General features: G+C 71.6%; 100 protein-coding genes and 1 pseudogene (2 of these 101 cut by a window edge). 48 read left to right on the top strand and 53 right to left on the bottom strand.

Translation table 11 applies throughout. The features are described from left to right. The 5 genes from ISP_RS23515 to ISP_RS23495 form a co-directional block, all read right to left on the bottom strand. Positions 1-370: the 5' end (the start) of an ABC transporter substrate-binding protein gene (locus ISP_RS23515; RefSeq protein WP_013226240.1), read on the bottom strand. Its footprint begins 614 nt before the window's first position; only the first 370 of its 984 coding nucleotides appear in the window; its start codon is at positions 368-370; the stop codon falls past the left edge of the window. A 117-nt stretch (positions 371-487) separates the two neighbouring features. Further along, positions 488-1,531, bottom strand: a complete 1,044-nt coding sequence (locus ISP_RS23510) for a LacI family DNA-binding transcriptional regulator (protein WP_013226239.1) — start codon at positions 1,529-1,531, stop codon at positions 488-490. A 290-nt stretch (positions 1,532-1,821) separates the two neighbouring features. Beyond that, positions 1,822-2,793, bottom strand: a complete 972-nt coding sequence (locus tag ISP_RS23505) for an endonuclease/exonuclease/phosphatase family protein (protein WP_013226238.1) — start codon at positions 2,791-2,793, stop codon at positions 1,822-1,824. After that, complete coding sequence (locus ISP_RS23500) at positions 2,790-3,713, bottom strand: D-alanyl-D-alanine carboxypeptidase family protein (RefSeq protein ID WP_013226237.1); 924 nt, start codon at positions 3,711-3,713, stop codon at positions 2,790-2,792. Before ISP_RS23500 ends, ISP_RS23505 begins: the two co-directional genes overlap by 4 nt. 249 nt (positions 3,714-3,962) lie before the next feature. After that, the gene (locus tag ISP_RS23495) at positions 3,963-4,217 is read right to left on the bottom strand and encodes a hypothetical protein (protein ID WP_013226236.1); all 255 of its coding nucleotides are present in this window, start codon (positions 4,215-4,217) and stop codon (positions 3,963-3,965) included. A 220-nt stretch (positions 4,218-4,437) separates the two neighbouring features. Here ISP_RS23495 and ISP_RS23490 point away from each other — a divergent pair, with 220 nt between their 5' ends. Further along, positions 4,438-5,919 carry a cellulose binding domain-containing protein gene (locus ISP_RS23490; protein WP_013226235.1) on the top strand — a complete coding sequence of 494 codons (1,482 nt, stop codon included), beginning with the start codon at positions 4,438-4,440 and terminating at the stop codon, positions 5,917-5,919. Positions 5,920-5,950: 31 nt separating this feature from the next. Here the strand turns inward: ISP_RS23490 and ISP_RS23485 are convergent, their stop codons facing one another. Beyond that, a complete protein-coding gene (locus ISP_RS23485) occupies positions 5,951-6,745 on the bottom strand; it encodes an SDR family NAD(P)-dependent oxidoreductase (protein ID WP_013226234.1) in 795 nt (264 codons plus the stop codon). Between the two features lie 220 nt (positions 6,746-6,965). Here ISP_RS23485 and ISP_RS23480 point away from each other — a divergent pair, with 220 nt between their 5' ends. Together ISP_RS23480 and ISP_RS23475 are read left to right on the top strand one after the other, a co-directional pair. Beyond that, entirely contained in the window at positions 6,966-7,583 is a 618-nt protein-coding gene (locus ISP_RS23480) for a LysE/ArgO family amino acid transporter (protein WP_014467104.1), read from the top strand. A gap of 110 nt (positions 7,584-7,693) precedes the next feature. Beyond that, entirely contained in the window at positions 7,694-8,392 is a 699-nt protein-coding gene (locus tag ISP_RS23475) for a DUF6008 family protein (protein ID WP_013226232.1), read from the top strand. On the opposite strand, the gene ISP_RS23470 is transcribed toward ISP_RS23475, so the two are convergent. Next, the gene (locus ISP_RS23470) at positions 8,373-12,485 is read right to left on the bottom strand and encodes a beta-galactosidase (protein WP_013226231.1); all 4,113 of its coding nucleotides are present in this window, start codon (positions 12,483-12,485) and stop codon (positions 8,373-8,375) included. The genes ISP_RS23475 and ISP_RS23470 overlap by 20 nt on opposite strands. A gap of 191 nt (positions 12,486-12,676) precedes the next feature. Further along, the gene (locus ISP_RS23465) at positions 12,677-13,720 is read right to left on the bottom strand and encodes a LacI family DNA-binding transcriptional regulator (protein WP_013226230.1); all 1,044 of its coding nucleotides are present in this window, start codon (positions 13,718-13,720) and stop codon (positions 12,677-12,679) included. A gap of 461 nt (positions 13,721-14,181) precedes the next feature. Between ISP_RS23465 and ISP_RS23460 the strand changes: the two genes are divergently transcribed. Further along, positions 14,182-15,294, top strand: coding sequence for a CU044_5270 family protein (locus ISP_RS23460; protein ID WP_176742237.1), 1,113 nt, complete (start codon positions 14,182-14,184; stop codon positions 15,292-15,294). Positions 15,295-15,395: 101 nt separating this feature from the next. Here ISP_RS23460 and ISP_RS23455 read toward each other — a convergent pair whose 3' ends face one another. Continuing rightward, positions 15,396-16,046 carry a helix-turn-helix transcriptional regulator gene (locus ISP_RS23455; protein WP_014467102.1) on the bottom strand — a complete coding sequence of 217 codons (651 nt, stop codon included), beginning with the start codon at positions 16,044-16,046 and terminating at the stop codon, positions 15,396-15,398. 88 nt (positions 16,047-16,134) lie between these two features. Between ISP_RS23455 and folE the strand changes: the two genes are divergently transcribed. Beyond that, complete coding sequence (gene folE, locus ISP_RS23450; protein WP_013226227.1) at positions 16,135-16,755, top strand: GTP cyclohydrolase I FolE; 621 nt, start codon at positions 16,135-16,137, stop codon at positions 16,753-16,755. Then, the gene (locus ISP_RS23445; RefSeq protein WP_014467101.1) at positions 16,755-17,960 is read left to right on the top strand and encodes an NAD(P)/FAD-dependent oxidoreductase; all 1,206 of its coding nucleotides are present in this window, start codon (positions 16,755-16,757) and stop codon (positions 17,958-17,960) included. The genes folE and ISP_RS23445 overlap by 1 nt, the downstream gene beginning before the upstream one ends. 7 nt (positions 17,961-17,967) lie before the next feature. On the opposite strand, the gene ISP_RS23440 is transcribed toward ISP_RS23445, so the two are convergent. Beyond that, positions 17,968-18,654 carry a TetR/AcrR family transcriptional regulator gene (locus ISP_RS23440; RefSeq protein WP_014467100.1) on the bottom strand — a complete coding sequence of 229 codons (687 nt, stop codon included), beginning with the start codon at positions 18,652-18,654 and terminating at the stop codon, positions 17,968-17,970. Between the two features lie 59 nt (positions 18,655-18,713). Here ISP_RS23440 and ISP_RS23435 point away from each other — a divergent pair, with 59 nt between their 5' ends. Next, positions 18,714-19,166: a DUF1772 domain-containing protein gene (locus tag ISP_RS23435; RefSeq protein WP_013226224.1), complete on the top strand. Its 453-nt coding sequence runs from the start codon at positions 18,714-18,716 to the stop codon at positions 19,164-19,166. A gap of 118 nt (positions 19,167-19,284) precedes the next feature. Here ISP_RS23435 and ISP_RS23430 read toward each other — a convergent pair whose 3' ends face one another. The 4 genes from ISP_RS23430 to ISP_RS23415 all read right to left on the bottom strand — a co-directional run bounded on the left by ISP_RS23430 (position 19,285) and on the right by ISP_RS23415 (position 22,561). Further along, positions 19,285-19,719, bottom strand: a complete 435-nt coding sequence (locus ISP_RS23430) for a hypothetical protein (protein WP_013226223.1) — start codon at positions 19,717-19,719, stop codon at positions 19,285-19,287. 109 nt (positions 19,720-19,828) lie between these two features. Next, positions 19,829-20,488, bottom strand: a complete 660-nt coding sequence (locus ISP_RS23425) for a response regulator (protein ID WP_013226222.1) — start codon at positions 20,486-20,488, stop codon at positions 19,829-19,831. After that, positions 20,485-21,987, bottom strand: coding sequence for a GAF domain-containing sensor histidine kinase (locus ISP_RS23420; protein WP_013226221.1), 1,503 nt, complete (start codon positions 21,985-21,987; stop codon positions 20,485-20,487). Before ISP_RS23420 ends, ISP_RS23425 begins: the two co-directional genes overlap by 4 nt. Before the next feature lie 166 nt (positions 21,988-22,153). After that, the gene (locus ISP_RS23415) at positions 22,154-22,561 is read right to left on the bottom strand and encodes a pyridoxamine 5'-phosphate oxidase family protein (RefSeq protein WP_013226220.1); all 408 of its coding nucleotides are present in this window, start codon (positions 22,559-22,561) and stop codon (positions 22,154-22,156) included. A gap of 241 nt (positions 22,562-22,802) precedes the next feature. On the opposite strand from ISP_RS23415, the gene ISP_RS23410 reads away from it, so the two are divergent. The 9 genes and pseudogenes from ISP_RS23410 (at position 22,803) to ISP_RS23370 (ending at position 31,808) form a co-directional block, all read left to right on the top strand. Then, positions 22,803-23,420 (top strand): sigma-70 family RNA polymerase sigma factor, encoded by a 618-nt coding sequence (locus ISP_RS23410; RefSeq protein WP_014467098.1) that lies wholly within the window; start codon positions 22,803-22,805, stop codon positions 23,418-23,420. A gap of 6 nt (positions 23,421-23,426) precedes the next feature. Then, positions 23,427-23,738: pseudogene (locus ISP_RS48225) on the top strand (P-loop nucleotide/nucleoside kinase family protein); the annotation flags it as partial. Positions 23,739-24,419: 681 nt separating this feature from the next. Next, on the top strand, positions 24,420-25,850 hold the full coding sequence (locus tag ISP_RS23400; RefSeq protein ID WP_013226218.1) for a DUF1996 domain-containing protein: 1,431 nt from the start codon (positions 24,420-24,422) through the stop codon (positions 25,848-25,850). A gap of 60 nt (positions 25,851-25,910) precedes the next feature. Next, positions 25,911-26,261, top strand: coding sequence for an MmcQ/YjbR family DNA-binding protein (locus ISP_RS23395; protein WP_013226217.1), 351 nt, complete (start codon positions 25,911-25,913; stop codon positions 26,259-26,261). A gap of 232 nt (positions 26,262-26,493) precedes the next feature. Beyond that, complete coding sequence (locus ISP_RS23390; protein ID WP_014467096.1) at positions 26,494-26,646, top strand: hypothetical protein; 153 nt, start codon at positions 26,494-26,496, stop codon at positions 26,644-26,646. Between the two features lie 92 nt (positions 26,647-26,738). Then, a complete protein-coding gene (locus ISP_RS23385; protein ID WP_013226216.1) occupies positions 26,739-28,916 on the top strand; it encodes a YcaO-like family protein in 2,178 nt (725 codons plus the stop codon). Between the two features lie 10 nt (positions 28,917-28,926). Continuing rightward, positions 28,927-30,159 (top strand): MDR family MFS transporter, encoded by a 1,233-nt coding sequence (locus ISP_RS23380; RefSeq protein ID WP_013226215.1) that lies wholly within the window; start codon positions 28,927-28,929, stop codon positions 30,157-30,159. Next, on the top strand, positions 30,152-30,685 hold the full coding sequence (locus tag ISP_RS23375) for a GNAT family N-acetyltransferase (protein ID WP_013226214.1): 534 nt from the start codon (positions 30,152-30,154) through the stop codon (positions 30,683-30,685). The genes ISP_RS23380 and ISP_RS23375 overlap by 8 nt, the downstream gene beginning before the upstream one ends. Before the next feature lie 64 nt (positions 30,686-30,749). Then, entirely contained in the window at positions 30,750-31,808 is a 1,059-nt protein-coding gene (locus ISP_RS23370; RefSeq protein ID WP_013226213.1) for a DUF2235 domain-containing protein, read from the top strand. A 57-nt stretch (positions 31,809-31,865) separates the two neighbouring features. Here ISP_RS23370 and ISP_RS23365 read toward each other — a convergent pair whose 3' ends face one another. The 8 genes from ISP_RS23365 to ISP_RS23330 form a co-directional block, all read right to left on the bottom strand. Beyond that, on the bottom strand, positions 31,866-32,624 hold the full coding sequence (locus tag ISP_RS23365; RefSeq protein WP_013226212.1) for an SH3 domain-containing protein: 759 nt from the start codon (positions 32,622-32,624) through the stop codon (positions 31,866-31,868). Between the two features lie 92 nt (positions 32,625-32,716). Then, the gene (locus ISP_RS23360) at positions 32,717-35,875 is read right to left on the bottom strand and encodes a tetratricopeptide repeat protein (RefSeq protein ID WP_013226211.1); all 3,159 of its coding nucleotides are present in this window, start codon (positions 35,873-35,875) and stop codon (positions 32,717-32,719) included. Between the two features lie 112 nt (positions 35,876-35,987). Beyond that, on the bottom strand, positions 35,988-37,445 hold the full coding sequence (locus ISP_RS23355) for a glycoside hydrolase family 3 protein (RefSeq protein WP_013226210.1): 1,458 nt from the start codon (positions 37,443-37,445) through the stop codon (positions 35,988-35,990). A 5-nt stretch (positions 37,446-37,450) separates the two neighbouring features. Further along, positions 37,451-38,281: a carbohydrate ABC transporter permease gene (locus ISP_RS23350; RefSeq protein ID WP_013226209.1), complete on the bottom strand. Its 831-nt coding sequence runs from the start codon at positions 38,279-38,281 to the stop codon at positions 37,451-37,453. Further along, positions 38,278-39,264, bottom strand: coding sequence for a carbohydrate ABC transporter permease (locus ISP_RS23345; protein ID WP_013226208.1), 987 nt, complete (start codon positions 39,262-39,264; stop codon positions 38,278-38,280). Before ISP_RS23345 ends, ISP_RS23350 begins: the two co-directional genes overlap by 4 nt. After that, the gene (locus tag ISP_RS23340) at positions 39,261-40,562 is read right to left on the bottom strand and encodes a sugar ABC transporter substrate-binding protein (RefSeq protein ID WP_013226207.1); all 1,302 of its coding nucleotides are present in this window, start codon (positions 40,560-40,562) and stop codon (positions 39,261-39,263) included. The genes ISP_RS23345 and ISP_RS23340 overlap by 4 nt, the downstream gene beginning before the upstream one ends. 301 nt (positions 40,563-40,863) lie before the next feature. Continuing rightward, complete coding sequence (locus ISP_RS23335) at positions 40,864-42,663, bottom strand: sugar phosphate isomerase/epimerase and 4-hydroxyphenylpyruvate domain-containing protein (RefSeq protein ID WP_013226206.1); 1,800 nt, start codon at positions 42,661-42,663, stop codon at positions 40,864-40,866. Next, on the bottom strand, positions 42,653-43,501 hold the full coding sequence (locus ISP_RS23330) for a shikimate dehydrogenase (RefSeq protein ID WP_013226205.1): 849 nt from the start codon (positions 43,499-43,501) through the stop codon (positions 42,653-42,655). Before ISP_RS23330 ends, ISP_RS23335 begins: the two co-directional genes overlap by 11 nt. A gap of 114 nt (positions 43,502-43,615) precedes the next feature. Between ISP_RS23330 and ISP_RS23325 the strand changes: the two genes are divergently transcribed. Further along, positions 43,616-44,257, top strand: coding sequence for a TetR/AcrR family transcriptional regulator (locus ISP_RS23325; RefSeq protein WP_013226204.1), 642 nt, complete (start codon positions 43,616-43,618; stop codon positions 44,255-44,257). A gap of 118 nt (positions 44,258-44,375) precedes the next feature. After that, entirely contained in the window at positions 44,376-45,677 is a 1,302-nt protein-coding gene (locus ISP_RS23320; RefSeq protein ID WP_013226203.1) for an MFS transporter, read from the top strand. On the opposite strand, the gene ISP_RS23315 is transcribed toward ISP_RS23320, so the two are convergent. From ISP_RS23315 to ISP_RS23300, 4 genes are all read right to left on the bottom strand, one after another. Next, a complete protein-coding gene (locus tag ISP_RS23315; RefSeq protein ID WP_013226202.1) occupies positions 45,674-46,045 on the bottom strand; it encodes a hypothetical protein in 372 nt (123 codons plus the stop codon). The genes ISP_RS23320 and ISP_RS23315 overlap by 4 nt on opposite strands. Further along, on the bottom strand, positions 46,046-46,816 hold the full coding sequence (locus ISP_RS23310) for an FHA domain-containing protein (protein ID WP_013226201.1): 771 nt from the start codon (positions 46,814-46,816) through the stop codon (positions 46,046-46,048). A gap of 102 nt (positions 46,817-46,918) precedes the next feature. Beyond that, positions 46,919-49,021, bottom strand: a complete 2,103-nt coding sequence (locus ISP_RS23305) for a (Fe-S)-binding protein (protein WP_013226200.1) — start codon at positions 49,019-49,021, stop codon at positions 46,919-46,921. A gap of 31 nt (positions 49,022-49,052) precedes the next feature. Continuing rightward, positions 49,053-49,469, bottom strand: coding sequence for a hypothetical protein (locus ISP_RS23300; RefSeq protein ID WP_013226199.1), 417 nt, complete (start codon positions 49,467-49,469; stop codon positions 49,053-49,055). Between the two features lie 222 nt (positions 49,470-49,691). Here ISP_RS23300 and ISP_RS23295 point away from each other — a divergent pair, with 222 nt between their 5' ends. Beyond that, positions 49,692-50,354 (top strand): nitroreductase family protein, encoded by a 663-nt coding sequence (locus ISP_RS23295; RefSeq protein ID WP_013226198.1) that lies wholly within the window; start codon positions 49,692-49,694, stop codon positions 50,352-50,354. A gap of 1 nt (position 50,355) precedes the next feature. On the opposite strand, the gene ISP_RS23290 is transcribed toward ISP_RS23295, so the two are convergent. The 3 genes from ISP_RS23290 to ISP_RS23280 form a co-directional block, all read right to left on the bottom strand. After that, positions 50,356-52,446, bottom strand: coding sequence for a diguanylate cyclase domain-containing protein (locus tag ISP_RS23290; RefSeq protein WP_013226197.1), 2,091 nt, complete (start codon positions 52,444-52,446; stop codon positions 50,356-50,358). 84 nt (positions 52,447-52,530) lie between these two features. After that, entirely contained in the window at positions 52,531-53,628 is a 1,098-nt protein-coding gene (locus ISP_RS23285) for an alpha/beta hydrolase (protein ID WP_014467095.1), read from the bottom strand. A gap of 61 nt (positions 53,629-53,689) precedes the next feature. Further along, complete coding sequence (locus tag ISP_RS23280) at positions 53,690-55,021, bottom strand: cytochrome P450 (RefSeq protein ID WP_013226195.1); 1,332 nt, start codon at positions 55,019-55,021, stop codon at positions 53,690-53,692. A 122-nt stretch (positions 55,022-55,143) separates the two neighbouring features. On the opposite strand from ISP_RS23280, the gene ISP_RS23275 reads away from it, so the two are divergent. Next, positions 55,144-55,965 carry an SAM-dependent methyltransferase gene (locus ISP_RS23275; protein WP_013226194.1) on the top strand — a complete coding sequence of 274 codons (822 nt, stop codon included), beginning with the start codon at positions 55,144-55,146 and terminating at the stop codon, positions 55,963-55,965. A gap of 1 nt (position 55,966) precedes the next feature. Here ISP_RS23275 and ISP_RS23270 read toward each other — a convergent pair whose 3' ends face one another. Continuing rightward, positions 55,967-58,894: a glycoside hydrolase family 3 protein gene (locus tag ISP_RS23270; RefSeq protein WP_013226193.1), complete on the bottom strand. Its 2,928-nt coding sequence runs from the start codon at positions 58,892-58,894 to the stop codon at positions 55,967-55,969. A gap of 347 nt (positions 58,895-59,241) precedes the next feature. Between ISP_RS23270 and ISP_RS23265 the strand changes: the two genes are divergently transcribed. The 5 genes from ISP_RS23265 to ISP_RS23245 all read left to right on the top strand — a co-directional run bounded on the left by ISP_RS23265 (position 59,242) and on the right by ISP_RS23245 (position 65,395). Further along, entirely contained in the window at positions 59,242-60,249 is a 1,008-nt protein-coding gene (locus ISP_RS23265; protein WP_013226192.1) for a LacI family DNA-binding transcriptional regulator, read from the top strand. A gap of 52 nt (positions 60,250-60,301) precedes the next feature. Further along, positions 60,302-61,534 (top strand): sugar ABC transporter substrate-binding protein, encoded by a 1,233-nt coding sequence (locus ISP_RS23260; protein ID WP_013226191.1) that lies wholly within the window; start codon positions 60,302-60,304, stop codon positions 61,532-61,534. After that, the gene (locus ISP_RS23255) at positions 61,531-62,469 is read left to right on the top strand and encodes a carbohydrate ABC transporter permease (protein WP_013226190.1); all 939 of its coding nucleotides are present in this window, start codon (positions 61,531-61,533) and stop codon (positions 62,467-62,469) included. Before ISP_RS23260 ends, ISP_RS23255 begins: the two co-directional genes overlap by 4 nt. An 88-nt stretch (positions 62,470-62,557) precedes the next feature. Then, complete coding sequence (locus ISP_RS23250) at positions 62,558-63,373, top strand: carbohydrate ABC transporter permease (RefSeq protein ID WP_013226189.1); 816 nt, start codon at positions 62,558-62,560, stop codon at positions 63,371-63,373. A gap of 18 nt (positions 63,374-63,391) precedes the next feature. Then, positions 63,392-65,395 (top strand): glycoside hydrolase family 31 protein, encoded by a 2,004-nt coding sequence (locus tag ISP_RS23245; protein ID WP_013226188.1) that lies wholly within the window; start codon positions 63,392-63,394, stop codon positions 65,393-65,395. Here the strand turns inward: ISP_RS23245 and ISP_RS23240 are convergent. Continuing rightward, positions 65,382-66,329, bottom strand: a complete 948-nt coding sequence (locus ISP_RS23240) for a pentapeptide repeat-containing protein (protein ID WP_013226187.1) — start codon at positions 66,327-66,329, stop codon at positions 65,382-65,384. The two genes, ISP_RS23245 and ISP_RS23240, sit on opposite strands and share 14 nt — an antisense overlap. Before the next feature lie 44 nt (positions 66,330-66,373). On the opposite strand from ISP_RS23240, the gene ISP_RS23235 reads away from it, so the two are divergent. Then, the gene (locus ISP_RS23235; protein WP_013226186.1) at positions 66,374-66,976 is read left to right on the top strand and encodes a TetR/AcrR family transcriptional regulator; all 603 of its coding nucleotides are present in this window, start codon (positions 66,374-66,376) and stop codon (positions 66,974-66,976) included. Between the two features lie 21 nt (positions 66,977-66,997). Here ISP_RS23235 and ISP_RS23230 read toward each other — a convergent pair whose 3' ends face one another. Then, positions 66,998-67,555 (bottom strand): YceI family protein, encoded by a 558-nt coding sequence (locus ISP_RS23230; protein ID WP_013226185.1) that lies wholly within the window; start codon positions 67,553-67,555, stop codon positions 66,998-67,000. Between the two features lie 107 nt (positions 67,556-67,662). Between ISP_RS23230 and ISP_RS23225 the strand changes: the two genes are divergently transcribed. The 4 genes from ISP_RS23225 to ISP_RS23210 all read left to right on the top strand — a co-directional run bounded on the left by ISP_RS23225 (position 67,663) and on the right by ISP_RS23210 (position 71,143). Next, positions 67,663-68,139, top strand: a complete 477-nt coding sequence (locus ISP_RS23225; protein ID WP_013226184.1) for a MarR family winged helix-turn-helix transcriptional regulator — start codon at positions 67,663-67,665, stop codon at positions 68,137-68,139. An 8-nt stretch (positions 68,140-68,147) separates the two neighbouring features. Then, the gene (locus ISP_RS23220; RefSeq protein WP_013226183.1) at positions 68,148-69,131 is read left to right on the top strand and encodes a glutathione S-transferase family protein; all 984 of its coding nucleotides are present in this window, start codon (positions 68,148-68,150) and stop codon (positions 69,129-69,131) included. A gap of 36 nt (positions 69,132-69,167) precedes the next feature. Continuing rightward, complete coding sequence (locus ISP_RS23215; RefSeq protein ID WP_013226182.1) at positions 69,168-69,950, top strand: SDR family NAD(P)-dependent oxidoreductase; 783 nt, start codon at positions 69,168-69,170, stop codon at positions 69,948-69,950. Positions 69,951-70,012: 62 nt separating this feature from the next. Then, entirely contained in the window at positions 70,013-71,143 is a 1,131-nt protein-coding gene (locus ISP_RS23210) for an epoxide hydrolase family protein (protein WP_013226181.1), read from the top strand. On the opposite strand, the gene ISP_RS23205 is transcribed toward ISP_RS23210, so the two are convergent. Both ISP_RS23205 and ISP_RS23200 read right to left on the bottom strand, forming a co-directional pair. Further along, positions 71,140-71,658 carry an LmrA/YxaF family transcription factor gene (locus ISP_RS23205; protein WP_014467092.1) on the bottom strand — a complete coding sequence of 173 codons (519 nt, stop codon included), beginning with the start codon at positions 71,656-71,658 and terminating at the stop codon, positions 71,140-71,142. The genes ISP_RS23210 and ISP_RS23205 overlap by 4 nt on opposite strands. Next, positions 71,591-72,238 carry a GNAT family N-acetyltransferase gene (locus ISP_RS23200; RefSeq protein WP_230468903.1) on the bottom strand — a complete coding sequence of 216 codons (648 nt, stop codon included), beginning with the start codon at positions 72,236-72,238 and terminating at the stop codon, positions 71,591-71,593. The genes ISP_RS23205 and ISP_RS23200 overlap by 68 nt, the downstream gene beginning before the upstream one ends. Positions 72,239-72,369: 131 nt before the next feature. Between ISP_RS23200 and ISP_RS23195 the strand changes: the two genes are divergently transcribed. Then, positions 72,370-72,993 carry a hypothetical protein gene (locus tag ISP_RS23195; protein ID WP_013226179.1) on the top strand — a complete coding sequence of 208 codons (624 nt, stop codon included), beginning with the start codon at positions 72,370-72,372 and terminating at the stop codon, positions 72,991-72,993. Here ISP_RS23195 and ISP_RS23190 read toward each other — a convergent pair. Continuing rightward, positions 72,983-76,519: a helix-turn-helix domain-containing protein gene (locus tag ISP_RS23190; protein WP_013226178.1), complete on the bottom strand. Its 3,537-nt coding sequence runs from the start codon at positions 76,517-76,519 to the stop codon at positions 72,983-72,985. The genes ISP_RS23195 and ISP_RS23190 overlap by 11 nt on opposite strands. A gap of 249 nt (positions 76,520-76,768) precedes the next feature. On the opposite strand from ISP_RS23190, the gene ISP_RS23185 reads away from it, so the two are divergent. Next, positions 76,769-78,178 (top strand): tetratricopeptide repeat protein, encoded by a 1,410-nt coding sequence (locus ISP_RS23185; protein ID WP_013226177.1) that lies wholly within the window; start codon positions 76,769-76,771, stop codon positions 78,176-78,178. Positions 78,179-78,264: 86 nt separating this feature from the next. On the opposite strand, the gene groL is transcribed toward ISP_RS23185, so the two are convergent. The 9 genes from groL to ISP_RS23140 all read right to left on the bottom strand — a co-directional run bounded on the left by groL (position 78,265) and on the right by ISP_RS23140 (position 87,343). Next, on the bottom strand, positions 78,265-79,956 hold the full coding sequence (gene groL, locus ISP_RS23180; protein WP_013226176.1) for a chaperonin GroEL: 1,692 nt from the start codon (positions 79,954-79,956) through the stop codon (positions 78,265-78,267). A gap of 11 nt (positions 79,957-79,967) precedes the next feature. Continuing rightward, the gene (locus tag ISP_RS23175; protein WP_013226175.1) at positions 79,968-80,993 is read right to left on the bottom strand and encodes an NAD(P)-dependent alcohol dehydrogenase; all 1,026 of its coding nucleotides are present in this window, start codon (positions 80,991-80,993) and stop codon (positions 79,968-79,970) included. Further along, positions 80,990-81,688 (bottom strand): iron-sulfur cluster assembly protein, encoded by a 699-nt coding sequence (locus ISP_RS23170; RefSeq protein WP_013226174.1) that lies wholly within the window; start codon positions 81,686-81,688, stop codon positions 80,990-80,992. The genes ISP_RS23175 and ISP_RS23170 overlap by 4 nt, the downstream gene beginning before the upstream one ends. Further along, positions 81,685-82,722: an amidohydrolase family protein gene (locus tag ISP_RS23165; protein WP_013226173.1), complete on the bottom strand. Its 1,038-nt coding sequence runs from the start codon at positions 82,720-82,722 to the stop codon at positions 81,685-81,687. Before ISP_RS23165 ends, ISP_RS23170 begins: the two co-directional genes overlap by 4 nt. A 35-nt stretch (positions 82,723-82,757) precedes the next feature. Next, a complete protein-coding gene (mimD, locus tag ISP_RS23160; protein ID WP_013226172.1) occupies positions 82,758-83,129 on the bottom strand; it encodes a propane 2-monooxygenase effector subunit MimD in 372 nt (123 codons plus the stop codon). Then, on the bottom strand, positions 83,126-84,295 hold the full coding sequence (locus ISP_RS23155) for a ferritin family protein (protein ID WP_013226171.1): 1,170 nt from the start codon (positions 84,293-84,295) through the stop codon (positions 83,126-83,128). Before ISP_RS23155 ends, mimD begins: the two co-directional genes overlap by 4 nt. A gap of 8 nt (positions 84,296-84,303) precedes the next feature. Then, complete coding sequence (locus ISP_RS23150; protein WP_013226170.1) at positions 84,304-85,332, bottom strand: NADH:ubiquinone reductase (Na(+)-transporting) subunit F; 1,029 nt, start codon at positions 85,330-85,332, stop codon at positions 84,304-84,306. Between the two features lie 16 nt (positions 85,333-85,348). After that, the gene (locus ISP_RS23145; RefSeq protein ID WP_013226169.1) at positions 85,349-86,998 is read right to left on the bottom strand and encodes a ferritin family protein; all 1,650 of its coding nucleotides are present in this window, start codon (positions 86,996-86,998) and stop codon (positions 85,349-85,351) included. Between the two features lie 105 nt (positions 86,999-87,103). Continuing rightward, positions 87,104-87,343 carry a hypothetical protein gene (locus ISP_RS23140; protein ID WP_013226168.1) on the bottom strand — a complete coding sequence of 80 codons (240 nt, stop codon included), beginning with the start codon at positions 87,341-87,343 and terminating at the stop codon, positions 87,104-87,106. 137 nt (positions 87,344-87,480) lie between these two features. Here ISP_RS23140 and ISP_RS23135 point away from each other — a divergent pair, with 137 nt between their 5' ends. Continuing rightward, positions 87,481-89,265 carry a sigma-54-dependent Fis family transcriptional regulator gene (locus ISP_RS23135; protein ID WP_013226167.1) on the top strand — a complete coding sequence of 595 codons (1,785 nt, stop codon included), beginning with the start codon at positions 87,481-87,483 and terminating at the stop codon, positions 89,263-89,265. A 104-nt stretch (positions 89,266-89,369) separates the two neighbouring features. On the opposite strand, the gene ISP_RS23130 is transcribed toward ISP_RS23135, so the two are convergent. Continuing rightward, entirely contained in the window at positions 89,370-90,077 is a 708-nt protein-coding gene (locus ISP_RS23130; RefSeq protein ID WP_013226166.1) for a DUF4142 domain-containing protein, read from the bottom strand. A gap of 221 nt (positions 90,078-90,298) precedes the next feature. Here ISP_RS23130 and ISP_RS23125 point away from each other — a divergent pair, with 221 nt between their 5' ends. Together ISP_RS23125 and ISP_RS23120 are read left to right on the top strand one after the other, a co-directional pair. After that, a complete protein-coding gene (locus tag ISP_RS23125) occupies positions 90,299-90,763 on the top strand; it encodes a MarR family winged helix-turn-helix transcriptional regulator (protein WP_013226165.1) in 465 nt (154 codons plus the stop codon). A 119-nt stretch (positions 90,764-90,882) separates the two neighbouring features. Further along, positions 90,883-91,296, top strand: a complete 414-nt coding sequence (locus ISP_RS23120; protein ID WP_230468902.1) for a DUF5655 domain-containing protein — start codon at positions 90,883-90,885, stop codon at positions 91,294-91,296. Between the two features lie 3 nt (positions 91,297-91,299). Here the strand turns inward: ISP_RS23120 and ISP_RS23115 are convergent, their stop codons facing one another. Continuing rightward, positions 91,300-92,565, bottom strand: coding sequence for a YncE family protein (locus tag ISP_RS23115; RefSeq protein ID WP_013226163.1), 1,266 nt, complete (start codon positions 92,563-92,565; stop codon positions 91,300-91,302). 178 nt (positions 92,566-92,743) lie between these two features. On the opposite strand from ISP_RS23115, the gene ISP_RS23110 reads away from it, so the two are divergent. Together ISP_RS23110 and ISP_RS23105 are read left to right on the top strand one after the other, a co-directional pair. Beyond that, entirely contained in the window at positions 92,744-93,862 is a 1,119-nt protein-coding gene (locus ISP_RS23110; RefSeq protein ID WP_013226162.1) for a helix-turn-helix domain-containing protein, read from the top strand. A 10-nt stretch (positions 93,863-93,872) separates the two neighbouring features. After that, positions 93,873-94,322, top strand: coding sequence for an HIT family protein (locus tag ISP_RS23105; RefSeq protein ID WP_013226161.1), 450 nt, complete (start codon positions 93,873-93,875; stop codon positions 94,320-94,322). A 21-nt stretch (positions 94,323-94,343) separates the two neighbouring features. On the opposite strand, the gene ISP_RS23100 is transcribed toward ISP_RS23105, so the two are convergent. From ISP_RS23100 to ISP_RS23085, 4 genes are all read right to left on the bottom strand, one after another. Beyond that, entirely contained in the window at positions 94,344-95,579 is a 1,236-nt protein-coding gene (locus ISP_RS23100) for an FAD-dependent monooxygenase (RefSeq protein WP_013226160.1), read from the bottom strand. Between the two features lie 31 nt (positions 95,580-95,610). Continuing rightward, positions 95,611-98,616, bottom strand: a complete 3,006-nt coding sequence (locus tag ISP_RS23095) for a BTAD domain-containing putative transcriptional regulator (RefSeq protein WP_013226159.1) — start codon at positions 98,614-98,616, stop codon at positions 95,611-95,613. Between the two features lie 106 nt (positions 98,617-98,722). Then, positions 98,723-99,577, bottom strand: coding sequence for a DNA glycosylase AlkZ-like family protein (locus ISP_RS23090; protein WP_013226158.1), 855 nt, complete (start codon positions 99,575-99,577; stop codon positions 98,723-98,725). Then, a complete protein-coding gene (locus ISP_RS23085; protein ID WP_013226157.1) occupies positions 99,574-100,710 on the bottom strand; it encodes an epoxide hydrolase family protein in 1,137 nt (378 codons plus the stop codon). Before ISP_RS23085 ends, ISP_RS23090 begins: the two co-directional genes overlap by 4 nt. Before the next feature lie 53 nt (positions 100,711-100,763). Between ISP_RS23085 and ISP_RS23080 the strand changes: the two genes are divergently transcribed. From ISP_RS23080 to ISP_RS23050, 7 genes are all read left to right on the top strand, one after another. After that, a complete protein-coding gene (locus ISP_RS23080) occupies positions 100,764-101,744 on the top strand; it encodes a helix-turn-helix transcriptional regulator (protein WP_013226156.1) in 981 nt (326 codons plus the stop codon). A 71-nt stretch (positions 101,745-101,815) separates the two neighbouring features. After that, positions 101,816-103,033 (top strand): ROK family transcriptional regulator, encoded by a 1,218-nt coding sequence (locus ISP_RS23075; RefSeq protein WP_013226155.1) that lies wholly within the window; start codon positions 101,816-101,818, stop codon positions 103,031-103,033. 102 nt (positions 103,034-103,135) lie between these two features. Next, positions 103,136-104,155, top strand: coding sequence for an ABC transporter substrate-binding protein (locus ISP_RS23070; RefSeq protein WP_013226154.1), 1,020 nt, complete (start codon positions 103,136-103,138; stop codon positions 104,153-104,155). Beyond that, positions 104,152-104,925, top strand: a complete 774-nt coding sequence (locus ISP_RS23065) for an ABC transporter ATP-binding protein (RefSeq protein ID WP_013226153.1) — start codon at positions 104,152-104,154, stop codon at positions 104,923-104,925. The genes ISP_RS23070 and ISP_RS23065 overlap by 4 nt, the downstream gene beginning before the upstream one ends. Continuing rightward, positions 104,922-105,764 carry an ABC transporter permease gene (locus ISP_RS23060; protein ID WP_013226152.1) on the top strand — a complete coding sequence of 281 codons (843 nt, stop codon included), beginning with the start codon at positions 104,922-104,924 and terminating at the stop codon, positions 105,762-105,764. Before ISP_RS23065 ends, ISP_RS23060 begins: the two co-directional genes overlap by 4 nt. Beyond that, entirely contained in the window at positions 105,761-107,074 is a 1,314-nt protein-coding gene (locus ISP_RS23055; protein WP_013226151.1) for an LLM class flavin-dependent oxidoreductase, read from the top strand. Before ISP_RS23060 ends, ISP_RS23055 begins: the two co-directional genes overlap by 4 nt. Then, positions 107,071-107,967, top strand: a complete 897-nt coding sequence (locus tag ISP_RS23050) for a TauD/TfdA dioxygenase family protein (RefSeq protein ID WP_013226150.1) — start codon at positions 107,071-107,073, stop codon at positions 107,965-107,967. The genes ISP_RS23055 and ISP_RS23050 overlap by 4 nt, the downstream gene beginning before the upstream one ends. Before the next feature lie 42 nt (positions 107,968-108,009). On the opposite strand, the gene ISP_RS23045 is transcribed toward ISP_RS23050, so the two are convergent. Then, complete coding sequence (locus tag ISP_RS23045; RefSeq protein WP_230468901.1) at positions 108,010-109,230, bottom strand: amidohydrolase; 1,221 nt, start codon at positions 109,228-109,230, stop codon at positions 108,010-108,012. Between ISP_RS23045 and ISP_RS23040 the strand changes: the two genes are divergently transcribed. After that, the gene (locus ISP_RS23040; protein WP_013226148.1) at positions 109,229-110,737 is read left to right on the top strand and encodes an aminotransferase class I/II-fold pyridoxal phosphate-dependent enzyme; all 1,509 of its coding nucleotides are present in this window, start codon (positions 109,229-109,231) and stop codon (positions 110,735-110,737) included. The genes ISP_RS23045 and ISP_RS23040 overlap by 2 nt on opposite strands. 49 nt (positions 110,738-110,786) lie before the next feature. Here ISP_RS23040 and ISP_RS23035 read toward each other — a convergent pair whose 3' ends face one another. After that, on the bottom strand, positions 110,787-111,266 hold the full coding sequence (locus ISP_RS23035) for a hemerythrin domain-containing protein (protein WP_013226147.1): 480 nt from the start codon (positions 111,264-111,266) through the stop codon (positions 110,787-110,789). Between the two features lie 97 nt (positions 111,267-111,363). Here ISP_RS23035 and ISP_RS23030 point away from each other — a divergent pair, with 97 nt between their 5' ends. Beyond that, on the top strand, positions 111,364-112,458 hold the full coding sequence (locus ISP_RS23030) for a carboxylate-amine ligase (RefSeq protein ID WP_013226146.1): 1,095 nt from the start codon (positions 111,364-111,366) through the stop codon (positions 112,456-112,458). Positions 112,459-112,554: 96 nt separating this feature from the next. Here ISP_RS23030 and ISP_RS23025 read toward each other — a convergent pair whose 3' ends face one another. Further along, the gene (locus tag ISP_RS23025) at positions 112,555-112,941 is read right to left on the bottom strand and encodes an STAS domain-containing protein (protein ID WP_013226145.1); all 387 of its coding nucleotides are present in this window, start codon (positions 112,939-112,941) and stop codon (positions 112,555-112,557) included. Between the two features lie 106 nt (positions 112,942-113,047). Between ISP_RS23025 and ISP_RS23020 the strand changes: the two genes are divergently transcribed. Together ISP_RS23020 and ISP_RS23015 are read left to right on the top strand one after the other, a co-directional pair. Further along, a complete protein-coding gene (locus tag ISP_RS23020; RefSeq protein WP_037374546.1) occupies positions 113,048-114,178 on the top strand; it encodes a carboxylate-amine ligase in 1,131 nt (376 codons plus the stop codon). Positions 114,179-114,186: 8 nt separating this feature from the next. Continuing rightward, positions 114,187-114,212, top strand: the 5' portion of a protein-coding gene (locus ISP_RS23015; protein WP_013226143.1) for an iron-containing redox enzyme family protein. It continues 970 nt past the right edge of the window; the window shows 26 of its 996 coding nt (coding positions 1-26); it begins with the start codon at positions 114,187-114,189; its stop codon lies off the right edge, out of view.

Genomic DNA, 114,212 nt, shown 5'->3' with positions numbered 1-114,212 from the left:
TGAGGATGACCGGGATGTTGGCCGTCTTGGCCTCCTTGAGGACGGTGTCCCAGCCGGACTCGACGACCGGCGAGAAGGCGATGACCTTGACCTTCTGCTGGATGTACGAGCGGATCGCGGAGATCTGGTTCTCCTGCTTCTGCTGCGCGTCGGAGAACTTGAGTTCGATCCCGGCGGTCTTCGCCGATTCCTGGATCGACTTCGTGTTCGCCGTCCGCCAGCCGCTCTCGGCGCCCACCTGGGCGAAGCCGAGCGTGACGGCTCCGCCGGCCGAGCTGCCGGACGAACCGCCGCTCCCGCAGGCGGTGAGCAGCACGAGTCCGGCCGCCGCGGCCGCCGCGGCGGCCCATCGCTTCTTCAGCACGTTCACTCCTCGATCGACGATGATCAGTGGGAAAACCTTGGTGGGGACTATCGGGTGAAACTGGGTTGTGCGTGTTAGCGCTAACAATCCCTCGGGAACCACCGGTCCCCGCCGGCCGCCGCGCTAGCGCGGTCCGGTGCTCTCGCGCACGATCAACTCGGGGACGACCAGGGCGCGCGCGTGCCGGTCGCCTCCGTCCATCCGCCCGGCCAGCAGGCCGAACGTACGCCGTCCGACTTCGATGAAGTCCTGGCGCACCGTCGTCAGCGGCGGCGTGAAGTACGCCGCCTCGGGGACGTCGTCGAAGCCCGCCACGCGCACGTCCCGCGGCACCGAGATGCCCGCTTCGGCGAACGCGCGCAACAGGCCCAGTGCCATCTGGTCGTTGCCGGCGAAGACGGCGTCCAGATCCTTTTCCTTGGCGAGGGATCGCCCCGCCTCGTAGCCCGACCGGGAGCTCCAGTCGCCGCGGATCACCCGCGGGGCCCCGACGCCGTGGCGTTCCAGGGTTTCCCGCCAGCCGAGTTCGCGGTCTCGGGCCTCCAGCCAGTCCTCCGGCCCGGCGATGTGCCACACCGTGCGGTGGCCCAGCGCCAGGAGGTGTTCGGTGGCGCGGCGGGCGCCGTCGCGCTGGTCGACGGAGATGACCGGCACCGGTGCCGCCTCTCCACCGCCGACCGCGACGACCGGGAAGTCCGCGGGCGCCGCTTCCAGCGCCCGGCCCGCACTGACGTGCGGGGCGATCACGATGACGCCCTCGACCGCCTGGCGGCGCAGGTTCTCCACCGCGTCGGCGATCGAAGACCGGCCAGGACGGCTGACACTGGAGATCGTGATCGCGTACCCGGCTTCCCGGGCGGCGTTCTCGATGCCGTACAGCGTGCTGGCCGGACCGTACAAATTGGATTCGAGCGCGACCACGCCGAGCGTGCCGGTCCGCCCGGTGACCAGTGCCCGGGCCGCGGAATTGGGCCGGTAGCCCAGTTCCTCGATCGCCGCGAGCACCCGGGCCCGGGTTTCGGGGCGCACCGGGCCGGTCCCGTTGATCACCCGGGACACGGTCATGTGGGACACGCCCGCCACCCCCGCGACGTCGGTCAGGCTCGGCTGCCGCGTCCCGGCGGTGGTCGCCTTGACGGGGCCGCCGGAGCGGGGTCGTTCGGCCACCGGCGTCCCCTTCCGTCCGCTCCGACATGGTCTGCGTCACTGTTCCGGTGACGACGAGGAGTTAGTGTTAGCGATAACACCCACGGGGTCAAGACCGGGCCGCGTAACGGTCTAGTCACATGCCCTTCACATGGCCTCGACGACGAATTCGACGGCGCGACCTGCGCGGAGCGTCGTTTGAAATTCACCGCCCGTCAGCGCCGCCCGGTGTTCAACGGCATGTTCGCCACTCTCGCGGGGCGTCTACCACCACTTTCGGCGGCCGGTCCGACGGCTCCGGGGCGACGGAGTCAGAACGCCACGATGGCGGCGACGGGCAGGTGGTCGCTGCCGGTCGCGGGCAGCGTCCAAGCCGCCACCGGTCGCACGCCGGCGACGAAGATCTGGTCGATCCGGGCCAGGGGCAGACCCGCGGGCCAGCTGAAGCCGAACCCGTCGCCGGCCTCGTCCTGAGCGCTGTGCAGGCGCCGGGTGATCGGCGCGAGCGCGCGGTCGTCGGCGGTGCCGTTGAAATCGCCGACGAGCACGGTCCGCGGCGCGGATTCCGCGGCGATGGCGTCGGCGAGCAGGCCCATCGCCGCGTCACGGCCGTTCGCGGTGAACCCCGCGTCGAGGCGTACGCGCACCGAAGGCAGGTGCGCCACGAAGGCCGCCACCGGGCCCTTCGGAGTGTCCACAGTGGTCTCCAGCGCGCGGGTCCACGGCATGATCGCGACCGGCCGCGTGGCACGCAGCGGGAAGGTGCTCCACACTCCGACGGTGCCCTGGACGGAGTGGTACGGGTACCCCACGGCCAGGGCGTCCTCGTACTTGGGGACCTCGGACTTCTTCAGCTCCTCGAGCGCGATGACCTGGGCGCCCGAGGCGGCCAGGGCGCGCGCGGTGCCCGCCGGGTCCGGGTTCTCGTCGTTCACGTTGTGCGAGACGACCGTGAGGTCCCCGCCCGGGCCGCGCTTGTCGAAGAGCCTGCCGCCGAAGAAACCGCCCCAGACCAGGGCGGGCAGCAGGAGGGCCACGAGGGCGAGCGCCGAGCGCCGGACCAGCGCCGCGGCCGGCAGCGGCACGACGAGCAGGCCGGTCCAGGGCAGGAACGTCTCCAGCAGGCTGCCGGCGTTGCCCGCCCAGTTGGGCACCAGCGGGTGCGCGAGCAGCAGCAGCGCGATCAGGACGGCGAAGGCGGCGATGACCCGGCCGCGGCGCCAAGCCCCGGCCCGGCGCGCGGGGGCGGCCGGCAGCTGGATCGTTTCGGTCGTCGCGGTCATCGGGTGGCCGCCGGCAGCTCCCGCTGGATCGCGGCGATGAGCTTCTGGCTGTTCTCGAGCGCGGCCCGCAGCCCGGCCGCCGGGGTCCCGCCCGGGCTCTGGTGGAGGACGACGCCGAGGATCAGGGCGCCGTCGCGGGCCTGCGCGGCCCACATCAGCGCCCCGCCGGCGGCGGTCGACGAGCCGGTCTTCAGCCCGATGACGCCGTCGTGGCCGAGGAGGGTGTTCGTGTTGACGACCGCGCCCGGCACGCCGTCGATCCGCAGGCTCGGGGTGGCGGCGATGGCCCGGATCACCGGGTTCTTCATCGCTTCGCGAGCCAGCCGCAGCTGGTCGGTGGCGGTGCTCGTGGTCGAGTCTTCGACACCGCTGGCGCCGGTGTAGCTGGTGCTGGTCATGCCGAGGGCGGCGGCCTCGCGGTTCATCTTCGCGACGAAGGCGTCCTGGCTGCCGGCGTCCCACCGGGCGAGCAGGCGGGCGACGTTGTTGCCGGAGGGCACGAGCATCAGGGCGAGCAGATCGCGCTCGCTGAACCGGCGCCCGGCCCGGACCGGCGCGCTCGATTCCTCGGCCGAGGTGGCCTCGGCTTCGGCCTGCTCGTCGACGGTGACCTCCGGGCCGGCCTCGTCGGCGCCGAGGGGGTGGTCCTTGAGCACGACGTAGGCGGTCATGACCTTGGTGACGCTGGCGATCGGCACGGGCCGCTGTTCACCACGGCTGCCGAGCGACCCGAGGTTCTGCACTTCGGCACTCGACTGCCCCTCGACGGGCCAAGGCAGCGCAAGGTCGACGTCCGGCCGTCCGGCCAGCGCCCGCCCGGCGGTCTCGGGCGGGAAGACAACCCACCAGGTGACGGCGAGCCCCACCGCCACGGCGGCGGCCACCCCCGCGGCGACGGGTGGGATGCGGGTACGGGCCATCGGTTTCCTCCGGGTGCCGGGTGCGCTCGGTGAAGCGCACACCGGTCACTTTGTCCGGAGAAGATCGCCGCTTTGTCGGGGATGTTCGACAGGTTTGAACCAGGAATGTCCCGATCTTGTACCAGAGGAGGGCGCCGGAGGGCCACAACAAGCCGGGCCTCAGCCACCCGGCGTCCGGCACGCCGAAGGGAGCTCCCCTCACCCGCGAGGAAAGCCCCCTTCAGCGGACACCGGCCGGCCGCCGTCGGGTCACTGGGCCGAGCGCTGGATGCAGTCGAGGCCCAAGCCGAGCGGGGTCGCGAGGTACTGGCAGATGTGCGACGAGTGCGCCTGGTCCGTCTGCGTGCAGCTGACCGGCACCCCGAGCAGGTCCACCGCGCAGTACGCGTAGAACTGGGTCGAGCTGCCCGGCACCATGTCCGCCGAGGCCGGAGCGGCCGTGGCCACCACCGCGGAAACCGTGAGCTCAGCGGCCGTCGCCCAAGAAGCGATCCGGGTGTTCATCGTGCTCTCCTTCCGCCAAGCTTTCCCCTGCGTGCCAAGGGGTTCACCGGGAAGAATTCCCCGTCGAACGTCTCTTCAGCTCCGCGTCACCGTAAAGTGTCATATTCACGTATGTGATCATTGTTCATCCTGTTGACTGACGTCAGGGCGGTGCCCTATAAAGGAAAAGTCCGGGTGTCCGCCGCAACACCTCCGCAGTTCCGCTTTCCGGAGGCCATCGGTGTCCCCACGATCCTCGTCCCGCCGCGCCGTTTTCCTCGGCGCCGTCAGCATTTCCGCCGCCGTCGCCGTCACCGCCGCGCTCGGTGGGGCGGCGGCCGCCGCGGCGAACCTGGCCGCGGCTTTCGCGCAGACGTCGGTCTGGACCAGTGGCTACGGCGGCGGCTACACCGTCACCAACCGCGGCGACACCGCCGCCACCGGCTGGACCGTCGAGTTCGACCTGCCCGCCGGTTCGGCCGTGAGCAGCTCCTGGAGTTCCGTCCGCACGCAGGCCGGCCGCCACTACCGGTTCACCAACGCGACCTTCAACGGCACCGTCCCGCCCGGCGGCACCGCGAACTTCGGCTTCACCGTCGCCGGCACCGGCCTCCCCACCGGCTGCACCGTCAACGGCCTCCCGTGCGACGGCGGCGGCCAGGTGACGACGCCCCCGGCGACCACACCGACCACGTCCACGACGACCCCGCCCACGACACCGACGACCACCACCACGCCCCCGCCCACCGGCGACGTCGTCGACGTCTCGACGGCCGCCCAGCTGCAGGCCGCGCTCGCGAGCGCCGCTCCCGGGCAGGCGATCCGGCTCGCGGCCGGCACCTACCGCGGCTCGTTCGTCACCACCAAAGCCGGCACCGCGGCCAAGCCGATCACCCTCTCCGGCCCGGCGAACGCCGTCCTGATCAACGACGGCCCCTCCGGCGACGCCCCCGGCTGCCCGGCACCGACCGCCGGCTGGGACTCCGGCTACGGCCTCTGGCTGGCGAACGCGCCCTACTGGACGCTCCGCGGGTTCACCGTGCAGGACTCGAAGAAGGGCATCGTCGCGGACAACTCGCCGCACACCACCATCGACGGCGTCACCGTCCACCACATCGACGAAGAGGGCGTGCACTTCCGCCGCTCGTCGGCCGACAGCGTGCTGAAGAACTCCACGATCACCTACACCGGGCTCGTGCAGCCCGGCTACGGCGAAGGCGTCTACCTCGGCTCGGCCAACTCGAACTGGGGCTGCCACGGCAACTCCGGCAGCGTCGACCGCGGCGACCGGATCCAGGTGCTGGACAACCACATCGGCCCGTTCATCGCCGCCGAACCGATCGACGTCAAGGAAGGCACGTTCGGCGGCGTGATCCGGGGCAACACCTTCGACGGCCGCGGGATTTCCGGCCAGAACTCGGCGGACTCCTGGATCGACGTCAAGGGCATCGGTTACACGATCGAAGGCAACACGGGCACGTTCGCCCCGCCCGGCACGTTCGCCAACGGCTACGAGAACCACAACACGAGCACGAGCCCGTCGTTCGACAACGGCTGCGGCAACGTGTGGCGCGGCAACAAGTCCGACCTCGGCGGCGTGGGCGACTACGCGATCAAGATCAGCTCGGTGTCCAAGTGCGCGGCCAATCCGAACGTCGTGTACGCGTCGAACACGGTGACGAACGCCCGCTCGGGCCTGACGAACATCCCCGTCACCCCCTGAGCAACCCCGCGTGCCGTGCGGCCCGGCGGCCTCACGGCACGATCGCGTCGACGTAGCCGCCGTCCACCCGCACCGCCGCGCCGGTGGTCGCCGAGGCGAACGGCGAACTCAGGTACACCACCAGGTGCGCGATCTCCTCGGGCTCGATCAGCCGCTGCAGCAGCGATTGCGGGCGGTGCTTCTTCATGAACTCGCGCTGGGCTTCCTCCCAGGGCAGGTCCTTGTCGACGAGCTCGTAGACGAAGTCCTCGACACCGCCGGTGTGCGTCGGGCCGGCGATCACGGCGTTGACCGTGACACCGGTACCGGCCGCGTGCTTGGCGAACCCGCGGGACACCCCGAGCAGCGCGGTCTTCGACACTCCATAATGGATCATCTCGGCCGGGATGACGATCGCGGAATCGCTGGCGATGTACTGGATCCGGCCCCAGCCACGGTCGGTCATGCCCGGCAGGTAGGCGCGGGTGAGCCGGACCGCGGCCAGGACGTTGACCTCGAAGTAGCGCCGCCAGTCGGCGTCGGTGATCTCCAGGGGCTCCTGCGCGCCGAAGATGCCGAGGTTGTTGACCAGGATGTCGGTTTCCGGCACCTCTTCGACCACCTGGGCCGCGCCGGCCTCCTCGGAGACGTCGCCCGGGGCCGGCAGGAAGTCCGCGTCCGGCACCTCCTCGCGCAGCCGCGCGATGGCCTTGTGGACCCCCGTCTCGCTCCGGCCGTTGATTGCGACGCGCGCGCCCGCCGCCGCCAGGCCGGTCGCGATCGCCGCGCCGATGCCCTGGGTGGATCCGGTGACCAGTGCCGTTTTCCCGCTCAGGTCGACCCGCATCGTGAAAGCCCTCTCTCGCTCGCGTGCCTCCCTCCGGGCGATTCAAGCACAGCTCGCCGGAGCCCACCGGCTGGAAAACCCGGTTGCCTCCCCGCCCGGTGGCGGTCACGATCTGCGCCATGACCACGCCCCGCACCCCGCTCCTGCCGACCGTCGCCGCCGCCACCGCGCCGGTCCGGCAGCAGCCGTGCCGTCCGCGGAGGTCGATCACCCCAGCGTCGTGAGCGCCGCGCTGTTCGCCGGCCTGGTCGCCGGCTACGGCATCGCGATCCCGGTCGGGGCCGTCGGGACGTACCTGGTGGCCCTCACCGCCCGCACGTCGCTGCGGACGGGCCTCGCCGCGGCGCTCGGCGTCGCGACGGCGGACGGGGTGTACGCGCTGGTCGCCGTGCTCGGCGGCGCCGCGATCGCGGACGTCGTCGCCCCGTTCGCCGGGCCGCTGCGGCTGCTCTCGGCGGCGATCCTGCTCGTGCTCGCCGCCCACGGCGCCGTGCGCGCGGTCCGTTCCCACCGCGCCCCCACCCCGCGGCCGGTGTCCCCGCTCGCGCCCGGTCGCGCCTACCTCAGCCTGCTCGGCATCACGCTCGTCAACCCGGCCACGGTCGTCTACTTCACCGCGCTGGTGGTCGGCGGCCGCGCCGGCACGGCCGTCCCGCTGCTCGACCAGGCGGTGTTCGTGCTCGCCGCGTTCGCCGCCTCGGCGAGCTGGCAAGCCGCGCTCGCCGGCGGCGGGGCGCTGCTCGGGCGGGTCCTCACCGGGCGGCGCGGCCGGCTGGTGACGGCGCTCGTCTCGAGTGCCGTGATCACCGCACTCGCCGTCCGGCTTGTCCTCACCTGAGACGGAAACCGTTGCTGTGCAACGGTTTGTCCGGTTCCCGGCGCACGCCGGAAGACGTCCGGCGGCCCGGGCCGGAGTTAGCGTCGAGGGGACGAGCTCGGGAGGCGGCCATGGCGATGCCGATGTCGGGGTGGGACACCGCGGGCGCGGTGCTGCTGGTGCTGTGGGCGCTGGCCATGTGGACGGCGGTGGGCATCCTGGCCTACGCGAACCGCGGCCCGGTGCGGCGGTGGGTGTACCGCGGCGCGCTGGCGGTGATCGGCTTCGGCGTGCTCGGGCAGCTCGGGCACGTCCAGGAGCACGTCGCCCAGGCCGGGTACTGGCTCGGCCACCCGAACGCCCCGGCCTGGATGACGCCGTGGGGCACCGGCCTGGCGAGCGGCCTGCAGCAGGTCCTCCCCGGCCGGCCCACCTTCGGGATGGAGCTGCTGCACCTCACCGGCAACTTCCTCTTCCTCGCCGGCCTGGCGGGCGTCATGGTGATCACCCGCCGCGCGACGAACACCCGCACCCGCCGCTGGGCGAAGATGGGCGTCTGGATGCAGGGCCTGCACGGGCTGGAGCACCTGGTCCTGACGCTGTCGGTCGCGTTCGGCGCGCCCCGGGCGATCGGGCTGTCCACGTTCTTCGGTCTCGTGGACCCGGGCCCGGGGCTGACCACCTACCGCGTCTGGTGGCACTTCGCGGCCAACATCGCGGGCTCGATCATCTTCGGGCTCGCGCTGTACCACCTGTGGCGTGAACGGCGGGAGGTCCGCGCCACCTTCGTGCTCCGGCCGCTGCCCGCGGTCACCGGGCGGGCGGCGTGACGCAGGTCAGCGTCGGCACCGCCCAGTCCGCGTGGTCCTGCCCGTTGCCGTCACCGCCGTCGTCCACCATCAGGTCGAGCACCTGGGCGCCGGTGACGTCGACGTCGACCGCGACCGCCGCCTGGCCGCCGCGGACCACCGGCGTCGTCACCCGGGTGACGCCGTCGGCCGAGACGCTGAAGCGCACGCTGCCGCCGGTGCCGGTTTCGCCGTCGACGCCCACCGAAGCCGTCAGCCGGGTGCACGCGCCCGCCAGGTAGAGCTGGACGTCGCTCGCCGCGTGGACGCCGAGCCCCTTGGCGTAGGCCACCCCGCCGATGGTCATCGGCTTGCCGTCACCCGCGCTCGCTTCGCCGTTGCTCGTGTCGCGCTCGACCGGGCCCCAGCCGTTCGTGGCGGTGAGGAAGGGCAGGGAGCCGACCGGCACCTGCCCGGCGGGCGGCGCCGCGGGCACCGCGCCCACGATCCGTTCGCCGGACACCGAGCCCGGACGACCCGCCTGCCGGTAGGCCACCGCGACCTTCAGCGCGGCGGTGTCCACCGTGGCGGGCGGGGTCACGGTCCAGGTGAACGTGGCCGACTTGCCGCCGTCGATCCGCGCCACCGAGGGCGGCGAGGCGGCGCCGAGGGTCCACCCGGCCGGGGCGGTCAGCGCCGGCTTGACGTCGAACGCCGGCGGCGCGCCCGCCGGCACCCGCACGGTCGCCGACGCGGTGAACGGCTGCCCGCCCGACGCCGTGTCCGGCGCGGTCAGCGTCACCCCGGCCGTCGGCGCCGGCGGCATCGCGTACCGCACGGGGTCGTAGCCGGGCGAGGAGTTCTGCCGGACGGTCAGCGGCGAGCGGTAGCTGCCGTAGTTCGTCCAGGCGATCGAGCCGAGGCCGCCGGTGCTGCCGTCGAGGTTCCACACCGCGACGGCGATCGTGTTGCGGCCGTTCGGGTTGAGGATCCCGTTCGGGATCGGGAAGCTGTGCTGCGGCCCGAGGTAGTTGACGTACTGGCCGAGCTGCCAGCCGTTGACGAAGATCAGCGCGCGGTACTGCCGCGCCGGGTCGTCGGTGATGGTCAAGCCGAGCGAGGTGTCCTGGCCGCGCGGCAGATCCAGGTCCGCGGTCGTGCGGTACCACGAGACGCCGGGGGTCGTGTCCTTCGCCGGGAGCGAAGCCGGTGCCCAGCCGCGCTCCGGGAACCCGGGCAGCGACCAGCCCGCGCGCTCGCCGTAGAGGCCGCCGGTGTTCAGCGGGCCGCGCACCGGGTCGAGCCCGGTTTCCCCGCCGCGGACGCCCTGCAGCCGCCAGGTCACCGACGTCAGCGCGGCGCCGGTCAGCCGCGCCGCGGTGAGCCCGCGGGCGGCCTTGTTGCCGTTGCTGGCGCCGTAGTCCTCCTCGTGACCCATGTTCACGGTCAGCACCGAGATCTCGTTGTCGCCCTGGTGCAGCGACCCCGCGGGGAAGGTGAACGTGTGCTGCGGGCTGGTCGAGCTGCCGAGGAAGACCCCGTTGAGCCACGCCGAGAACGCCCCGGCCGGGCCGCCGCTCTGGCTGGCCAGGGTGATCCCGGTCTGTTTGCCGTCGCCGGTGAAGTGGCCGCGGTACCAGGTGTTACCGGTGTGGAAGCCGTAGTCGTCGGCGAAGAGAACGGGTTTCGTGCCGAGCGCCGTCGAGCTGTTGGTGGTTTCCTTGTCCGCCACCGGCCACGCCGAGTCGTCGAACCCGGGCTGGCTCTCCGGGGACTCCTGCTGGTGCTTCCAGCCGGTCAGCGCGGGCAGCGTCACGGCGTTCGCGGCCGGCGCGGTCCCGGTGACGCTGCCGCTCGAGGTCGGCTTCACCGGTACCCAGGAACCGTTCCACAGCAACGCCTTCGCCGCGCTGAAGACCTCGAACGCACCGTCGGTGCCGGTGTCGCCGGTCAGCGACAGCAGCCCGTACTGCTCGGCCGCGGTCCGCACCAGGTGGGTGCCGCGGACCAGGACCGGGCCGCTCGCGGTGTCCTGGCGCCAGAACGTCGCCGCCGTCGCCTTGTCGGCGAGCAGCAGGAGCAGCGGCCGCGCGCCCGGCGCGGTGACGAGCACGCGGGTCAGGCCGTCGTGGGTGTAGTTCAGCCGCAGGTCGCCGCGGGCCGCGTCCCATGTGGACATCGCCGCGCCGCCCAGCACCTGCACGGCCGGCTGCTTCGAGAACCGCAGGACGGTTTCGCCGGGTCCGCCGTGATCACCGTAGAGCACCGCGACGTCCCGGCCACCGATGGCGGCGCTCGTCATGATTTCCGACGTCGAGTACTGCATCCGCGTGGCGCCGAGGTCGTAGCCGGCGACCAGGATCTTCGACTGCCGCCCGTTCAGCGTGACGCCGGTGCCGGGCTGCTGCGGCACGACCGGGTAGTAGTCGGTGCTGCCCGAGAGCAGGTCGACGGCGTCCACCACGACGTACGGCGACGTGGCCTGCGCGTTCTTCTGCCCGGTGACGACGATCTTCAGCGTGTGCGGCCCGGCGGGCAGGTCGCGGACCTCGTAGCCGGTGATCTGGTTCTGCTTGCCTGCCGCGTAGAGGTCGACCGAAGAGACCTTGGCGTCGTCGAGGTAGACGTCGGCGATGCCGTGGCTCGGGTCCTTCGACGTCACCCAGCGGATCCCGGTGCCGGTGAAGGGAATGCTGACGCTGTCCCCGGTCACGTTCGAGAACGACTCGGTGTGCTGGTAGTCGCCGCCGGTGTAGTTGACCTCCGGGCCGACGTGGCTCCAGGTGCCGGTGTAGCCGACCTCGGCCGCGCGGTCGTCATAGGTGTAGCCGGCGTGCGCGGCCAGGTCGAGCGCGAGGCTGGTGGTGTTCGTCGCGGTCGACGTCGAGTCGCTGTGCCGCAGGGTGTGGAACTGCGTGCGGGTGTCGGGGTTGATCCGGGCGGTGTCGGTGAGCGCCGGATCGGTCAGCGGCGCGCCCGCGAGCCCGTCGGTCTTGGTCAGCGGCGCGACGGACTGGGTGAAGTACCCGATCAGCTTGTCTTCGGCGTACTTCGGGTCGAACTGGCGCGCCTCGGTGATCGCCGCGCCGTAGTCGTAGGAGGTGTAGTTCTGCGGGATCGCGCTCCAGCCCCAGGACGTGCCGCCGTGCAGCATGTAGAAGCTCTGCCCGGTGGCGCCGACGGCGATGTTCTGCTTGTAGAAGACGTTCGCGAACTGGTCGTTGATCAGCTGGGCGCACTTTTCGTAGCCCGGGCCACCCCACGGGTCGAAGGCGCCCCCCTGGAATTCCGCGGTGATCAGCGGCTTCCCGGGCACGTGGTCGTAGCTGATGTCCGGCACGCCGTTCCACCGGGTGGGGTTCGAGCAGTCGAAGCCCTGCGGGTAGGAGTCGGCGGCGTCGACGTCGAGCGCGGCGGCACCGGCGTTGAAGGTGCCGTTGTTGTTGCCGACGAGCGGGACGGTGATGCCGTCGGCGCGCGCCTTGTCCTCCAGGTGCTGCATGTAGGCGCGGCCGTCGGCGTTGCCGTTGTAGTACTCGTTCTCGACCTGGTAGGCCAGCACGCTGCCGGTGCCGTTGGTCAGCTGGTGGCGCGCGATGATCCGGTCGATCTGCGTCTGCCACTCGTCGGAGTACTTCAGGTAGACCGGGTCGGCACTGCGGGTGTGCCCGGGCGTGGTGGACAGCCAGGTCGGGAACCCACCGCCGTCGACCTCGGCGTTGATGTACGGGCCCGGCCGCGCGATGACGTAGAGGCCGGCCTGCTGCGCCACGTCGAGAAGCTTGTCGAGGTCCCGCACGCCGCTGAAGTCGTAGACCCCCTGCCGCGGCGAGTGGTAACCCCAGTCGAAGTACAGCGACGTCGAGTTGAAGCCGGCCGCCTTCATCTTCTGGAAGATGTCGAGCCACAGGTCGGGACTGGGCAGGCGGTAGGAGTGGAACTCGCCGGACCACAGGTAGGTCCGCTTCCCGTCGACGAGGAAGGAGTAGCCGTCGTAGGTGACGGTGTGGGTGGGCCGCGCAGCGGGGGCGGGCGCAGCCGCGGCAGCCTGCGGGACGGCAATCCCGGCGAAGGCGAAGAGGATCGAGAGCAGGACGGTGAAGAACGTCCGACGACGGCGGCGGGCGGGGCGCATGCGGGGGCCTCCTGAAGCGGCGGGGACCACAATCGAACACGAACCTTTGCCGACCGCACAGAAGTCGTCAAGATACAACACCAGGATGGATCAATGCCGAGGTACTGTTAGCGCTAACACACCGCGCTGAACGTCAGGAATGAGTCATTCACCGCACTCGCGGCCGGGCGCTGGTGGCCGCGCCTGTCGCGTCAGCGCGGCCGGGTGCTCTCCCGGACGACCAGCTCCGCGGGCACCAGATGCCGAGCCCCGGCATCCCCGCCCGCCATCCGCTCCTCGAGAAGCCCGAAGGTGCGGCGGCCGACCTCGATGAAGTCCTGCCGCACCGTGGTCAGCGGCGGCGTGAAGTACTCAGCCTCCGGAACATCATCGAACCCGGCGACGTGCACATCCTCCGGCACCCGGATCCCCGCCTCGGTGAACGCCCGCAGCAGACCCAGCGCCATCTGGTCATTGGCCGAAAACACCGCCTTGAGCCCCCGCTTGCCGACCAGTGCGCGCCCGGCCTCGTAGCCCGAACGCGGGCTCCAGTCACCACGCACCACCGCCGGCACGCGCAGGCCGCGCCCCTCCAGCGTCTCGCGCCAGCCGCGTTCCCGGTCGCGGGCCTCCAGCCAGTCCTCCGGCCCGGCCAGGTGCCACACCGTCCGGTGCCCCAGGGACAGCAGGTGCTCGGTGACACGCCGGGCGCCGTCGTACTGGTCGACCGAGAGCACCGGCACCGGCGCCGCATCGCCACCGCCGACCGCGACCAGCGGGATGTCCGACGGCGCCGCGTCGAGCGCCCGCCCGGCCGTGACGTGCGGGGCGATCACGACGATCCCCTCCACCGCCTGGCGCCGCAGACTCTCCACCGCGTCGCCGATCGACGTCCGGCCCGGCCGCGTCACGCTGCAGATCGCGACGCCGTACCCGGCCTCGCGGGCCGCGTTCTCGATGCCGTAGAGCGTGCTCGCCGGTCCGTAGAGATTGGACTCGAGCGCGACCACGCCGAGGGTGCCGGACCGGCCGGTGACCAGCGCCCGCGCCGCGGTGTTGGGCCGGTACCCGAGCTTCTGCACGGCGGCGAGCACCCGCTCGCGGGTCTCCGGGCGCACCGGCCCGCTCTCGTTGACCACGCGCGAGACGGTCATGTGCGAGACGCCGGCCATGCCGGCGACGTCGGCCAGGCTCGGCTGCCGCAGCCCCGACGGAGGGGTCCTCGTCTGCTCCCCCGGCTTCGCCCGGTCCACCACCCTGGCCCCCTGAATCTCGTACCGTGTCCCCACCCCGTGACGGTACCGCCGAATCGGCGCGTTCCGGACGTCCCGCGCCGGGTCAGGACCGGCCGAGCGGACCAGCAAGCGCTTTCACAGCCGCCGTGACGTGCCGGGTGACGATCGCCCGGCTTGTGGCGGCGAGCCGGGCGGTCGGATCTCGGCTGGTCCCGTGGTCGTGGCCGAGAACGCTGAGCGTCCCGGGCACGAGGTGCGCGAGCGCGGCGCCGGCCCGGCACGGTGTCTCCGGGGGCGCCGCGGACGCCACAGCGGGATGTGGCGTGCGTCTCATCCGGCCGGGCGAGCGGGGACGCGGGGCCGGCCCGGGACAACTTCGACGAGTACGCCCATCCGCGGCTGGCGCTACGGCATCGCGACCAACCTGCTGCGCAACCACGTGCGCCAGGAGGTCCGCGGGTTCCAGCTGACCGCGAAGGCGGGTGCCGAGGACCGCCCGCCGAAAACCACGACACCGCGGTCGCCGGCCGGGTCGACGCGGCGGCGCGTGCTCGCCGCCGAACTCGCCGGACTGTCCGAACAGGACCGTGACGTCCTGCTGCTCACCTCCTGGGCCGGTCTCGAACCGGCCGAAGTCGCCGAGGCGCTCGGCGTGCCCGCGAGCACGCTGGATGGCGGTGACCGCCGTCGTCGTCGCGCAGCAGCGCCCGACGGCTCCGGCACCCGGCCCGGCCGCCGCGCCACCGGTCCGGACCACCACCGGCGTCCCGACGTCGGCCGCCCCGGACCTCCGGCTGATGTCGGCGGTCCAGGTGCTGACCCGGGCCGCGGACCTGACCGTCGGGGCGGCCGACCAGCCCGTCGGCCCCGGACAGTTCCGGTACGTCGGCGAGCACACGTGGGTGCAGCGCGGCGTCCACACCGGCTACACCTACCTGTGGGAGCAGGAGGTCGACCGCTGGATTCCCGCGAACGAGCACGACGTCTGGCAGGAGACGCGCAGGATCCTGAGCACCGGGAAGTTCCTCGGGGGGTCGGTGCCGCAGCCGCAGGCCCCGGATCCGGCCATCGAGGACACCGACCAGGGCCAGCGGCAGGGCCGTTGCGGCGACTTCTTCCCGCAGGCCAAGCCGCCGAAGAAGTGCGGCGACGCGACCGATTGGGACAGCCCGGCGTTCTACGCGGCCTTGCCGCACGACCCGGTGGCGCTGTACGCGAAGCTGCAGCAGCTGACGAAGGCCCGCGGCTCGACGCCGTCGGTGATGTTCCCCTTCGGCACCGAGATCCTGCGCGCGGGGCAAATGCCGGCGCAGCTGCGGGCGCAGTGGTACCGGGCGCTGGCGAAGATCCCGGGCATCACGGTCCAGGCGGCGGAGGCGAACCTCGACGGCCGCACGGGCATCGCGCTGGGCCTGGACGACCGGCACGAAATCCGGCAGCTGATCATCGACCCGGCGACCGGCGGGTTCATCGGCGAGCGCACGATCGCCGGAGCGGAGCCCGACGAGCCGTGGATCAAGCCGGGCACCCAGCTCGGGGCCGGCGCGATCACGACCGCGGTGACCGGGCGGCTCGGCGAGGTCCCGCCGAAGTGACGAACCCGGCGTAACGAACCCGCTGCCAGCGCCCCAATGTGGCCTTGCGTCAACGCACCCAGGGCCACATCGGGGCGTCCGGGTTCGGCCGTCGGCGAGCGTCAAGCCTGGGTGAGGCGCACGCAGCACGAGCCCGGTTGCGGGTCCAGCCGGGCCCGCAACCCGCTCTCCCCCGCTCCCGCGAGCATTCCCTCGACCAGCCCCAGGTTCATCTCGCACACCAGTCGCGTGTGGACCTGGGACAGCCGGTGGAACGGGCAGTTGGCGAGCGCCACCTCGCCGTCCTCGAGGCGCGGCTCGAAGCCGTTCTCCTCCAGCGTGTCCACGATGTCGCGGCCGCCGGCGGCCAGCTCCGCCCCGCGCTCGCGCGCGCAGCGGGTCAGGATCTGCCGCGGCGAACCGCCGGTTTCGTCCGCCTCCTCCACCGCGGCCGCCAGCAGCCCGCCCGCCAGCTCGTACTGGCGCTCGGGCAGGGAAATGCTCACCTGGCGGTCCGACCGCCGGTACAGCTTCGCCGGGCGGCCCGCGCCCGGGCCGCTGCGGCCGGTCCGGCGCTCGTGGCCCACCGCCAGCAGCCGCTCCTCCACCAGGCGGTCGAGGTGGAACGCGACCGTCGCCCGGGGCACGCCGAGAGCGGCGGCGACGTCGTCGCGGCTCACCGGCTCCGGGCGGCGGACGACGTACTCGTACAACCGGCGCCGGGTCGGCTCGTCGAGCGCCGCGGCCGCGGCCAGCGCCTGGGTTTCCTGCATCACCGCATTCTAAAACAAAGACCTGTTGACGAAAACCCCTGGGAGCTTCTAACGTCGGTCTGACTTGTTTTTAGAAGGAGGCACCCTCGTGAGCGTCGATCCCGTCAGCGCCCCGGTCCCGCTGCGGCACCTCGGTGTCGTCCACAACCGCGACACCGTCGACCTGGACGCGGCCGAACGCGCGGTCGCCGACCTGCTGCGGGCGCTCGGGAAGGACCCGTCGTCGGAGCACCTCGGCGACACGCCGCGGCGGGTGGCCCACGCCTACGCGGAGATGCTGCAGCCGCGCGACTTCCAGCTGACGACCTTCCCCAACGACGAGGGCTACGACGAGCTCGTGCTGGCGAAGAGCATCCCGGTGCAGTCGCTGTGCGAGCACCACCTGCTGCCCTTCCGCGGCGTCGCCCACGTCGGCTACCTGCCCGGCGAGCGGATCCTCGGGCTGTCCAAGCTCGCCCGGGTCGTCGAGATGTTCGCGCGCGACCTGCAGGTGCAGGAGCGGTTGACCAAGCAGGTCGCGGACTGGCTGCAGGAGCACCTGGCGCCGAAGGGCGTCGGCGTCGTGATCGAGGCCGAGCACCTGTGCATGTCCCTGCGCGGGGTGCGGGCGAGCGGCGCGCTGACCGTGACGTCGTCGCTGCACGGCCTGCTGCGGGAAGAACCCAAGACGCGGCAGGAGTTCTTCGCCCTGAGCGGGGTGAGCGCGTGATGACCACGTTCGTCATCGCCGGCGGCGGGCTGACCGGCGCGAAGGCCGCGGAAACCCTGCGGGTCGAGGGGTTCGACGGGCGGGTCGTGCTCGTCGGCGCCGAACCGGACCTGCCCTACGAGCGGCCGCCGCTGTCGAAGGGGTACCTGCTCGACCAGGACGACCGCGCCTCGGTGTTCGTCCACGAGGAGAAGTGGTACGTCGACCAGCGCATCGAGGTGCTGACCGGCCGACGCGTGACCGCGCTGGACCGGGCGGCGCACGAGGTGGAACTGGCCGGCGGCGAACGCCTCGGGTACACGAAGCTGCTGCTGGCGACCGGGGCGTCGCCGCGGCGGTTGCGGGTGCCCGGCAACGACCTCGACGGCGTCCACTACCTGCGCCGGCTCGCGCACGCCGACCGGTTGCGCGACGCGCTGGCCGCGGGCGGCCGGGTCGTCGTGGCCGGCGCCGGCTGGGTCGGGCTGGAGACGGCCGCCGCCGCGCGCCACTACGGCTGCCCGGTGACGATCGTCGAGCCCGGACCGACCCCGCTGCACGCCACGCTCGGGCCGGAGGTGGGCGGGTACTTCGCCGACCTGCACCGCCGCCACGGCGTCGAACTGCGGTTCGGCACCGGCGTGACGGGCTTCGCGGGCGATTCCGCGGTCTCGGCGGTGCTGACCGACGACGGCGAGATCCCGGCCGACGTGGTCGTCGTCGGCATCGGCGCCCGGCCCGAGACGCAGCTGGCCGCCGAGGCGGGCTTGGCCGTCGACGACGGCGTCCTCGTGGACGCGGGCCTGCGCACGGACGACCCGGACGTCTTCGCGGCGGGCGACGTCGCGAGCGTGTGGCAGGAGCGCTACGGACGTCGCGTCCGCGTGGAGCACTGGGCCGCGGCGACGAACGGCGGCCCGGCGGCGGCACTGGCGATGCTCGGCCGCGAAGTGGTCCACGACGACCTGCCGTACTTCTTCTCGGACCAGTACGACGCGGGCATGGAGTTCACCGGCTGGTTCCCGCCGGGCGGTTACGACCGCGTCGTCACCCGCGGCGACGCCGAGGCGTTCCACGCGTTCTGGCTCACCGGCGGCCGGGTGGTCGCGGGACTGCACGTGAACAAGTGGGACGAGGGCCTCGACGCGGTGCGCGAACTGATCCTCAGTGGACGGACCGTGGACGCGGACCGGCTCGCCGACCCGGCCCGGCCGCTGACGGACTGAGGTCCGCTCAGCGCGATCCGGCCGCGAACTCCGCCAAGCCGGTGTCGATGAGCCGGGCCGCGCTGCGCACGTCGGCGGTGACCGCCCGGCGGACCTGGTCCGGACTGCGTTCGCCGTCGAGACTCCGGCGCAGCGCCGTGGACTGGATGCCCCAGAGCCCGAGCAGGGCGGTTGCCGCGATCTGGCACCGCGGGTCGTCGGCGGCGCGGCCGGTCCGGGCGGCCAGCACCTCGGCGGCCACCGCCTCCAGCTGTTCGGTCCTGTCCCGGTGGTGCGCCCGCAGCGCGGGCGTCGAGCGGACCAGCTCGGCGAACGCCTGGATCCGGGCGCTCGCCCCGGCCCGGTCCGGTTGGGTCTCCAGCCAGGACAGCAGCGCGTCCAGCTCGCCGGCCAGGATCTCCAGCACCGCTTCGACGGGGGTGCGGCCGGTTCCGGCCAGCCCGTCGCGCAGCGCGGCCATGGTGGCTTCGGGCCGGTCGAGGATCAGGGCTTCCTTGCTGGGGAAGTAGTTGAAGACGGTCTTCTCCGACACGTCGCAGGCCGCGGCGATCTCGGCGACGCGGACCGCGTCGAAACCGCGCTCGAGGAACATGGCCGTGGCCGTGTCGGTCAGCCGGCGGCGCAGCAGCCGCTTCTTGCGCTCCCGCAGTCCCTCCGCGCCGGAGGTCTCCCAGTCCACCGTGGGCAAGCTCATCCGCCCACTGTAATGACCGGACGTTGCGCAGATAAGTTCAGTGACTGTAATCTTTCAGCGTGAGTAACCCACTGCAATACGCCGGCCTGTTCGTGATCGGCGTCCTCGCCGGCGAAGAGCTGATCGTCCGGTACGGCCTGCATCCGGCGCTGTCCCGGCTGGACGATCACCCGCACCTGCTGGCCCGCCAGGCCCTGGTGCGCCGCCTGCGGGTGGTGGTGCCGATCGTGATGCTCCCCGCGGCCGCGCTCGCCGCGGCGGTCCTCGTCGTGGTCACCGGCCCCGGCCTGGCGCTGAGATGGGCGACCGTCCTCGCGATGGTGACGTTCCTGCTGCTGTCGTTCCTCGGGACGGTGCCGATCAACATCAAGGTCGGCGGCTGGCGAGCGGACGCGCCGCCGCCCGGCTGGCAGGCGGTGATCGCCCGCTGGGCCCGCCTCGACATCCTCCGCTCGGCGGCGGCGACCGCCGCGTTCCTGTTCGCCGTCCTCGCCGTCGCGCAGGCGAACTGACCCGCCACGGGCGTGTCCGATCGGCCGGCTCGGGGATGACCGCGGGGCGCAGTGTCCGAAAGCACAGTGTCCGAAAGCACCCGCGGCATCCCGGCGAGCCGGTCCGCTGTGGACCGTCCTAGTTGTCCCGCCGGTGCCGGCCGGGCCGGGGAGCCGCGATCGCGCGGATGCGGATCGCCAGGTCGCCTCGGCGTTCCCGGCGGGCGTACTCCAGCAGCGCCTCCGCCTGATCGCGCGGCAGCCAGCCGCGGTCCGCGCCCGCCTCCAAGCGGAGCAGGTGGGTCACCAGCTCGCGCGACTCCTCGTCCTGTTCGCCGGCGCGCTCCGCGAACCGGCGGGCCGCCTCCGCCTCGCCGTCGCACCACGCCGTCATCGCCAGCAGCGTCGCCGTGGCCGTCATGATGTCGCCGCGGTGGACGCCACCCTCCGCCGCCAAGTGCTCCGCCAGCTGGAAACTGCGCGTGCCGACGCCGCCGGCCCCCTCGTGGCGCACCGCGTCCGCGAGCGCCCGGATCTGCTGCGTGACATAGTCCCCGCCCGACAACCCCGCCATGTCGTCCCCTCTGCCGCGCACGCCAATTCGTGCGTCCCCCGACAGGTGTACTCCATCAGTGGCTGGATACGTCGAACGCCCCACCGGTTTCGGCCGAACAGCCGGAAAGTCAGCCCGATCGTCCCGGTTCGGCCCGCCGGTGGGACATGTAGACCGCCGCCGAGGTGCGCCGCTCGACGCCGAGCTTGTGCAGCACCGACGACACGTAGTTCTTCACCGTCTTCTCGGCCAGGAACAGCCGTTCGGCGATCTGCCGGTTGGTCAGGCCCTCCGCGACCAGGTCCAGCACCCGCCGCTCCTGCGGGCTCAGCTGCTCGTACCGCGGGTCCGGGGCCGCGACGTTTTCGCCGCGCAGCTTGTTCATCACCGACGCGGTGAGCGTGGCGTCCAGCAGCGAGCCGCCGGCGGCGACCGTGCGGACGGCCTCGATCAGCGACCGGCCGGACACCTGCTTGAGCATGTACCCGGCCGCGCCCGCCATGATCGCGCCGAACAGCGCTTCGTCGTCCGAATAGGACGTCAGCATCAGGCAGGCCGGCGGCGGGTCCACGGTGGACCGGATCTCGCGGCACACCGCCACGCCTTCGCCGTCGGGCAGCCGGACGTCGAGAACGGCCACGTCCGGGCGGGCCTGCGGGATCCGCACCAGCGCCTCGGCCGCCGTCCCCGCCTCCCCGACCACCTCGATGTCGGGTTCGGGCTCGAAAACGGTCTTCAGCCCGGTCCGGACCAGCTCGTGGTCGTCCAGCAGGAACACCGCGATCGTCATCGTCCTCTCCCCTGCTCGCCGGTCATCGCCGGCAGCTCCGCCGTCCATTCCAGCCGCGCTCCGCCGTCCTCGCCCGCCGCCAGCACGCAGTGGCCGCTCCACCGGGCCGCCCGGGAAGCGAGGTTGGCCAGGCCGCTGATCCGGCCCGCCTCCGCCGGCGGGCCGGCCCCGTCGTCGTGCACCACCAGCGTCAGGCGCCGGCCGTGCCGGTCCACCGTGACCTCGACCGACGACGACTTCGCCCCGGCGTGCCGGGCGACGTTCGTCAGCGCTTCGCGCAGCGACGCGATCAGGTCGGAGCGGACCGCGTCCGGGACCGCGGCGTCGAGCGGCCCGTCGAAGCCGACGCGCGGCTCGAAGCCGAGCGCGTCCCGGGCGTCCACGGCCACTCGCAGCAGTTCCGCGCGGAGGCTGCCCTGCGCCTGCGCCGGCGCCTGCAGCGAGAAGATGCTGTTGCGGATCTCCCGGATCGTGCCGTCGAGGTCCTGGGCGAACCCGGCCACGCGCGCGGCGACCCCGGCGTCGGCGATCAGCCTGCTGACGCCCTCCAGCCCGAGCCCGGTCGCGAACAGCCGCTGGATCACCAGGTCGTGCAGGTCGCGCGCGATCCGGTCGCGGTCGGAGAACACCGCCAGCTGCTGACGCGCCTCCTGCGCGCGGGAGAACTCGACGGCGAGCGCGGCGTGCCCGGCGAAGGTCTTGGCCAGCTGGACGTCGGAATCGGTGAACGGCGAGCGGTCGCGGAACTTCGCGACCACCAGGACCCCGAGGGTCTCCTCACCGACGATCAGCGGCACCGAGATCGCCGAATCCAGGTCCTTGATCATCGCCGGCATCGGCCCGTCGTGGTCGCGCTGCTGCTCCTGCACGCGTTCGCCGTAGTCGCGCACCACGACCGGCTGCCGGGTGGTGAACGCCATCCCGGTGGCGGTGCCCTCGGTCGGCACGGTCAGGCCGATCAGGCGGTCGGCGTCCTCGCCCGGCGGCTCGACGACGTCGAACACGAGCCGGCCGGGGCCGTCGGGCCGCGCGATCGCGCCGGCCGTCCCGCCGGCGACGACGCGGGCGCGTTCGGCGACCAGCCGCAGCGTGTCCCGCAGGTTCTGGGCCGCGAGCAGGGCGCGGGTGACGTCGTAGGAGGCCTCGAGCCAGCGTTCGCGGCGGCGCATCTGGTCGACGAGCAGGGCTCTCTCGACGGCCATCCCGGTGGCCGCGGTGAGCGCGCCGAGCACCTCGCGTTCCCGGCGGCCGAGCTCGCCGCCGTCGCCGGGATCGACGGTCAAGGTCCCGAACGTCTGCGTTCCGGCGCGCACCGGCAGCTCGACCGCACCGGCATCGAGCGCACCCCGGCCGTACTCGGCGATCGCGCCCTCACCGAGGTCAAGGCGGCCGCGCCGGAGGCCGAGCAGCTCGCACGTCGCGGTCACCGCGCGGTCCAGCAGTGCGGGCAGCTCCAGCTCGCGGGCGATGCCGCCCACCGCCGACAGGATCGCCGGCATGCTGATTTCGTCCGCCACTTCCCGTCGACCCCGCTGGTTCCGCTGGTATCCCGGGCGCGCCCCGGGCCGTCAAGGGTCCCACAGGCCACTGCCCGTGTCGGCCCAATCCGGTTCGTCCATCCGGTGGGTCGATGGCGGGAGCCGCTCCGTTACGGCACTCGGGAGATCACTCCGCGTGGCAGGCGATGCGGTGACCGCTGATCGTCTCCGCCGGGACGCGCAGGAACCGGTGGCTCGCGCCGGCGGGCGGCGGGCACGGACAGGGCAGCTCGCCGAGATCGACGGCAGCGGATTCGGTGGCGCGGCCCAGCAGGCTGACGTACCAGCCGGCGCCCAGGTCGGCGGCGAACTCGTCGGCTTCGAACGCGACGACGGCGTCGCGCGCACCCGCGTACAAGGGACTGCCGGGCGGGACGGCGAACACCACGGCGTCGTCGACGACCGTGAAGCGCACCGGACGCACCGCCGGCATGGCCCGGTGGGTGTAGATCACCCGTCCGAGGCTCGCCGTCCGGAGCAAGGCGAGGCACTGCTGCCGATCGAGCAGCAGCCCGAAGCCCACGTCGTCCACCATCGCGTCCCTGTGTTTCTCCTGTGAAATCCCCGGTCACCAGCGTGATCGGTTCGCCCGATCCGCCGATAGGGCCGTTCGGCCCGGCTCCCGCGACGACGGCGGCCACGCACATCGGGCCGCCTCCGGCCAGGGCCGGAAGACCCGGTTCGGGACGGCCGCCCGGCCGGTGTGGCGGCCACGCGGAGTGACCTAGCGTCGTGACCGTCCGTCGCCGGAAACGCAGGAAGAGGGGGTGAGGCCGATGCCGCCGCACTCCGCCGAGGGTGGTCCCACGCCCACGGCGACCTTCTCCCTCGACCCGGCGCTCGTCCGGTCGGCGGTGCAGGGCAACCGCGCCGCGGTGGCCGGGGTGCTGCGCGCGCTGCGGCCGATCGTCTTCCGCTACTGCCTGGGCCGGCTGCGCACGTGGCAGGACGGTTCGTCGGACGCCGAGGACTGCGCCCAGGACGTGCTGCTCGCGATCGTCCGCGCGCTGCCGGGGTACCGGCACCCGCCCGACGGCTTCGTCCCGTTCGTCTTCGGCATCGCCGCGCACAAGGTGTCCGACTTCCACCGCCGCCGGGCGCGCGACCGCACCAGCCCGGTCGCCGAACCCCCGGCCGGCCGATCGGACGGCGCGGATCCGACGAGCGAGGCGGCCGAGCGCTCCGCGGCGCTCGACTGGTCCTCGGGGCTGCTCGACACGCTCCCGCCGCGCCAGCGCGAAATCCTGGTCCTGCGGATCATCCTCGGCATGACGGCGGAGGAGACGGCCGCGGCGGTCGGTCTCGGCAGCCCCGGCGCGGTCCGCGTCGCCCAGCACCGCGCGCTGGCGACCCTGCGGCGCAGCCTGGCCGACCACCGCGAAGCCGCCTCCTGACCGCGCGTGCGACCATGCTCCGGTGCCCCGCTGCTGATCGTCGTCGGCGGCCTGCCCGCGACCGGGAAGACGACCGTCGCCGCGGAACTGGCGCGCCGCACCGGGTTCGCCTTCCTGCGCGTCGACACGATCGAGCACGCGATCCTGCGCAGCACGGCGCTCGGCCGGCCGCTGGGCCCGGTCGGCTACGTCGTCGCCCGCGAGGTGGCCGCCGGCGTGCTCCGCGCGGGGGTGAGCGTGATCGCCGAGTGCGTCAACCCGCTCGCCGTCACCCGGGACGCCTGGCGGGCGACCGGGATCGAGGCCGGAGCGCGGGTGCCGGAAACCGAAATCGTCTGCTCGGACCCGGCCGAACACCGGCGGCGGGCGGAGACCCGCGATCCCGGTGTCCCGGGCTCGTCCCGCCCACCTGGGCGGAGATCGTGGCCCGCGAGTACGAACCGTGGAGCCGCGACCGGCTCGTCGTGGACACCGCCGGGCGGCCGGTCGGCGAAGCGGTTTCGGTCATCTCCGCGGCTTTCGCCGATCCGGCGTCGTGAAGCGGTGATTCACGACGCCATTCAGCCATTTCACGGCAATTCCCGGCTATCCGGCGTGCCGCGCGCATTCCCCAGGCCTCACCGAGGGATACGGATGCCGGTTCACTTCGGTTCAAAGTTTTTTCCGCGGGTCCGGCACGTAGGGAAGATCCCCAGGTCAGAGCCCTCTTCCACTACGGAAACACGAACCCGGCCTGACGGTTCGTAACGGCGAAAAAGAACTTCTTGCCCGGTGTCAAGCGCCCGTGTAGGTTCCATAACGGAACGATAACCAGCCGGTTGACGGCGCGGCCACGGGCAGGTGACCGCGCACCCACTGATGTCGGGTCAGTGGACCAGCCGGGCTTCGTTCCTGCCGACACATCCCGCAAGAACCCCGCCTGATCGGGACGAGCCTGGGCTCGTTCCGGCTCAGTGTCGCGCGTTCCCGCCAGCCCGACACACCCCGGAGGATTTTCCCATGTCCCGCACCCAAGGACGGCATCGCCTGTCGCGCCGGACGAAGATCGCGACCGGCGGCCTCGCCCTCGCGATCGCGGTCGGTGGCATCGTCGTCGCGACGACCACCGGCAACACCGGTGAAGCCAGCGCCGACGAAGCGAACCCCGCGTTCTTCGTCGACATCCTGAAGGTGAAGCCGAACCAGTTCGACCCGCGCCCGGTCAGCGGCGCGGCGACCGGCACGTTCACCGTCGACTGCGGCCGCAACGAAAACCAGCACTTCAACCCGGACAACTTCATCGCCCAGCCCGGCGTCCGCAACGGCGCCCAGCACCTGCACGACTACGTCGGCAACCTCTCGACCAACGCCGACTCGAACAACAAGAGCCTGGTCAAGTCCGGGACCACCTGCCGCAACGGTGACAAGTCCGCCTACTTCTGGCCCGTGGTCCGCATCGACACCGGCGAAGAGGAGAAGAACGAGCCCGCCAAGGTGCCCGACGGCGACCGGGCGCAGGCCGACCGCGAGGCGAAGACCGTCCAGGTCGCGTGCCCGGACGTCGCCAGCAAGCTGACCGACATCCCCGACCAGGCGATGGCCGAAGTGGACAGCAACCTCGACCAGCTCGACTCGCAGGCCGACGAAGCCAACCAGCGCATCGCCGCGACGCAGGGCCAGGGCGGCCAGGACTTCGTGCGCAACGCGATCCTGAACCCGCTCAAGGACCGGCGCAGCGCCATCCTCGACCGGATCGCCATCGCGATCGGCCGGTTCGCGCAGAAGCCGGGCAACCTGGGCGATCTCGCGCCGTGCGCGACGAAGCCGGGCAAGGACACCGGAACACCGACGCCGCCGCCGAGCACCACGGCCGGCGGGGCGCTGCCCGGGCAGGACCAGAACAACGAGCTGCCCGGCAACGACGGCAAGATCGTGCGGCCGCAGCGCGTGCAGATCACCTTCCGCGGCAGCCCGGTCGGCAAGGTGGTGGCGATGCCGCGCTTCCTGCGCGTGCTCTACGGCGACGCGAAGGTCTCGACCAACGGGCCCGCCAACGCCAAGGCGAGCTGGACGTGCACCGGGTTCGAGAACCGCGTCACCGACAAGTACCCGATCTGCCCCGACGGCAGCAAGGTCAAGCGGATCCACACCTTCCCGAGCTGCTGGGACGGCAAGAACACCGACAGCGCCAACCACCGCACCCACATCGTGTTCCCGGACCAGTTCGGCCGGTGCGGCAACGGGTTCAAGGCGGTGCCGCAGCTGCAGATCTCGCTGACCTACGACATCCCGCACGACATCCAGGTCAAGAAGCAGTACAAAGTGGACGCTTTCCCGCAGGAGAAGCACAACCCGGGTTCCGACCACGACGACTTCGCGAACGTGATGTCGCAGCGGATCATGAACGGCCTGGTGAACTGCGTGAACCGCGGCCGGATCTGCCGGGCGTGACCCGGGACCGGCGGCGCACCCGGGGATGGTGCGCCGCCGGTTCCGCGTGACAATGGCCGCATGGTCACCGGCGACGAAGTCCGCGCGTTCGCTTCCACCCTCCCCCGCGCGTACGAAGCACTCGTGCGCGACCGGATCAAGTTCCGGGTCGGCCAGATCGTGTTCGTGGCGCTGTCGGCGGACGAGACCCTGATGGGCTTCGCCTTTCCCCGCGAGCAGCGGGAAGCGCTGATCGCGGCGGAACCCGGCAAGTTCCTGCTGCCCGAGCCGTCGGACCTGCGCTTCCGGTGGGTCCGGTGCCGCCTGGCGGCGATCGACGCCGAGGAGATGCGGGAGCTGGTCGTGGAGGCGTGGCGGATGTGCGTGCCGATGAAGGTCTGGACCGCCTACCTGGAGACCCACCCGCTCTGACGACGACCCACAAGATCGATCGCGAAGGCCTCTTCGCCGGCACCGCCGGTGAGGAGGCCTTCGTCGTCGGCGCCCGTGCGCATCTCCCGCGCCGGCTATGACGAACGCACGCGCCGGGTGTGCGAACCGCATTCCAGAAGACGTCACGCTGCCGGGCCGCGACCGATATTTGTGCTCGTCACCCCGGCCCGGTGGAGCTACCGGGAACCACTCCACATCCCCAGGAGGAACCATGATCTCGACCTTCGAACGCCCCTCGGCCGTCGTCGTCCACAACCGCGCGGTGGTCCACAACCGCGCCGTCGTCCACAACCGCGCCGTCGTCCACAACCGCGCCGTCGTCCACAACCGCGCCGTCGTGCACAATCGCGCTTCCGCCAAGTAGGTCCGCGGCCAAGCCGCCCCCGCGTGCCGCGGCCCTGCCCCGGGGCCGCGGCACGGCCATGTCCGGCCCGTTTCCCGACCGAGGGGTTCGCCATGTCTTCCGACGCCCGCCCGCGGCTGACCGGGGTCGAGGTCCACGACCTCGAACCCGAGTTGTGCCTGCTCATCACGCCGAACGGCGGCCAGTTCTCGATCACCGCCCCGGTGCGGGAGTTCCGGGCGTGGCTCGGCCGGTGCGACGGCACCCGCACCCGCGAGGAACTGCTGGCCGGGATGAACCCCGACTACGCGGAGGTGCTCGACGTCCTCGAGGCGGACGGCTGCCTGCGCGCGGGGCAGGACGAAGAGGCCGCGGCCCGGCGCCTCGCCGCGACCACCGTGCTGCTCGCCGGGGCGGCCGAACTGACCGGCCCGCTCGCGGACCTCCTCGCCCCGTCCGGCTACGCGCGGATCGAACCGCTCGCCGGCCTCGACCACCCCTTCCCGGTGGATCCGGCGGACACCGTCGTCGTCGCCGCGTTCACCCACCCGGCCTATGCCGAACTCACCGCGCTGGACGTGTTCTGCGCCGACCGCGGGGTGCGTTTCCTCCCGTTCCGCTGTGAACGCGGCCAGGGGATCGCCGGGCCCGCGGTCACCCCCGGCAGCGGCCCCGACTTCGCCGACGCGCTCGCCCGCCGCCGCTCCGCCGCGATCGACCCCCGCGTGCTCGACGCCTTCGCCGCGGCCGAGGCACCGCCCGGCCCGCGCTTCCGGCCGGGAGAAACCCGCTGGCTGCTCACCGCGCTCGCCGTCCAGCTCGAGCGCTGGGTCGCCGGTGCGCCCGCCGAGACGACCACCGGGGAACTCGAGCTCGATCCCGTCCGGCTGACCGTGCTCTCCCGGCCCGTGCTGCCCGTGCCCGACCGGCCCCGGCCGGTCGGGCACGGACCGCGGCCCGACCTGCTCGTCGACGACCGGACGGGGATCGTCACCGCGGTCCACGAACTGCCCGCCGCTCCCGGCATGCCCGCCCGGCTGCGGGTGTGCGCGGTCGACGTCGCCGACATGCGGCGGGTGGTCGACTGGCCCAACGACCGCCAGGCGTTCGGCACGTCGTGGCACGACTTCGAGCTCGCCCGCGACTCCGCGATCGGCGAGGCCGTGGAACGCTACTGCGGCAGCTGGCTCCCGCCGGAACGCCGGATCCGCCACGCCAGCCACGACCGGCTGCGCCGCGACGGCGTCCCGGCGCTCGACCCGCGCCGGCTGAACCTCTACTCGCCCCGCCAGTACCGGACCGAGGGCTTCCCGTTCGCGCCGCTGACCACCGACGTCGAATGCGCGTGGGTGAAAGGCTTTTCGCACACGACCCAAGAGCCGATCTGGGTGCCGGCCTGCCTCGTCTCGACCGAGGCCGAGCCCGGCGGCGGCCGGTTCACCGACCCGCTGATCGCCGGGCTCGCCGCCGGCACCAGCGTGGAGCACGCCGTCACCTCCGGCCTCGAAGAGGTGCTCGAACGCGACACGACCATGCTCTGGTGGGCCAACACACCCCGGCTGCCCCGGCTGCCGGTCCCGGCGGAGATCCGGGCGCTGATCGCCGACACCGCCGGCACCTACGACGTCACGCTCATCCCGCTGGACAACGAGTTCGGCGTCCCGATCGTCGCCGCCGCGGTGTTCGACCGCACCCGGCGCTGGCTGTCGATCGGGTTCGCCACCCGGCCCGACCCGTTCGAAGCGGCCCAGAAGGCGCTCGCCGAAGGGTTCACCCTGCAGCACACCTGCCTCGCCCTCGACGACGAGCGCGAGCTGGGGGCGATGCAGGCCGACCTGCCGCACCTGGACAACCTCAAGCCCTACCGCGCCGACCGGCGCTACCTCGACTCCTACCGCGAGGACTTCGCCGACGTCGTCGACCTGTTGTGCCAGCAGCAGATCTACCTCGACCCGCGGGCCGCGGCCCGGGTGGCGCCGTGGGTGCGCGACCTGCCGGAGCGGGGCTGGGAGGGCCTGCCGGCGCTGGGCGAGCGGCGGCTCAAGGCCTACCAGGAGCGCGTCGAGGCCCGCGGGTTCGAGGTGATCAGCGTCGACCTCACCACCCGGGACGTCGAGGCCGCCGGCTTCCACGCCGCGCACACGCTCGTGCCGGGGCTGGTGTCGAACTTCCCGGCCGGGCTCCCGTACTGGGGCGACGGCCGGATCCGCCGCGCCGCGGTCGACCTCGGCTGGCGGGCCGAGCCCCTGCCCGAAGAGCGGCTGAACGTCTTCCCGCTCCCCCACGCCTGAGGAGCTCCGGATGGCCGTCACCGAACTGCTCGGGCTGCCCCGGACCCGGGGCCGCCTGCCGCTGGTCGCCGCGCAGGGCGTCGACGCGCTCGGCACGGGCCTGTTCCTGCCGTTCGCCGTCGTGTACTTCCACGCGGCCAAAGCGATCCCGCTGACCGCGGTCGGTGCCGCGCTCTCCGCCGCGGCGCTGCTCGCCCTGCCGGCCGGGCCGTGCGCCGGTCCGCTGGTCGACCGCTTCGGCCCGCGGCGGATCGTGGTCGCCGCCAACCTGCTGCGGGTCGCGACCTTCGCCGGGTACGTCTTCGCCGGGTCGTTGTGGCAGCTGGTGGCACTGGCCGCGCTGACGTTCTGGGGTGAAGGGCTGTTCTGGCCGGCGTCCGGGGCGCTGGTCGCGCAGGTGGCCGACGACGGCCAGCGCGCCCGCTGGTACGCGATGGAGCGGACGCTGCGCAACGTCGGCATCGGCGTCGGCGGGCTGGCCGGCAGTGCGCTCGTCGTCGCGGGCGGCTACACCACGATCGTCGTGCTGAACGCGGCCAGCTTCCTCCTCGCGGCGGCTCTGACCGCGGCCTGGCGGGGCGGCCGGGCCGGCCCGCCGCGGGCCGCCCGCGAGCCCGCGCGTCGCCGGGGGTACCGGGCCGTGCTGGCCGACCGGGCGTTCCGGCGGGTGCTCGTGACGGTGTTCGTCTTCGCCCTGTGTGACCTGGCCTTGACCGTCCTGCTGAGCGCGTACGTGCTCGACACGCTGCGGCTGCCGGCGTGGCAGCCCGGGGTACTGTTCGCCCTCAACACGGTTCTCGTGGTGCTCGCGCAGACAGTCGTGGCCCGGCGCGTGGAACGCTTCGGCAAGCCCCGGACGCTGCAGGTCGCGGCGGTGGTCTGGGCGGCCGCCTTCCTGCTGTTCGCGGTCGCGCCGCTCGCCGCGCCGCTGCCGGTGTTCGCCGTGCTGACCGTGGCCACCGCCGTGTTCACCGCGGCCGAGCTGCTGCAGGCCCCGACCAGCAGCGCGCTCACCGTCGCGCTCGCGCCGCCGCACCTGCGCGGCCGGTACCTCGGGCTGGAGGAACTGTTGTGGGGCGTGGCCCGGGTGCTGGCGCCGGTGACGTTCACCGCCCTGCTGGGCGCGGGCCCGCAGCTGCCCTGGCTGGTCCTGGCCGGGTGCTGCATGCTGGCGGTGGTCGTCCTCGCGGGGCTGAAGGCGGTTCCGGAGCCGGCCGCGACCCGGGAGACCGCGGATGCCTGACTGGGCCGAGCTCGGCGACCTCTACCTCGACGTCTACCGGGAACCACCGTACGGGAAAGGCGAACCCGAAGCGGCCCGGTTCCGCGAGACCGGGTCCCGGCACGCGCTCCTCCCGGGGTTCGCGCTGACCACCGTCCACAAGGGAGGACGGCTGGCCGGGTTCGCCTACGGCGTCGGCCGGGAGGCGGGCTGGTGGCACCCGCGGGCCACGACCGCCGCACCGCCCTCGCTGGCCCGGAACCCGGTGTTCTACGTGTACGAACTCGCCGTCCGGCCGGAGCTGCGCGGACGCGGCCACGGGCGGGACCTGCTCGACCGGCTGCTCGCCGCGCGGTCCGAGCCGTTCGCGGTGCTGGCCGCGTCGACGGCCGCCCCGGCGCACGCGATGTACCGCCGGTGGGGCTGGCAACCGGTCGGCTCCCTCACGCCGGGGCGTTCGGAGCTGCTGGCGCTGCCGCTGGGCCGTCGCGCACCGGGGAGCCAGGACGGCGATCCCGCGATCGGGGGCCGTCACCGTTCCGGGTGATCGACCTGCCGTAACGCGGTACCGGGTGCCGGCGACTCACGGGGGTCCGGACCGGGGAGGAAGCATGCCGAAACGTCTGGTGATCTGCTGCGACGGGACCTGGAACACCCTCCGCCAGCCGGCTCCGACCAACGTGGGCCAGCTCCAGAAGGCCGTCGCGCCCACCGACCCGGCCGGCACGCCGCAGCGGGTGTACTACCGCGAAGGCGTCGGCACCGGAAAGCTGTGGGACCACCTCTTCGGCGGCGCTTTCGGCATGGGACTCTCGGCGAACGTCCAGGACGCCTACCGCTTCGTCGCCGAAAACTACGAACCCGGCGACGAACTGTTCTTCTTCGGCTTCAGCCGCGGTGCCTACACCGCGCGCAGCACCGTGGGCTTCATCCGCAACTGCGGTGTCCTGCGCCCCGGCGAGCTCGACCGGCTCGAGGAGGCCTACCGGCTCTACCGGGACCGCGACCGGCCCACCTCCGGCCCGGACAGCCCGCGGGCCCGCGAGTTCCGCGCGAAGTACGCCCGCGAAGACCGGACGCCCATCCGGTTCGTCGGCGTCTGGGACACCGTCGGCGCGCTGGGCATCCCCCTCAGCGGCGGCCGGCTGATCCACCTGCTGAACAAGCGCTGGCAGTTCCACGACATGGAGCTGACCTCGATCGTGCAGGCGGCGTTCCAGGCACTGGCGGTCGACGAGCACCGCAAGTCGTTCAGCCCGGCCGTCTGGGCACCGTCGAAGACGTCGACGGCGGCGGATGGCCGGATCCGCGAACAGGTCTGGTTCGCCGGCGCCCATTCCGACGTCGGGGGCGGTTATCGGCAATCGGCCTTGTCCGACCTCACCCTGCGGTGGATGGCCGACCGCGCCGAACAGTGCGGCCTCGCGTTCAAGGAAAACGCGTTCGGGTATCTGGCCGCGCGCGACGAACTGGGCGAGCTGCACAATTCGCTCAACGCATTCTTCCGCTGGTTCGGCTCGGCCGACCGCCTCATCGGCGGGGCGGATCCGGGGACGGAGTTCGCGGGGTCGTGCGTGCTGCACCGCAGTGAACAGCTGCGGCCGCCGTACCGGCCCGGGAACCTGCTGGCCTACCTGGCGGATCCGGCGCACCAGGTCATGAAGCTGTGACGCCGGCGGGCCCCTGTCCGCAGGAGGTGGACAGGGGCCCGCCGGCTGTTCGCGAGGTCAGTGGTTGACCTTGAACCACGGCTGCGACCAGCCGAGGTAGGTCTGGCCCCACTTGCTCTTGATCTGCGCGATCGTCGTCTCGGTGTAGCTGCCGTAGCCGTTGATGTCGTTCGACAGGAACTTGCCGCCGCCGATCGAGATCATCGTGTGCCCGGCACCGCTGCTCTTGAAGAAGGCGAGCCCGCCGGCCGGGACCTGGTAGTCACCCGGGTGCTTGAACGAGCTCGGGATCTGGGTCCAGTGGACGTAGGCCGTCTCGGAGCCCGAGGCGGACCAGCCGTAGTTCTGGGCGTTGATCCGGTCGCACCAGCCCTCGTAGGAGTCGAGGTCGTTCGTGTGGATGCGGGACTTCGCCTTGGTGACCGCCTCGGCGCAGGTGTTCGGGTCGCCGGTGCCCGAGGTCGAGCAGGCCAGCGTCGAGCCCGCGCAGTCCGGCGCGACCCGGCCGTCGGAGCCGGTGTAGACGTAGGCGTCGCTGACGTAGCCGTCGCCCACCTTGTCCCAGATGTCCGAGGTGCCGTACTTGCCGTCGACGGTGGATCCGTTGGTCTGGCAGCTGATGGTCACCGCCGTGCCGTCGGCGATGCTGCCGACCGAGCCCGCACTGGCGCTCGGGCTCGACCGCACGGTCAGCGGCGCCCCCGAATCGGTGTGCACGGTGCCCGATGCCGCGAACGCCGGGCCCGCCCCGACGACCACGATCGCCGCGGCGATTCCGGCGACCCCCGCCATCCGCTTCACGATGCCCATGTTCATTCTTCCGTCCTCCAGTTTTTCGGTGTGAGGACAGAATGAAGACCACCGGTACAAGCCTCGTACAAATCGCGGCTGAACTTCTGGACATCCGGCTATTCGTGCAGATTCGCCCGCAGTGCGGCCACGAACTCCGGCAACTCGGGCACCGGTATGACGGAACCGAGATCCTCCAGCTCCGCGATGCCGTCGAGGTACTCGCCGTCGCCGGCCGCTTCCGTCAGAACGGTCCGGAACAGGGTTCGCGCTTCGGCCACGTCACCGAGTGCGAGGTGGTAGAGCACCGAGTTGGCGACTCCCGCGTTCCCGTCTGCGGCCTCGGCGGCCTCGGCGGCCTCGGCGGCCTCGGCGGCTTCGGCCCGCAAGGCAGCCGAGAACAGGTCCTTGGCCGCATCCGGCCGTCCCTCGACGTGCGCGAGAAGACCCAGCTGGTAGTGGTCCCAGGCTTCGGCGTCGAGCTGGGCCGAACGCTCGAGGTCGGCTCTCGCCTCGGCCAGCCGGCCGCAACGGCGATGGATCTGCCCTCGTTGGCTGAATGCCAGTCCCTGGTCCGGGTCGATCTCGATCGCGCGGGTGAAGTCGGCCACCGCCTCTTCGAACCGCCCCAGCCGGTGCAGGATCGCCCCGCGGTCGCACCACCGCCACGCAGTGGCCGGATCGGCTTCCGCCAACCGGGTGAGGCTTGTGAGGGCCTCTTCCAGGCGGCCGAGATCCCGCAACACCAGCGCCCGTTGCCGGACCGCCCACGAGTATTCCGGGTCCAGCTCGATCGTCCGGTCGTAGTCCGCCAGCGCCTCGGCCAGCCGTCCGGCGAGGTGGTGGGTTTGGGCGCGGTCCCTGAAGATCCAGTCCGCCTCCGGGTTGATCTCGAGGGCTCTCGCGAAGTCCGCCATCGCCAAGCCGTGATTGCCGGAATCCCGATGGGCCAACGCCCGTCTGCCCAGCGTCAATACCGAGGACGGCTGGATTTCGAGGGACCGGTCGTAGTCGGCCAGTGCCTCCGCCCAGCGCCCCATGTCCGCGTAGGCGGCACCACGCCGTGCGAAGGCACCGGCGTACTGCGGGTCGATCTCGACCGCGCGCGTGAGATCGGCCAGCGCTTCCTCGTGGTGCCCCATCAGCCGGTGCGTCTCGCCGCGTTCGTCCAGGGCCCAGTCCGCGTCCGGTTCCAGCTCGAGCACCCGGGTGGCGTCGGCGAGGGCACTGGCGTAGGACTCCTGCCAACGGTGCACTCGACCACGCCAGCCGAGCAACCACGTGTCGTCCGGTTCGATCTCCAACGCCCGGGTGAACGTCGCCAGGGCCTCCGGGTAGCGGTCCAACGCGTAGAGCGCCTGCCCCCGCGCGGCGTGCATGTCCGCCCTGTCGGGCTCGAGTTCCAAGGCACGGTCGAAGTCGGCCAGTGCCTCTTCGTTTCGCTGCATCGCCTGGAGCGTCTCGCCGCGAGCGCCGATCGTCCACGCGGAATCCGGATCCAGTCCGGCCGCCCGGTCGAGGTCCGCGAGGGACTTCTCGAGCTCCCCGAGCACCCGGTACGCGATCCCCCGGCTCGGGAGAGCCCAGCCGTCGTCGGGATCGTATTCGAGAGCTCTTGTCAACGCCTCCACGGCGGCGGCGAAATCGTCCTTCCGGACGTGTTCCAAGGCAAGCGCCTGGTGCGCTTCGAACCGGGCCATGTCCGGCAGTGCGCTCTCCGTCGTCAGGCACGTCAGAAGTGCGGTTATGTCTTCGGCCGCGGCCAACCGGGCGCCCAGGGCGATCAGCTGCTCCCGGCCGGAGTCGGCACCCGCTTGGGCCACCATCGCCACCCACCGGCCGGTCTGGTCGGCCCGCGCCGCCGCGGTCTCGACCAACGCGACCAGCGCGTCCGCCGTCGCTCCCGTGGCGCAGAGGCGGTGGTAGTGCTCCTCCACCGCTAGTGCCTGCCAGCGCTCGTCCTGCCAGCCGGCGTCGGCCTCGAGGCCCAGTTCGTCCCGTCCGGCCCGGTAGTACTCCGCCAATGCGCTGTGCCGCTCACGCCACTCGACGGACGAGCGGCGCCGCACCACGCGGATCATCGTGTCTCGGACGACATCGTGGTAGCGGTAGCCGGTCGACCGTTCCGCCACGAAGGGGAGGCGGCGGAGCCAGTCGAAGTCCTCGTCCGGGGTGGTCGAGTCCGTGATCAGCGCGAACGCGTCGCGGTCGAGCTGACGGGGCAGCGCCCCGCGCAGGGCGGCCCGCTTGCGGTTTTCGTCCTTTTCCCACTTGAGGAAGCGCTCCACCGCGTTGTCGCCCGGGTCCGGCACGCTCGCGGCGCTGTCCGGCCGCGACTCGGCCAGCAGGGCCAGCAACACCGGCAGCCGCCCGGACAGCGCCAGGACGACCTCCACGACCTCGGCCGCCGTGATGCCCCGCGCGGCCAGGAATTCGCGGGCTTCCGCTTCGGTGAACACCGCGAGCGCGAAGTCGGCGCGGATGCCCACGTAGTCGCCCCAGGCGTTGACGTCCAGCGGGTGCTGCCCGGCGACGACCAGTAGCAGGTTCGGCGGCAGGGCGCCGTACCGGCCCTCGAGCAGGTCCAGCAGCCAGCGCTCCAGGAACGACCCGGTGCGCTCGAACGTATCGAAGAACAAGACGACTGGGCGTTTCACCGCGACCGTGTGGAGTTCGCTCACGAAAACCGGCGTCAGCTCCTCGACCGGCGACAGCAGCAGCCGGACGTCGTGCTGGTTCCGCAGCTTCACGCTCAGGAACGCGCGGAACTTCTCGACCTGGTTGGCGAGCGCCTCCCGGTCCAGCTCCTTCGCGAACGAGCCGACGACGGGAATGTCCTCCGCCGCGCGCAAGCCGATCCTGACCGCCGACCGGGTGAGCACCGAGGACAGACCGTCCGGAGTCGCCGGGTCCGCGTCGAGTTCGTGGCGCTTCTCGTAGTACAGCTCGGACTTGCGGGTGAACTCCTTACAGGGGTCGCCCTGGCGCGCGAACGACCGGACGATGCCGGCGAGCACCGCCGGGATGTCGAAGACCGACTCGTCGACGTACGCGGTGACGCAGCCTTGCTCGCCGGCGATCCGGTCGAGCTGGTTCAGCAGGAACGACTTCCCCACCCCGGCGTCGCCGTGCACGCTGAACAGGAACCGGCGACGCCCGTCCACCACGGGCAACCGGAGGTTTTCCTCGAACTGGCCCAGCTCGTGACGCCGCCCGACGAAGCCGCTGGCCTGGCGCCGCTTGATGAGGTCCTGCAGAGACAGGCCGCCCTCAGCCACACTTCGCTCCATCGGTCGCCGTCCGGGAGAACGACTCTAGCAAGGCGAGCGCCGCCCGACCGCGAGCGCGCCGACGCCCCACCAGGTCGCGGCGGGGCGTCGACGTGGCTGGTCAGGCCAGGTGCTCGGCCGCCGCACGCAGGCTGACCCAGGAGCCGCTGAACGTGTCGATCCGCGCACCGCCGTCGCCGTCGGGTCCGGGCACGCCCGTCTCCACCCGGATGAAATCCAGGCCGGACAGGGCGGTGAGCAGCGCGCGCACCCGCGGGTGCCGGTGCGCTTCCCGCGTCACGACGACGACGCTGCGGAACCCCGGCGCCGCCTCGAGCACCACGTCGGCGTCGTCGGGGGTCACGGTCAGCGCCCGGGTGCCCGGCACGAGCTCGGCCAGGTGCGCGCCGAGGCCCCACGGCATCGGGCCGGCCGCGATGGTCGGCTCGGTCTGGACGTCGACCACGAGCGGCGGCCCGGCCAGTCTCGGCTCGCCCTGGACCCGCAGCGCCTTGCGGGCCGCCTCCAGGCCGAGCCGCCGGTCGACCGGCCCCACCGAAGCCGGCGCCGGGTCGGTGCCCAGCGCCGCCGTCCGCGCCGCCGCCTCGGCCAGCCGCTCCAGGCGCAGCTCCCCCGCCGCGACCGCGGCCACGATCGCCGCGACGCAGGCGTCCAGGTGCTCGGCCTCGAACGCCGCGCCGCCGAGGCACAGCGCGTCCGCCCCCGCGGCCAGGGCCCGCACGGCCGAGCGGCCCAGACCGTCGTGGCGCCCGTACGCGCCGGACACCGCGCCCATCTCGAGGGCGTCGGTGATCACCGCGCCGGTGAAGCCGAGCTCGCCGCGCAGGACGTCGGTGAGCGCGGTCCGGTTGAGCGTGGCCGGCTCGTCGCCCCAGGCGCGGACGACCAGGTGGCCCGACATGACCGAGCGGACGCCGGCCCGGATCGCCGCGGCGAACGGGACCAGTTCGATCTCGTGCAGCTCCTCGACCGTGCGGGGCAGCACCGGCAGCGCCACGTGCGAGTCCTCGGTCGCCGCGCCGTGGCCCGGAAAGTGCTTCGCGCACGCCGCGACGCCGTACTTCTGCAGGCCGGTCACGTACGCCGCGACGTGCGGCGACGCTTTCGCCGGGTCGGACCCGAACGCCCGGACGCCGATGATCGGGTCCTCGGCGGCCAGGGTCAGGTCCGCACACGGCGCCAGGTTCAGCGTGACGCCGCACGCGGCCAGCCGCTCACCGAGCGCGGCCGCGACGGCGGTGGTCAGCTCCGGGTCGTCCGCCGCGCCCAGGGCGAGCGGGCCCGGCACGAACGACCCGGTGTTCACGTCGAGGCGGGTGACGTCGCCGCCCTCTTCGTCGATCCCGACAACGACCCCGTCGCGCTCCCCCCGCAGCTGCGCGGTCAACGCGGCGACCTGCTCGTCGTCGACGACGTTGCGGCCGAACAGCACCACCCCGCCCAGGCCGCCGGCGATCCGGCGGCGCAGCCAGTCCGGCGCGGTCGTCCCGGCGAACCCGGGCAGGAGGACGGCTTCGGCGAGCTTCTCGGGCGAGGACTGCGTCGCTGGCGTGGACAACGGGGCTACCCCTTCACGGCGCCGGCGGTCGCGCCGGACACCAGCTTGCGTTGCACGAGCAGGAAGAAGATCAGCGCCGGAACCGCGTAGATGACCGAAGCGGCCATGACGCCGCCCCAGTCGGTGGCGAACGCGGTGCGGAACGACGCCAGCCACACCGGCAGCGTCTCCTTCGGCTTGTCCCGGATGAAGACCAGCGCGAACAGGTACTCGTTCCAGGCGGTGATGAAGCTGAACACCGACGTGGTGACCAGGCCCGGGCCGAGCAACGGCAGCGTGACCCGCCGGAAGGCGCCGGTCTGGCTGCAGCCGTCGATCATCGCGGACTCTTCCAGCTCGTACGGGATCCCGTTGACGAAGCCGTAGAGCATCCACACCGTGAACGGCAGCGTGGTGGCGAAGTAGATCAGCAGCAGCGACGGCAGCGTGTTGAGCAGCCCGGCGTCCTTCATCAGCAGGAACAGCGGGATGAACAGCGCCGACACCGGCGCCAGCTGCGCCACCATGACCAGGACCAGGAACCCCTTGCGGCCGGTGAACCGCAGCCGCGACAGCGGGATCGCCGCCAGCGTCCCGGCGACCAGCGCGCACAGCACCGAGCCGACCGTGACGATCAGGCTGTTCATCAGGTAGGTCGGGAAGTTGTCCTTGCCCAGCGCGGTGGCGAAGTTGCCGAACGAGAACGACGTCGGGATCAGGTCGTACTTCGGCGACAGGATCTCGCCGGGCGTGCGCAGGGAGGTGACGAACATCCAGTACGTCGGGAAGAGGATCAGCAGCGCCACGACCACGCCGACGACCGAGAGCACGATCCGCTGCGGCAGCGACTTCCTCACTTGAGATCACCTTCCGGGGTCCGGACCAGCAGCTGGATGTACCGGCCGGTGATGAGGGCGAGCACGATCAGCATCAGGGTGGCGATGGCCCCCGCCGCGCCGAAGTGGTTGCCCGCGATGCCCTTGAGGTACAGCACGACGGCCAGCGTGGTGCTCCCGCCGTCGGGCCCGCCCTCGCGGATCGCCCAGATCTGCGCGAAGGCGTTGAAGTCCCACAGCACCGACAGGAACGTGACCATCGTGGTGATCGGCCGGATGGCGGGCCAGGTGACCGCGCGGAAGGTCTGCCACGCGCTGGCGCCGTCGATGCCGGCGGCCTCGTACTGCTCGCGCGGGACACCGATGATGCCCGCGTACAGCGAAAACGTCACGAACGGCACGGCCTGCCACACGATGAGCAGCCCGATCACGGTGAGCGTGCTGGCGCCGCTGGAGAACCACGAGAACCCGATGAAGCCGTGGAAGCCGAGCCGGTCCAGCGTCTTGTTGAGGATGCCGTACTGCTCGTCGAAGATCCACTGGAACACCGTGGTCGTGGCGATCACCGGGGTCGCCCACGCCAGCACCAGCGTCACCTGGACCATGATCCGCACGACCGGGTCGAGGTGGCGCATGAGCACCGCCAGCAGCAGGCCGCCGAGGATGGTGGCGGCCACGATGGCGGCGGTGAAGACCAGGGTCCGGACGGTGATCGTCCAGAACTCCGGGTCGGCGAGGGTGTTCGTGTAGTTGTCGAACCCGATCCAGATCGTCTTGCCGGAGACGAGCTGGCCGATGTCGAGCTTGCGGAAGCTGATCGCGAGCACCTGGACCAGCGGCCAGGCGAGCAAGACCAAGATGGCCGCGAGCGCCGGGAGCAGGAGCAGGTACGGGAGCACCCGGTCGCCGAACCGGCCCCGCCTGCGCCGCTTGACCGGCGTGTCGCGCGGCGATGCCGGCGGGGTCGCCCCCGCCGGCATCGTCACATTGGCGGTCGCGGTCATCCGCCGATGAGCTTGTTCAACGCTGCGTTGGCGTCGGCGGTCGCCTGGTCGAGCGTCTTCTTGCCGGTCAGGTACGCGGTCAGCATGTCCTTGACCGGGTTCTGGCCGGACTCCACGTCACCCCACTTGGGGCTGGCCGGCACGGCCTTGCCGTTGGCCGAAGCCTTGGCCATCACGCTGCCCAGCGGGTCCTTGTCCAGACCGGTGAGGTCGGTCGACGTGCCGGGCACGACGCCGGCCGCGGCGAGCTGGCCCTGGTACTTCTGGCTCGCGAGCAGCTTGATGTACTCCTTGGCCGCGGCCACGTTCTTGCTGTTGGCCGGGATGGCCAGGTTCGAGCCGCCCAGGAAGACCGGGGCGCTCTGGCCGGCGGTCTTGCTCGGGATGGCGAAGGCGCCGGTCTTGCCGGTCAGGCTCGCGTCGGTCTTGGCCGCGGTGGCCAGCTCCCACGGGAGGCCGATCATCATGGCCACCTTGCCGGCGCCGTAGACGGTCGCCTGCTGCGGCTTGGCCTCGTCGGCGTCCTTCGGCGCCTTGGTGCCGGAGGTGTCGACGAGCTTCTTGTAGAAGTCCAGGCCGGCCTTGGCCTCGGGGGTGTCGAGGGTCGCCTTGTAGTTCTTGCCGTCGGCCTTGGCGATGTCGCCGCCGTTGTCCCAGATGAACGACAGCAGGGCGTACCAGTTCTGGCCCGGCATGTAGAGCGCCTGGAAGTCGGGGTCGGAGCCGAACTTGGTCTTCAGCTTGCCGATCGCGTCGATCCACTCGTCGTTCGAGGCCGGCGGCTTGGCGATGCCCGCCTGCTCGAACATGTCCTTGCGGTAGATGACCTCACGGTTGGCCGCGTAGAACGGGACGCCGTAGGTCTTGCCGTCGTAGCTGCCGGAGTCGGCGAGACCCTTGAGCCACTGCGAGCCGTTGAAGCTGTCCTTGTCGGCGGTCAGGTCGGTCAGCACGCCGTCCTGCGAGGCGAACGCGGCGGTCTGCGTGTTGCCGATCTCGATGACGTCCGGCGGCGCGCCGCTGGCCAGCGCGGTGGTCAGCTTCTGCTGGATGCCGTCCCACTGCTGGACTTCGTACTTGACCTTGACCCCGGGGTGCGCGGCCTCGAACTCCTTGTTGAGCGCGTCGGTCAGGGTGGCCGGCGCGGAGCCGGTCATCAGCCAGACCGTGACGGTCCCGCTCAGCGGTGCGTTGCCGCTCGACGAGGCCGCGGTGTCCGAGCCGCTGGAGCCCGCGCAGCCTGCGGTCGCGAGCGTGAGTGCGGCGGCGCCCGCCGCCAGCTTGAGCCAGCGTTTCACTCGATGCCGTCCTTTCCATGCCCGGCCACCGCGGCCGAGCGCCCCAAATGGTGTAGACCAATGTTGGGGTTAGAGTGGTACGTACCACAGGCCCTGTCAAGGCGGTTGCCGGAACGTTGTAAACGCATGCGGCGCGTAGCCGGGCGGTTACACCTCCCCGGAGAGGCGCGCCAGAAGTCGTCCGGATAGGAAGGTGTCCCGCGCGTTTTTCACCGCTGGGGCACCGGAAATCCGCGCGCCCGCGGGGACCGGCCACGAAGAAAACCGCCCCGGGAAAGGCTTCCCGGGGCGGTGCGAGCGGTCAGGCCGGCGTTTTCACCGGTGGCGCCGCGTGTCGCCGCGCGCGGTGGGCGGCCATCCGCACCGGCGCATTGGCCACGCCGAAGCCGCGGTACCCGCCGATCCGCTGCACCACCTCGAAGAACACCCGCGCCCCGGCCAGCGCAGTGTAGAAGTGCAGGAACTCGCCGTGGGCGTCCCGGTCGTAGAGCACCGAACGCTCCTGGAGCGCGTCGAGTCGTCCCGGCGGCAGGTCGAGGCGGGCGTCGAGGTCGGCGTAGTAGTTGCCGGGGATGTCCAGCAGGGGTGCCCCGGCCGCGCGCATCGCCGCGGCCGCGGCGAGGGCGTCCGTGCAGGCGAACGCCACGTGCTGCGGTTCGGGGACCGCCGGCGCCCATTCGCCGCGGCGGACCACGGCGGCATCCAGCGTCAGCCGGACCTCCCCCGCCGCCACCGAGCGGCTGCGCACCAGCCCGAACGGCGCCGCGAACTCGGCCACCGGCGACGGCGTCAGCCCGAACACCGAGCGGTAGAACAGCGCCGCTTCCTCGAAGTGGTCGAACGGCTGGGTGAGGGCCACGTGATCGATTCCGAAGATTCCCGCGCCGGCCGCCGTTTCGCCGGTGGGCGTGAAGTCGTCCCGCCAGTCGTCGCCGCAGAGGAACACCTGGGTGCCGTCCGGCGCCTCGACCGACGCCAGGTCGGCCTCGCGCGGGCCGCGCACCCGCGGCAGGACCGGCGCGAGCAGGGCTTCGGCGCGGCGGGCGGAGCGGGCCGGGTCGGTGCTCGCCAGCGCGACCGCCCCGACGGCGCCGTGGGCCGCGCCGCCTTCGTTGACCACCACCCGGGCGTCACCCTGCTCCCAGAGCTCGACCGGCTTGGTCCGGTGGACGCCGGTGCGCGCGAACCCGAGCGGAGCCAGCACGCTGCCCGCCCCCGGATCGGTCACGACCTCGGCGAACGCGTGCCCGGTCAGCGCCGGCGCGGCCGGCAGCTCGAGCACGCCCAGGGATTCCTTCAGCGCCAGCAGCGACCGCAGCGCGTCGACCGCGGCCGGGCGTGGGTCGGCCTGGCGGAACACGTCGTTGAAGACCTCCAGCGACAGCGGCCCGCGGTAGCCCGCGGCGAGCACGTGCCCGGTGAACGCGGTCAGGTCGAAGTCGCCCTGGCCGGGGAAGAGCCGGTGGTGGCGGCTCCACGGCAGCACGTCCATCGGCAGCGTCGGCGCGTCGGCGAGCTGCAGGAAGAAGATCTTTTCGCCGGGGATCGCCCGGATCGGTGCCGGGTCGTGGCCCTTCGAGAGGATGTGGAAGCTGTCCAGGCAGACGCCGAGCGCGGGGTGCGCGGCGCGGCGGACGATGCGCCAGGCGTGCTCGTACCCGCTGACGTGCCGGCCCCAGGCGAGGGCTTCGTAGGCGATCCGCATCCCGCGCGTCGCGGCCAGCTCGGCCAGCGCGTGCAGCTGTTCGGCGGCCAGTTCGTCGTCGTCGATCGCCTCCGGCGACACCGAGGAGCAGACCAGGACCGTGTCGGTGCCGAGCTCGGCCATGACGTCGAACTTGCGGGCCGCGCGGCGCAGGTTGGCCGTGTGCCGCTCCGGCGGGACGGCTTCGAAGTCGCGGAACGGCTGGTAGAGGTCGATGGACAGGCCGAGGCCGACGCAGCGGCGGCGGATCTCCGCCGGGCTGGACGGGGAGACCACGAGGTCGTTCTCGAACAGCTCGACGCCGTCGAACCCGGCCGCGGCGGCCGCGGCCAGCTTGTCTTCCAGGGTGCCGGACAGGCAGACGGTGGCGATCGCGGTGCGCGGTTCAGGCGGCACGGGCGGCCTCCCCCTCCAGGGCGTCGAAGTGGCGCAGCATCCGCGCCGGGTCGGGCTCGGCGCCGGTGAACAGCCGGAACGATTCGGCGGCTTGGAACACGACCATGCCGCCGCCGTGCAGCACCCGGCAGCCGCGAGCGCGGGCGGCGGCCAGCAGCGCGGTCTCCAGGGGGCGGTAGACGATGTCGGCGACCCACAGCCGCGGGTGCAGCAGCTCGGCCAGGACCGGGGAGCCGGGGTGGGCGGCCATCCCGGTCGGGGTGGCGTGCACCAGACCGTCGGCCCGGTGGATCGCGGTCAGGTCGCCGGTGGCCGCCCGGCCCGGGCCGAACCTCCGCTCCAGCGCCTCGGCCAGCCGGGCGCCGCGGTCGCCGTCGACGTCGTGGACGATGAGGCAGCCGGTGCCGAGCGAGAGGAGCGCGTGGGCGACCGCGGCGCCCGCTCCCCCGGCGCCGACCAGGACGACGTGGTCCAGGCGGACATCCGGCAGGCCGCGGGTGAGGCTGCGGGCGAACCCCGTCGCGTCGGTGTTGTGGCCGATCGCGCGGCCGCCGCGGAAAACGACCGTGTTGACCGCGCCGAGCGCGGCGGCTTCGGGTGAGAGCTCGTCGAGGTGCGCCACGACCGCCTGCTTGGCCGGGTGGGTGACGTTGAGGCCGTCGAACCCGGCGAGGCGGGCCGCCGCGAGCACCTCGGCTACGGGGCGGCGCAGCACGTCGAGGTCCAGCAGGCGGTAGACGTAGCGGAGGCCGAGCTCGTCGGCCTCGCGTTCGTGCAGGGCCGGGCTGGCGGACGGCCCGATCCCCGTGCCGACGAGCCCGATCAGGTAGCTGGTCACCAGATGCCCTCCGCAGCTAATGTACGAACTAGTACGTTCACGTTAGCTCGCGGGCGGCTCCGGCGGAAGAGCTGGTCTAGAGTGGGATTCTCGATCCGCAGCGGAGGGAGCCCGGTGGCCGCACCATCGTCGGAAGCCGAGCGCCAGCGCGACAAGGAACGCACGCGCGCCGACATCCTCGCGGTGGCCACCCGGGAGTTCGCGGACAAGGGCTACACCGGCGCCCGCGTCGACGAGATCGCCGCCCGCACGAGCACCACCAAGCGGATGATCTACTACTACTTCGGCGGCAAGGAACAGCTGTACATCGCCGTGCTCGAGCAGGCGTACTCCGCGATCCGAGCCCTGGAACGGCAACTCGACGTCGAGCACCTGGACCCGGAGGACGCCCTCCGGCGGCTGGCGGCGCTGACCTTCGACCACCACGAGGCCAATCCGGACTTCATCCGGCTCGTCAGCATCGAGAACATCCACCACGCGCAGCACCTCGCGCAGTCGGAGATCCTCGCCGGGCTGGCCGACCCCGCCCTCGGCGGGCTGACGGTCGTGCTGGAGCGCGGCCGCGCGGCCGGCCGCTTCCGCGCCGACGCCGACCCGCTGGACATCCACATGGTGATCAGCGCGTTCTGCGTCTTCCGCCTGGCGAACCGGCACACGTTCCAGGCGATCTTCGGCCGCGACATGCTGGATCCGGCCCGGCGCGAGCACTACCGCACGATGCTCGGCGACCTGGTGATCGACTACCTGACCGCCTGAAATCCCGCTCTTGACACCCGGGATCCGGTCTCGCACTCTCTATTAACTAACTAGACCGTACATTGCCTGTCCCGCCGGAGTCCGCGCACCGCAGCACGGACGTCAGGAGATCGTGCCCGTGACCGGATCGATGCCCCGCAAGGCGGCGCTGGCCGCCTGGATCGGCAGCGCGCTCGAGTACTACGACTTCTTCATCTACGGCACCGCCGCCGCGCTCGTGTTCGGCAAGGTGTTCTTCCCCGCCTCCTCCCCCGCCACCGGCACCCTGCTGGCGCTGGCCACCTTCGGCGTCGGCTACCTCGCCCGGCCGGTCGGCGCGTTCGTCCTCGGCCACGTCGGCGACCGGTTCGGCCGCAAGCGCGTGCTCGTCCTCACGCTGCTGCTCATGGGCTTCGCGACGTTCTGCGTCGGCTGCCTGCCGACCTACGCGAGCGTCGGCGTCCTCGCCCCCGTCCTGCTGGTCGTTCTCCGCCTGCTGCAAGGGCTTTCCGCGGCCGGCGAGCAGGCGGGCGCGAACTCGATGTCACTGGAACACGCTCCCGAACACCGGCGCGCCTACTTCACCAGCTTCACCTTGAGCGGCACGCAAGCCGGGCAAATCCTGGCCACCGCGATCTTCCTGCCGGTCGCGGCGCTCCCGTCGGCGCAGCTGCTGACCTGGGGCTGGCGGGTGCCGTTCTGGGGCAGCGCACTCGTGGTGCTGGTCGGCTTCGTGATCCGGCGCAAGCTCGACGAGACGCCGGTGTTCGAACGCACCGACGTCGCGAAGCTGCCGGTCGCGGTCCTGTTCCGCCACCACTGGGCGGACGTGCTGCGGGTGGTGGTCGCGGCGACGATCGCTTCGGTGAGCACGATCTTCACCGTCTACGCGCTGAGCTACGCGGTCAACACGATCGGCCTGGCCCGCACCCCGATGCTCTGGGTCGGCGTGCTCGCGAACGTCGTCGCGCTGGCGGCGATCCCGCTGCTGGCCGGGCTCGCCGACCGCGTCGGGCGCAAACCGGTGTTCATCACCGGCTGCCTGGCCTGCGGCGTGCTGATCTTCCCGTACCTGTGGTCGATCTCGATCGGCTCGTACGCCCTGCTGTTCGTGCTCGGCATCGTGTTGTTCGGCGTGGCGTACTCCGGGGTCAACGGCGTCTGGCCGGCGCTGTACGGCGAGATGTTCAGCGCGCGAGTCCGCCTTTCCGGCATGGCGATCGGCACCCAGATCGGCTTCGCGGTCGCGGGCTTCGCCCCCAGCGTCGTGGCGGCGATCGGTTCGGGCAAGCAGGACTGGCTCGGCGTCGCGATCTTCACGGCGGCGGTGTGCGTGGTGGCGGCCGCCGCCGCGGCGACGGCCCGGGAGACCTACCGGGTGCCGACCGCGCAACTGGGCGGCGTGGCGCCCGCGAAACCGTCCACTGTGGTCGTGTCTTAGAACGGAATCCCCACCGCGGCGGCAAGAGCACGCACCGCGGTCCACAGCCCGGCGCCGGCGGTCGCGAGGCCGCCGGCGTCCCGGAGGAGATCCCGGGCCCGTCGCACCTTCGCGCCCGCGCCGGTTCCGCCGTGCACGACGTCCCGATCGACCTCGTCGAGGGCGTCGTGCACGGCGTCCTTCGTGGCCGGCGGCAGCCGGGCCGCGTCGAGTTCCGCACGGACCGACCGCACCAGCGACGCGACCTGCCGCGCGTCGAAGCCGCGGTGGATCTCCTGGTGTCCACCGTGGACGGTGTTGATGTCGCCGTGGACGGCGTTGTTGACCGTCCCGGCCCGGACCTCGCCGTGGAAGTGGATGCCGTCCATCTAACGCCTCTCGTTCCGGCGGCGCCGTTCCCGGGCCGCCTTGGCCATCACCAGCCCGATCGACGACACCACGCCGCCCAGCACGAAGAGCCCGAAGCCGACCGCGCCCAGCGGCACCCCGCCGAAGACCTCCGGGCCGAGCGGCGACGGCGGCGCGGCGAACGAACCCGCCGACATCGAGTCCGCGCCCGCCTTGATGAACCGGAAGATCCCCGACCCGAACAGCCCGAACCCGGTCAGGCTCATGAGCGTCCCGAGGAGCATGATCGGGCGGCCGAGCCCCTTCCCGGTCGCCATGAGGGAGAGCGCCTCGCCTTCCGGCGTGGTGAACTCGTACCGGTGGTGCTGCCGGTTGTCGTAGCTGTTGTTGACGTCACGACCGGCGTTGTTGATCGTCCCGGCCGACACGTCGCCGAACGAGACGCCGCCGCCGGACGACGAACGCTGCCAGGTCCTGGTGTGCGCCGCGCCGGACTCGCCGTCGGAGTACACCGCGGCGACCGGACCGAACTCGAGCCGGTCGCCGTCCGAGAGCGGGTGGTCCTGCCGCGGCGCCAGCCGCCGCCCGTTGACCCAGGTGCCGTTGCGCGACCCGGCGTCGGCCACCCACGTCCCCCGCGCGTCCTGGCGGATCCAGGCGTGCCGCAGCGACACCTGGTCCGACGGCAGCCGCAGGTCCGCGTCGGGCCCGCGCCCCACCAGCCACGAGCCCCGGCGCACGGCCAGGCGCGCGCCGGACCCGCCGAGCGTCTCGATCCTCGCCCCGCCCATCGGACCCCCTCCCGCCGCACGGCTCCCTGCTCCCTGCTCCCTGCTCCTTCAAGGAAGAGCCGTGCGGCGGCCGAGGGATATAGAGCGAACGGGTGAACCCGTTCAGACCGTCGGCGCCGAGGTGTCCGCGGCTTTCACCCGTTCCAGCAGCAGCTGGGCGACATCGCGCACGTCGACGTTCTCCGCCTTCTGCTCGCTCTGGCGCTGGACCAGGCCGTCGGTCAGCATCACGCGGCAGAACGGGCAGCCCGTCACGATCGTCTCCGCGTCCGTGGCGATCGCCTCGTCGACCCGCTCCAGGTTGATGCGCTTGCCGATCTGCTCCTCCATCCACATGCGGGCGCCGCCGGCGCCGCAGCAGAGGGCGCGGTCCGCGTGGCGGGGCATCTCCGCCAGCTGGGCGCCCGTCGCGCCGACCAGCTCGCGCGGTGGCGTGTAGACCTTGTTGTGACGGCCCAGGTAGCAGGGATCGTGGTAGGTGACCTTCGGGCCGTCCTCGACCGGCTTCACCGGGGTCAGCTGCCCGCCGCGGACCAGGCGGTTGAGCAGCTGCGTGTGGTGGACCACCTCGTAGTGGCCGTCCAGCTGGGGGTATTCGCGGCTCAGCGTGTTCAGGCAGTGCGGGCAGGTCGTGACGATCTTGCGCAGCCGCGGCTCGCGGCCCTCGAACACGGCGTTCAGCGTCTCCGCCGTCTGCTGCGCCATCATCTGGAAGAGGAACTCGTTGCCCGCGCGGCGCGCCGGATCACCGGTGCAGGACTCCTCCTTGCCCAGCACCACGTACCTCACCCCGGCGATGTGCAGCAGCTCCGCCGTGGCGCGGACGGTCTTGCGCGCCTGGTCGTCGAACGCGCCGGCGCAGCCGACCCAGTAGACGTACTCGACGTCCTCGGCCAGCTCGCCGTCGAACACCGGGACGTCGAAGCCCAGGTCCTTGGTCCAGGTGAGGCGCTCCGCGTTGTTCTGGCCCCACGGGTTGCCCTTGGTCTCCAGGTTCTTGAACAGCCCGCCCAGCTCGGTCGGGAACGCCGACTCGATCATCACCTGGTAGCGGCGCATGTCGACGATGTGGTCGACGTGCTCGATGTCCACCGGGCACTGCTCGACGCACGCACCGCAGGTCGTGCACGACCAGAGCACGTCCGGATCGATCACACCGCCGTCGTCCTCCGGCCCGACCAGCGGGCGCGCGCCCTCGTGCTCGGTGCCCGCCAGGATGTAGGGCGCTTCCTCGAACAGGTTGTCGCGCAGGTTCATGATGACGAGCTTGGGTGACAACGGCTTCCCGGTGTTCCACGCCGGGCACTGCGACTGGCAGCGGCCGCATTCGGTGCACGTGGCGAAGTCGAGCATGCCCTTCCACGTGAAGTCGCCGATCTTCCCGCGGCCGAACGTGTCGTCTTCGGCGGGGTCCTCGAAGTCGATCGGCTTGCCCGCGGACTCCATCGGCAGCAGCGGGCCGAGCGCGTCCGGCAGCCGCTTCGCCGAGACGTTGAGCGGCGCGACGAAGATGTGCAGGTGCTTGGAGTAGAGCACGATCGACAGGAACACCAGCATGACGCCGATGTGCAGGAGCAGGCCGACCGTCTCCAGCACCTCGGTCGTCGAGTGCCCGAGCGGCTCCAGGAGGTTCCCGACGCCGAGCGAGACGTACGCGCCGTTGTCGTACGGAAAGTTGCCGGACGCCGAAGAGGCGCCGCGGAAGAAGAACATCGTCCAGACGACGTTGAAGATCATGGCGAGGATCAGCCACGCGCCGCCGGTGTGCGAGCCGTAGAACCGCGACGCGCGATCCTTGCGCTCGGGGGCGTTCCGGATGCGGATGATCGTGAACACGCCGAGCGAAACCGCCACGGCGACGGCGATGAAGTCCTGCAGGAAGCCGAGCACCGCCCAGTGGCCGATCCACGGGATGGCGAACTTCTCGTCGAAGAGCGCGCCGTACGCCTCGAGGTACACCGAAGCGAGGATCACGAAGCCCCAGAACGTGAAGAAGTGCGCCAGGCCGGGCACCGACCACTTCAGCAGCTTGCGCTGGCCGAACACCTCGCGCACCTGCGCGAAGACGCGGGCACCGAGGTCGTCCGACCGTTTGGTGTCGGGCTGGCCGGCCTTGATCAGCCGGTACAGGAAGGCCACGCGCTTGCCGGCGACGGCGAGGCCGACGACGGTCATGAGCAGGCCGAGGATGAGACGAACGAGCACGAGTCCTCCGCGTCGTGATGGAAGGACCGGCTCAGTGCGAGCCGGTGTAGTACCGGCACGCCTTGCACGCGTACCGCATCTTCGCGATCCGCCAGTGCTTCCGGTACAGATCGAGGTCGGGCGAGCGCCGGACGCCGAGGCGCTGGTAGCGCCCGGGCCGCCGGCCGGTTTCGTACTGCTCGGTCGCCCGGCCGAGGTGGGCGCGCCGCAGCACGCACCCCCGCGTCCCGCAGCGGCCGAGCGCGGTGCGGCAGAACCGGTGCAGCAGCACGAGATCGCCGGTCACTTCGTCGACCACGCCGTAGCCGGGGTGGTCCCCCGGCCCGGCGAGCCGCACCGGCAGCCCGCAATACGCGCATTTGAGCGTGCAGGGAAGGCAGCCGGTGAGGTGCCGCATCCGCAGTTCGCGCCGGTCTTCGGAGCCGGGTCCCCGGACGCGCGACGCCATTGAGGCCTCCTGGAACGACTGTGATCGGCACCACTGTCTGCTACTGGAGGGTAATGAGGAGATCACTTCACGCGACAGGACCGAATGGCCTAGTTGCCCAGGACCATTCGGCCCAATTCGTCCAGCAAGGATGGCCTTACTGTCCGTTCAGCGGACGCTTGACACCGCGAATCGTACGTTCGGACCTGCTGCGCCGAACGTTTCCCCCGCCACAATCCGCTCATGACCTACCACCCCGTGCCCTACCGCCCCGCCCGGCTGCCCGACGACGAAGCACTCGCCCAAGCCGCCGCGTTGCGCCGGCGGATGGAAGCCCGGCGCTCGGTGCGGATGTTCTCCCCCGACCCGGTGCCCGAACGCGCGGTGCTCGACGCGATCGCGGTCGCCTCGACCGCGCCCAGTGGGGCGCACCAGCAGCCGTGGACGTTCGTCCTCGTCGCGGATCCGGCGGTGCGCCGCAGGATCCGCGAAGCCGCCGAGGCCGAGGAACGGATTTCCTACGACGGGCGCCTCGGCGACGAATGGCTCGCCGCGCTCCGGCCGCTCGGGACCGACGCGGAGAAGCCGCACCTGACGGACGCGCCGTACCTGATCGTCGTGTTCCAGCAACGGTTCGCTGTGGACGACGACGGCGGTGTCCGCAAGCACTACTACGTCGACGAGTCGGTCGGCATCGCGGTCGGCATGCTGCTCACGGCGTTGCAGGTGGCGGGCCTGGCGGCACTGACGCACACGCCGTCGCCGATGCGGTTTCTCGGGGAGCTGCTGGGCCGCCCCCGCAACGAAAAGGCGTTCGCGGTGATCCCGGTCGGCTACCCGGCCGACGACTGCGTCGTGCCGGACCTGCGGCGCAAGCCCCTGGACGAGGTCCTCGTGCGGATCTGAGTCAGCAAGCGGGCAAGCCGCCCGGCGGCTCGGGGAACGCCGGGCCCGACAGCAGGTCCACGCCGCGGTCCCGCCACCACGCGGCTTCGTCCGCGGTGCCGATCCCGGCGACCGACACCGACGCCCCGGCCGCGTGCGCCGCGTCGATCAGCGCCGACAGCGGCGCGGCCACCAGCGGGTGTTCCCGCTTGGCGGCCAGGTTCGCCGCGATCCGGACCGCGCGCGCCGGGAACTCCGTCAGGCACGAGACGTCGCCGAGGCCGTGGATCTCCGCCCGGACACCGATTTCGCCCAGCACCTTGAAGTTGTCCGCCGCGTCCCCGGTCTCCGCGGCCGGGAAGCCGGGACGCAGCCGGTCCGGGGCCAGGCCGGTGTCGCCCAGGACGCGGTGGATTTCACCGACCAGCTCCGGATCCGCCGCCTGCTGCGCCGTCAGCTCGACGACCAGCGGCACGCCGATCCCGGACGCCGCCAGCCGCTCGGCCGCCGTGCGCAGCAGCCAGGTGCCCAGCGGCAGCGCCAGCCCGGTCTCCGCGGCCAGTCGCACGCACGTCTCGTGCGGCAGCACGCCTTCGGCCGGGTGGTTCCAGCGCAGCCGCGCCTCGACGCCCTCGACCGAACCGCTCGTCGCCGACACCAGCACGCGGTAGCGGGCTTCGACCTCGCCGTTCTCCCAGGCGCCCGCCATCGACGCGGCCAGGCCGAAGTCGTGCCGGTCGCGCCGGTCCCATTCGCGGTCGAACAGGCCCCACTGGTTGCCCGTCCGCTGGGCGCGCCGCAGGGTCAGGTCCGAGGCCTGAAGCAGCTCCGCGGGCGTGCTGTCGCGCGGCGGGCGGTGGACGACACCGATGGCGGCCGACACCGCGACCCCGTGCTGCCCGTCGACGTACTCCGCCTCGGCGAACTCGTGGGTGATCCGGCGGACGAGCGTCACCACGCCCGGGGTGTCGGCCGTGTTCTGCACCAGCACGCCGAATTCGTCGCCGTCGAGCCGGGCCACGAGCGCCTTTTCCGCCTCGAAGACGATCTTCAGCTTGGCCGCGACCCCACGCAGCACCCGGTCGCCGAGCTCCCGGCCGAGACCGCCGTTGATCTGCGAGAAGCCGTCGAGGTCGAGGTGGAACAGCGTGACCCCGTGCGCTGGATCCGCGTCGCGCAGCAGGGTCTCCAGGCGGGTGCTGAAGAACTGCCGGTTCGGCAGCCCGGTGAGGACGTCGTGCAGGGCCTGGTGACTCAGCCGCCGCTGCAGCAGCGACACCTCGGTGTCGTCGTCGACGATCGTGAGCAGCTGCCGGGGCGTGCCGAGCGCGTCCCGGATCACCGCCGCGGCGAACGTCGCCCACATCGGCTCGCCGTCCCGGCCGACCAGGCGGCGACCGGCGCGCAGCCGGTGCAGCCGGCCCGCCACCAGCTCGCGGTAGCTCTCCCGCAGCTGTTCGACGTCCTCGGGGTGGACCAGGTCGAACAACGTCATCGCGGCGATCTCCGCCGGCGTGCGGTTGAGTGTCTTGGCCAGCGCCGCGTTGGCCCGCAGCACCCGGCCGTCGAGCTCGGTGAGCGCGACGCCGCTGGCCGAGCCGGCGAACACCTCCTCGAACTGCGCGCGGGTGATGACGTGCTTCTGCCGCGTCTCCTGCTCGACCTTCAGCAGCGCGCGGCTCAGGCCCTCCTGGCGCTTCTGGATGTCCTCGCGCAGCATCTCGCCGTAGCCGGAGCTCAAGGCGCCGAGCACGGCCACCACCCGCTCGGCCAGCCGGTCGAGCCCGCTCAGTTCCGGTTCGCGCAGCAGCGCCTTGCCCAGCACCTCCAGGCTGCGGCGCAGGCTGTCGGCGCCGACGCACCGCAGCTCGACGAGCCGGCCGCCCGCGGACGCGGCCGCCTGCAGGTCCGGCGGATCGCTCGCCACCGCTTCGAACAGCCGCCCGGCCAGGCCGGTCAGCTCGCGCTCGATCTCCTCGGGCGTGTGCGGCAGGTAGGCGGTCGTGCTGATCAGGTAGCCCCATTTGCGCGCGAGCGCACCGAGCCGTCTCGCCGCGCGATCGGCGGACGGCTTCTTCCGCGGGGCGTCGCCGCGGGGATGGGGCGCAGTCACCTCAGGCTGTCCAAGCGTTCAGGGCAGATCACCGTTCGGGTCAATCGATATATCTTGGCCCGGAATTGTGAGACGCGCACGGGTTCAGTTTCGTCCGATCGAGTGATAACCCTGTGGAGCGATCCCCAGGCGGTTCTGCAGCCAGGAGCGGGTGGCGCTGCGGTATTCGCCCGCGTTTTCGTGCAGCGCCACGGAATGGCCCGCGCCGGGCAGCACGTACGTCGACACCTTCGACGGGTCGGCGTAATAGGGCGCTTCCTGCGCCCGCAGCACCGCCGCGTCGGAACAGTCACGCAACGCCAGCACCCCGCAGAAAAGGACGTCTTTTTCACCGACCACTTGGAAAACCGGTGCGGTGATTCCCCACGTCGCGGGCAGCACGATGCCGAACAACGCGACCGTGCCCATCCCGGGGACCGAAACCTGGTCCTTCGTCGCTTCGTCGGCGGCGATCACGGCGGGATCGGCGTCGCCCGCGGCGTAGAACAGCCCGGCCCGCGCTCCCGGCTTCGTCGTGAAGTACAGCGGGTCGCTGCCGAGGGTACCGAGCTGCCCGTCGAGCAACGCGGGCTGCAGGCCGAGCGCCGCGCCGAGGGCGAGCACGGGCAGCGCGGGCAGGTGCGTGATGCCGGTGAGGATCACCCCGTCGACGTCGTGGTAGGTCGACGCTTCCACGGCGACGATCCCCGACCCGACCGAGTGCCCGACGATCACCACCTTCGCGAACGGGACCCCGCCGGCCCGGCCGGCGCGCAGGTGGCCGATCACCTCGTGCATCGACTCGGCCGCCGCCCAGACCGACAGCGGCAGGCTCAGCGGCCGGCTGCTGCGCCCGGCGCCGAGCTGGTCGGCGGCGAAGGTCGCGTAACCGTGCGCGGCCATGTCCCGCTGGTAGGAGTAGCGCGCCGGCTCGTAGGGCAGGTCCCAGTACGCGCTGTTGTACGTCCCGCCGTGCACGAGCAGCTGAACGGTGTCCGGCGCCTCCCCGGCGGGCCGGCACAGCCGGCCGTGCACGACCGCGGGCGCGCCCGGCACCAGTGGGGGCAGACCGGGTCCGGTGACCGGCAGATCCGTGTCGCTGCAGGAGATCGCGGCGGCTTCCGCGGGCACCGCCGCGGTCAGCAAAGCGAACAGGACACCGCAGGCGAACAACGCCGACGTCAGCTTGAGCGGCCGTCTCAAACCCAACCTGCCTTCCGTTCAGGACCCCGGAACACTACACCCGGTAGTGGTACCGGCACCGTCAGGTCCGGCGGGGCACCACGGTCATCGGCAGCCGGTTCGGCTGCATCGTGGCCTTGATCTGCGCGTACACCTTCCGGCCCGGCACCGGGACCAGGCGCCACCGCGCGCCGATGGTCGCGGCCACGATGCCGATCTCCGTCGGCGCGAACACGTGTCCCGGGCACAGCCGCGCGCCCGCGCCGAACGGGATGTAGGCCCCCTTCGGCAGTTCCGCGGTGCGGCCGGGCGCCCAGCGGTCCGGGTCGAACCGGTCCGGGTCGGGGAACCAGCGCGGATCGCGGTGCAGGGTGTGCTGGCTGACGGCGACTTCGCTGCCCGCCGGGAGCGCCACCCCGCCGAGTTCGACGTCCTCCCGCGCGCGGCGCATGAGGATCAGCGGCGGGGTGCGGCGGAGGATCTCGTTGACGATCCGGTGCGTGTAAACGAGATCCGGCAGATCCTCGAAGCGCGCCGCGCGGCCGTCGAGGACTTCGTCGACTTCGGCGTGGAACCGGCGTTCGACGTCCGGGTGCTGCCCCAGCTCGTGGAAGAACCAGGCCAGCGCGACGGCGGTCGTCTCGGCGCCGGTGGTCAGGATCGTGATGACCTCGTCGTGCACCTGGCGGTCGGACATGCCCTCGCCGGTCTCCTCGTCGCGGGCCAGCAGCAGCATCGAAAGCAGGTCGCCGTGGTCGGCGCCGTCTTCACGGGCCGCGACGACGGTCTCGCCGATCACCTCGCGCAGGCGCGCGGCCGCGGCGTCGAACCGCCGGTTCGGCGGGATCGGCAGCTTCTCGACGAACTTCGGGGAGAAGGCCCGGATCAGCACGTACTTGAGCATGACCGGGATCGAGTGCCGGATCTCCGCCAGTGCCTCGTCACCGAGGGCGGTGGAGAACAGCGTCTGCCCGGCGATGGTCAGCACGAGATCCTGCATCCGGCGGTCGAACTCGACGACTTCGCCGGGCCGCCACGCCTCCACCAGCTCGCCGGCCAGCTTCGTCATGGTGTGTTCGGCGTAGCCGGCGATCCGCGTGCGGCCGAAGGCGGGCATCACGAGCCGGCGCTGACGGCGGTTGAGCTCGCCGTTCGAGGTGGCCAGGCCGTCGCCGAAGAGCGGGCGCATCTTGTCGAAGACCAGGCCCTTGTCGAACTTGTCGGCGTCGGTGGCCAGCACTTGCCAGGCCAGCTCCGGGGTGGTGACCACGTGCACCGGCAGCGGGCCGAGCTGGATCTTGACGACTTCTCCGTGCGCGGGCAGGGAAGTGAAGAACTTGAGCGGGTCGCGCAGCAGGGGCACCGTGTGCCCGAGCACGGGCACCCGGCCGGGCACGGGACGCGGGTTCGGCATGGCCTCGTCTCCTCGTGACCGGGCACCCTAGCCGCGCCCCGGGCACCCGGAGCACGAGTCCACACGAACGGATGAGGGGACTAAGCTCCGTCCCCGCAGCGTCCGCGAGGGTGGGAGGTCCCGTGACCGGAGAAGTGAGCTGGGTACCACCGGAGATCGACACCACGGTGCCGAACCCGGCCCGGGTGTACGACTTCTGGCTCGACGGGGACCACAACTTCGCCGCCGACCGCGCGCTCGGGGAGCAGATCCTGCAGATCATGCCCGGCATCCGCGACGCCGCCCGGCTCAACCGCGCGTTCCTCCGCCGCGCCGCGCGGTACATGGTGGCCGCCGGGGTCCGGCAGTTCCTCGACGTCGGCTCCGGCATCCCGACCGTCGGGAACCTGCACGAGATCGTCCAGCAGGCCGACCCGGCGTGCCGCGTGGTGTACGTCGACCGCGAGCCGGTCGCCGTCGCCCACAGCGAGCTCCTGCTGCAGGGCAACGACAATTGCGCGGTGCTCCAGGCCGACCTGCGCGACGTCAACGACATCTTCGACGCGGAGCCGGCCCGGCGGCTGCTCGATCCCGGGCAGCCGACCGGGGTCTTCATGTTGCTGCTGCTGCACTTCGTGCCCGACTCGTGGGATCCCGAAGGCATCCTGGCCCGCTACCGCGAACGGCTCGCGCCGGGCAGCTTCCTCGCCGTCACGCACGTCGCGGCGGACTCCGGATCGAAGGGCCTCGACGAGGCGATCGAGGTGTACACGAGCAGGCAGAACCAGCAGAACCAGCCGTTCCCACGCACGCACGACCAGGTGCTCCGGTTCTTCGAGGGCTTCGACCTCGTCGAACCGGGCCTGGTCGGCTGCGCGATGTGGAACCCCGAGGGCGTCGGCGACATGTCCGACGACCCGTCGGTCAACTCCCTCCCGTACGCCGGCGTGGGCCGGAAGCCCTAGCTCACCGCAACGAGAACGTCGCCAGGTTCACCGGGCCGTCGAACGTCAGGTACACGTCGTGGCGTCCGCTCGCCTTCGCCAGGGCCGCGCTCACGTTCGCGTAGGCGTACCGGTCGCCGGTCGAAGACACCGGAACCGTGGCCAGCACGCGGCCGGTCGGGGAATCGAGGCGGATCGTGACGTGCGACGACGCCGGCGCGGAGACCGAGGCCGAGAACCGCGCCGGGCCGTTCAACGCCACATTGCGGTACACCACCCAGCTGCCGGCCACGCCGGCGACCGAGGTACCCGAGACCTTCGACGTGTCCGTCAACGTCGTGCCGGAGTAGTCGTCGAAGTTCTGAGCCTGGGTCGGACGGCTCAGGTCACGCGGCAGTGCCCGCTCCCCCGGCACGTAGACCGGCTGCGGCGCCGAGAGCTCGGAAGCGTTGCGGCCCACCGAAAACTCGTACACCCCCGCCGCCACCACGGACCGGTCCCGGGAGACGTCCCAGGACGCCAGGTCCGCGACAGGCACCTCGAACCGCACCGTGCGGGTCTCCTTCGGCGCCAGGGTCAGCTTCGAGAAGTCCCGCAGCCGCTGCACGCCGGAGTTCTTCGAGTAGAGCTGGACGACGTCGGACCCGGTGCGGGCGCCGGTGTTCGTCACGTCGACGCTGACCTGCACCTTCCCGTTCGCCTCGAAAGTCCGCACCTTGTCGTAGCGGAAGCTGGTGTAGCTCAGCCCGTAGCCGAACGGGAACAGCGGCTTCCCGCGGTAGTACTGGTAGGTCATCCCGGTCTTGGCGATGTCGTAGTCCAGGATGCTCGGCAGCCCCGCGTCGGAGGCGTACCAGGTCTGGGTGAGCCGCCCGCTCGGGTCCTGGTCGCCGAAGAGCACGTCGGCGACCGCGTGCCCGGTCTCCTGCCCGGCGTGGCTGGTCCACAGGATGCCGGGCACCGACAGCGTGTCCCAGCCGGTCGTCGGGTAGCTGTTCTCCACCACGACGACGGTGTGCGGGTTCGCCTTCTGCACCGCCTCGATCAGCGCGCGCTGCGCCGGGGCGAGCTCGGTGCGGGTGCGGTCATTGGCTTCGCGGCCGTTGATGAACGGCATGCTGCCGACCACGACCACCGCGGTGTCCGCGTCCTTGGCCGCGGCGACCGCGCTGCCGACCCCGCTGGTCAGCACGTCCCGGCCGAACTTCGTCGCGTGCGCGGCATCCGGGGCCGAGATCGTCAGGACGCCGTCCGCGCCGACGACGGCGAACTTGTCCGGGCCGAACCACGGCTCGTTCACCTCGTTGCCCGCGTACTCGAGCACGTAACTGCCGTCCGGCTGCGCGTCCAGCTTCAGCTGCTGCTGCACGAACCAGCCGGCCGGCTGGTCGGCGTCGTTCACCAGCGCGCCGCCGGAGTAGCTGAGGAACTTGCCGTTCGCGGCCGCGCGCAGCGTGTTCTTGCCCGCGCCCCAGTCGTAGACGTCGAAGGACTCGGCGGTGCCCGCGACGGTCCCGCCCGCGGTCACCTTCCCGGTGGTGGCGGGCGCCGTCAGGTACTTGCCGGTCGAAAGGTCCTTCAGCGCGATCCGGTCGACGCCTTCGGACGACGCGACCGTGCCCGCCGAGCCGAGCCGTTCCTTGATGCCCTGCACCGGTGTGACCTTGTACTGCATCGCGCCGCTGTACCAGTCTTCGTACAGGGTGTTCGAAAGCGGGCCGACGACCGCGATCTTCTTGTTCCGCGCGGCGTTCAGCGGCAGTGCGTTGCCGTTGTTGCGCAGCATCACGATCTGCTCGTCGGCGGTCTTGCGCGCCAGGGCCTGATGCTCGGGCGAGCCGATGACGGCCGGGGTGATCTTCGCGTACGGGTTGCCTCCCGGCGGGTCGAACTCGCCGAGCCGGAACCGCAGCGAAAGCAGGTGGCGGTCGGCGTTTTCGACGTCGGCCATGGTCAGCAGGCCCTTGCTCAGCGCCTCCTTGACCGCGGCGACGGTGATCGAGCCGTCGGTGTCGTTGTCGGTGAAGCTGTCGAGCCCCGCCTTGATCGCCGCCGCGTCGCCTTCGGCCTTGGTGGCGTAGTACTTCTCCGAGTTGACCAGGTTGGACGGCGCGCCGGCGTCGCTGACGACGGCGATGTCCTGCGGCGCCCACTTCCGCAGCTTGCCGTCGAGGTCCGGGCTCACGTGGTTGGGGCGCCCGTTGACCAGGTTGTACGACGGCATGACGGCGTTGGCCGCGCCGTTCTGCAGCGGGATCTTGAACGCCTGCTCGTCGTAGTCGTGCAGGATCTTCGGCGGCACCGAGGAGTTGCTGGTGTCGCGGTTGACCTCGTTGTTGTAGGCGAGGAAGTGCTTCAGCGTCGGCGCGGCCTGCAGGTACCGGGGGTCGTCACCCTGCATGCCGCGGCCGTAGGCGGTCGCGAACTCGCCGGTCAGGTAGGGGTCTTCGGAGTAGCCCTCTTCGTTGCGGCCCCACCGCGGGTCGCGCAGCAGGTTCACCACCGGTGCCCACAGGTTGAGGCCCCACAGCGTCGGGTTGCGGACGTTGAAGCCACGCGCTTCCTGCCCGACGGCCGCGCCCACCTGCTTCACCAGCGCCGGGTTCCAGGTGCTGGCCAGGCCGATGGCCTGCGGGAAGACCGTGCCGTCGGCCTTGACGACCGCGCCCTTGTTGTCGTAGTCGGTCGACCAGGCGACGCCGTGCAGGGCTTCGGTGCCGGTCTTGAAGACCCCGATGCCCAGCCGCGGGATGGCCGGCTCGTACTGGTGCAGCAGGGAGATCTTCTCGTCCGCCGTGAGGCGGGACAGCAGGTCGTCGATCCGCGTCGCCAGTGGCAGCGACGGGTCGCGGAACGGGGGCGGGGCCGCCGCGAGCGCCGGCGAAGGTGCCAGCAGCAGGGTCGCGGCCACCGCCGGGACGAGGACGCGGCGGAAGAGGGAGTGGCGCACGGACAGCCTCCGGAATCGTCGAATCGTTTCGACGGCGCGGCACGAAGATTCGCGTCGAAGGGAGTGGGAGCCTGCCGACTATTACAGCCAGGTGAGCATCAGGTCAAGAGTGTCTGGGAACGCTCCCAGAGGCTCTGATCGAAACCCGGCAACCCCGTGCTGAGCTGCGAGAACAGCCGCCAACAGGCCACTTCGACAATTTCGACGAACACCTCGGCTGTCGAAATGGAATCGAATGCGGGCGAACGGCGAATGATGCTTGTGTTTCGGGCGTGTGTCACTTACCTTCGTGCCATCGTCGATGCGCTTCGACACCGCATCGCTCGCCCGTCCCCAGGAGGCCGCCCGTGGTCACGATCAACGACGTCGCCAACGCGGCCGGGGTCGCCCCCAGCACGGTGTCGTACGTGATCAGCGGCAAACGCTCGATTTCGCCGAAGACCCGGCGGCTGGTCGAGGACAGCATCCGCAAGCTCGGCTACCACCCGCACGCCGGGGCGCGGGCGCTGGCCAGCAGCAAGACCAACGTGCTCGCGCTGGTCGTGCCGCTGCGCACGGACCTCAACGTCGCCGTCGTGATGGAGTTCGTCGCCTCGGCGGTCACCGCGGCCCGCGCGCACGACCACGACCTGCTGCTGCTCACCAAGGACGAGGGACCCGCCGCGCTGCAGCGGGTGGCGTCCTCGGCCATCGCCGACGCCCTGATGGTGATGGACATCGAAACCGCCGACCCGCGGGTGCCGATGCTCCTGGCCCTCGACCTGCCGGTGGTGCTCATCGGCGTGCCCGACCACCCGGCCGGGCTGAGCTGCGTCGACCTCGACTTCACCGCGGCGGCCTCGGCCTGCGTCGCGCACCTCGCCGAGCTCGGCCACCGCTCGATCGCGCTGATCGGCCCGTCCCCGGCCGTCTACCGGCGCGGCACGAGTTACGCGACGCGGTTCCTGCGCGGCTTCGACGAAGCCACGAAGAGCCGTGACCTGCGGGCGGCTTCCCACGCGTGCGCGCACTCCTACGAAGCGGTGAGCGCCTGCGTCGACGAGCTGCTCGCCGCCGATCCCGGCCTGACCGGCCTGGTCGTGCACAACGAGGCCGTGCTGCCCGGGCTGCTGTCGGACCTGCGCCACCGCGGCCTGCGGGTGCCCGAGGACATCTCGGTCATCGCCGTGTGCCCGGACAGCATGGCCGAGCAGCACGCGGTCGCGCTGACCAACGTGGCCATCCCGGCCGAAGAGGTCGGCACCCAGGCCGTCGAAATGACCATGCGCCGGCTCGCCGGCCACACCACCCCGGAGGTCCGGCTGCTCGGGCCCCGGCTGACCCGGCGCGAGAGCACCGCCTCGCCGCGCGCCTAGCGCCGTCACACCACCAGTCCCGGTTCTGCTCCGCCGCCGAAGGAGAATCACCATGTCCGTAGCCCGTCGCGCCCTCGTGCTGACCGCGAGCGCCGCGTTGCTGACCGCCTGCAGCCCCAGCCCGGCCCCGTCCGCGTCGAACGGCGCCGGCGCTCCGGCCGCCACGTCGATCACCGAACTCGACTACTACGCCGACGAGCAGGGGTCCGCCGCCTGGCAGAAGATCCTCGACACCTGCGCCACGCAGACCGGGATCAAGATCGAGCGCCAGAAGGTGCCGACCGCCCAGATGCTGCCGAAGGTCCTGCAGGGCGCCAGCTCGAAGACGCTGCCCAACCTGCTCTTCACCGACAACCCGACGCTGCAGCAGGTCGCCGCCACCGGCGCGCTGACCCCGCTGACCGACTACGGCATCACCACCGACGGCTACTACCCGGGCATCGCCAAGGCCGGCACCTACCAGGACAAGCTGTACGGCGTCGCCCCTGGTGTCAACGGCCTCGCGCTGATCTACAACAAGGACCTCCTGCAGGCCGCGGGCGTCGAGCCGCCGAAGACGTGGGACGAGCTGAAAACCGCCGCGGCGAAGCTGACCAAGGACGGCAAGTACGGCCTCTCCTTCTCGGCCATCTCCTCGGAAGAGGGCACCTGGCAGTTCCTGCCGTTCTTCTGGAGCAACGGCGCCGAACTGTCGCAATTGGACTCGCCGCAGGCGACGCAGGCGCTGCAGTACGTCACCGACCTGGTGAACTCCGGCTCGGCGTCGAAGTCCGTGGTGACCTGGAGCCAGAACGACGTCGCCGACCAGTTCGTCAGCGGCAACACGGCGATGATGATCAACGGGTCGTGGAACATCGCCCGGCTCGACGAGCAGAAGTCGCTGCACTACGGCGTGGTGCCGATCCCGGTGCCGCAGGCCGGTGGCAAGCCGGTGGTCGCCCTCGGCGGTGAAGTCGGCGCCGTGCCGGTGACCGGCGGGCCCGCCCAGCAGGCCGCCGGCAAGGTGCTCACCTGCATCCTCTCCGAGCCGACGATGCTCGAGTGGAGCAAGGCGCACGCCTACATCCCGTCGAAGAGCGCCGTCGCCCAGAAGTTCGGCACCGAGCAGCCGGCGATGCAGGCGTTCGTCGACGAGGTCGGTACGGCCCGCTCCCGCACCGCCGAACTCGGCGAGAAGTACCCGAAGGTCTCGCAGGCGCTGGCCGACGCGCTCCAGGCGGCGCTGACCGGGAAGACGCCGGCCGACCAGGCGCTCAAGGCCGCCCAGCAGGCGAGCGGCTCGTGACGGTCGCCGCCGCTCCGAGGGTCTCGGCGACACCCCGCGCGAACCGGAAGTCCCGCCGGGACAACCGGTTCGCCGCGTGGGCGTTCCTGCTGCCCGCGCTCGCCTACGTCGTCGTGTTCTTCGGCTATCCCCTGGCCGCGAACCTGGTGATGAGCACGCAGAACTACACGGTGAAGTCGTTCTACACCGGCGAAGCACCCTTCGTCGGCATCGAGAACTACTCCGCCGTGCTGTCCAATCCGCTGTTTTCGACCGCGGCGCTCAACACGGCGCTGTTCACCGTCGGGTCGATCGTCTTCCAGTTCGGCATCGGCCTGGCGCTCGCGGTGTTCTTCAACGGCCGGTTCCTCGGCAGCGCCCTGCTGCGGTCGCTGCTCCTGCTGCCGTGGCTGCTGCCGCTGGTGGTCAGCGGCGCGGTGTGGCGGTGGATGTTCGACCAGGACCACGGCGTGCTCAACGCGGGCCTGCGGTTCCTGGGGTTCGACGCGGTGCCGTGGCTGAGCAGCACGAGCTGGGCGCTGTCGGCGGTGATCATCACCAACATCTGGATCGGCATCCCGTTCAACCTGGTGATCCTGCACGGCGGGCTGCGCGCGATCCCGGCGTCGCTCTACGAAGCCGCGGCGCTCGACGGCGCCGGCGCGTGGCAGCGGTTCCGGCACGTCACCTGGCCGCTGCTGCGGCCGGTCACCGGGATCGTGCTCATGCTGGGCCTGGTCTACACGATCAAGGTGTTCGACGTGATCATGGTCGTCACCGGCGGCGGGCCGGCCGGCTCGACCCAGACGCTCACCACGTGGTCCTACCGGCTGTCCTTCCAGGACTTCGCGTTCGGGCAGGGCGCGGCGGTGGGCAACGTCCTCATCGTGGTGGCGACGGTCTTCGGGCTGCTGTACCTGCGTTCGGCGAAGGCGACCCTGGCGGAGGCGGCATGAGGACTGCTTGCAGGTCCGAATCATCAGACACCATGCCTGCCGACGCGAAGACACTGCCGCGGCTCGCCGCGTCCGAAAAGGAGGCGGCATGAAGACGGCGAACTGGCCGCGGACGGTGGCCGGCGTGCTGATCGTCGCGGTGCTGCTGTTCCCGCTGTACTGGATGGTCAACGCGTCGCTGCAGCCCAGCGGCGCGCTGCTGCGCCCGGACCCCGCGTTCTTCCCCGTCGGCGGCACGCTGGACGGCTACCGCAAGGCCGTCTCGACGCAGGGACCGAACCTGCTCTCCAGTGTCGTCGTCGCGCTCGGCACGGTGCTCGTGTCGCTGCTGGTGGCCGCGCCCGCGTCCTACGCGCTGGCCCAGCTGAAGGTGCGCGGCGGCCCGGCGCTGGTGTTCGTGCTGCTCATCGTGCAGATGATCCCGGGCATCGTGATGGCCAACGCGCTCTACACCGTGTTCAGCAACCTCGGCCTGATCGACAACTACCTCGGGCTGGTGCTCGCCGACTCCACCGCGACCATCCCGTTCGCCATCCTGCTGCTGCGGGCGTTCATGATCTCCGTGCCGAAGGAGCTGACCGAAGCGTCCCGGGTGGACGGTGCCGGGTACTGGCGCACCTTCGGCTCGATCATCCTGCCGGTCAGCCGCAACGCGCTGGTCACCGCCGGGCTGTTCTCGTTCCTGTTCGCCTGGGCGGACTTCCTGTTCGCCGTCACGCTGACCACCGGGCAGTCGTTCGAGCCCATCACCGTGGGCATCTACCGGTTCGTCGGCAACCAGTCCGCCGACTGGAACGGGATCATGGCCACCGCCGTCCTCGCCGCCGTCCCCGCGGCCGTCCTGCTCGTCGTCGCCCAGCGCTACGTCGTCGCCGGGCTGACCAGCGGCGCCGTCAAAGACTAGTTCCTTCAAGGAGACCTCGTGATCGCCACGACCGAAGACGGCCGCTCGCTCGAAGTCCGCGTGCGGCACGAGGTGCTGCGCATCGAGCCGTGGGGCGACGGCAGCCTGCGCGTGCGGGCCGGACGGCACCGCATCATCGACGACGTCCCGGGCGCGCTGCTGCCCGCGAAGCCCTCCCCCGCCACCGCCTCGGTCGAGGGGCGGACCGGCCGGGTCGTCAACGGCGCGCTCACCGCGATCGTCGAGATCGCCGACACCGACACCGGCATCGACGCGCAGCTGCGGTTCGTCCGCACCGACACCGGCGAGGAGCTCCTGTCCGAGCAGCGCGCGCACTTCTGGTGGCCCGGCGCGCGGCTGTTCATGCCCTCGCGCAACGGCTACGGCCGGCTGGAGCAGCGCTTCAGCGCCTACGACGGCGAGCGGCTCTTCGGGCTCGGGCAGCACACGCACGGCCGGCTCGACCAAAAGGGCCTCGTGCTCGACCTGGTGCAGCGCAACGCCGAGGTGTCGGTGCCGTTCCTGCTCTCCAGCCGCGGCTACGGGTTCCTGTGGAACAGCCCCGCCGTCGGCCGGGTCGAGCTGGCCACCAACGGCACCCGCTGGGTCGCCGACGACGCGCGTCAGCTCGACTACTGGGTCACCACCGGCGACGGGCCGCGCCAGATCCTCGGCCACTACGCCGACGCGACCGGCCACGCGCCGATGCTGCCGGAGTGGGCGGCCGGGTTCTGGCAGTCGAAGCTGCGCTACCGCACCCAGGAGGAACTGCTGGCGGTCGCCCGCGAGTACCACGAACGCGGGCTGCCGCTATCGGTGATCGTGGCGGACTTCTTCCACTGGACCCACCTGGGCGACTGGAAGTTCGACCCGGCCGAGTGGCCCGACCCGGCCGGCCTGGTGCGCGAACTCGACGGCCTCGGCGTCAAGCTCATGGTGTCGGTGTGGCCGTCGGTGAACCCGCTCTCGGAGAACTACCGCGAGCTGCACGAACGGGGTCTGCTGGTCGCCGCCGAGAGCGGCGTCCCGGCGCACGCGCCGTGGAAGGACAAGGGGTTCGGCGTCGAGATGCCGGTGGCGTTCTACGACGCGACCAACCCGGAGGCCAGGCGGTTCGTCTGGAGCAAGGTCAAGGAGAACTACTACGACCTGGGCGTGCGCGCGTGGTGGCTGGACGGCGACGAGCCGGAGATCCAGCCCGGCCACCCGCACAACCTCGGCTTCCACGCCGGTCCGGGCGCGGAGGTGTTCAACCTCTACCCGCAGGCCAACGCGCAGACGTTCCACGACGGCATCCGCGGCGAGGGCGACGACGAAGTGGTGCTGCTGTCCCGCTCGGCGTGGGCGGGCAGCCAGCGGTTCGGGGCGGCGCTCTGGTCGGGTGACGTCGGGGCGACGTGGGACTCGCTGCGGGCGCAGGTCCGGGCCGGGCTGAACGTGGCACTGGCCGGGATCCCCTGGTGGACGACGGACATCGGCGGCTTCCACGGCGGCGACCCGGCGTCGCCGGAGTACCGGGAGCTGATGGTCCGCTGGTTCTCCTACGGGGTGTTCTGCCCGCTGTTCCGCCTGCACGGCTTCCGCGACCCGCGCCCGGCGTTCGGTCCGGAGATGACCGGCGGCCCCAACGAGGTCTGGTCGTTCGGTGAGCCGGCGTACGAAGCGATCACGGCGTCGCTGCGCCTGCGGGAGCGGCTGCGGCCGTACCTGATGGAGCAGATGCGAGTGGCCCACGAGCAGGGCATCCCCCCGATGCGGCCGGTGTTCGTCGACTTCCCGGCGGACCCGGCGGCCTGGGACGTGGACGACCAGTTCCTCCTCGGCCCGGACGTGCTGGTGGCGCCGGTGCTCGAGCCGGGCGTCACGGCGCGGCGGGTGTATCTGCCGGCGGGGGCGTCCTGGACGGACGCGGTGTCCGGAACGCGGCACGAGGGCGGCGGCTGGGTCGAGGCGGCGGCCCCGCCGGAGCGGATCCCGGTGTTCCTCCGCGACGGAGCGCAGCTGCCGATCAAGCCCGAGTGAGGTCGGCCCAGTGCCCCGGCTTGCGCGGCCGGGGCGGGCCGAGCACCCAGCCCGGCGGCCAGGTCCGCCGCACGTGCGCGTCCGTCCGGGCGCGCGCCCCGGTGAGGAAGAAGTCCGCCGCCGTCGCCCCGGTGAAGTCCGCGTGACCGCTGAAGCGTGCCCCGCCGAACAGGAGGTCCGCGGCGCACCGGGCGTCCCGGAACGTCACGGGGCCGGCGAAACCGGCGCAGTCGAACGACACGTCGTCGCTGAAGGCGGCGCCCGTGAAGTCCGTGCGGGCCGAGAACCGGGCGGCGTCGAACCACAGCTGTCCGTGCGTGGTGATCCGGGGAAAGGCCGCCGTGCCGGTGAACGTGGTGCGCTCGAAGTCGGCGTCCGCTCCGAACCGCGTGCCGGCGAAGGAGACGTGCCGAGCGAAGCACGATCCCTCGAAGCTCACCGGCCCGGCGAAGACCGCGCCGTCGAAGCGGGCGTCGCCGACGAAGCGGACCCGGCTGAAGAAGGCGTTGCGAACTTCGCAGCCGCGCAGATCCACCTCGTGGAGCACCATCGGCTTGGGGTGGAGGTCCATCCCCGGCCAGAACTCCGGTGACTCACGCCGAAGACGCATCCGCAGCACCGGCCAGAGCTTCGCCTGCCAAGCCGCGGATTCGGGCCACCCGTAGCCCAGCTGCACGAAGAACTGGTCGACGAAGTCCTGGCGCAGGGCGGGATCGCGGTCCGCGAGCGCGGCGAACTCGTGCACCCCCGCCAGCCGCACCTCGCGCTCGTCGGCGAAGATCTTCCGCTCGGTCACGGGGTCGATGGCTCCGCGCACGGTGACCGGGTGGACCACCTCGGCGTACCGGTCGCGGCGCAGGAGCAGCCACGCCGCGACCGAACCGGCCACGGCGCCGATCAACGCCAGGACCGCGAACGGCGTGATGGTGGCCATACCCGGAATTGTCCCGGCCGAGGCCAGCGAATTAAAGTGGACCCGTGAGTCCAAAGCTGACCCCGAAGGGCGCCGCGACGCGGCAGCGGATCATCGAAGGCGCCGCGGCGGAAATCCGCGAGCGCGGGGTCGCCGTCACGACGCTCGACGACGTCCGGGCGCGGACGGGGACGAGCAAGAGCCAGCTGTTCCACTACTTCCCGGACGGCAAGGAAGAGCTCCTGCTGGCGGTGGCGCGCTACGAGGCCGACCAGGTCTTGGCCGTCCAGCAGCCCCAACTGGGGAACCTCACGTCGTGGGCGGCGTGGCAGCGCTGGCGTGACACGGTCGTCGCCCACTACGACAGCCGCGGGCAGCACTGCCCGCTCAACGTGCTGATCTCCCAGCTCGGCCGCGCGACGCCGGGGGCGCAGGCGGTGGTCACCGGACTGGTGCGGCGCTGGCAGGACGAGATCGAGGCGGGCATCCGCCACCTGCAGGAGAAGGGCGAGGCCGGCCCGGACCTGGACGCGGAACGCACGGCCGCCGCCCTGCTGGCCGGCATCCAGGGCGGCGTGGTGGTGATGCTGTCGACCGGCCGCATCGATCACCTCGAAGCGGCGCTCGACGTCGGCATCGGAAACCTGCGGGCGAGCGGGAACCGGTGAGCCCGGTTCCCGCTCCTGGGATCAGGCGGACTTGATCGCGGAGATCTCGAACTCCAGCGTGACCTTGTCGCTCACCAGCACGCCGCCGGTCTCGAGGGCGGCGTTCCAGGTGATGCCGTAGTCCTTGCGGCTGATCGTGGTGGAGCCCTCGAAGCCGATCCGGTCGTTGCCGAACGGGTCCTTCGCGGAGCCCTCGAACTCGAACGGGACGGTCACCGAGCGGGTGACGTCCTTGATCGTCAGGTCGCCGGTGACGTCGAAGCTGGTCTCGCCGGTCTGCTTGATCTCGGTCGAGGTGAAGGTGATCTGCGGGTACTCGTCCATCGACAGGAAGTCGTTGCTCTTCAGGTGCCCGTCGCGGTCGGCGTTGCGGGTGTCGATGCTGTGGGCCTGGATGGTCACCTGGGCCGACGACTTCTCCGGGGCGTCGCCGTCGATGGTGGCGGAGCCGGTGAACTCGTTGAAACTGCCGCGCACCTTGGTCACCATGGCGTGCCGGGCGACGAACCCGATCCGCGAGTGCGCGGGGTCGATGGTGTATTCGCCGGTCAGCTGGGGGTAGGTGGTCGCGCTGGTCATCGCTGTTCTTCTCTCCTCGTGGTGGCGCCCCCCGGTGATTGAGGGTTCAACGACACTCTACTCACTTTGGCTGGTTGCGCAAGCAAGCTTTCGGTAGAGTCGCCGGTATGGGTGATCTTTCCGCGCTCGACGCCGACGAAACCGCGTTCTGGCGGCCGCTGATGCGCATCATGACGGCGCTGCCGCGCGCGCTCGAGGACCACTTCCTGCCCGAGACGGGGCTCGCGATCACCGACTACGGGGTGCTGGTCGCGCTGTCCGAAGCCCCCGGCCGCCTGCTCCGCATCTCGGCGCTGGCCGCGACCACCGGGCTGTCGCTGAGCCGGATCAGCCGGGTCGTCGACGACCTGACCCGCCGCGGCCTGGTCGAGAAGCGCCGCTGCGCGGAGGACGGCCGCGCGTCCAACGCCGTGCTGACCGAGGCGGGATTGACCAGACTGGAGGCGGCCTACCCGGGCCACCTCGCCCGCGTGCGGGCTTCGGTGTTCGACCACCTGAGCGCCGAGGACATCCGCACGGCCGGGCCGGTGCTGGCCCGGCTGGCCGCGGCACTGGAAGCCACTCCCCCGACCGACGACTGCTGAGGACGCCGATGACCGACAAGGGCGAGTACAAGCGCGACCTGAACTACCTCCCGGACCGCATCACGGCCGACGGCCGCGACGGCTGGCCGGTCGAGCCGGACCGCTACCGGCTGGTCGTCGCGCGGGCGTGCCCGTGGGCGAACCGCGCGGTGATCGTGCGCCGGCTGCTGGGCCTCGAGCCGGTCCTGTCGATGGGGATCGCCGGGCCGGTGCACGACGAGCGCAGCTGGAGCTTCGACCTGGACCCCGGCGGCCGTGACCCGGTCCTCGGCATCGAGCGCCTGCAGGAGGCGTTCTTCAAGCGCGACCCGGACTACCCGCGCGGCATCACGGTCCCGGCGTTCGTCGACGTGCCGAGCGGCCAGGTCGTCACCAACGACTTCGCGCAGATGACGCTGGACATGTCGACCGAGTGGACGCAGTACCACCGTGACGGCGCGCCCGAGCTGTACCCGGAGAAGCTCCGGGACGAGATCGACGACGTGGCGCAGCAGGTGTTCACCGACGTCAACAACGCGGTGTACCAGTGCGGGTTCGCCCGGTCCCAGGAGGCGTACGAGCACTCCTACCGGAAGCTGTTCGCCCGGCTGGACTGGTTGTCCGAGCGCCTGGCGAACCAGCGCTACCTGGTCGGCGACACGATCACCGAAGCGGACATCCGGTTGTTCACGACCCTGGTGCGCTTCGACGCGGTGTACCACGGTCACTTCAAGTGCAACCGGCAGAAGCTGGCCGAGCTGCCGGTGCTGTGGGCGTACACGCGCGACCTGTTCCAGACGCCGGGGTTCGGCGACACGATCGACTTCGCGCAGATCAAGGAGCACTACTACGTGGTGCACAAGAACGTGAACCCGACCGGGATCGTGCCGCTGGGCCCCGACGTGAGCGGCTGGCTGACCCCGCACGGCCGGGAAGAGCTGGGTGGCCGCCCGTTCGGCGACGGGACACCGCCGGGCCCGCCGCCGGAGCCGGAGAGGGTGCCCGCGCTGTAGTTTCTCGGCTGCAGTTTCTTGGCTACGGTGATCGCCATGGAACGCCTGCGCGATCGCCGAGTCCTGGTCACCGGCGCCGGTTCCGGCATCGGCCGGGCCACCACGCTCCGCCTGATGGCGGAGGGTGCGCAGGTCATCGGCACCGACGTCTCCGAAGAGGGCCTCTTCGGCACCCAGGAGGCCGCCCGCCTCGGCGGCCTGACGACGTACGTCATGGACGTGGCCGACGAGGCATCGGTGGAGTTCGGCGTGACATCGGCGGTGAACGTGCTCGGCGGCCTCGACATCGTGGTCAACGCGGCGGGGATCCTGCTGGCGTCGCACACGCACGAGACGTCGCTGGAGCTGTGGAACCGCGTGCTGGCGGTGAACCTGACGGGCACGTTCCTGGTGACCCGCGCGACCCTGCCGGCCCTGCTCGAATCGCCGAACGGCGTGGTGGTGAACTTCAGTTCGACCTCGGCATCGTTCGCCCACCCGTACATGGCGGCGTACAGCGCGAGCAAGGGCGGCATCCAGGCCTTCACGCACTCGCTGGCGCTGGAGTACGGCAAGCAGGGCCTGCGCGCGGTCAGCATCGCCCCGGGCAGCGTGAAGAGCGGCATCACGGACTCGGCGGCGAGCTGGCTGCCGCAGAACGTCGACTACACGCTGTTCGGGCGGTTGCTGCCGATCCTCCCGACGGAGTTCACGACGGAGGTGGGCAACGCGGTGGCGGGCCCGGAGACGGTGGCGGGCGTGGTGGCGATGCTCGCCTCGGACGACGGCAAGTTCATCACGGGCACGGAAATCCGCATCGACGGCGGCACGCACACCTGAAATCGCCCTCGGCTCGACGATCAGGACCGATCCTGTCCTATATCCGCGAGACCGTCGAAGGCATGGATCCCTTCCACCTCGACATCCCCCAGCAGGACCTCGACGAGCTCCACCACCGCCTGGCCAACACCCGCTGGCCCGGCGAGCTACCCGGCGTCGGCTGGGACTACGGCGTCAGCCAGACCTCACTCGCCGAGCTCGTGGACTACTGGCAGCACGGCTTCGACTGGCGTGCCCAGGAAGCCCGGCTCAACGCCCACCCCCAGTTCACCACCACCGTCGACGGCCAGCGCCTCCACTTCCTGCACGTCCGCTCGCCCGAACCGGACGCCACTCCGCTGATCATGACCCACGGCTGGCCGAGCACGGTCGCCGATTTCCTCGACGTCCTCGGCCCGCTCACCGATCCGCGCGCGCACGGTGGCGATCCGAAGGACGCCTTCCACGTCGTCGCGCCGTCCGTGCCCGGGTTCGCCTTCTCCGGCCCCACCGGCGACCGCGGCTGGAACACCCGCCGCACCGCCCGGGCGTGGGCCGAGCTGATGCGGCGGCTCGGCTACGAACGCTACGGCGCCCAAGGCGGTGACTTCGGCAGCATCGTCTCCCCCGAACTCGGCCGGGTCGCCCCGGAAGCCGTGCTGGGCGTGCACGTCAACGCCGTTGCCAACGCCGGGGTCCCCACCGCTCCCGGCGATCTCGAGCGGCTGTCCGAAGAGGACCGGAAGCGGGCGAAGGAAAACGAGACCTGGTGGTACGCCCACTCCGGCTACGCCACCCAGATGGCCACCCGCCCGCAGACCCTGGCCTACGCGCTCAACGACTCCCCCGCCGGGCAGCTCGCGTGGAACCTCGAGTGGTTCGTCGACTGGGACCCGGCCACGACGAACCAGACGCCGGTGAGCCGCGACGCCATCCTGACGAACGTGACGATCTTCTGGCTCACCGGCACCGCCGGCTCGGCCGCGCGCCTCTACCTCGAAGCCGCCCGGGACGGCTGGGGGGTGCGGCTCGCGCCCTCCGGCGTCCCGACCGCGGTGGCGAACTTCCGCGGCGACCACGCGCTCCGCGGGCTGGCCGAGCTGTCGAACACCGTCACGCGCTGGTCGGAGTACGACACCGGCGGGCACTTCGCCTCGCTGCAGGCGCCGGACGTGCTGGTCGACGACATCCGCGCGTTCTTCCGCGCCCGTTAGACCCGGCGGCGGCGTTTGTCCACGGCGCCGTCGAGCAACGGCCGCAGCTCGGCGACCACCGTGTCGAGCGGGGCGACGTCCCGGTGCGCCCGGGCCAGGACGATCGCGCCCTCCAGTGCGCTGAGCATCAGCACCGCCAGCGACGTGCTGCGGGCCGGGGGGACGCCCAGCTGCTCGAGCGTCGCGGCGACCGGGCGCTGCCAGCCGTCGAAGGCCTTGCCGACGGCTTCCCGCAGTTCGTCGCTCGTCGCGGCCGTGTCGGCGACCGTCGCGACCAGCGGGCAGCCGGCGTCGAAGCCCGCGGTCGTGAACTCGTCACGCCACTGGGCCGCCATCGCCTCGAAGAGCTTGCCCGGCGTCGGGTCCTCGAGCTTCGCGGCGACCCGGGCCACCCGCCGGGCGGAGTAGTCCCCGGCCCAGGCGACGGCTTCGGCGATCAGCTGGTCCTTACCGCCGGGGAAGTAGTGCTGCAGGGACCCCCGCGGCGCTTCGGCGTGGGCGACCACGTCCCGCATGCCGGTCGCCCCGACACCGTGGATCCGCACCAGCTGCGCGGCGCTGAGCACCATCCGCTCGCGCGGTGTCCTGGTCATCGACCGCCTCCTTCATGACGTCCGTCATGGTAGCCCAGTCCGGCACGACCATGGCGAAGTCGCGTTCGCCGCGTTCGTACGACGGCACCGGCCGGAACCCCTGGCCCAGCAGCAGCGCCTCGGCGCCGGCGTTCCCGGCCTGGACGGTGGCCCGCACGGTCCAGCCGGCCCAGCGTCCGGAGTCCCACAGCCACCGGCTCAGCGCGCTGCCGATCCCCCGCCGCTGCCACGCGTCGGCGACGAGGATCCCGATCTCCGCCTCACCCGGCGTCGGCGAGACGCAGTTGAGCAGCCCCACCGGAGTGCCCCCGCGGTGGGCGAGCAGCGCGACGCCGTCCGGGGGCCCGGCGAGCAGGAACCGCTGGTACCGCTGGAAAACCTCGGCCGGGCGGGCGGGGCCACCCATCATGAACCGGCGCCGGAGGCTGTCCGGCGAGCAAGCCGCGACGAGGGTGGCGACGCAGGCGCGATCCGCGGAGCCGACCTCTATGACAGTGGTCATAGTCCCATGAGAGCACAGCGGCCCGGTGAACACACTATGACCGCCGTCATAGCGCACCGCGGCGATTCGCCCGGAGAGGCCGCGGGTACGTTGCCGTGGCCGCGCTCCCCCACCGCGAAAGGCCTTCTCCGATGCAGCTCTACGCCGAACGGCCGGTCCGCCGTACCGCCCAGCTCGTCAGCGATCTCCTGGCCGTGCTGCTCGTCGTCTTCGCGGTGTGGCTGGCGACCTCGGTGTACGACCAGGTGATGAAGCTGCGGGCGCCCGGCGACGGGCTCGTCGACGCCGGCACCGGCCTGCGCGGCACCTTCGACTCCGCGGCGAACTCCGCCGGCCGGATCCCGCTTGTCGGGGACTCGCTCGCGAAGGCCCTGCACGGCGGTTCGGACGTCGGGACCAAGCTCACGGACGCGGGCCACTGGCAGATCGAAGCCGTCGAGAACCTCGCCTGGTGGATGGCGGCGATCATCATCGCCCTGCCCGTGCTGACCCTCGTGGTGACGTGGTTGCCGCTGCGCTGGCACTTCACCCGCCGGGCCACGGCGGCCGCGCGGCTGCGGGCCCTCGGCGACGAGGGGCTCGACCTGCTCGCCCTGCGGGCGCTGACCACGCAGCCGCTGGGCCGCCTGGCCAAGTCCGGCGAACTCGCCACCGGCTGGCGGGAGCGCGACCGGGACGTCATCGAGAAGCTGGCCGGCCACGAACTGGCCCGGCACGGCCTGCAGGCGGGACGGTCATCGGCCGTCAAGGCGTGAACCGCACCAGCGAGTGCATCGACTCGACCAGCTTCTTGGCCGCCATGGCCCAGGTGCGCTTCGCCGACATCTCCTCCCGGAGCGCCCTGGCCGTCGCGAACGCGGGTTTCGGATTGTTCAGGACAGCCGCGAGGGCATCACCCCAGCGCAGGGTGTCCACTCGTTCGTCGTCGTCCACCGGCAGCACCCGGCTCGTCAACTCCACCGAAAGTTCACCGCGCTCCTCCTCGAGCAGTGCTCCGAGCCCGCTGCGGTTGCTCACGATGGCCGGGACGCCGGCCGTGATCGCCTCCAGTCCGACGAGCCCGAACCCTTCGGTGCGGGACGGCATCACCACGACGCTCGCCTGACGCAGATCCTGGGCCAGGGTGGACACCGAAGGCGAATACGGGCGCGGAACGACGCGCAGCGAGGGCGATTCGGCCCAGGACCGGACCGCGTCCGCCAGCGGCTTGCCTTCCTTCGCTTCCACACCGCGCAGGACCAATTCGACTTCCGGGTCGCGCGAACCCCGTTGGCGGCAGGCGTGTCCCAGGGCCCGGGCGAGCAAGTCCACGCCCTTCAGCTTCGCCTCGCGCCGGGTGAGCCGGCCCACCAGCAGTACCCGGACGGTGTCGCTCGGGGGCGGCAGCTCCGCGGGCGGCTCCACCGCATCGAAGCCCGGGTCCAGCCGCAGCGACGCCGTGTTCACCGTGCCGTGCAACCGGTCGCGCAGATAGTGGTGGAGCACCGGTCCGACCCCGACCGCGAGATGGGCCTTGCTCGCGATGGCGAACTCGGCCCGGAAGCGCTTTTCGGCTTCCTCGGCGGGGTCCTCGTCCGGCTCGTATTCCTTTTCGAGTTCGACGCGGTCGGCGATCACGTGGAAGAAGTGCAACAGCTTCGCGTCGCGGTAGTGGTCCTCGACCAGCCACAAGGCCGGCTCGCCGGTCTTGCGGCCGTGCCCGATCACGATGTCCGGCACCACGCCGTCGAGGAGCAATGGTGGCCGGGACAAAGCCTTCTCCGGACGGTCGAGCGCGGCCGGCGGATGCACCAGGATGACCCCCGTCGCCGCAGCGTCCCGGCGTTCCTCCTCGGAGGCGAAGGGGATCGAGCAGTACACCTCGACGTCCTCGGCCGCCAAGGCCCGGCACAGCTCGCGGTTGAACGTGCTCAAGCCGCCGTTGCGCGATTCCCATTCGGTGTTCACGGCGAGCACGCGCAGCCGGCGGCGTGAGGAGGTCCGGACGCGTTCGCGGCCGCCGTCGGGCTGGACCGCCGCCTGGTCCGCAGGAGCCTGGACGGGACCTTCCGCCCGCAGGCGCTCCACTTCGGCGGTCGCCCCGGCCTCCTCGTACAGCGCGATGGCCGCCGCGCGATGGGCCGCCGCGTCCACCACGTCGCCGATCGCGGCGGCCACCACGCTCAGGCCCTCGAACGCCACGGCCTCTTCCCGGGTGGCCCCGCCGTAACGGGCGCGCTCCACGGCCTTGCGGTAGCGGTCGCCCGCGATGGCCACCTTGCCGAGCTTCAGTTCCGTCTCGCCGAGGTAGGACAGCAGCTGGGCGACATCGCCGTCGCGGAACCCGAGGTCGACGAACTCGTCGAGGGCTTCCCGGAACCGCTGTTCGGCTTCCGCCAGCAACCCGAGCCGCAGCTGGCAGCGAGCGATCAGGTCCAGCGCGATCGCGGCGTTGAACCGCTGGTGCACGTCGCAGTAGAACCGCCACGCCGTACCGGCCAGTTCGGCAGCGGACTGACAGTCTCCGCTTTCGAAGGCGAGCCACGCGTGGTTGGCCACGACGTTCATCTCACCGTGCCGGTCTTCGGCGGCGACGAACTCGGCGCGCGCCCGCTCGTAGAGGTCCATCGCCGCGTCCCGCTCACCGAGCTGGCCGCGCGCCAAGCCGCAGCCGTTCAGCGTGACGCCCATGGCCTTGTGGTCCTCCGTGCGGACCGCCGACTCGTGTGCCTTCTCGAAGCACGCGATCATCAGTTCCCACTGCTTCGTGGCGTAGAAGTACTCGCGAAGGTTGTAGGCGAACTTCCAGCACTCGACGTCGTGACCGTGGCCGGCCATCTCCTGCAGCAGCGGCAGGAAGTTGTCGGCCTCCAGGTCCAGCCACTTCTTCCCCGCCTCGGGATCCGGGAAGAGCGGGCTGGTCACCGGCGCCGACGGCGGATCCAGCGGGATCCGGTAGCGGTGTTCGTTCGCCCGTTTGTTGGCCGCGGCCGCGGTGTGCAGGAAGTATTCGAACAGCCGGCGGCGGCCCGCGACGGCCTCGCCCTCGGACAGGATTCCGGTCTCTGGGCGCCGCAGGTGGTCCCGCAGCATGTCGTGCAGGCGGTAGGCGTTGTGGGAATGCCATTCGAGCATCCCGGATCGGATCAGCCCGTCGAGCAGCTCTTCAGCCGCGGCCGGGGCGATTCCGGCCAGTGCGCCGGCCGCGTAGGCGTCGATCCGCGGCCCGGGGTGCAGGGCCGTCATGGCGAGCATGGCCTGCTGGCCGTCGGACAGCGTCGCGCAGGAAGCCGCGAAAACGGCGGTGATGCTGCGCTCCCCGTCGTCGAATTCGCGTGGACGCGCGGCCTCGTCGGCCAGCCGGGCGGCGACGTCTTCCAGCCGCCGGACGGGGTTGTCGCGGAACCGCGACGCGACGATGCAGATCGCGAGCGGCAATTGATAACACATCCGGGTGATTTCGGTGATGACCGCCCGATCGCCCCGCTCGTCCGAGCCCTGCGGCAGCTGCGCCACCGACCGGAAGAGCTCCGCCGCGGCAGCGGGAGCCAATGTCCGGACCTGCTGGTGGAACGACGGCCCCAGTGCGGTCAACGGCTGTCTGCTGGTGACGATGACCGCGGAGCGGCCGTTCGGTGGCAGCAGGCGCGCGAGCTCTCGTGCACCCTTGACGCTGTCGAGGATCAACAGGACCCGCCGGTTCACCAGCTTCTGCCGGAGCAGGGCCGCGCGGTCGTCGGTGTTCCGCGGTACCAGCTCGCCGGGCACGCCGAGGCGGCGGAGGATCCGGTCGAGCGCCTCTTCTTCGGAGACGGGCTTGCTGTCCGGGTGGTAGCCCTGCATGTCGAGGTAGAGGCGGCCGTCGGGGTAGTCGTCGCGGAGGGCGTCCGCGACCCACAGGGCGATCGAGGTCTTGCCGACGCCCGGCAGCCCGTGCAGGACGCACACCTGGGCCGCTTGCCGTCCGCCCACCTCCTTGAGGTGGTCGGTGAGGGCTTCGACCTCGGCATCCCGCCCGATCAGGCGGCTCGGACCGGCGGGCAGGTCGAACTTCGGCTCGGCGGTCATCCGCCGGTCCCCGACCGCGCGCCGGGCCGCCACCTTGGCCAGTTCGTCCCCGGTCCCGAAGACCCGGTCACAGGCGGCGGCGAACGTCGTCGTCGGGGGTGATTGGCCCTGCTCGACCCGGCTGACCTGCGCCTTGCTGTAGTGGATCAGGTCGCCGAGTGCCTTGGTGGACAGACCGGCCCGCAGGCGGAGCTCGCGGATCTTGCTGCCGAAGGGCTCCCACTCTTCGCCCATTTCGCCTCCTCCGGCCGCCGGTACCTGCACTCTGCAACCTCCATCTTCGGCCATGGCCACTGCGCGGGGGATCGCGGCTACGACCCATCGGCGTTACAAACTGCGAAGGGAACGATGGAACGCCGCGACACAGGGTGATCGCTGGTACAAATGGGCGAAGACTGACGGACGTTCCCTCTGACGATGAGTGAGCGAGTCCTCAGCCCGGGAGGACCGACCGACTTGCCTGAACCCAAATACGATGTCTTCTTGTCTTTTTCCGGCGAGGACCGCTCGGTCGGTCGCCGGCTGGAAGACAACCTCCGCGCGTTCGGGGTGCGTGTCTTCTTCGACGAGAAGATCGAGCTCTTCGCCGGCATCACGGACAGTATCCGGGAAGCCTTGAGCGAGTCGAAGACGCTGCTCGCCTACTACTCGGCGGACTACGCCGACCGTGCCGCCTGCCAGCACGAGCTGATGCTCGCCTTTCTGGCCGGTGAGGAGGAAGGCGATCCCTGCGGGCGGATCATGGTGCTCAACCCGGCACCGGACACCGGGCACCTGCGCCCGGTCCAGCTGGCCGACGCCAAGTTCGCGATCAGGGACGACAACGACCTGGTGCAGGCGATAGCCAAGCGGGCCGCGGCGGTCAACACCTCGATCGGCTCGGTCCTCCCGGTTTCGCCACCACCGTGGCCGGCCCACCGGATCGGCGTGGTCCGGCGGTTCCTGGGGCGCTACCGGGAGCTCTGGGATCTGCACACGGCATTGCACTCGGCCGACTTCCCGTTGATCGACGAGGCCGCCTGCGGCACCTTCGCCGCGGTGTCCGGCCTGCCGGGAGCCGGTAAGACGGCCTTGGTGACGACGTACGCGTGGCGGTTCGCCGCCGCCTACCCGGGCGGGGTGCGCTGGCTGAGCCTCGAGGGTGCCACCGCGGATCCCGGAGACCTGCGTCGCCGGTTCGAGACCGCGACGCCCGACCCGGCGACACGTCCGCGGGCAAGGGGACGCGGCGACCGCGCACGGTCCCGCAGATCCGCCACCGAGCCGGCGCGTTGCCTGTGGGTGGTCGACGACGTTCCGGCCGGGATCGGCCCCGACCTGCTCGCGGCGCTCCCGGCACCCGGTCCCGAGTCCCGGGTGGTCCTGATCAGCGAGGAAGACGTCTTCCGCGACGAACTCCCGGTCGTGCACGTCGGTCCGCTGCCGCCGGACGACGCGGCCGCGCTGCTGGACAGCTACCGCGAGCCGGACGACGGCGCCGACCGGCTCTCACGGGACGAGCTGGCGGCCCGCCTGGGTCACCACGCCGCTTCACTGGTCACCGTCGGGCGGCACCTGCGTGATCGGCACGGCCTCGCCTCGTACCGCACGTTCGCGGACGATCTGGCGATGACGGGGTCCCTCACCGCGGCGATCTTCGCGCCCGCCCGCGGGGTGCTCGATCGGATGACGCCCGACGAGCTGATCATCGTGTCGCTTGCCGACCGGATCGGCACGACCACCTTCTCGGCCGCGAACTTGACCGGGATGAGCCACCACGCACCCTTCGACGTGGGTGCCACGATGAAACTGCTGCGCGACCGGTCGGCCGCCGTCCGGGTCGGCTCCGACTGGCACCTCGACCCCTACGTCGTCCACGCCGCCCGCCGGGAGCTCCCGCTCGGGACGAATTGACGCGGCAGCGCGGGAAGGCCCCCTCACCGAGGCTCAGGACATCGGCGAGGGGGCCTTCGTTCTCCGCGGGCGAGAGCGGACGAAGCTCAGCCCACGGAGGGGCCCATCCCGAGTGACTGCGGCGTGCTCGCGTCCGGCGACGGCTGGTGCAGGCCTTCGTCCAGCGGGCCGAACTCGGTCATCAGGGCCGCGCTGCCGCCCCACGGGGTCTGCTCCTCGGCGATCAGCGAGTTCGTCGTGAGCAGCAGGCCGGCCACCGACGCCCCGTTCTGCACGGCGGACCGGCACACCCGCAACGGATCGACGACACCGAGGTCGATCATGTCGCCGTAGCGGTCGTACAGGGCGTCGAAGCCCTCGTCGTCACCCAGCTCGCGGGTGCGCGCGACGATCTCGTGGGCCGGGTGGCCCGCGTTGTGCGCGATCAGGAACGCCGGTTCGGCCAGCGCCCGCCGCACGATCTCGACGCCGATCGCCTGGTCGCCTTCCAGGCCGAGTCCTTCCAGGGCCTTCTCGGCGTGGAGCAGTGCCGCTCCCCCGCCGGCCACGATGCCCTCGGCCATCGCCGCCCGGGTCGCCGACAGGGCGTCCTCGACCCGGTGCTGCAGCTCCTTCAGCTCGGCCGGGGTGGCCGCGCCGACCCGCACCACCGCGACCTTGCCGGTCAAGGCGCCGATCCGCTCGGTCAGGACGTCCTCGTCGACGCCGAACTGTGCGCGTTCCAGCTCGGCCCGCAGCTGGCCGACCCGGAAATCGACCGCGGAAGAAGAACCCGCGCCGCCGACGATCGTCGTGCGGTTCTCGGTGACCCGGACCTGCTTGGCCCGGCCGAGGTGCTCCAGCGTCATCGTCTCCATCGTGAAGCCGGACTGCCGCGAGAGCACCGCGCCACCGACGATGGCCGCGAGGTCCTCCAGCTTGTGCAGCCGCCGGTCGCCGAACCCGGGCGCGCGCACGGCCACCGACTGGAAGGTGCCGTTCAGGTGGTTGTGCACCAGCATGGACAGCGCCGTGCCCTCGACCGTCTCGCCGATCACCACCAGCGGCCGGGGCGCGCGCATCACCTTGTCCAGCAACGGCATCAGCTGCTGCACCTTGGTGATCTTCTCCGCGCACATGAGGATGTACGGGTCGTCGAGCACCGCCTCCAGCCGGCCCGGGTCGGTGACCAGGTACGGCGAGAGGTAGCCGTTGTCGAACTCGAAGCCCTCGACGAAGTCGACGCTCATGCCGATCGTCGGCGACTCCTCGACCGTCACCACCCCGCCGTCGCCGACGGTGTGCAGGGCCTTGGCGATGACCGCGCCGACCGTGTCGTCGTCGTTGGCCGAGATCGCCGCCACCCGCGCGTAGTCCTGTTCGGACACCACCGGGTGCGCCCGCTTCTCCAGATGCGCGACCAGCAGGCCGACGGCGTGGTCGATGCCGCGCTTGACGAGCACCGGGTTGCCGCCGGCGGAGATCGCTCGCATGCCTTCGCGGACGATCGCCTGGGCGAGCACGGTGGCCGTGGTGGTGCCGTCGCCGACGACGTCGTTGGTCTTGATCGCCGCTTCCTTGACCAGCTGCGCGCCCATGTTCTCGAACTGGTTCTTCAGGTGGATCTCGCGCGCGATGGTGACGCCGTCGTTGGTGACCACCGGCGAGCCGGTGATCTTCTCGATGATCACGTTGCGGCCCTTGGGCCCCAACGTGGACTTGACCGCTTCGGCCAGCTTGTCGACGCCCGCCAGCAGCAGGTCGCGGGCCTCCGCGCCGAACCGCAGTTCCTTCGCCATGTGCGGTGCTCCTAGGGGGTGAGGATGGCCCGGCCGCGCACGCGCCCGGCGTCGAGGTCGGCCAGCGCGTCGAGCGCGGCGTCCAGCGGGTACTTCTTCGTGTGGAGCGTGACCTTCCCGGCTTGGGCGAGCACCATCAGCTCGGCCAGGTCGTTGTAGGTGCCCACGAGGTTGCCGATGATGTTGCGCTCGGTGGAGATGATGTCGATCGTCGGGATCTCGATGTTCGAGCCGTAGCCGATGACGAAGTGCGACCCGGCACGCCGGGTCATCGCGAAGGCGTCCTGCTGGGCGCCCTGCTCGGCGACGAAGTCGAGCACGACCTCGGCGCCGTTGCCGTCGGTCAGGTCGAGGACGGCTTCGACCTGCTTGCCGTCGGCCAACACCGTGAAATCCGCGCCCAAGGTCGACGCCAGTTCGAGGGCGTCGGCGTTGCGGTCCACCACGATCACGCGGGCGGCGGTCAACGCGCGAAGCGACTGGATGCCGATGTGCCCGAGGCCGCCGGCGCCGTTGACGACGCAGGCGGTGCCCGGGTACAGGTGCGGGACGGCCTTGCGCACCGCGTGGTAAGCGGTGATCCCTGCGTCAGCCAACGCCGCCACGTCGGAAGGCTCGGTCGACGGGTCGAGCTTGATGCACGCCCGCGCCGACGTCAGCAGGTATTCGGCCATCCCGCCGTCGCTGCTGATGCCCGGGAAGCTCCCGTTCGGGCAGTGCATGTCGTCGCCCGTGCGGCAGGCGTGGCACAGGCCGCACGTCGGCGTCGGGTGCAGGATGACCGTGTCCCCGACCTCGACGTTCGTCACCGCCGGGCCGACCTCGTGCACCCAGCCCGCGTTCTCGTGCCCGATCGTGTACGGCAGTTCGACGCCGGACTTCTCGGCCCACTGCTCCTCGATGATGTGCAGGTCGGTGCGGCAGACGCCGGCACCGCCGATCTTGACCACGACGTCGAACGGCCCGGTGGCGCGCGGCTGGAGGACGTCTTCGATCACCGGGTGCTGGTGGTACTTCTGCAGCCGCACGGCCTTCATCCCGTGCCCTCCTCTTCGCTGGTCAGGGCGTACCGCGCGCGCAGCATGCCGCGGCAGACGCCCGAGTTGGCCTCCATGCTCGTGCGCGTCAGCCGGGCAACAGCGAGGTGCCGCTTCGCGTCGGCCGGGGCTACTGCCGTCCCCGTCGCGGGGTCGAGCAGCAGCGGGTCGCCGTCCTCGGCGGGCAGGCCGAGCTCGCGGCGGCGGGCGCGCAACCGGTCCACGTCGGGGCTCCGCGGGATGTCGCCGAGGGTCAGCTTCCCCGGGTCGCGACCGTCCAGGGACCGGCAGACGCGGTCGGTGCCGGCCAGGACGGCCTTGCGGACGAAGTCGTACCGCAGGGTGTCGAGCTCGTCGACGGCCTCGCCTTCGAACGACGCGACGAACCCCTGCCGCGCGGCCACCCCGCGGTTGATGACGTCGGCCGCGAAGTGGTCGTCGAGCCGGATGTCGAGCCCGGTCAGGCCCGGCACCCCGGCCACGGCGTCGTAGGCGTCCGCCACCATCAGGAACGCGAAGTTGGGCGCGCAGAAGTAGGTCGGCAGCCGCAGCCGGACGACGGCGTGGCCCGCGTCGCTCACCTCGCAGCGGGCCACGAACCCGAGGTCGGTGAGGGGTTCGTCCAGTTCGGGATCCCGGACGGTGCCCAGCGCCGCCCACACGGCGGCGCGGGCCCCGGTCACCACGGCGGTCATGAGTTCGGCACGCCGACGGGCTCGACCTTCTCCGGGTCCGTCAGCCGCAGCTCCTCGGGGACGTCGATGCCGTAGAGGCGGGCGGCGTTCAGCCCGAGGATCTTCTTCTTCTGGTCGACGGTCAGCGGCGCGAAGTCCGACAGCTCGTCGTCGCCGGGCATGTTCCAGTCGACGAAGCCCTCGACCTGCCACTTCGGTTCCCAGATCGCGTAGTCCGCGCCGAAGATCAGCTTGTCCTCGCCGAGCCAGAACATCAGCTCGCCCATCACCTTGGCGAAGAACTTCGGGCGCGCGTGCATCAGGCCGCCGACGACGACGGCGAGCCCCGCGTAGACGTTCCGCTCCTGGGTGGCCATGAAGCAGAAGTCCTCGATACGCGGCAGGCCGACGTGCTCGACGATGAAGTTCAGGCCCTGGAAGCTCGTCGCCACCTGGTCCACATCGGACACGTCGAAGGCGTCCTTGTCCAGCGGCCAGATCGTCGGTCCCTTGTGGATGTGGACGTTGGTGACGCCGAGCTCCTCGCACTTCTCGAGGTAGCGAGCCGCGGCGGGGTCCTTCAGGCTCCAGCCGCGAGAGCCGCCACGCCACTCGGCCGTGTAGAGCTTGACGCCCTTGCAGTGGTAGCGCTTGACGCGTTCTTCGAACGCCTTCATGCCCGCGTCGCCTTCCCGCGGGTCGAAGGTGGTGTTCACGAGGAACTTGTCGGGGTGCTTCTCGGCCAGCGCGCCGTCGTTCTCGGTGGTGTTGAAGCCGGTCTTGTACCACTGCCGCAGGTTGGTCGGCTGGAAGATGGCCTTGTCGACGTGCCCCACCTCGAAGAGGTCGTGCATCATCAGTTCCTCGGAGTACTTCTGGAACCGGTCGATCGGCCAGTGTGTGTCCTTCGGGCCCAGTCCCTGGTAGGCGTGGAAGCACTCGATCCAGCCCTTGGCGTATTCCTCCTGGCCCTCCACCCAGTTGTCCGGGCTCGCGTCCCAGAAGTGGGTGTGGGCGTCCACCACGAAGTATTTCTCGCCGTCTTTTTCGTACATGGTTGATCCTCCTGAGCGGGATCGAGTGCTTACCTTCAGCGAACGGGCTTGAGGTCGAAATCGAGGAATTCGGCCGCGTCTTCGGGGTTGGCGAACATGATCGTGCGGTCGTCTTCGTGGATCATCCGCCCGTAGTGGGTGGACATGCTCTCCTCGAACTCCGCCGCGTTGAACCAGCCTTCTTCCTCACCGGCGGCTTCGTCGACCTCGGCGTAGACGACGTCCATGCGGCCGACCGCGTCGACCCGGATCATCGAGGGCAGTGGCGTGATCGTGACGTTGTCCTTCGTTCCCATCACTTCCGCGACGATCGCGCCGACCTGGTTGTTCATCAGGGTGAACCCGCACATGTTGGACGCGGTGTTGTCGGCCTTGAACGGGCTTTCCGCGGTCTTGAAGACAGTCACTGGCCCAGCTCCTCGGGTGCCTTGAGGCCCAATTCGGACAAGATGCCGGCGAACCGGCTCTTCACGCGGTCGAGACCGTCCTCGAACCGGATCGGCTTCGCGTCGGGCTGCGACCACAGCGGCTGCAGCGCGCGGGCGGCGGCGATGCACCGCGGCACCCAGTCCTCGAGCCACTTCTGCAGCAGCGCCTTGTTGTGGTCGGCGAACTCCTTGTCGTTGATCAGCAGGTGGAACAGCGGCTTGGTGTAGCGGAGGTCGCGTTCGGAGAAGTCGAACTCTTCGGCGCCGATCAGCGTCGGGGTGACGAAGTCGCCGTTCGCGGGCGCGGCTTGCTGGACGAGGTTGCTGCGGAACAGCTCGCCGACCAGGGGCTCGAAGACGACGTTCGCGGCGAAGATCGCCTCGCACCAGTCCCAGATCCCGGTCAGCTGCTCGGCGGTGTCCCGCACGCCCTGCCAGGCCGGGTCCTCGTTCCAGGTGGCCAGGTGGGCCGTGCCGTCGAAGCCCTCGATCTCCTCGGTGAGCGTCAGGTTGTACAGCGCCAGGTCCTGCGCCGCGCGGATGCGGTGCATGCTGTTGACCGAGATCGCGTTGTTGTGCATGTTCGTCGGCGCGCGGCGGTTGGCGTTCGCGAACAAGTACAAGCCCAAGCCGTGGTCGACGTGCATCCACGCGCCGACGTGCTTGGCGACGAAGTCCACCCAGTTCCGGTTCCACTGCTCGAACGCCTTGGCCTGGCGCGCGGCGTCGATGTTCTGGTTGAGCTGGCGCACGACGTTCGCGTTGTAGCGGTAGAGGGTGAGTTCCCACTCCTCGTTCGGGTCGCGGAACTCGTGCCAGCCGTGCGCCGGCCAGTCGTAGCCCTTGCCGCCGGACCCGGGGCTGCGTTCGGGCACCGGGCGGTCCGAACCCCACGCCTTCAGCGCGGTCCATTCCAGCGGGTATCCGGCCTGGCCATCGGCGAAGGCGTAGAGCCAGCCCTGGGACAGGTAGTGCCGCGGGTCGGGCTGGACCTCGACGGTGACGTCCTCGTAGTGGCTCTGCTTGCGCTTGGCCGGGGTGAAGTAGTTGTACTGGCGGGCAGTGGAGTCCGGGAAGACCTTCGCGCCCGCTTCGGCGTCGGTGAACGCCGGCTTCGGCACGCTGCGTTCGGAGGTGGCTGTCATGGGTTTCCTTACCCTTCGCCCGTGGTGGTGAACTTGTCGTAGAAGACGCGCTTGCCGTCGACGCCGAGCGCGGGCAGCAGCTCCAGCGCCGCCTCGACCATCGGCGGCGGCCCGCAGACGTAAGCGTCGGCGCCGGTCAGGTCGAGGCCGGCTTGGCGCAGGACGTCGGTGACGAAGCCGGTTTCGCCGGTCCAGTCGTCGTCGCCCGGCTCGGACAGCGCGGGGACGTACCGGAAGCCGGGCAGTTTCGCTTCCAGCTCCCGCAGTTCCGCCTCGAAGCAGAGGTCGCGGCGGCGGCGGGCGCCGTAGTAGAAGGTCGCCTTCCGGTCCAGGCCGCGCTCGGCCATGGACCGCAGCAGCGCCAGGATCGGCGCCATCCCGGCCCCGCCGCCGACGAACACGAGGTCCTTGCCCGGGTTGTCCCGGAGGGTGAACACCCCGAACGGGCCGGTCACCCGGAGCCGGTCGCCGACCGCGACTTCGGCGTCGAGGAACCGGGAGAACAGCCCGTCGGGGTAGATCTTGATGACGAACTCCAGCAACCCCTCGCGGGCCGAGGTGTTGGCCATCGAAAACGACCGCGTCTCCTCGGTGCCCGGGATCGCGAAGTCCAGGTACTGGCCGGGGAAGAACTTGAGGTCGCCGTCCAGCCGCACCACCAGGTGCCGGAGATCGTGCGTCACGTTCTCGTTCGAAACGACCTCGACCTCGGCCTCCTGGATCGGCAGGCCGGACTGGATCATCTCCTCGTCGTAGTTGAGCAGCTCGATCGTCAGGTCTTCGTAGGCGTGGGCCCGGCACAACAGCGTGAAGCCTTCCTCCTTTTCGTAGTCGGGGAGCGCGAAGGTCGAGTACCGGTCGTGTTCGACGTCGTCGCCGTCGAGGAGGAACGACTTGCAAGCCGCGCACTGCCCTTCCTTGCAGCCGTGCATGAGCATGACGCCCTGCTCGGCGGCGGCCCGCAGGATCGTCTGGTCCTCGGCGACGTCGATCTCGATCCCGACCGGCTCGAACCGGACGCGGTGCTTTTCCGCCATGCCGGGCCCTTCCTCGTCAGGCCTGCGGTGCCGGGCGCCCGGCCGGGCCCTGGCGGTTGTAGTCGGCCACGAAGGCGGCGCGCTGCTCGGCGGTCATCCGGTTGAGCAGCACGTTCGGCGACTGCACCTCGGGCATCCGGCGCAGGTGGTCGAGCGTCCACATCTTCTTCGGGTCCAGGTTCAGGTGCGGCTGGGCGACCATGGTCTTGCCGTCGTCGCGGACGAAGCCCATGTCGGAGACGACGTCGGCCCAGTTCCAGCCGTGGTAGAGCGTCTCCCACTCGCGGGCGCCGACCAGCTGGCCCATGTTCGGGGTGTTGCGGCCCTGGTAGGTGGGCCGGAACGCCTCGGCGTCGGTCCAGCGGCAGGTCTCCGAGCAGTACGTCCGGTGCTGGCCGTCGACCTCGTCGACCACCATGTCCTCGCGGATCAGGCACGGCACCATGCAGGTCCAGCACCGGTGCGGGTACACGTAGTCGACGTCCTCGGCGACGATCGGGTGGTGCCCGTTCGGCGTCGCGAGGCGGTTGTAGTTCTCCCACCACTTGCCGTACTTGTCGTACCAGCCCGGGTACTTGTACTCGAACCACTCGAAGTCTTCGTCGGTCATCGGGTCGATGCGCCAGTAGTTGGCGAGCCACCCGGTGGCGAAGAACTGCGCGACTTCGTGGACGTAACCCTTGTTCCAGATCCGGTTCCACGCTTCTTCGATCAGGTCGTGCGGGATCACCAGGCCGTACTTCTCGAGCGGGACGAGGTAGCTGCGGTAGTAGTCGTCGTAGATCCAGCGGCGCCACATTTCCGCGTAGCTCTCGCGGTCCTTGCGGCGGTCCTTGGTGCCGTATTCGATGAACGTGCCGATCGCGGCGTCGACGACGGCGTGGTTGTTCCACCACGCGTACCGCAGGTCGCGTTCGAGCAGCTGGTGGTTGCTCTCGTCCGACAGCGCCATCAGCAGGGTCGCGTAGCCGTTGCTGATGTGGCGGGACTCGTCGGACTGCACCGAGTGGAACACCGTCGGCAGCAGGTAGTCGCCGTTCGCGGCGGCCTCGGCCGGCATGGCGACGAACAGCGTGTTCGTGAACGCCGTTTCCGCGACGATCGTGAGGTAGATGCTCGCCGCGGTGATGGCGTCGCCGGTGATGAAGCCTTCGGCGAACTGGCGGCCGATGGTGCCGCAGTAGTCGTTCTGGAAGTTGCGCAGGCTCGAGTTGAAGCCCGCCGGGTCGATGTAGTTCTGCATGTACAGGCGCTTGAGGTTCTGCTGGATCGTCGAGTGCCGGACCTCGTCGATCATCTGGATCGCCTGGCCGTTGTGCAGTTCCGGGTTCGGGACCGTGCGGAACAGCAGCGGCATCGCCCGCGCCGCGGAGATCTCCGGCAGCGGGATGATCGACAGGAACAGCTTCTGCCACTCCAGCCAGCGCTCCTGGACCTGGCGGAACATGTTGCCGCGGATCGCGCCGTCCTCGGCGCCGTAGACCCGGTGGTCCTTTTCCTCCTGCATCGGGAAGTACGAGCGGAGGACCTGCTTCAGCGGGTCCTTCTTCTTGGCCTTCCGGAAGGTGTAGTCGGTGCCGTAGTGCGAAACCGGGGTGTGGTAGGCCGGTTCCCACGACAGTTCCTGGATCTTCTGGTGGGCTTTCGCCACACTCTGGCGACTCATGGATCACTCCTTGTCTCCTGAGCTCGCCGCCCAGGGCGTCCTGCGTTGACCATTAGGCGGCCACGCGCGGGCGCCGCGGGTCTCAATCTGAGACAGAACCGCTGCTCAGGGTGTTTCGCCGGCGTCGAGCAGCCGCGCGCGCAGCCCGGCCAGCTCGTCGTGGATCCCCGTCTGCACGCGGGCGTCACCCTCGACGGTGGGGACGATCCCGAACGCGCGCAGCAGCGCGGCGGCGGGCTCGCCGGGGTGGCCCGCCGCGCCGAGCTCCGGGTGCAGGCCCTGCTCGGCCAGGTGCGTGAAGACCAGGTTGACGATCGTCCAGGGGTTGTACGTCTCGGCGGCCATGCCCCCATCGCACCGCCGCCGCGGCACCGGGAGCGTCTCAATTTGAGACACCGGCCCGGGCCGCGCGCGCCTACGCTGGACGGGCGGCACAACGGGTGTGCCCGCACCCACGTGGGCCGCGGGGAACTGGAGGTCGCGTGGACGAGATGGCCTTGGTCGCCGACGACGAACTCGCCCGCACCCGGGTGCGGTTCTTGACCGCCGAAGCGGTCCCCGCGGATACCGTCCGGCCGACGATCCTGGCCTCGTGGCGGCGGTCGCGGGAGTTCCAGGTCGAGGCCGACCGGATCGACCCGCTCTACCTCGGCGACCGGAACCTCGACGTCCCGCTCATGCGCGGCGCCGAACCGGTGCTGCACAAGCTGGGCGAGCAGTTCGAGGGCCAGCCGATCAGCCTCATCCTCACCGACCCCAGCGGCGTCGTGCTCACCCAGCGGACCGGGGACGCCGACCTGGCCCGGCACCTGGAGCGCGTCGAGCTGGTGCCCGGGTTCAGCTACGGCGAGCAGTCCGTCGGCACGAACGGCATCGGCACCGCGCTGGAGGACGGCCGCCCGACGACGGTGTTCGGGCACGAGCACTACGCCGAGCACCTGGAGAACCTGGCCTGCGCGGGGGTGCCGATCCACCACCCGATTTCGGGCAAGAAGGTCGGCGCCGTCGACCTCACCTGCTGGTACAAGGACGCGGGCGGCCTGCTCGTCGCGCTGGCCCGCTCGACGGCCGAGCAGGTCCGCCAGGCCCTGCTGCGGCACAGTGACCTGCGGGAGATGATGCTCTTCCAGGCCTACTTGCAGACCTGCCGCCGGTGGACGGGCATCGTGCTGGCGTTCAACGAGGACATCGTGATGATGAACGACCGGGCCCGGCAGCTGCTCGACCCGGCCGACCAGTCGGTGCTGCTCGGCCACGCCACCGAGGCGCTGGCCGAAGGACGGCGGACCCCGGCGACTCTGTCGCTCTCCAGCGGGTTGCGCGTCCGCGTGTTCTGCCGCCGCATCGAGGGCCGGCGCGAATCCGAGACCGCGGGCGGCGTGCTGTCGGTGAAGCTGATCGACGCCGAGGAGACCCTGGCCGTCCCGACGCCGATGCTGCCCATGTACCTGCCGGGGGTCGTCGGCTCGGCGCCGCTGTGGCTGCGCTGCGGGCACGACCTCGACACCGGCCACCAGCGCGGCGAGTGGGTCGCCCTCGAAGGCGAGGCCGGGACCGGCAAGCTGACCCTGGCGAAGGGCCTGCACCAGCGCCACCACCCGGCGGCCCGGCTGTTGACCGTCGACACGGCGCCCGGCACGGACTGGGCCGCGCTGCCGCGCGAACACGCCCAAGCCCCGATCCGCACGCTGGTGATCCGGCACGCCGACCGGCTGACGGCGCCGGCGGCCACCGCGCTGGCCGCAGCCCTGCGGATCCTGCGCGAGGATCCCCGCGCGCCCTGGGTGGTGGTCACCCTCGTGCCGGAGGCCGAGACCGATCCGGCGCTGGCCGAGCTGCTGAAGTTCTTCCCCCGGACGGTGCACGTGCCGCCGCTGCGCCACCACGTCGAAGACCTCGCGGAGCTCGTCCCGCTGGTGCTGAGCAAGCTCGGCTACGGCGGCAGGCTGACGTGTTCGGCCGCCGCCCTGCACCTGCTGATGCGGGCGGAGTGGCCGGGCAACACCGGCCAGCTCCACCAGGTGCTGCGCAAGGTGGCCCAGCGCCGCCGCGCGGGCACCATCCGCCCCGGCGACCTCCCGGCGGAGTTCCACGCGGTGACCCGGCGGCCGCTGAACCGCTTCGAGTCGATCGAGCGGGACGCCATCGTGCGGTGCCTGGAAGACGCGGACGGCAACAAGGTCAGGGCGGCGAAGCTGCTGGGCATCTCCCGGGCGACGATCTACCGCAAGATCCACGAGTACGGCATCGTGCCGCCGGCCCGGTAGCCGCCGGCATCGATGCAGTGAATGACTCATTCCTGGCGTCGGACGTCAGGAATGAGTCATTCACTGCATGCGGGAGCCCGTGTCGTCCTCCCCCAGGAGAGACGTCACTTCGCCGGCGGGTTCACCGCCGCCGCGACGTCGGCGATCGTCTTCGCGTCGACCAGCCCGGTGTCCTCCAGGACCGTCATGTGGTCGAGGACGGTCTGGTTCGCCTGCGTCGCGTGCCGCCGGATGACGTCGTTCTGCGTGCCGGCCCGGACTTCGGCGATGGTCGCGAAGATCTTGCCGTGCGAGGCGCGGAGCAGGTTCGCGAACAGCTTGTCGAACTCCAGGCCCTGGGCGTCGGTCAGCTGGCGGACCCAGCCCTGCTGTTCGGCGGTGGCCTGGTCCGGCAGCGTCACGCCGAGGATCTTCGCGTCCTCGCGGACGAGCTGATCGAGGTGGGAATGCCCGTCCAGCAGGTGCAGCCCGGCCCGCTTCACCTGTTCGCTGCTGGCGTGGGTCTGCGCGAGGTCGCCCGCGGGGATCTCCCAGAGCCCCGCCTGGCGGACCTTGACCAGGAACGTCTTGTCGAGCTCGGTGACCGGCCCGGCGCCCGCCACGTCGTTCGTGGCCGCGAGCTGGGCGGCCGAACCCGGTTGCATGCCGGCCATGTCGTGCGCCGGGACCTGCGCCTGCGTCGAGCCGGGCGCGGTCTGGGCGCTCGCGTTCAGCACCATGACCGAGCCGATGCCGACCACGGCGAGCGTGGCCACGACGACCAGCGCGGTCCGGGCCTTGGCGCGGCCGGTCATGCCACGGTGATCCGGCATGGTTCCTCCTTCTGATGGCAGTTCGGTACCGGGAACACGGATGCCGTCACGCGGAGGTTCAGCGAAATCCTTATGAATGTCTCACGTGCCAACGGAATCAGTGCAGCGGACAGCCATCGGCCACGAAAAAAGGAAGCGACGGCCGAGCCGGCCGGACACCGCGGCGAACGCCGGGGATGTCCATCTTGACCGATGCTCTTGCGACTGGCAAGTATTGCGCCATGCAAACCCTCGAAGACGCCGGCCCGGACGTGGCCGCCCTCGACAACCTCACCGTGGTCCTGGTCGGGATCGCGTGGGAGTGCGCGCACGCGGCGCCGCCGGAGGTGTCGTTCCCGCAGACGCGGCTGCTGCTGATCCTCGACCGCCTCGGCCGGGTCCCGAGCTCGCAGCTGGCGGCGGCGATGGGCGTCAACGCGTCCTCGGTGACGCGGCTGGCCGACCGCCTGGAAGCCCTCGGCCACGTGGCTCGCGGCCGCAGCCCCGGCAACCGCAGCGTCGTCACGCTGGAGGTCACCGAAACCGGGCACGAGATCGTGGCGCGGATGCTCGAGCGGCGGCAGGCCGCGCTGGGCGCGCTGCTGGACAAGCTGCCGCCGGCGCAGCGGAAGGCCGCGGGCGAGGCGGCCCGGCAGCTGGTGCACGCGGCCGCCACCATCCCGGCGCTCGGCCCGGCGGCGCTGTGAGAAGCCGCCCAAAAGCAGGCCGACCCCCAAGCGACACGTAACCGTTGCCACGAAGTCATTCGGCCGTGACTGTGGTCGGATTGGCACCGATCGGCACTGTGAGTGCCATCCTGGACGGCATGCCGACCCGGTGGACGTGCCCGCGCTGCGACCGCGAGTTCGCGCGCGCCGGCCAGGGGCACACCTGCGTCCCCGGCTGCACGGTCGAGGAGACCTTCGCCGGCAAGGCGCCGTGGCAGCGTTCGGTCTACGACGCGGTGCTCGAGCACCTGCGCACCCTCGGCGACGTCCACGAGGACGCCGTCAAGGTCGGGGTGTTCCTGAAGCGGGACCGGAAGCTGGCCGAGCTGCGGCCGCGCTCGCGGGACGTGCTGGTGTACCTGTGGCTGCCGAGTCCCGTCGAAACGGCCCGCATCGCCCCGGCGAGCTGGGCGAGCGGGCCGCGGGTCGGGCACAAGCTCAGCCTGCGTGCGGTGTCCGATGTGGACGACGAAGTCCGCGGCTGGCTGACCGCGGCCTTCGCCGTCTCCTGAGGTTCAGGAACCCGTGGGTCCCGTCCAGCCGTCGGGCACGTGGCCGATGCGGACCCGCTGCGGGTGGTCGCCCACCGGCACCGAAACGAGCTTCTGCCCGGTCGCGAAGTCGATGGCGGTGACCTGGTCGGCGCCGGCCTCCGAAATCACGCAGGCCTTGCCGTCGCCGCTCACCGTCGCCCAGTACGGCTTCACCGCGGGCACCAGTGTCCCCTGCTGCAGGGACGCGCGGTCGACGACCGTGGCGTAGTCGTCCATGGTTCCGGCGACGCAGAGCTTGGTGCCGGCCGGGTTCATCGACAGGCCGTGGTGGCGTGAGTCGTTGACGAAGGTCTTGCGATCGTCGCTGGTGGCCGGGTTCTTCGGCAGTTCCTTGATCCGGGTGATCTTGTCGGTGGCGACGTCGTACTCCACGAAGCCGTTGAAGAACGACACCTGGAAGTACAGCTTCGACTCGTCCGGGGTGAACGCGACCGGGCGCACGGCGTCCGAAAGGTCACTGCGGCCGAAGGCGTCCAGCCGCTGGCGCATGTCGATCACCTTGACCTGTTGGAACGTCGCGGTGTCGACGACGGTGATGTGCCGGTCCCCCTTGGTGAAGTCCCAGCCCGGGTCGTCGAGGTCGGTGTCGACGTTGCCGATCGACATGTTCCACAGGTACCGGCCGCCGTCGGTGAAGACGTTCTCGTGCGGCTTGTCCCCGGTGGCGAACGAGCCCAACTGCTGGCCGGTGACGATGTCCAGCACGTGCACGGTGTTCGACGTCGAGGCGGAGACGGCGACGCGGCGGCCGTCGGGCGAGACCGCCATGTGGTCGGAGCGGAAGCCCGACACCGGGAAGCGCCAGTTGATCCGGCCGGTCGTCAGGTTGATCGAGACGACGTCGGCGAAACTCGGCCGCGACGCCACCACCGAACCGCCGTCCGGCGTCGTGTACATGTCGTCGACGAACTGGTCGTGCCCTTCGCCGGGCCCGTTGCGGATGCCGAGGAAGAAGGCCAGCTTGATCGGGTTGAGGTAGATCTCCGTCAGGCGCTGGTCCTTGTCGGGGATGATGTTCACCCGCCCGATGCGGGCGAACGAGCCGCGCGACTGGATGACGTCCGCCGTGCCTTCCCAGTTGTTGCCGACGAACATCACCTCCCGCAGGGCGGCCGCGGCGCCGGTCGCCGGCACCGCGGCGCCGGTCGCCAGCAGGGCGACCGACGCGGTGAGGCAGGCCAGGCGCGAGAGGTACGAGCGGTTCCGGCGGACCGGGGGATTGCGCACGGGAGACACCTTTCGACGCTGAAGAGGTGTGGTGACCTGGAGGCGATGGATTTCGCGAAGGAACGGGGTTACTGTCCGGTATTGTCACGATAACCGGCCACCGGAGCCGCTCCGGTAGGGCCGCTCGCCCAACATCGCGGACGCGGTGTTGTGGCCCTGCCACAACGGGAGGGGTGCCGTGCCGGCCTCACCGCTGCTCCGGCAGGTGCTGGACGCGATGGCCGCCGATGACACCGTCGTGAACGAGCTGGTGAAGGCCGCGCGGAGCCAGTCCCCCGCGGTCGCGCGGCTGCCGGAAGCCGAGAACCGGCGGCACGTCCAGTTCCTGCTCTCGGCCGCGTTGCGCGCCACGACGAACCCCGACACCGCGGACTACACCACCGCCGAGGCGCTGGGCGCCGACCGGGCCGCGCAAGGCGTTCCGCTCACCGACCTGCTGCGCGGGGTCCAGGCCGGCCGCACGCTCGCGGCCCGCTTCGCCGTCGAACGCGCGCGGGCGGCGGGCCTGCCCGACGACGTCATCCTCGAGACCATCCTCGACGCCGAGCGCTACACCGGCGCGCTGGAGCGGCACATCGTCAAGGGCTACCACGCCGCCGAGATCCAGCTGTCGCGGACGGTCCGCGACGCGCGGACCCAGCTGCTGCGCACCCTGCTGCTCGCCGGGCACCCGCCCACGCCGGAAGAGCTCCGGCAGGCGGGGCTGCGTCCCGAAGGCCGGTATTCCTGCGTGGTGTCCGACGTCAGCGACCCGGCGCGGGCGCGCACCCTGGAACAGGCGCTGCTCGAGTTCGGCGGGGTGTACGGGCTGGTCGAGGGCAGGCTGACCGGGCTGGCGGCGCGCCCGCCCGCCGGCGTCGCCCTCGCCGACGGGGTCCTGGTGGTCGTCGCGCCCCCGGCCGCGCTGTCCGAGCTGCGGGAGGTGCACCGGCTCTGCACGGCTGCGGCCCGGATCGCCGGCCCCGGTCACCACGACCTCACCGAGCTGGCGGGCGAAATCGCGCTGACGGCCCAGCCGCTTCTGGCGGACCTGCTCACGGCCGGCGTGCTCGGCGCGCTCGACCCGGCCAACGCGTTCCACCGCGAGCTGGCCGCGACGGCGCTGGCCTACCTCGACCACGGCCAGCGCCTGCGCCCCACGGCGGAGGCGCTGCACCTGCACCCCAACACGGTCCGGTACCGCCTCGACCGGCTGGCCGAGCTCACCCCGCTGGCCCTGACGGAGAACAGCTGCGGCCGCGTCCTCGACGCCGTCCGGTCGTGGTGGGCGCTGCACCACTGGCTCGGCGACCGCTAGGGTCACCCGCATGGCCGAACTTCGCCGCATGCCCGCGACCACGTCCAGCGGAGAATGCGTTTTCTGCGCGATCGGCACGGGCCAGGCCCCGGCGGCCTTCGTCCACGAAGACGACGACTTCGTCGCGATCGTCGACCTCCGCCCGGTCACCACCGGACACCTGCTGGTGCTGCCCCGGGCCCACCACGCGGACCTGGCTTCGCTCCCGGCGCCCGCCGGCGCGCGGATGTTCACGATCGCCCAGGCGCTGGCGGCGGCGTTGCGGCGCACGGACCTGCAGTGCGAGGCGATCAACCTGTTCCTGGCCGACGGCAAGGCGGCGGGCCAGGAGATCCCCCACGTCCACCTGCACGTGATCCCCCGCTTCGCGGGCGACGGCTTCGTGATGAACGCCGACTGGCGGGTGCGGACGAAGGAGGAGCTGACGGAGGTCGCGGCGAAGGTCCGGGCGGCGCGTTAGGCCTTGTCTCAGGCCTTGTGATCACCGCGGATACCCGTCGCCGACCCGATCCCCGGCACTGACGGCCGCGTAGTCCTTCAGTTCCAAGGCATTCGCCGCTTCCCGGATCGGGCGGGACATCTGCTCCAGGACGCGGTTGCGGCCCGGCAGGTACGGCATCAGCTTGATCATCCGGGTGTTGAACCACGCGAACGCCCGGGACTGCGGGATGATCCCGCGCAACGCCGTCTTCGCCAGGGCCTGGTTCTTCTCGATGAACGGCCGCATCAAGGCCTCGTACCGGGTCAGCGCCTGCGAAAAGTCCGAAGCCAGCTCGCCCGCCAACACATACGCGCCCACCAGCGCCAGGCTCGTGCCCTGGCCCGAGGCCGGTGACGCGCAGTAGCCCGCGTCGCCGAGCAGCGTCACCCGGCCCGCCGACAGACTGTCCATCACGATCTGGCACACCGGGTCGAAGTAGAAGTCGTCCGCCTCGCGCATCGCCTCCAGCAGCGCCGGGATCTCCCAGCCCAGATCCGCGAACCGGTCCGCCACCAGGTCCTTCTGGCCGTCGACGTCGCGGCGGTCGTAGGTCAGCGGAGGTGCGCTGAACCAGAACGCCGCCTTCGCGTCGGCTGCCCGCGCGGTGCTGTAGACGTTCACCATCTTGCCCGGCGCCGCCGAATGCAGCAGCTCCCAGCGGTCCAGCTCGAAGCTGTTGGGCACCGTCGAGATCGAGATGTAGGCGTCGAAGCGGCGCAGGAAGTCCTCCTCCGGGCCGAACGCCAGGGCGCGGACGCCGGAGTGCAGGCCGTCCGCGCCGACCACCAGGTCGAACCGGCGGGGTGCGCCGTGGGCGAACGTCACCTCGACGCCGTCGGGACGCTGGTCGAGCCCGGTGATCCAGTCGCCGAAGACGTACTCGGTGGTCGAGCGCGTGGCGTCGTGCAGAATGCGGGCCAGGTCGCCGCGCAGGATCTCGGTGTCGTCGCCGTGGCGGAAGCCGAACGTGTCCGCGTCGAGGGTGGCCAGCTGCTTGCCGCGCTTGTTCACGAACGCCGCGCCGCGCATGTCGGTGCTCGCCGCGTGCACCTGCTCCAGCAGGCCCATCCGGCGGACGACGTCGACCGCGACGCCGCGGATGTCGACCTTGTAGCCGCCTTCGCGCAGGCTCGGGGCGCGCTCGACGACCGTGGCGTGGAAACCGTGGTGGTGCAGCCAGAAGGCGAGGGCGGGGCCGGCGACGCCGGCGCCGGAGATCAGGATGTTCTTCGTCATGCCCCGAAGCATCGGCGGGGCCGCTGACCGCTCACGAACCGAGCGCGAACCGCCGCTGACCGGCCTCCTCGACCGCCTGCTCGGGCGGCAGTTCCCGGCCGCGGTCGAACGCCTCGGCGTAAGCCGAAGCGCCGAGGCGCGCCCGGACGCGGTCCGTCACCGACGCGACGTCGGCGTCCCCGCTGACCGGCGCGCCGCGCAGCCCGACCGCCACGCCGAGCAGGAACGCGGCCCGCTCGTCCTCCTCGCGCCCGGCGAGGACGCCGGCCAGCCCTTCGATCGCCTGGGCCGCGCCGGGCAGGTTCGCGTGTTCCAGCGCCGTGGACAGGGCTTCCTGGTGCAGCTCGGTCGCCTCCTCGAGGTGGCCTTCGGCGGCCGCCGTCCAGCCGAAGCCGGTGTGGACGCGGATCCGCGTCTCGCCACCGGTCACCGGATCGGCGGCCAGGGCGAGCGCCGAGGTGTACCAGCGCCGGGCCGCGGCCAGGTCGCCCGCCCGCCGCGCGATCTCCCCCAGACCGCCGCGGGCCCGGGCGAGTGTCACCGGAGTGCCCGCGGCACGCGCTTGCTCGGCGGCGGCGCGGTAGTCGGCCTTCGCGGCTTCGGTGTCCCCCTGTCGCAGGACGCCGTCGGCGCGGCGGCACAGCAGGTCGGCGGCGTCTTCGGCCGCGCCGAGTTCGCCGGCCAGCCGAACGGACTCGTCCATCAGCTCGCGGAACCGCGCGTGGTCGCCGCGCCAGTCGGCGAACTCCGCGAGCTTCTCCAGCGCGCTCGCCTCGCCCCAGCGGTCGCCCAAGGTGCGGAAGGCGTCCAGTGCGGCCGAAAAGTGCGTTTCGGCTTCGGCGATCCGGCCGCGGTACTGCGCGCCGAGGCCGTCGCCGATCCGCGCGAAGGCCCGTGACCACGCGTCCGGGCCGATCAGCGCGGCCAGCCGGGCGCCGTCCTCGGCCTTGGTGCGCGGGGAAAACGCCCACAGCAGGAAGAGGTACGGGTACTCGAGCGGCCCGTCGAGCCGCCGCAGGACCGGCTCGATCGCGACGTCGGTGTCCGACGCCTGGATCGCGCAGACGACGTATTCCTCGGCCAGTCCCGGCGGCGGTTCGGGACCGATCGCGGCGAGCACGGCGTCCGCGATCGGCGGCACCTCGCTCCGCAGGCCGCGCAGCCACCAGTACCAGGACAGCGCCGCGATGAGCCGCAACGCGGTTTCGGGTTCCGAGGCGGCGCTCCAGCGCAGGGCCGCGTGCAGGTCGGCGTGTTCGGCGGTCAGCTCGGCCAGGGCCGTCAGCTGGTCCGCGCCGCGCAGGTCCGGCTCGTGGGCCACCGCGAAGTCCAGGAAGTACTGCGCGTGCGCCGCGTGCCGGTCGTCGCCCTGCTCGGCGCAGAACGCGCGGATGGTCTCCAGCATCCGGTACCGGCCGCCGGCGAACTCGACGAACGACTTCTCGACCAGGCCGGTCAGCACCGCGTCGGCGTCGGGGACGGCGCAGACGCGCTCGACGGCGACCGGCCGGGCGCCGCCGGCGAACACCGCGAACCGGCCGGCCAGCAGCCGCTCCGCCGGGTCGAGCAGGTCCCAGCTCCACTCCACGACACCGCGCAGGGTCCGGTGCCGCGGCTCGGCCGTCCGGTCGCCGCGCGACAGGAGCCCGAACCGGTCGCCGAGCCGCGCGGCGACGTCGTCCACCGGCAGCGACCGCAGCCGGGCGGCCGCGAGCTCGATGGCCAGCGGGAGGCCGTCGAGGGCGGCACAGATGCGGGTGACCGCGCCCGGGTCGGGTGCCGCGCCGGGAGCGACCGCCGCGGCCCGTTCGGTGAACAGCCGGGCCGCGGCGTCGGCGGGCAACGTGCCGACCGGCACCAGCGTCTCGCCGGTCAGGGCCAGTGCTTCCCGGCTGGTGGCCAGCACGCGCAGGCCGGCGCACTCGCCCAGCAGGCGCCGCACCAGCCGCGCGGCCTCGGCGACGACGTGTTCGCAGTTGTCGAGGACCAGCAGCAGCGGCCGGTCGGCGAGCCCGGCCACCAGGCGGTCGGCCGGGTCCGCGGCCGCGCCGGGCGTCAGCACGCCCTGTTCGCGCAGGCCCAGCGCGGTCAGGACGGTGCGCGGGACGTCGGTGGTCGTCGCGAGTTCGACGAAACACACCTCGCCCGCCGCCCGCGCCGCGGCTTCGACGGCGAGCCGGGTCTTGCCCGCGCCGCCCGGTCCGGTGAGCGTGACGAGCCGGGCGTCGCGCAGGGCCGCGGTGAGCCGGTCGAGCTCGGCGCGGCCGACGAACCCGGTGAGCGGCACCGGCACCCGGCGGGCCGGGGCGGGCGCGGCGGCCCGCAGGACGGCGGTGTGCGCGTCCGCGAGTTCGAGCGACGGGTCGGCGCCGAGTTCGTCGGCGAGGCGCTCCCGCATCCGCGCGAACACCGCCAGTGCTTCGGCGGACCGGCCGCTGCCGTGCAGCGCGCGCACGAGCTGGGCGGTGAGGCGTTCGCGCAGCGGGTGCTCGCCGGTCAGCTCCCGCAGCTCGGCGACCAGCCGATCGTGGTGGCCGAGCGCCAGCCCGGCTTCGACGCGGTCCTCGGTCGCGGCCAGCCGCAGTTCCGCCAGGCGGGCCGCGCGCGGCGGGTCGGCGAGCCCGTCGAGCGCGGCGCCGCGCCACAACGCGAGCGCTTCGGTGAACAGCGCCAGTTTCGCGGCGGGATCGGGGGTTTCCCGCGCTTGTGCGGTGAGCCGCTCGAACCGGTGGACGTCGACGTCGGCGGGGTCGACGGCCAGCCGGTACCCGGCGGGGGTGAATTCGACGAGACCGTCGGGCGCGCCGGCGTCCCGCAACCGGCGTCGCAGCCGCGAAACCTGGGACTGGAGCGCTTCGGCCGCGCCCTCGGGCGGGTGCTCGCCGTGCAGGCCGTCGATGAGCCGTTCGGCGCTGACCACCCGCCCGGCATCGAGAGCGAGGAGGGCCAGCAGCCCCCGCAGCTGCGGGCCGCCCAAGGCAACCGGGGTCCCGTCGGGACGGTGGGCTTCGACCGGCCCGAGGATGGCGAACTGCACGCCGACGATTCTTGCCTAGCGCGGGGGTCCGGCGGCCGGCTTTCGGCAAACCGGACCGGCCAGGCTTCGCGAGCACCCCGTGGCCAGCCCCGGCGAACCAGACGGGTCAGTCTCCGGTGATCCGGACCGACCGCTCCCCCGCGCCGAGGAACTCCAGCAGCCGCGCGGCCTCCTCCTCGATCTCCGCCCGCTCCCCCGCCGTGAGCCGGTCGAGCGGCGTGATCTCCAGGCTCGTTCCGTGCAGCCGCCAGTCCGCGCGATAGAAGCCGTCCACCAGCAGCGTTCCCCGCGAAGCGCCGTTGCCGGGCGGCAGCGGGACCCGCCGGCCGGGCGGGAGCACCCGGGTCCGGTCCGCGTGCGACAGCAGGACGTTGTCGTACTCCGGCAGGAACCGCGCCGGCGCCGGGGGGGTCCAGCCGTCCAGGGTGGTGAGCACGGCCGGGCCGGTCGAGCCCCAGACGCCGCGGGGCGGGAGCTGGGCCGTCGGGACGAAGTAGCCGACCGCGTACGAGAGCGCTTCGGCATCGTGGTCCGGCCAGCGTTCGGTGAGGAGCTCCCGCAGCTGCCGCCGGGTGCGCGGCCGTTCCTCGAGCCACGCCCGCCCGGCGGCCGCCACCGCGCCGAGGTCGGCGTCGCCGATGCGGCGGCCGAAGTGGCCGGTGTAGCCGCTCGCCACGACGGGCTGGATCAGCGGCCGCAGGATCCGCGCGTCCTCGGCGAGGACGAGGTGGACCGTCCCCCGCATCAGCGACCCGCGCACGGCGGCCCGCCCGGTGATCAGCGCGGCCAGTTCCTCCGGCCGGAAGCCCGAGATCCGCGTCCACAGCCCGACGTACGGCGCGAGCGGGGCCTGTGCCTGCATCCCGACGAGGTTCCCGAGCATCGTGGCGACCGGCTGCGACGTCCGCTCGAGGAGGTGCTGCCGCGCGAGCAGCGCCCGGTTGAGCGCCCGGACGTTCACGACCGCAGCCCGCGGAAGAACGTGCGGATGTCGGCCACGAGCAGCTCGGGCTCCTCCATCGCCGCGAAGTGGCCGCCGGAAGCGAAGTCCGACCAGTGCGCGATCTTCTCCTCGGGATCCATGATCCGCCGGACCACCGGCGAGCTGTTGAACACCGCCCAGCCCGCCGGGACGTCCGACGGCGCCAGCCAGCCGTGTCCCGAGTGGGCCGCCTCGTACAGGAACCGGGCCGCGCTCGCGCCGCTGCGGGTGAACCAATAGAGACTGACGTTGGTCAGCAGCCGGTCGCGATCGATGCCGTTCCCGCCGGTCCACGCCTCGAACTTCTCCGCGATCCAGGCCAGCTGCCCGACCGGGGAGTCGGTGAGCGCGGCCGCGATCGTCTCGGGCTTGTGCGACTGGAGGTCGAGGTAGCCGCGGCCGGCCCGCCAGGCTTCGCGGGCGGCGTCCAATTCGGACTGTTCGGTCTCCGACAGGTTCTCCGGCAACGGCAGCTGCTCGCCGGCCAGCGCGATCGTGCCGCGGTCGCTGTTGACGTGGGTGCCGATGACGCGGTCCGGGTACAGCGCGGCGAGCCGGCCGGTGACGCCCGCGCCGAGGTCGCCGCCCTGCGCGGCGAACCGGCGGTAGCCGAGCCGGGTCATCAGCTCGGCGAACGCGTCGGTCGTGCGGGCCAGCTCCCAGCCGCGGCCGCTCAACGGCGTCGAGAACCCGAACCCGGGCACCGACGGGACGACGACGTGGAACGCGTCCGGCCCCGGCTCGGTCAGCGGGCCGATGACGTCGAGGAATTCCGCGATCGAGCTCGGGTAGCCGTGGGTGAGCAGCAGCGGGACCGCGTCCGCCCGGTCCGAGCGGACGTGCAGGAAGTGGATGGTCTGGCCGTCGACCTCGGTGGTGAACTGCGGGAACGCGTTCAACGCCGCTTCCTGGGCGCGCCAGTCGTAGCCGTCGCTCCAGTACCCGGCCAGCTCCCGGACCCGGGAGGTGGGGATGCCGCGGGACCAGTCCGGCTCGTCGCCGGGCACGGGCTCGGCGAACCGGGCGTCGGTGAGACGCCCGTGCAGGTCGTCCAGCTCGGCCTGCGGGATGTCGATGCGGAAGGGGCGGATTTCGTTCGTCATGGGAAGCACGCTAGGAGCCATTGCGGAAGACTTCCTTCCGCGATCCGTGCGATCCTCGGACCATGTTGCAGACCTCCGCCCGCCTCCTGCGGCTGCTGTCGCTGCTCGAAACGCGGCGCGACTGGACCGGCGCCGACCTGGCCGACCGGCTGGGCGTCACCGCGCGCACCGTCCGCACCGACATCGGCAAGCTGCGCGAACTCGGCTACCCGGTCGAGGCCGCCCCCGGCGTCCAGGGCGGCTACCGCCTCGGCGCGGGCGCGCAGCTCCCGCCGCTGCTGCTGGACGACGACGAAGCAGTGGCCGTCGCGGTCGGGTTGCGGACCGCGACGGGCGTCGCCGGCATCGGCGAGACGTCGGTGCGGGCGCTCGCCAAACTGGAGCAGGTGCTGCCGTCGCGGCTGCGGCACCGGGTGCGGGCGCTGCAGACCGCGACGGTCGCGGTGCCCGGCGAGGGCCCGGCCGTCGACGCGGACGTGCTCACCGCGATCGCCACGGCGATCCGGGCGAGCGAGCGGCTGCGCTTCGACTACACGAGCCACCAGCGCACGCCGAGCCGCCGCGATGTCGAACCGCACCGGCTGGTCAGCTGGGGGCGCCGCTGGTACCTGGTCGCCTGGGACATCGCCCGCGACGACTGGCGCACCTTCCGCGTCGACCGGATGACGCCGAAGGTGCCGAACGGCCCGCGTTTTACCCCGCGCGAGCCGCCGGAGGGTGACGTCGCGCAGTTCGTCCAGCGCAACGTGGGCGCGGCGACGTGGCGGTTCCACGCCCGGGTGCGGCTGCACGCGCCGGTCGAGCACGTGCGAGCCCGGCTGCCGATCGCGGTCGGCGTCACCCCCGAAGGCCCGGACCGCTGCGTCGCCGAAGTCGGCTCCGACAACGCGTCGATGCTGGGACTGTACCTGGGCCTGCTCGAGGTGGACTTCGAGGTGCTCGACGCGCCGGAGCTCGCGGCGGCACTGGCGAAGACGGGCGAGCGGTTCCTGCGGGCCGCCGGCGCAGGGAGTCCGCCGGCGCCGAGCCGGTCGACGAGGTAGCCGACCGAGCGCTCGCCGTCCGCATCCTGGGCGCACTGGGCGGGCGCCGGTCCAGCTGCGACGATCGGACCATGACCAGCCGGGCCGGCGTTCCACAGAGGACGGACGCACGGGGCGCCCGGCGCGGCGCCAGCGCCAGCGCGGTCCTGCGGGCGGTCCTCGACGAAGGACCGATCGCGCGCAGCACCATCGCGCGGCGGACCGGGCTGTCTGCGGCCGCGGTCACCGGGCACACCGCCGAGCTGGCCCGGCTCGGGCTCCTGCACGAGCTCGCCGAGCCCGAACCGCGCGGTCGCGTCGGACGGCCGCACGTGCCGGTCGACCTCGACACCGGGCGGCACGTCGCCGGCGCGCTGCACCTGGCCGTGCACCACGCCACCGTAGCGCTGCTCGACCTGCGCGGGAACGTGCTGGTCCAGCACGAAGAACCGCACGACGGCCTGGCCGCCGAAGACCTGCTCGCGCGCGCCGCCGAGATCCTCGACGACCTCGTGCTCGGGCACGCCCCGGACCGCGAGCCACTCGGCCTCGGCGTCGCCACCGGCGGCTGGGTCGATCGCGCGTCCGGCACCGTCGTCGAGCACCCGCTGCTCGGCTGGCGGAACGTGCCGGTGCGCGACCTGCTGGCCGGCAGCACCGGGCTGGCCGTGGAGGTCGACGGCCACGCGCGGGCGCTGGTGCACGCCGAACGGCTCTTCGGGCACCCGCGGGCCCGCGACAGCGTCGTGCAGCTGTTCACCGGCAACGTCGTCGACGCGGCGTTCGCCACCGGCGCCGGTGTGCACCACGGACCGCGATCGGCCGCGGGCGCCGTCGCGCACCTGCCGGTCGACGGCAGTACCGAGCCATGCCGCTGCGGGCGCACCGGCTGCCTCGAAGCCGCCGTTTCGGAAGGAACGCTCGGCCGGAAAGCCGCGGAAAACGGACTGATCGCGCGCCCGGACTTCCCGGAATTGCTCGCGCTCGCCGAATCCGGCCATTCCGCGGCGATACGGTTGTTCCACGACCGCGCGCGGCTCGTCGGTCAAGCGGCGGCGCTCCTGCTCGAAGTGCTCAACCCGGCCGTGCTCGTGGTGGTCGACCGCAGTGTAACCCGGGTGCCCGGCTGCCTTCCCATCATCCGGGACGAGGTCCGCGACCGGGCGCGGTGCGCCGATCCGGCGGAAACCGTTGTGGGCACGAGCTTCCCGGGCACGGAGCTGGCGACGGCCGGCGGCGCGGTGCTCCTGGACGTGCTCTACGAAGACCCGCTCGGTCCGCTGCTGACCGGGTTGTCGCGAGCCTCGTGAACCGGCGGAGTTATTTCACGAACTCGCAAAATTGACCGTCCGCTCGTCGGCTGCGAACAATGGGGTACATCCCCGCCGACTCCCGGAACGGACGAAACCACCGTGAAGAAAACCCTGCCCCTGTTCGCCGCCGCCGTGACGCTGCTCGCCGGCTGCGCTTCGGCGACGGCCACCGGTGCGCCCGGGCAACCGGAGAAGCTCGAACTGCGCTACCAGGGCAGCGCGAACTCCGTCACCCTGCCCGAACTCGCCGAGGACCTGGGCTACTTCGGCCCGGTCAAGCTGAAGTGGGTCGGCAACACGATCAGCGGCCCGCAGGACATCCAGTCCGCGGCCACCGACCAGACCGACTTCGGCGGCGCCTTCACCGGCGCGGTCGTCAAGCTCGTCGAGGCCGGGGCACCGGTCAAGGCGGTCGTCAACTACTACGGCTCCGACGACAAGGCGTTCATCGGCTTCTACGCCAAAGAGGACAGTCCGATCCGGACCGCCCGCGACCTGATCGGCAAGAAGGTCGGCGTCAACACCGCCGGGGCGAACCTCGAAGCCGCGCTCGACACCTGGCTGCAGGGGCAGGGCCTGTCCGGCGACGAGATCAAGCAGGTGCAGCTCGTCGTCATCCCGCCGGTGAACGCCGAACAGGCCCTGCGCAACGGTCAGCTCGACGTCGCCGCGCTGCAGGGGATCCTGCAGGACCACGCGGTCGCGGCCGGCGGCGTGCGCCCGCTGTTCACCGACGTCGGCGCGTTCGGGCCCTACAACGGCGGGCCGTACGTGCTGCGCACCGACTTCATCAAGAAGTACCCGGAGACCGCGAAGATCTTCGTCTCCGGGGTGGCACGGGCGATCGAGTGGGAACGCACCACCCCGCGCGACGAGGTGATCGCCCGCTTCACGCAGATCATCAAAGCCCGCGGCCGCAACGAAAGCACCGACACCCTCAAGTACTGGAAGAGCGTCGGCATCACCCGCGGCGGCCTCATCTCCGACGCCGACTACACCCGCTGGGAGTCGTGGCTGAAGCAGGAGGGCTACCTCAAGCACGACAAGATCGACACTTCGAAGCTCTACACCAACGAGTTCAACCCCTACCGCGACGGCGCCCCGGCGGTGACGAAGTGATCGGCATCCGCTCGGTGACCAAGACCTTCGGCGCGCTGACCGCCCTCGACGACGTCTCGCTCGACATCGCCGACGGCACGTTCCTCTCGCTGGTCGGGCCCAGCGGCTCGGGCAAGTCGACGCTGCTCGACCTGCTGGCCGGGCTCACCACGCCGACGTCGGGCGAGGTGGTCATCGACGGCGAGCCGGTGCGCGGCCCCGGCCTCGACCGCGGGGTCGTGTTCCAGCAGTACGCGCTGTTCCCGTGGCGCACGGCCCGCGCCAACGTCGAATTCGGCCTCGAAGGCGGGCCGCTCGGAAAGCGGCAGCGGGCCGAGCGGGCCCGCGAATACCTCGCCCTGGTCGGGCTGTCCGGCTTCGAGGACCGCTACCCGCACGAGCTTTCCGGCGGGATGAAGCAGCGCGTCGCGATCGCCCGCAGCCTCGCCTACGACCCGGCCGTGCTGCTGATGGACGAGCCGTTCGCCGCGCTCGACGCGCAGACCCGCGAGCAGCTGCAGGAGGAGCTGCTGCGGATCTGGCGCCGCACCGGCAAGACGATCGTCTTCATCACCCACGGCATCGACGAGGCCGTCTACCTGGGACAGCGGATCGCGGTGCTGACGTCGCGGCCCGGGCGGCTCAAGGCCGTCGTCGACGTCGACCTCGGCGACCGCACCGGCGACGTGCGCTCCGGGCCGGAGTTCGGACGGCAGCGCCACCGGCTCTGGGAACTGCTGCACGACGAGGTCCGCAAGGCGGCCGAACACGAACGGAGCGCGGCCCGATGACCACGACCCTCGAAGCACCGGCCGTCCACATCGGACTCAGCACTCCGCCGCGGAAGCAACGGCAGTGGCGGAAGAGACTCATCCGGGCGGTGCACGCGTCCGCCGCGGTCGTGCTGTTCGTCGCGCTTTGGGAGTTCGTCCCCCGGTTCGTCCTCGACGAGAGCACGCGGACGTTCCTGCCGCCGCTGTCGGAGGACCTGCAGGCCCTGTGGGACCTCGCCCTCGACGGTGAGCTCGCCGACCACCTGCTGGCCAGCGTCGGGCGATCCGCCGCCGGGTTCGCCGTGGCCGTCGCCGTGGCGGTACCCCTCGGGCTGCTGATCGGCTGGTACCGGCCGGTGGCGCGGTTCCTGCAGCCGCTGCTGGAGCTCGCCCGCAACACCGCCGCGCTGGCGCTGCTGCCGGTGTTCACGCTGCTGCTGGGCATCGGCGAGCTGTCGAAGGTCAGCCTGGTGGTCTACGCCTGCGTGTGGCCGGTGCTGCTCAACACGATCGCCGGGGTCAACACGGTCGACCCGCTGCTGGTCAAGGCGGCCCGCTCGCTGGGCCTGTCGAGCCCGCGGCTGTTCCGGAAGGTGATCCTGCCTTCGGCGGTGCCGACGGTGTTCACCGGCATCCGGATGGCGGCGTCCTATTCGATCCTCGTGCTGGTGGCCGCGGAGATGGTCGGCGCCAAGGCCGGGCTCGGCTACCTGATCAACACGAGCCAGGTGAACTTCCAGATCCAGCAGATGTACGCCGGGATCCTCGCGGTCTCGGTGCTCGGCGTGCTCGTCAACTCCGGTTTCGTCGCCCTCGAACGGCGGTTTTCCACCTGGCGTCCCAAGGAGAAGCCATGATGCACCTCAACGCGTTCGTGATGCCGAACGGCCACCACGAAGCCGCGTGGCGGCACCCCTCGACCGACCCGCACCGGGCGCGGACGCTGCAGCACTACGCCGACATCGCGCGGACCGCCGAGCGCGGCAGGCTCGACTCGCTCTTCCTCGCCGACGGCGTCGCCCTGTGGGGCAACGTCAAGCACAACTCGCACAGCCACTTCGAACCGCTGACGCTGCTTTCGGCGCTCGCCGCGTCCACGGTCCACATCGGACTGATCGCCACAGCGTCGACGACCTACAACGAGCCCTACCACCTGGCCAGGAAGTTCGCCTCGCTCGACCACCTCTCCGGAGGCCGCGCGGGCTGGAACATCGTCACCTCGGCGGGCATCGACGAGGCCCGCAACTTCAACCTGGCCAAGCGCCCGTCGCACGACGCGCGGTACGACCGGGCCGAGGAGTTCGTCGAGGTCGTCAAGAAGCTCTGGGACAGCTGGGACGACGATGCCGCGGTCGTCGACCGGGCCGGCGGCGTCTACGCCGACACCGACCGGATCCGCGCGATCGAGCACGACGGACCCCACTTCCAGGTCCGCGGGCCGCTCAACATCGAACGGCCGGTGCAGGGGCGCCCGGTGCTCGTACAGGCCGGGTCGTCGGAGACCGGCAAGGAGTACGCGGCCCGGCACGCCGAAGCCGTGTTCACCGCGCAGCAGACCTACGCCGAGGGCAAGGCGTTCTACGACGACGTCAAGGGACGGCTCGCCAAGTACGGCCGGACGCCGGACGAGCTCAAGATCCTGCCCGGGATCTCGCCGATCCTCGGCCGCACCGAAGCCGAGGCCCGGGCGCGGGAAGCCGAGCTGAACGCGCTGATCATCCCGGACTACGGGCTGCGGCAGCTGTCGAAGATGCTCGACCACGACGTCACCGGCTACCCGCTGGACGGGCCGCTGCCCGACGTCGGCAGCTTCACCGAGGGCGGACAGAGCCGGTTCGACCTGGTCGTCGGCCTGGCCCGGCGCGAGGACCTGACCATCCGGCAGCTGCTGGAGCGGCTGGCGGGCGGGCGCGGGCACCGCGTCTTCGCCGGCACCCCGGTCCAGGTCGCCGACGAGCTCGAGGCGTGGTTCCTCGGCGGCGCCGCCGACGGCTTCAACGTCATGCCGCCCACCCTGCCCGGCGGGCTCGACGACTTCGTCGACCTCGTCGTCCCGGAACTGCAGCGGCGCGGGCTCTTCCGCACCGAGTACTCCGGCACCACCTTGCGCGAGCACTACGGCCTCGCGCGGCCCGTCAACCGCAACCGAGTGAAGGAGCCCGCATGACCACCATCGGCACCGACGTCCGCAAGCTGACCGGGAGGATCGGCGCCGAGATCGTCGGCTTCGACCCGGCCGGCGACCTCGACGCCACGCAGGTGGCGTTCCTGACCGACGCCCTGCACGAGCACAAGGCACTGGTGTTCCGCAATGCCCGGCTCGACGACGAGGGCCAGCAGCGGTTCGCCGCGCACTTCGGTGAGCTGACCAAAGCCCACCCGACGGTGCCCGCCGTCGAGGGCGCGCCGACGATCCTGCCCGTCGACAGCGAGCGGGGCCGCGCCAACCACTGGCACACCGACGTCACCTTCGTGCTCAACCCGCCGAAGGCCAGCACGCTGCGCAGCCTGGTGGTGCCGCCGTACGGCGGGGAGACGCTGATCGCGAACGCCGCCGCGGCCTACCGGGACCTGCCGGAACCGCTGCGCGCCTTCGCCGACACGCTGCGGGCGGTGCACACCAACGACTACGACTACGTCCAGCCGCCGGAGACGGTGGACGAGCAGGAGCGGGCCCGGCGGGCCCAGTTCGTCTCGCGGAAGTACCGGACCGTCCACCCGGTCGTGCGGGTGCACCCGGTGACCGGCGAGCGCGGGCTGTTCATCGGCGGGTTCGCCCAGCGGATCGAAGGCCTGTCGGTCACCGAGTCACGGGACCTGCTGCGGCTGCTGCAGTCCTACGTCACGCGGCCCGAGAACGTCGTGCGCGTGACGTGGGAGCCGGACCAGCTGGTGCTGTTCGACAACCGGATCACCCAGCACTACGCCATCGACAACTACGACGGCCTGCCGCGGCGGCTGAACCGGGTCACGGTCGCCGGCGACGTGCCGGTGGGCATCGACGGGCGGCCGAGCGAGTCGCTCGAAGGCGACGCTTCGCACTACACGCCGGTGGCGTGAAGCCGGCGGCGCGCCGGTGGACCGCACCGGCGCGCCGACCGGTCAGCGCCCGTTGCGCGCCAGGTCCCGGAAGCAGTCCCACGCGCGGCTGACCAGCGCCGGGTGCGTCCGCAGGTCGATCACCGTACGCGCCAGCGCGGCCGCCGAGGCCAGCATCGCCACCCGGCCACGCGGGCTCGCCGCCGCGGCCGCGAACTCCGGGGTGTGGTCGGACATCTCCTCCGCCGTGATCGCGACGAACGGGTGGATCGCCGGGACGCGGACACTGACGTCGCCGATGTCCGACGACCCGAGGAAGACCCCCGGCGCCGGCGGGGTCGCGTGGATCCCGCACGCCGCCAGGTGCTCGGTGAACCGCTCCGACAGCACCGGGTTGTCGCGGAAGTGCGCGTACCCGCGGCTGAGGCGTTCGACGTCCACCTTCGCCCCGGTCGCCAGTGCCGCGCCTTCCGCGCACGTCGTCACGTCCTCGACCAGGCGGTCCAGCACGTCGGTCGTCAGGGCCCGGAGTCCGAACCGGCCTTCGGCGCGGTCGGGGACGATGTTCGTCGCCTCGCCGCCGTGGGTGATGATCCCCTGGACGTGTGATCCGGCAGGCAGCCGCTGGCGCAGGGCCGAGACCGCGCCGAACGCCTGGATCAGCGCGGCGAGGGCGTCGATGCCGTGCTCCGGGTCGCCGGTCGGGTGCGCGGCCCGGCCGTGGAAGGTCACCTTCAGCTCAACCTGGGCCGTGAGCGGCGCCCACGACCAGGAATGGACGCCGGGGTGGACCATCAGGGCCGCGTCGACGTCGTCGAAGACGCCCGCCTCGGCCAGCGCGACCTTGCCGCCGTCGCGTTCCTCGGCCGGGGTGCCCACCGCGAGCAGCGAGCCGGGAGCATCTCCCAGGACGTCCTTGGCGGCCAGCGCGGCACCCAGGCCGGCCGCGGCGATCAGGTTGTGCCCGCAGGCGTGCCCGAGGCCGGGCAGCGCGTCGTACTCCAGCAGCAGCGCGATGCACGGCCGCCCTTCGCCGGCCCGTGCGACGAACGCCGTGGGGAGCCCGGCGATCCCGGTTTCCACCTCGAAGCCGTCCGCGGCCAGCTCGCCGGTGAGCCGCTCGGCGGCGGCGTGCTCCTCATAGGACAGTTCCGGTCGCTCGTGCAGCGCCGTGGCCACCGTCCACAGCCGCTCGTCCAGGTGCTCGATGCGCTCGTCGGCCCGCTCGTGCAGCTCCTCGTGCCACTCCATGCCCTCCGGGATACCCCAACCACGCACGGTCATGCCACCCGGGGGTTTCGCGCGGACCGGCTTCGGCTACTCCGGCGCCATGGACCACAGCAAGGCACCGGTGCTGGAGGCGCTGCGCGACTACCACGACACCGGCTACGTCCCGTTCAACGCGCCCGGCCACAAGCAGGGCCGCGGCATCGACCCGCGGGTGCTGGAGGTCGTCGGTGCCGACGTGTTCCGCTCCGACGTCATCGCGCTCAACGGCCTCGACGACCGGCTGATGCGCCAGGGCGTGCTCGCCCACGCCCAGGAGCTGATGGCCGACGCGGTCGGCGCCGACCACACCTTCTTCTCGACGTGCGGCAGCTCGCTTTCGGTCAAGAGCGCGATGCTCGCCGTCGCGGGGCCGCACGAAAAGCTGCTGGTGCCACGGCACGTCCACAAGTCGGTGATCTCCGGGTTGATCGTCAGCGGCGTCCGGCCGGTCTGGGTGCGGCCGCACTGGGACGCCGAGCGGCACCTGAGCCACCCGCCGGGCGTCCGGGAATTCGCGGAGGCCTACGAGAGCGACCCCGAGGTCAAGGGCGCGCTCGTGGTGACCCCCACCGACTACGGCACCTGCGGCGACCTGCGCGCGATCGCCGGCTGGTGCCACGAACGCGGGCTCCCGCTGATCGTCGACGAGGCGTGGGGCGCGCACCTGCCGTTCCACAACGGCCTGCCACCGTGGGGCATGGACGCCGGCGCCGACGTGTGCGTCACGAGCGTGCACAAGATGGGCGCCGCGGTTGAGCAGAGCTCGGTCTTCCACCTGCAGGGCGACCGCGTCGACGCGGACGTGCTGAAGTCGCGTGAGGACCTGCTCGGCACGACCAGTGCGAGCTCCCTGGTCTACGCGGCCCTCGACGGCTGGCGGCGGCAGATGGCCGAACAGGGCCAGGAACTGATCGACGGCGCGCTGACGCTGGTGAAATCGGTCCGCGGCCGGCTGGCCGAGCTGGGCGTCCCGGTGATGCACGACGAGTTCCTCGGCCCCGACCTCGCCGACTCGGTCGACCTGCTCAAGGTCGTCCTCGACTTCGACCCGCTGGGCATCAGCGGCTACCAGGCCGCCGACTGGCTGCGCGAGCACCAGCGCGTCACCGTGGGACTGTCCGACCACCGCCGGATCGTGGCCCAGTTCACCCACTCCGACGACGAAAAGACGGCGAGCACGCTGATCGACGCGATCGACGCGCTGGTGCAGGCCGCGCCTTCGTTCGAGAAGCCGCCGAAGGTCGACCTGCCGTCGCCGCGGGAGATGGAACTGGAGACGGCGATGCTGCCGCGCGACGCGTTCTTCGGCCCCACCGAACAGGTGCCGCCGGCGGACGCGGCCGGCCGGATCGCCGCCGAGATGATCACGCCGTACCCGCCGGGGGCGCCCGGGGTGCTGCCCGGCGAGGTGATCACCCAGCCGATGCTCGACTACCTGCGCAGCGGGCGCGGCGCGGGCATGGAGCTGCCCGACCCGGCCGACTCCGCGCTGAAGTCGATCCGGGTCGTCGCGAAGCAGTGACGAGAACGCCCGGCGGGTCCAGGACCCGCCGGGCGCTTCGCGAACACCGTCAGGCTTTGGCGCTCTTGAGCTCCAGGGGGTTCTTCGGCGCGTCCGAGCGGGCGTCGATCATCCGCTGGCCCAGCTCCTGCAGCTGCTTGCGGCCCATCGCCGAGCGGACCTCGGGGAACCACTCGTCCTCTTCCTCTTCGACGTGGTGGCGGACGTTCTCGGTGAGCACGGTGACCTTCGCGTCGAAGGTCTCCTCCTTCGGGTCCATCCCGAGCAGTTCGGACAGCATCCACACCACGACGTGGTGCTCCTCGACGCTCTCCAGGACGTGGTCTTTCGTCTCCGGCACGGCTTCCCGCGCCGCCGGGTAGAAGATCTCCTCCTCGATGTAAGCGTGGACGGTCAGCTCTTCGATGATGGAGTCGGCGATCCGGCGCTTCTCGTCGTACGCGTCCTCCCCCGCCTTCTCGAATTGCTTGAAGAGCTTCTCCACGGTCTTGTGGTCGTTTTTGAGCAGCACGATCGCGTCGGTCGACATGACCGGGCGAATACCCGCTCACCGCGCCGGAAAACGCCGTTTGCCGGAACCGCCGTCCGGGTATCCAGCCGGTCCCCGAACCCCCAGGAGAACACCGGTGAACCAACCGACGGGCGATGTGCTGACGTTCGGCATCGAAGAGGAGTTCTTCGTCGTCGACCGCCGCGGGCACCTGTCCCACGCCGGCGACGACGTCGTCGACGCCGCGGAAGCCGCCGGCGACGACCAAGGCGAGCTGCAGCACGAGCTCACCCGGTCACAGGCCGAGGCGGCCACCGACGTCTGCCGGACCCACACCGAAGCCCTGCGCCAGCTGCGCGGGCTGCGCGAAGACCTGTCCGGGGCCGCCCGGCGGCGCGGCTACCGCGTGCTGCCCGCCGCGTCCCCGCTGCTGTTCGAGGCGGACCCGCCCGTCATCACGCCGAACCCGCGCTACGAGCGGATGGCCGAGCACTTCGGCGCCACCGCGCGGACGTCGCTCACCTGCGGCTGCCACGTGCACGTCGCGATCCCGGACAAGGAAAGCGGCGTCCAGGTGCTGAACCGGATCCGCCCGTGGCTGCCCGCCCTGCTCACGGTGACCGCGAACTCGGCCATCTCCGACGGCTACGACACGGGCTACTGCAGCTGGCGCTACCAGCAGTGGAGCAGGTGGCCGTCGGCGGGACCGCCGCCGCGGTTCGCCTCCCTGGACGAGTACGAAAGCATCGTCGACGGCTGGCTGCGCGCGGGCTCGATCCTCGACCGCGGGATGATCTACTGGGACGTCCGGCTGTCGGACAAGCAGCCGACGCTGGAGTTCCGCATCGCCGACGTCGCCGCGGTGCCGGAAGACGCGGTGCTGCTGGGCGTACTGGCCCGCGGCCTGGTCGCCACGGCGCTGGCCGAGGACGCGCCCGCACCCCAGCTGTCGAACGAGGTGCTCCGGGCCCAGCTCTGGCGCGCGTCGCGAGAGGGCGTCACGGGCTGCTGCCCCCACCCGAAGAGCGGCGACTTGGAGCCGGCGAAGGCGGTGCTCGACGATCTCGTGGAGCTGGTGGCGCCCGCGCTGGAAGCGGCCGGAGACCTCGACTTCGCGCGGGAAGGAACCGCACGGCTGGCGGCCGAGGGCGGCGGTGCCGACCGGCAGCGGCGGCGGTTCGCCGACCGGCAGCGCGCCGAGGATGTCGTCGACCTGCTCACCGGCGACTAGGCGCGCGCGCCCTCCGGCGTTCGGTCGGTAGGAAGCGGCTCGCCGAGTTCCGGCAATCGCCCGGCGAACGGACCGTCCGGAACTCCCGAGCGCGTTCTAACCCTGGAGGCGGTCCAGCAGTTCGAGCGCCCGGACCGCGGCACGCGACCCACCAGGATCGACGACCAGGTGGACCCCCGCGGCCTCGGCGTGCCGGTGGGCGCGCAGCAGGACGCGGATGCCCGCGGCGCCGAGGAACCGGACCTGTCCCAGGTCGACCCGCAGGACGCCGGGACGGGCCCGGACGTGCTCGTCCAGCACCGCCGCCAGCTGGGCCACCGAACAGAGGTCCACTTCGCCCGCGACCTCCACCACGACCGCGTCGGGGCTCTTCCACCGGATCCGGCTGTCCAGGTCGCCGTCGGACGGGGCGCGGGGTGCGGGCAGGCGGTCTACCGGCGGGGCAGCCGCCCCGGCCACCCGCAGCCGCTCGTGGGTCGTCATGGGTGCGAAATACCCGGGGCTCCCTCCTCGCGAAACAAGCCGCGGGCCCGGACGCATTTACGCCACCGGAACGGGTAACCCCAGCCGGTCCGGAAGGAGCCCGCCCATGTCCGACGGCCCGCCCACGATGGGTGTCGAAGAGGAGTTCCTCCTCGTGAACCCCCGCACCGGGCAAGCTTCGCCGTGCGCCGAACCGGTGCTGGCCCGGTACCGCCACCACGGCCCGCTGCCCGACGGCGTCCGGATGCACCGGGAACTGCGGCTCACCCAGCTCGAAGCCGCCAGCGGCGTCTGCACCACGGCGGACGAGCTCCGCCACCAGCTGACCGCCGCGCGCCGCGTGCTGGCCGGTGCCGCGGCGGCCGAAGACTGCGCGCTGCTGGCCACCGGCACGCCCGTCGGGCCCGGTCCGGCCACGCCGCCGCCCGCGAGCACCGGCCGCTACGCCGAGATCGACGCCGCCTACGGCGCGGTCGTCGCCGACTACGAAGCCTGCGGGTGCCACGTCCACGTCGGGGTGCCCGATCCCGACACCGCAGTCGCCGTCGTCAACCACCTCGGCCGGTGGCTGCCCACCCTGCTCGCCCTTTCGGGCAATTCGCCGTTCGACCACGGGCGCGACACCGGCTACGACAGCTGGCGGATGGTGCTGCAGTCCCGCTTCCCCGGCTCCGGCGTCGCCCCGCACCTGCGCGGGCACGCCGAGTACCGCCGGGCCGTCGAGACGCTGGTCGACTGCGGCGCGCTCGTCGACCCGGACCAGACGTTCTGGCTGGCCCGCCCGTCGGGCCGGTTTCCCACCGTCGAGTTCCGGGTCGCCGACACCGCGCTGACCGTCGACCACGCGGTGCTGCAGGCCCTGCTCAGCCGCGCGCTGGTGCAGCGGGCCCTGACCGACCTCGCCGCCGGCCGGGAGGCGGCTCAGCTGTCCCCGCAGGTGGCGGCGGCGGCCGTGTGGGCCGCGGCGCGGTACGGGCTCTCCGGCGAGCTCGTGGACGCCGCCGCCGGGACACGGCGGCCCGCGTGGACCCTCGTCGACGAACTCCTCGAGCACGTCCGGACGCCGTTGGAAGAAAGCGGGGACCTGGCCGAGGTCCGGAAGCTCGTCGACGCGGTCCGGTCCGGCGGCACCGGGGCCGCGCAGCAGCGCGCGGTCGCCGACGACGGGATGACGGCGGTGCGGTGGCTTGCCGCGGCGACCGTGCCCGTGGCGCATGGAACGCTGCTGACCGGGTAGCCGGGATCATGACGACTTCCACCACGGCCGGCGC

This window comes from Amycolatopsis mediterranei, assembly GCF_026017845.1.
Taxonomy (GTDB): domain Bacteria; phylum Actinomycetota; class Actinomycetes; order Mycobacteriales; family Pseudonocardiaceae; genus Amycolatopsis; species Amycolatopsis mediterranei.
This window is presented reverse-complemented; position numbering and strand designations above follow the sequence as displayed.

What these genes read in the sequence shown, in the direction of transcription:
- ISP_RS23380 (WP_013226215.1), top strand. Translation starts at nt 28,927, where the DNA reads ATGGCCGTCACCGAACTGCTCGGGCTGCCCCGGACCCGGGGCCGCCTG.
- groL (WP_013226176.1), bottom strand. Translation starts at nt 79,956, where the DNA reads ATGGCGAAGGAACTGCGGTTCGGCGCGGAGGCCCGCGACCTGCTGCTG.
- ISP_RS23400 (WP_013226218.1), top strand. Translation starts at nt 24,420, where the DNA reads ATGTCCCGCACCCAAGGACGGCATCGCCTGTCGCGCCGGACGAAGATC.
- ISP_RS23175 (WP_013226175.1), bottom strand. Translation starts at nt 80,993, where the DNA reads ATGAAGGCCGTGCGGCTGCAGAAGTACCACCAGCACCCGGTGATCGAA.
- ISP_RS23120 (WP_230468902.1), top strand. Translation starts at nt 90,883, where the DNA reads ATGCCGACCCGGTGGACGTGCCCGCGCTGCGACCGCGAGTTCGCGCGC.
- ISP_RS23190 (WP_013226178.1), bottom strand. Translation starts at nt 76,519, where the DNA reads ATGGGCGAAGAGTGGGAGCCCTTCGGCAGCAAGATCCGCGAGCTCCGC.
- ISP_RS23215 (WP_013226182.1), top strand. Translation starts at nt 69,168, where the DNA reads ATGGAACGCCTGCGCGATCGCCGAGTCCTGGTCACCGGCGCCGGTTCC.
- ISP_RS23250 (WP_013226189.1), top strand. Translation starts at nt 62,558, where the DNA reads ATGAAGACGGCGAACTGGCCGCGGACGGTGGCCGGCGTGCTGATCGTC.
- ISP_RS23105 (WP_013226161.1), top strand. Translation starts at nt 93,873, where the DNA reads ATGGCCGAACTTCGCCGCATGCCCGCGACCACGTCCAGCGGAGAATGC.
- ISP_RS23485 (WP_013226234.1), bottom strand. Translation starts at nt 6,745, where the DNA reads ATGCGGGTCGACCTGAGCGGGAAAACGGCACTGGTCACCGGATCCACC.
- ISP_RS23240 (WP_013226187.1), bottom strand. Translation starts at nt 66,329, where the DNA reads ATGGCCACCATCACGCCGTTCGCGGTCCTGGCGTTGATCGGCGCCGTG.
- ISP_RS23440 (WP_014467100.1), bottom strand. Translation starts at nt 18,654, where the DNA reads ATGAGCTTGCCCACGGTGGACTGGGAGACCTCCGGCGCGGAGGGACTG.
- ISP_RS23040 (WP_013226148.1), top strand. Translation starts at nt 109,229, where the DNA reads ATGCCACCCGGGGGTTTCGCGCGGACCGGCTTCGGCTACTCCGGCGCC.
- ISP_RS23060 (WP_013226152.1), top strand. Translation starts at nt 104,922, where the DNA reads ATGACCACGACCCTCGAAGCACCGGCCGTCCACATCGGACTCAGCACT.
- ISP_RS23080 (WP_013226156.1), top strand. Translation starts at nt 100,764, where the DNA reads ATGTTGCAGACCTCCGCCCGCCTCCTGCGGCTGCTGTCGCTGCTCGAA.
- ISP_RS23370 (WP_013226213.1), top strand. Translation starts at nt 30,750, where the DNA reads ATGCCGAAACGTCTGGTGATCTGCTGCGACGGGACCTGGAACACCCTC.
- ISP_RS23100 (WP_013226160.1), bottom strand. Translation starts at nt 95,579, where the DNA reads ATGACGAAGAACATCCTGATCTCCGGCGCCGGCGTCGCCGGCCCCGCC.
- ISP_RS23420 (WP_013226221.1), bottom strand. Translation starts at nt 21,987, where the DNA reads ATGCCGGCGATCCTGTCGGCGGTGGGCGGCATCGCCCGCGAGCTGGAG.
- ISP_RS23155 (WP_013226171.1), bottom strand. Translation starts at nt 84,295, where the DNA reads ATGACAGCCACCTCCGAACGCAGCGTGCCGAAGCCGGCGTTCACCGAC.
- ISP_RS23445 (WP_014467101.1), top strand. Translation starts at nt 16,755, where the DNA reads ATGACCACGTTCGTCATCGCCGGCGGCGGGCTGACCGGCGCGAAGGCC.
- ISP_RS23025 (WP_013226145.1), bottom strand. Translation starts at nt 112,941, where the DNA reads ATGACGACCCACGAGCGGCTGCGGGTGGCCGGGGCGGCTGCCCCGCCG.
- ISP_RS23260 (WP_013226191.1), top strand. Translation starts at nt 60,302, where the DNA reads ATGTCCGTAGCCCGTCGCGCCCTCGTGCTGACCGCGAGCGCCGCGTTG.
- ISP_RS23140 (WP_013226168.1), bottom strand. Translation starts at nt 87,343, where the DNA reads ATGGCCGCCGAGACGTACAACCCCTGGACGATCGTCAACCTGGTCTTC.
- ISP_RS23165 (WP_013226173.1), bottom strand. Translation starts at nt 82,722, where the DNA reads ATGTACGAAAAAGACGGCGAGAAATACTTCGTGGTGGACGCCCACACC.
- ISP_RS23195 (WP_013226179.1), top strand. Translation starts at nt 72,370, where the DNA reads ATGCAGCTCTACGCCGAACGGCCGGTCCGCCGTACCGCCCAGCTCGTC.
- ISP_RS23145 (WP_013226169.1), bottom strand. Translation starts at nt 86,998, where the DNA reads ATGAGTCGCCAGAGTGTGGCGAAAGCCCACCAGAAGATCCAGGAACTG.
- ISP_RS23425 (WP_013226222.1), bottom strand. Translation starts at nt 20,488, where the DNA reads ATGACGATCGCGGTGTTCCTGCTGGACGACCACGAGCTGGTCCGGACC.
- ISP_RS23345 (WP_013226208.1), bottom strand. Translation starts at nt 39,264, where the DNA reads ATGACCGCGACCGCCAATGTGACGATGCCGGCGGGGGCGACCCCGCCG.
- ISP_RS23225 (WP_013226184.1), top strand. Translation starts at nt 67,663, where the DNA reads ATGGGTGATCTTTCCGCGCTCGACGCCGACGAAACCGCGTTCTGGCGG.
- ISP_RS23300 (WP_013226199.1), bottom strand. Translation starts at nt 49,469, where the DNA reads ATGGCGTCGCGCGTCCGGGGACCCGGCTCCGAAGACCGGCGCGAACTG.
- ISP_RS23230 (WP_013226185.1), bottom strand. Translation starts at nt 67,555, where the DNA reads ATGACCAGCGCGACCACCTACCCCCAGCTGACCGGCGAATACACCATC.
- ISP_RS23395 (WP_013226217.1), top strand. Translation starts at nt 25,911, where the DNA reads ATGGTCACCGGCGACGAAGTCCGCGCGTTCGCTTCCACCCTCCCCCGC.
- ISP_RS23455 (WP_014467102.1), bottom strand. Translation starts at nt 16,046, where the DNA reads ATGCAGGAAACCCAGGCGCTGGCCGCGGCCGCGGCGCTCGACGAGCCG.
- ISP_RS23150 (WP_013226170.1), bottom strand. Translation starts at nt 85,332, where the DNA reads ATGGCGGAAAAGCACCGCGTCCGGTTCGAGCCGGTCGGGATCGAGATC.
- ISP_RS23390 (WP_014467096.1), top strand. Translation starts at nt 26,494, where the DNA reads ATGATCTCGACCTTCGAACGCCCCTCGGCCGTCGTCGTCCACAACCGC.
- ISP_RS23170 (WP_013226174.1), bottom strand. Translation starts at nt 81,688, where the DNA reads ATGACCGCCGTGGTGACCGGGGCCCGCGCCGCCGTGTGGGCGGCGCTG.
- ISP_RS23475 (WP_013226232.1), top strand. Translation starts at nt 7,694, where the DNA reads ATGGCGATGCCGATGTCGGGGTGGGACACCGCGGGCGCGGTGCTGCTG.
- ISP_RS23200 (WP_230468903.1), bottom strand. Translation starts at nt 72,238, where the DNA reads ATGACCACTGTCATAGAGGTCGGCTCCGCGGATCGCGCCTGCGTCGCC.
- ISP_RS23375 (WP_013226214.1), top strand. Translation starts at nt 30,152, where the DNA reads ATGCCTGACTGGGCCGAGCTCGGCGACCTCTACCTCGACGTCTACCGG.
- ISP_RS23055 (WP_013226151.1), top strand. Translation starts at nt 105,761, where the DNA reads ATGATGCACCTCAACGCGTTCGTGATGCCGAACGGCCACCACGAAGCC.
- ISP_RS23220 (WP_013226183.1), top strand. Translation starts at nt 68,148, where the DNA reads ATGACCGACAAGGGCGAGTACAAGCGCGACCTGAACTACCTCCCGGAC.
- ISP_RS23415 (WP_013226220.1), bottom strand. Translation starts at nt 22,561, where the DNA reads ATGGTGGACGACGTGGGCTTCGGGCTGCTGCTCGATCGGCAGCAGTGC.
- ISP_RS23280 (WP_013226195.1), bottom strand. Translation starts at nt 55,021, where the DNA reads ATGCCGAACCCGCGTCCCGTGCCCGGCCGGGTGCCCGTGCTCGGGCAC.
- ISP_RS23020 (WP_037374546.1), top strand. Translation starts at nt 113,048, where the DNA reads ATGTCCGACGGCCCGCCCACGATGGGTGTCGAAGAGGAGTTCCTCCTC.
- ISP_RS23125 (WP_013226165.1), top strand. Translation starts at nt 90,299, where the DNA reads ATGCAAACCCTCGAAGACGCCGGCCCGGACGTGGCCGCCCTCGACAAC.
- ISP_RS23505 (WP_013226238.1), bottom strand. Translation starts at nt 2,793, where the DNA reads ATGACCGCGACGACCGAAACGATCCAGCTGCCGGCCGCCCCCGCGCGC.
- ISP_RS23310 (WP_013226201.1), bottom strand. Translation starts at nt 46,816, where the DNA reads ATGGGCGGGGCGAGGATCGAGACGCTCGGCGGGTCCGGCGCGCGCCTG.
- ISP_RS23430 (WP_013226223.1), bottom strand. Translation starts at nt 19,719, where the DNA reads ATGGCGGGGTTGTCGGGCGGGGACTATGTCACGCAGCAGATCCGGGCG.
- ISP_RS23365 (WP_013226212.1), bottom strand. Translation starts at nt 32,624, where the DNA reads ATGAACATGGGCATCGTGAAGCGGATGGCGGGGGTCGCCGGAATCGCC.
- ISP_RS23045 (WP_230468901.1), bottom strand. Translation starts at nt 109,230, where the DNA reads ATGACCGTGCGTGGTTGGGGTATCCCGGAGGGCATGGAGTGGCACGAG.
- ISP_RS23050 (WP_013226150.1), top strand. Translation starts at nt 107,071, where the DNA reads ATGACCACCATCGGCACCGACGTCCGCAAGCTGACCGGGAGGATCGGC.
- ISP_RS23385 (WP_013226216.1), top strand. Translation starts at nt 26,739, where the DNA reads ATGTCTTCCGACGCCCGCCCGCGGCTGACCGGGGTCGAGGTCCACGAC.
- ISP_RS23495 (WP_013226236.1), bottom strand. Translation starts at nt 4,217, where the DNA reads ATGAACACCCGGATCGCTTCTTGGGCGACGGCCGCTGAGCTCACGGTT.
- ISP_RS23500 (WP_013226237.1), bottom strand. Translation starts at nt 3,713, where the DNA reads ATGGCCCGTACCCGCATCCCACCCGTCGCCGCGGGGGTGGCCGCCGCC.
- ISP_RS23295 (WP_013226198.1), top strand. Translation starts at nt 49,692, where the DNA reads ATGACCTACCACCCCGTGCCCTACCGCCCCGCCCGGCTGCCCGACGAC.
- ISP_RS23410 (WP_014467098.1), top strand. Translation starts at nt 22,803, where the DNA reads ATGCCGCCGCACTCCGCCGAGGGTGGTCCCACGCCCACGGCGACCTTC.
- ISP_RS23315 (WP_013226202.1), bottom strand. Translation starts at nt 46,045, where the DNA reads ATGGACGGCATCCACTTCCACGGCGAGGTCCGGGCCGGGACGGTCAAC.
- ISP_RS23075 (WP_013226155.1), top strand. Translation starts at nt 101,816, where the DNA reads ATGACCAGCCGGGCCGGCGTTCCACAGAGGACGGACGCACGGGGCGCC.
- ISP_RS23130 (WP_013226166.1), bottom strand. Translation starts at nt 90,077, where the DNA reads ATGCCGGATCACCGTGGCATGACCGGCCGCGCCAAGGCCCGGACCGCG.
- ISP_RS23205 (WP_014467092.1), bottom strand. Translation starts at nt 71,658, where the DNA reads ATGCGGGACGTGGTCGCCCACGCCGAAGCGCCGCGGGGGTCCCTGCAG.
- ISP_RS23210 (WP_013226181.1), top strand. Translation starts at nt 70,013, where the DNA reads ATGGATCCCTTCCACCTCGACATCCCCCAGCAGGACCTCGACGAGCTC.
- ISP_RS23470 (WP_013226231.1), bottom strand. Translation starts at nt 12,485, where the DNA reads ATGCGCCCCGCCCGCCGCCGTCGTCGGACGTTCTTCACCGTCCTGCTC.
- ISP_RS23035 (WP_013226147.1), bottom strand. Translation starts at nt 111,266, where the DNA reads ATGTCGACCGACGCGATCGTGCTGCTCAAAAACGACCACAAGACCGTG.